The 106,396-nt window shown below is 68.1% G+C and carries 104 protein-coding genes and 1 pseudogene; 44 read left to right on the top strand and 61 right to left on the bottom strand.

The window, feature by feature from the left end; translation table 11 throughout:
* Nucleotides 1-153 precede the first annotated feature (153 nt).
* Together AB0E63_RS23740 and AB0E63_RS23735 are read right to left on the bottom strand one after the other, a co-directional pair.
* Complete coding sequence (locus tag AB0E63_RS23740; protein WP_360370042.1) at nt 154-819, bottom strand: hypothetical protein; 666 nt, start codon at nt 817-819, stop codon at nt 154-156.
* A 784-nt stretch (nt 820-1,603) separates the two neighbouring features.
* Nucleotides 1,604-2,266: a DUF6766 family protein gene (locus AB0E63_RS23735; protein ID WP_360370039.1), complete on the bottom strand. Its 663-nt coding sequence runs from the start codon at nt 2,264-2,266 to the stop codon at nt 1,604-1,606.
* Between the two features lie 156 nt (nt 2,267-2,422).
* On the opposite strand from AB0E63_RS23735, the gene AB0E63_RS23730 reads away from it, so the two are divergent.
* On the top strand, nt 2,423-2,980 hold the full coding sequence (locus AB0E63_RS23730) for a hemerythrin domain-containing protein (protein ID WP_360370036.1): 558 nt from the start codon (nt 2,423-2,425) through the stop codon (nt 2,978-2,980).
* A 374-nt stretch (nt 2,981-3,354) separates the two neighbouring features.
* On the top strand, nt 3,355-3,714 hold the full coding sequence (locus AB0E63_RS23725; protein ID WP_360370033.1) for a PRC-barrel domain-containing protein: 360 nt from the start codon (nt 3,355-3,357) through the stop codon (nt 3,712-3,714).
* A 164-nt stretch (nt 3,715-3,878) separates the two neighbouring features.
* On the opposite strand, the gene AB0E63_RS23720 is transcribed toward AB0E63_RS23725, so the two are convergent.
* Complete coding sequence (locus AB0E63_RS23720; protein ID WP_360370031.1) at nt 3,879-4,124, bottom strand: hypothetical protein; 246 nt, start codon at nt 4,122-4,124, stop codon at nt 3,879-3,881.
* A gap of 193 nt (nt 4,125-4,317) precedes the next feature.
* On the opposite strand from AB0E63_RS23720, the gene AB0E63_RS23715 reads away from it, so the two are divergent.
* On the top strand, nt 4,318-4,962 hold the full coding sequence (locus AB0E63_RS23715) for a hypothetical protein (RefSeq protein ID WP_360370028.1): 645 nt from the start codon (nt 4,318-4,320) through the stop codon (nt 4,960-4,962).
* A 154-nt stretch (nt 4,963-5,116) separates the two neighbouring features.
* On the top strand, nt 5,117-5,641 hold the full coding sequence (locus AB0E63_RS23710) for a GAF and ANTAR domain-containing protein (RefSeq protein ID WP_360370025.1): 525 nt from the start codon (nt 5,117-5,119) through the stop codon (nt 5,639-5,641).
* Between the two features lie 267 nt (nt 5,642-5,908).
* Here the strand turns inward: AB0E63_RS23710 and AB0E63_RS23705 are convergent, their stop codons facing one another.
* Nucleotides 5,909-6,196, bottom strand: a complete 288-nt coding sequence (locus AB0E63_RS23705) for a hypothetical protein (protein WP_360370022.1) — start codon at nt 6,194-6,196, stop codon at nt 5,909-5,911.
* Between the two features lie 139 nt (nt 6,197-6,335).
* On the opposite strand from AB0E63_RS23705, the gene AB0E63_RS23700 reads away from it, so the two are divergent.
* The 3 genes and pseudogenes from AB0E63_RS23700 to AB0E63_RS23690 all read left to right on the top strand — a co-directional run.
* On the top strand, nt 6,336-6,710 hold the full coding sequence (locus AB0E63_RS23700) for a VOC family protein (protein WP_360370019.1): 375 nt from the start codon (nt 6,336-6,338) through the stop codon (nt 6,708-6,710).
* 38 nt (nt 6,711-6,748) lie between these two features.
* Complete coding sequence (locus AB0E63_RS23695) at nt 6,749-7,315, top strand: tyrosine-type recombinase/integrase (RefSeq protein ID WP_360370016.1); 567 nt, start codon at nt 6,749-6,751, stop codon at nt 7,313-7,315.
* A gap of 74 nt (nt 7,316-7,389) precedes the next feature.
* Nucleotides 7,390-7,575: pseudogene (locus AB0E63_RS23690) on the top strand (hypothetical protein); the annotation flags it as partial.
* A gap of 109 nt (nt 7,576-7,684) precedes the next feature.
* Here AB0E63_RS23690 and AB0E63_RS23685 read toward each other — a convergent pair.
* Together AB0E63_RS23685 and AB0E63_RS23680 are read right to left on the bottom strand one after the other, a co-directional pair.
* On the bottom strand, nt 7,685-8,893 hold the full coding sequence (locus AB0E63_RS23685) for an acyl-CoA dehydrogenase family protein (RefSeq protein WP_360370013.1): 1,209 nt from the start codon (nt 8,891-8,893) through the stop codon (nt 7,685-7,687).
* On the bottom strand, nt 8,893-10,212 hold the full coding sequence (locus tag AB0E63_RS23680) for an acyl-CoA dehydrogenase family protein (protein ID WP_360370010.1): 1,320 nt from the start codon (nt 10,210-10,212) through the stop codon (nt 8,893-8,895). The genes AB0E63_RS23685 and AB0E63_RS23680 overlap by 1 nt, the downstream gene beginning before the upstream one ends.
* 108 nt (nt 10,213-10,320) lie before the next feature.
* On the opposite strand from AB0E63_RS23680, the gene AB0E63_RS23675 reads away from it, so the two are divergent.
* From AB0E63_RS23675 to AB0E63_RS23660, 4 genes are all read left to right on the top strand, one after another.
* On the top strand, nt 10,321-11,313 hold the full coding sequence (locus AB0E63_RS23675; protein WP_360370051.1) for a LacI family DNA-binding transcriptional regulator: 993 nt from the start codon (nt 10,321-10,323) through the stop codon (nt 11,311-11,313).
* Between the two features lie 64 nt (nt 11,314-11,377).
* Nucleotides 11,378-12,385: an alcohol dehydrogenase catalytic domain-containing protein gene (locus AB0E63_RS23670; protein ID WP_360370008.1), complete on the top strand. Its 1,008-nt coding sequence runs from the start codon at nt 11,378-11,380 to the stop codon at nt 12,383-12,385.
* Nucleotides 12,382-13,380 carry a Gfo/Idh/MocA family oxidoreductase gene (locus AB0E63_RS23665; RefSeq protein WP_360370005.1) on the top strand — a complete coding sequence of 333 codons (999 nt, stop codon included), beginning with the start codon at nt 12,382-12,384 and terminating at the stop codon, nt 13,378-13,380. Before AB0E63_RS23670 ends, AB0E63_RS23665 begins: the two co-directional genes overlap by 4 nt.
* 49 nt (nt 13,381-13,429) lie before the next feature.
* Nucleotides 13,430-14,506 (top strand): methyltransferase domain-containing protein, encoded by a 1,077-nt coding sequence (locus tag AB0E63_RS23660; protein WP_360370002.1) that lies wholly within the window; start codon nt 13,430-13,432, stop codon nt 14,504-14,506.
* On the opposite strand, the gene AB0E63_RS23655 is transcribed toward AB0E63_RS23660, so the two are convergent.
* From AB0E63_RS23655 to AB0E63_RS23620, 8 genes are read right to left on the bottom strand one after another with little or no spacing between them, the layout of a single operon-like run.
* Nucleotides 14,488-15,747 (bottom strand): DUF6596 domain-containing protein, encoded by a 1,260-nt coding sequence (locus AB0E63_RS23655; protein ID WP_360369999.1) that lies wholly within the window; start codon nt 15,745-15,747, stop codon nt 14,488-14,490. The genes AB0E63_RS23660 and AB0E63_RS23655 overlap by 19 nt on opposite strands.
* A gap of 12 nt (nt 15,748-15,759) precedes the next feature.
* Nucleotides 15,760-16,167: a TIGR03668 family PPOX class F420-dependent oxidoreductase gene (locus tag AB0E63_RS23650; protein WP_360369996.1), complete on the bottom strand. Its 408-nt coding sequence runs from the start codon at nt 16,165-16,167 to the stop codon at nt 15,760-15,762.
* Nucleotides 16,164-17,759 carry an NAD(P)/FAD-dependent oxidoreductase gene (locus AB0E63_RS23645; protein ID WP_360369993.1) on the bottom strand — a complete coding sequence of 532 codons (1,596 nt, stop codon included), beginning with the start codon at nt 17,757-17,759 and terminating at the stop codon, nt 16,164-16,166. The genes AB0E63_RS23650 and AB0E63_RS23645 overlap by 4 nt, the downstream gene beginning before the upstream one ends.
* Nucleotides 17,760-17,761: 2 nt before the next feature.
* A complete protein-coding gene (locus AB0E63_RS23640) occupies nt 17,762-18,586 on the bottom strand; it encodes a CoA ester lyase (RefSeq protein ID WP_360369990.1) in 825 nt (274 codons plus the stop codon).
* Between the two features lie 24 nt (nt 18,587-18,610).
* On the bottom strand, nt 18,611-19,798 hold the full coding sequence (locus AB0E63_RS23635; protein ID WP_360369987.1) for a CoA transferase: 1,188 nt from the start codon (nt 19,796-19,798) through the stop codon (nt 18,611-18,613).
* Nucleotides 19,795-21,783, bottom strand: a complete 1,989-nt coding sequence (locus AB0E63_RS23630; RefSeq protein ID WP_360369984.1) for an SUMF1/EgtB/PvdO family nonheme iron enzyme — start codon at nt 21,781-21,783, stop codon at nt 19,795-19,797. Before AB0E63_RS23630 ends, AB0E63_RS23635 begins: the two co-directional genes overlap by 4 nt.
* Nucleotides 21,780-22,670: a ribokinase gene (locus tag AB0E63_RS23625; RefSeq protein ID WP_360369981.1), complete on the bottom strand. Its 891-nt coding sequence runs from the start codon at nt 22,668-22,670 to the stop codon at nt 21,780-21,782. The genes AB0E63_RS23630 and AB0E63_RS23625 overlap by 4 nt, the downstream gene beginning before the upstream one ends.
* Entirely contained in the window at nt 22,660-23,958 is a 1,299-nt protein-coding gene (locus tag AB0E63_RS23620; protein ID WP_360369979.1) for an ADP-ribosylglycohydrolase family protein, read from the bottom strand. The genes AB0E63_RS23625 and AB0E63_RS23620 overlap by 11 nt, the downstream gene beginning before the upstream one ends.
* Nucleotides 23,959-24,038: 80 nt before the next feature.
* Here AB0E63_RS23620 and AB0E63_RS23615 point away from each other — a divergent pair, with 80 nt between their 5' ends.
* A complete protein-coding gene (locus AB0E63_RS23615; RefSeq protein ID WP_360369976.1) occupies nt 24,039-25,982 on the top strand; it encodes an alkaline phosphatase D family protein in 1,944 nt (647 codons plus the stop codon).
* Between the two features lie 2 nt (nt 25,983-25,984).
* Here AB0E63_RS23615 and AB0E63_RS23610 read toward each other — a convergent pair whose 3' ends face one another.
* From AB0E63_RS23610 to AB0E63_RS23560, 11 genes are all read right to left on the bottom strand, one after another.
* Complete coding sequence (locus AB0E63_RS23610) at nt 25,985-27,121, bottom strand: ADP-ribosylglycohydrolase family protein (RefSeq protein ID WP_360369973.1); 1,137 nt, start codon at nt 27,119-27,121, stop codon at nt 25,985-25,987.
* Nucleotides 27,118-28,401 (bottom strand): extracellular solute-binding protein, encoded by a 1,284-nt coding sequence (locus AB0E63_RS23605; protein WP_360369970.1) that lies wholly within the window; start codon nt 28,399-28,401, stop codon nt 27,118-27,120. Before AB0E63_RS23605 ends, AB0E63_RS23610 begins: the two co-directional genes overlap by 4 nt.
* Nucleotides 28,402-28,424: 23 nt before the next feature.
* Nucleotides 28,425-29,258 carry a carbohydrate ABC transporter permease gene (locus tag AB0E63_RS23600; protein WP_360369967.1) on the bottom strand — a complete coding sequence of 278 codons (834 nt, stop codon included), beginning with the start codon at nt 29,256-29,258 and terminating at the stop codon, nt 28,425-28,427.
* A complete protein-coding gene (locus AB0E63_RS23595) occupies nt 29,255-30,178 on the bottom strand; it encodes a sugar ABC transporter permease (protein WP_360369965.1) in 924 nt (307 codons plus the stop codon). Before AB0E63_RS23595 ends, AB0E63_RS23600 begins: the two co-directional genes overlap by 4 nt.
* 118 nt (nt 30,179-30,296) lie before the next feature.
* Nucleotides 30,297-31,286 carry a LacI family DNA-binding transcriptional regulator gene (locus AB0E63_RS23590; protein WP_360369962.1) on the bottom strand — a complete coding sequence of 330 codons (990 nt, stop codon included), beginning with the start codon at nt 31,284-31,286 and terminating at the stop codon, nt 30,297-30,299.
* Between the two features lie 154 nt (nt 31,287-31,440).
* The gene (locus AB0E63_RS23585; protein WP_360369960.1) at nt 31,441-32,349 is read right to left on the bottom strand and encodes a zinc metalloprotease; all 909 of its coding nucleotides are present in this window, start codon (nt 32,347-32,349) and stop codon (nt 31,441-31,443) included.
* 69 nt (nt 32,350-32,418) lie between these two features.
* Nucleotides 32,419-33,369, bottom strand: coding sequence for a potassium channel family protein (locus tag AB0E63_RS23580; protein WP_360370048.1), 951 nt, complete (start codon nt 33,367-33,369; stop codon nt 32,419-32,421).
* Nucleotides 33,341-34,456, bottom strand: a complete 1,116-nt coding sequence (locus AB0E63_RS23575) for a GNAT family N-acetyltransferase (RefSeq protein WP_360369957.1) — start codon at nt 34,454-34,456, stop codon at nt 33,341-33,343. Before AB0E63_RS23575 ends, AB0E63_RS23580 begins: the two co-directional genes overlap by 29 nt.
* Before the next feature lie 89 nt (nt 34,457-34,545).
* Complete coding sequence (locus AB0E63_RS23570; RefSeq protein WP_360369954.1) at nt 34,546-34,944, bottom strand: hypothetical protein; 399 nt, start codon at nt 34,942-34,944, stop codon at nt 34,546-34,548.
* A 79-nt stretch (nt 34,945-35,023) separates the two neighbouring features.
* Entirely contained in the window at nt 35,024-35,632 is a 609-nt protein-coding gene (locus AB0E63_RS23565; protein ID WP_360369951.1) for a hypothetical protein, read from the bottom strand.
* 165 nt (nt 35,633-35,797) lie between these two features.
* Nucleotides 35,798-36,247 carry a MarR family winged helix-turn-helix transcriptional regulator gene (locus AB0E63_RS23560; protein ID WP_360369948.1) on the bottom strand — a complete coding sequence of 150 codons (450 nt, stop codon included), beginning with the start codon at nt 36,245-36,247 and terminating at the stop codon, nt 35,798-35,800.
* A gap of 61 nt (nt 36,248-36,308) precedes the next feature.
* Between AB0E63_RS23560 and AB0E63_RS23555 the strand changes: the two genes are divergently transcribed.
* The gene (locus AB0E63_RS23555; protein ID WP_360369945.1) at nt 36,309-36,764 is read left to right on the top strand and encodes a hypothetical protein; all 456 of its coding nucleotides are present in this window, start codon (nt 36,309-36,311) and stop codon (nt 36,762-36,764) included.
* Nucleotides 36,765-36,856: 92 nt separating this feature from the next.
* Here the strand turns inward: AB0E63_RS23555 and AB0E63_RS23550 are convergent, their stop codons facing one another.
* Complete coding sequence (locus AB0E63_RS23550) at nt 36,857-37,684, bottom strand: MarR family transcriptional regulator (protein ID WP_360369942.1); 828 nt, start codon at nt 37,682-37,684, stop codon at nt 36,857-36,859.
* A gap of 230 nt (nt 37,685-37,914) precedes the next feature.
* Here AB0E63_RS23550 and AB0E63_RS23545 point away from each other — a divergent pair, with 230 nt between their 5' ends.
* The 3 genes from AB0E63_RS23545 to AB0E63_RS23535 all read left to right on the top strand — a co-directional run bounded on the left by AB0E63_RS23545 (nt 37,915) and on the right by AB0E63_RS23535 (nt 40,507).
* Nucleotides 37,915-38,394 carry a VOC family protein gene (locus tag AB0E63_RS23545; protein ID WP_360369939.1) on the top strand — a complete coding sequence of 160 codons (480 nt, stop codon included), beginning with the start codon at nt 37,915-37,917 and terminating at the stop codon, nt 38,392-38,394.
* Between the two features lie 644 nt (nt 38,395-39,038).
* Nucleotides 39,039-39,458 (top strand): hypothetical protein, encoded by a 420-nt coding sequence (locus AB0E63_RS23540; RefSeq protein ID WP_360369936.1) that lies wholly within the window; start codon nt 39,039-39,041, stop codon nt 39,456-39,458.
* 62 nt (nt 39,459-39,520) lie between these two features.
* A complete protein-coding gene (locus tag AB0E63_RS23535; protein ID WP_360369933.1) occupies nt 39,521-40,507 on the top strand; it encodes a hypothetical protein in 987 nt (328 codons plus the stop codon).
* A gap of 112 nt (nt 40,508-40,619) precedes the next feature.
* Here the strand turns inward: AB0E63_RS23535 and AB0E63_RS23530 are convergent, their stop codons facing one another.
* The 7 genes from AB0E63_RS23530 to AB0E63_RS23500 form a co-directional block, all read right to left on the bottom strand.
* Entirely contained in the window at nt 40,620-41,030 is a 411-nt protein-coding gene (locus tag AB0E63_RS23530; protein ID WP_360369930.1) for a hypothetical protein, read from the bottom strand.
* Nucleotides 41,030-41,545, bottom strand: a complete 516-nt coding sequence (locus AB0E63_RS23525; RefSeq protein ID WP_360370045.1) for a DUF2231 domain-containing protein — start codon at nt 41,543-41,545, stop codon at nt 41,030-41,032. The genes AB0E63_RS23530 and AB0E63_RS23525 overlap by 1 nt, the downstream gene beginning before the upstream one ends.
* Nucleotides 41,546-41,823: 278 nt before the next feature.
* A complete protein-coding gene (gene ppgK / locus AB0E63_RS23520) occupies nt 41,824-42,576 on the bottom strand; it encodes a polyphosphate--glucose phosphotransferase (protein WP_360369927.1) in 753 nt (250 codons plus the stop codon).
* A gap of 874 nt (nt 42,577-43,450) precedes the next feature.
* The gene (locus AB0E63_RS23515) at nt 43,451-44,395 is read right to left on the bottom strand and encodes an SDR family oxidoreductase (protein ID WP_360369924.1); all 945 of its coding nucleotides are present in this window, start codon (nt 44,393-44,395) and stop codon (nt 43,451-43,453) included.
* A 51-nt stretch (nt 44,396-44,446) separates the two neighbouring features.
* A complete protein-coding gene (locus AB0E63_RS23510; RefSeq protein ID WP_360369921.1) occupies nt 44,447-45,070 on the bottom strand; it encodes an NAD(P)-binding domain-containing protein in 624 nt (207 codons plus the stop codon).
* 137 nt (nt 45,071-45,207) lie between these two features.
* A complete protein-coding gene (locus AB0E63_RS23505) occupies nt 45,208-45,831 on the bottom strand; it encodes an NAD(P)-binding domain-containing protein (protein ID WP_360369918.1) in 624 nt (207 codons plus the stop codon).
* Nucleotides 45,832-45,940: 109 nt separating this feature from the next.
* Nucleotides 45,941-46,774 carry an SDR family oxidoreductase gene (locus AB0E63_RS23500; RefSeq protein WP_360369915.1) on the bottom strand — a complete coding sequence of 278 codons (834 nt, stop codon included), beginning with the start codon at nt 46,772-46,774 and terminating at the stop codon, nt 45,941-45,943.
* A 168-nt stretch (nt 46,775-46,942) separates the two neighbouring features.
* On the opposite strand from AB0E63_RS23500, the gene AB0E63_RS23495 reads away from it, so the two are divergent.
* The 3 genes from AB0E63_RS23495 (at nt 46,943) to AB0E63_RS23485 (ending at nt 50,418) form a co-directional block, all read left to right on the top strand.
* On the top strand, nt 46,943-47,836 hold the full coding sequence (locus AB0E63_RS23495; RefSeq protein ID WP_360369912.1) for a LysR substrate-binding domain-containing protein: 894 nt from the start codon (nt 46,943-46,945) through the stop codon (nt 47,834-47,836).
* A 333-nt stretch (nt 47,837-48,169) separates the two neighbouring features.
* Entirely contained in the window at nt 48,170-49,675 is a 1,506-nt protein-coding gene (locus tag AB0E63_RS23490) for a CHAD domain-containing protein (protein WP_360369909.1), read from the top strand.
* On the top strand, nt 49,672-50,418 hold the full coding sequence (locus AB0E63_RS23485; RefSeq protein WP_360369906.1) for an AAA family ATPase: 747 nt from the start codon (nt 49,672-49,674) through the stop codon (nt 50,416-50,418). Before AB0E63_RS23490 ends, AB0E63_RS23485 begins: the two co-directional genes overlap by 4 nt.
* A gap of 143 nt (nt 50,419-50,561) precedes the next feature.
* Here AB0E63_RS23485 and AB0E63_RS23480 read toward each other — a convergent pair whose 3' ends face one another.
* Nucleotides 50,562-51,143: a sigma-70 family RNA polymerase sigma factor gene (locus tag AB0E63_RS23480; protein ID WP_360369903.1), complete on the bottom strand. Its 582-nt coding sequence runs from the start codon at nt 51,141-51,143 to the stop codon at nt 50,562-50,564.
* Nucleotides 51,144-51,232: 89 nt separating this feature from the next.
* Here AB0E63_RS23480 and AB0E63_RS23475 point away from each other — a divergent pair, with 89 nt between their 5' ends.
* The 5 genes from AB0E63_RS23475 (at nt 51,233) to AB0E63_RS23455 (ending at nt 54,867) form a co-directional block, all read left to right on the top strand.
* Nucleotides 51,233-52,714: a DUF4118 domain-containing protein gene (locus AB0E63_RS23475; protein WP_360369900.1), complete on the top strand. Its 1,482-nt coding sequence runs from the start codon at nt 51,233-51,235 to the stop codon at nt 52,712-52,714.
* A 77-nt stretch (nt 52,715-52,791) separates the two neighbouring features.
* Entirely contained in the window at nt 52,792-53,157 is a 366-nt protein-coding gene (locus AB0E63_RS23470; RefSeq protein ID WP_360369897.1) for a response regulator, read from the top strand.
* 15 nt (nt 53,158-53,172) lie between these two features.
* Nucleotides 53,173-53,856 (top strand): response regulator transcription factor, encoded by a 684-nt coding sequence (locus tag AB0E63_RS23465; RefSeq protein ID WP_360369894.1) that lies wholly within the window; start codon nt 53,173-53,175, stop codon nt 53,854-53,856.
* A gap of 195 nt (nt 53,857-54,051) precedes the next feature.
* Nucleotides 54,052-54,210, top strand: coding sequence for a hypothetical protein (locus tag AB0E63_RS23460; RefSeq protein WP_360369891.1), 159 nt, complete (start codon nt 54,052-54,054; stop codon nt 54,208-54,210).
* A 51-nt stretch (nt 54,211-54,261) separates the two neighbouring features.
* Nucleotides 54,262-54,867 carry a hypothetical protein gene (locus AB0E63_RS23455; RefSeq protein WP_360369889.1) on the top strand — a complete coding sequence of 202 codons (606 nt, stop codon included), beginning with the start codon at nt 54,262-54,264 and terminating at the stop codon, nt 54,865-54,867.
* A 232-nt stretch (nt 54,868-55,099) separates the two neighbouring features.
* Here the strand turns inward: AB0E63_RS23455 and AB0E63_RS23450 are convergent, their stop codons facing one another.
* Nucleotides 55,100-58,435: a S8 family serine peptidase gene (locus AB0E63_RS23450; RefSeq protein WP_360369886.1), complete on the bottom strand. Its 3,336-nt coding sequence runs from the start codon at nt 58,433-58,435 to the stop codon at nt 55,100-55,102.
* 141 nt (nt 58,436-58,576) lie between these two features.
* Here AB0E63_RS23450 and AB0E63_RS23445 point away from each other — a divergent pair, with 141 nt between their 5' ends.
* From AB0E63_RS23445 to AB0E63_RS23425, 5 genes are all read left to right on the top strand, one after another.
* Nucleotides 58,577-59,551: a helix-turn-helix domain-containing protein gene (locus AB0E63_RS23445; RefSeq protein ID WP_360369883.1), complete on the top strand. Its 975-nt coding sequence runs from the start codon at nt 58,577-58,579 to the stop codon at nt 59,549-59,551.
* A gap of 126 nt (nt 59,552-59,677) precedes the next feature.
* Nucleotides 59,678-60,427, top strand: a complete 750-nt coding sequence (locus tag AB0E63_RS23440; RefSeq protein ID WP_360369880.1) for an ABC transporter ATP-binding protein — start codon at nt 59,678-59,680, stop codon at nt 60,425-60,427.
* The gene (locus tag AB0E63_RS23435; protein WP_360369877.1) at nt 60,424-63,081 is read left to right on the top strand and encodes an FtsX-like permease family protein; all 2,658 of its coding nucleotides are present in this window, start codon (nt 60,424-60,426) and stop codon (nt 63,079-63,081) included. Before AB0E63_RS23440 ends, AB0E63_RS23435 begins: the two co-directional genes overlap by 4 nt.
* Before the next feature lie 46 nt (nt 63,082-63,127).
* A complete protein-coding gene (locus tag AB0E63_RS23430) occupies nt 63,128-63,847 on the top strand; it encodes a hypothetical protein (protein ID WP_360369874.1) in 720 nt (239 codons plus the stop codon).
* A 124-nt stretch (nt 63,848-63,971) separates the two neighbouring features.
* Nucleotides 63,972-65,750 (top strand): glycerophosphodiester phosphodiesterase family protein, encoded by a 1,779-nt coding sequence (locus AB0E63_RS23425; RefSeq protein WP_360369871.1) that lies wholly within the window; start codon nt 63,972-63,974, stop codon nt 65,748-65,750.
* Here the strand turns inward: AB0E63_RS23425 and AB0E63_RS23420 are convergent.
* Complete coding sequence (locus AB0E63_RS23420) at nt 65,747-66,796, bottom strand: glutamate--cysteine ligase (protein ID WP_360369868.1); 1,050 nt, start codon at nt 66,794-66,796, stop codon at nt 65,747-65,749. The two genes, AB0E63_RS23425 and AB0E63_RS23420, sit on opposite strands and share 4 nt — an antisense overlap.
* A gap of 48 nt (nt 66,797-66,844) precedes the next feature.
* Between AB0E63_RS23420 and AB0E63_RS23415 the strand changes: the two genes are divergently transcribed.
* Nucleotides 66,845-67,582, top strand: a complete 738-nt coding sequence (locus AB0E63_RS23415; RefSeq protein ID WP_360369865.1) for a HipA family kinase — start codon at nt 66,845-66,847, stop codon at nt 67,580-67,582.
* A gap of 76 nt (nt 67,583-67,658) precedes the next feature.
* Complete coding sequence (locus AB0E63_RS23410; RefSeq protein ID WP_360369862.1) at nt 67,659-68,045, top strand: DUF3037 domain-containing protein; 387 nt, start codon at nt 67,659-67,661, stop codon at nt 68,043-68,045.
* A gap of 10 nt (nt 68,046-68,055) precedes the next feature.
* On the opposite strand, the gene pgm is transcribed toward AB0E63_RS23410, so the two are convergent.
* Together pgm and AB0E63_RS23400 are read right to left on the bottom strand one after the other, a co-directional pair.
* On the bottom strand, nt 68,056-69,678 hold the full coding sequence (gene pgm, locus AB0E63_RS23405) for a phosphoglucomutase (alpha-D-glucose-1,6-bisphosphate-dependent) (protein ID WP_360369859.1): 1,623 nt from the start codon (nt 69,676-69,678) through the stop codon (nt 68,056-68,058).
* Between the two features lie 52 nt (nt 69,679-69,730).
* Nucleotides 69,731-71,206, bottom strand: a complete 1,476-nt coding sequence (locus AB0E63_RS23400; RefSeq protein ID WP_360369856.1) for a fused MFS/spermidine synthase — start codon at nt 71,204-71,206, stop codon at nt 69,731-69,733.
* 28 nt (nt 71,207-71,234) lie between these two features.
* On the opposite strand from AB0E63_RS23400, the gene AB0E63_RS23395 reads away from it, so the two are divergent.
* Nucleotides 71,235-71,903 (top strand): maleylpyruvate isomerase N-terminal domain-containing protein, encoded by a 669-nt coding sequence (locus AB0E63_RS23395; RefSeq protein ID WP_360369853.1) that lies wholly within the window; start codon nt 71,235-71,237, stop codon nt 71,901-71,903.
* Here AB0E63_RS23395 and AB0E63_RS23390 read toward each other — a convergent pair.
* From AB0E63_RS23390 to AB0E63_RS23375, 4 genes are read right to left on the bottom strand one after another with little or no spacing between them, the layout of a single operon-like run.
* Complete coding sequence (locus AB0E63_RS23390) at nt 71,876-72,250, bottom strand: MmcQ/YjbR family DNA-binding protein (RefSeq protein WP_360369851.1); 375 nt, start codon at nt 72,248-72,250, stop codon at nt 71,876-71,878. The genes AB0E63_RS23395 and AB0E63_RS23390 overlap by 28 nt on opposite strands.
* Before the next feature lie 47 nt (nt 72,251-72,297).
* Nucleotides 72,298-72,963: a response regulator transcription factor gene (locus tag AB0E63_RS23385; RefSeq protein WP_360369848.1), complete on the bottom strand. Its 666-nt coding sequence runs from the start codon at nt 72,961-72,963 to the stop codon at nt 72,298-72,300.
* Nucleotides 72,938-74,137 (bottom strand): histidine kinase, encoded by a 1,200-nt coding sequence (locus AB0E63_RS23380; RefSeq protein ID WP_360369846.1) that lies wholly within the window; start codon nt 74,135-74,137, stop codon nt 72,938-72,940. The genes AB0E63_RS23385 and AB0E63_RS23380 overlap by 26 nt, the downstream gene beginning before the upstream one ends.
* Nucleotides 74,138-74,151: 14 nt before the next feature.
* Nucleotides 74,152-74,859 carry a hypothetical protein gene (locus tag AB0E63_RS23375; RefSeq protein WP_360369843.1) on the bottom strand — a complete coding sequence of 236 codons (708 nt, stop codon included), beginning with the start codon at nt 74,857-74,859 and terminating at the stop codon, nt 74,152-74,154.
* A gap of 252 nt (nt 74,860-75,111) precedes the next feature.
* Here AB0E63_RS23375 and AB0E63_RS23370 point away from each other — a divergent pair, with 252 nt between their 5' ends.
* On the top strand, nt 75,112-75,669 hold the full coding sequence (locus AB0E63_RS23370) for a hypothetical protein (protein ID WP_360369840.1): 558 nt from the start codon (nt 75,112-75,114) through the stop codon (nt 75,667-75,669).
* A gap of 393 nt (nt 75,670-76,062) precedes the next feature.
* Here the strand turns inward: AB0E63_RS23370 and AB0E63_RS23365 are convergent, their stop codons facing one another.
* Entirely contained in the window at nt 76,063-76,566 is a 504-nt protein-coding gene (locus AB0E63_RS23365) for a hypothetical protein (RefSeq protein WP_360369837.1), read from the bottom strand.
* A 390-nt stretch (nt 76,567-76,956) separates the two neighbouring features.
* Nucleotides 76,957-77,508, bottom strand: a complete 552-nt coding sequence (locus tag AB0E63_RS23360; RefSeq protein WP_360369834.1) for a YceI family protein — start codon at nt 77,506-77,508, stop codon at nt 76,957-76,959.
* Nucleotides 77,509-77,754: 246 nt separating this feature from the next.
* Between AB0E63_RS23360 and AB0E63_RS23355 the strand changes: the two genes are divergently transcribed.
* Nucleotides 77,755-78,243 (top strand): FBP domain-containing protein, encoded by a 489-nt coding sequence (locus AB0E63_RS23355; RefSeq protein ID WP_360369831.1) that lies wholly within the window; start codon nt 77,755-77,757, stop codon nt 78,241-78,243.
* Between the two features lie 77 nt (nt 78,244-78,320).
* Entirely contained in the window at nt 78,321-78,584 is a 264-nt protein-coding gene (locus AB0E63_RS23350) for a hypothetical protein (protein ID WP_360369829.1), read from the top strand.
* Nucleotides 78,585-78,596: 12 nt separating this feature from the next.
* On the opposite strand, the gene AB0E63_RS23345 is transcribed toward AB0E63_RS23350, so the two are convergent.
* From AB0E63_RS23345 to AB0E63_RS23335, 3 genes are all read right to left on the bottom strand, one after another.
* On the bottom strand, nt 78,597-79,121 hold the full coding sequence (locus AB0E63_RS23345) for a phosphoribosyltransferase family protein (protein WP_360369826.1): 525 nt from the start codon (nt 79,119-79,121) through the stop codon (nt 78,597-78,599).
* A gap of 26 nt (nt 79,122-79,147) precedes the next feature.
* Nucleotides 79,148-80,377, bottom strand: a complete 1,230-nt coding sequence (locus AB0E63_RS23340; protein ID WP_360369823.1) for an exonuclease domain-containing protein — start codon at nt 80,375-80,377, stop codon at nt 79,148-79,150.
* Nucleotides 80,378-80,451: 74 nt separating this feature from the next.
* On the bottom strand, nt 80,452-81,084 hold the full coding sequence (locus AB0E63_RS23335; RefSeq protein WP_360369820.1) for a hypothetical protein: 633 nt from the start codon (nt 81,082-81,084) through the stop codon (nt 80,452-80,454).
* A gap of 19 nt (nt 81,085-81,103) precedes the next feature.
* Here AB0E63_RS23335 and AB0E63_RS23330 point away from each other — a divergent pair, with 19 nt between their 5' ends.
* Complete coding sequence (locus AB0E63_RS23330; protein ID WP_166677970.1) at nt 81,104-81,259, top strand: hypothetical protein; 156 nt, start codon at nt 81,104-81,106, stop codon at nt 81,257-81,259.
* 95 nt (nt 81,260-81,354) lie between these two features.
* On the opposite strand, the gene AB0E63_RS23325 is transcribed toward AB0E63_RS23330, so the two are convergent.
* Both AB0E63_RS23325 and AB0E63_RS23320 read right to left on the bottom strand, forming a co-directional pair.
* Nucleotides 81,355-81,846: a metallophosphoesterase gene (locus AB0E63_RS23325; RefSeq protein WP_360369817.1), complete on the bottom strand. Its 492-nt coding sequence runs from the start codon at nt 81,844-81,846 to the stop codon at nt 81,355-81,357.
* Between the two features lie 11 nt (nt 81,847-81,857).
* Nucleotides 81,858-82,847, bottom strand: a complete 990-nt coding sequence (locus AB0E63_RS23320; RefSeq protein ID WP_360369814.1) for an oxidoreductase — start codon at nt 82,845-82,847, stop codon at nt 81,858-81,860.
* 186 nt (nt 82,848-83,033) lie between these two features.
* On the opposite strand from AB0E63_RS23320, the gene AB0E63_RS23315 reads away from it, so the two are divergent.
* Nucleotides 83,034-83,345 (top strand): hypothetical protein, encoded by a 312-nt coding sequence (locus tag AB0E63_RS23315; protein WP_360369812.1) that lies wholly within the window; start codon nt 83,034-83,036, stop codon nt 83,343-83,345.
* A gap of 132 nt (nt 83,346-83,477) precedes the next feature.
* Here AB0E63_RS23315 and AB0E63_RS23310 read toward each other — a convergent pair whose 3' ends face one another.
* From AB0E63_RS23310 to AB0E63_RS23270, 9 genes are all read right to left on the bottom strand, one after another.
* Complete coding sequence (locus AB0E63_RS23310; protein WP_360369809.1) at nt 83,478-83,873, bottom strand: hypothetical protein; 396 nt, start codon at nt 83,871-83,873, stop codon at nt 83,478-83,480.
* Nucleotides 83,870-84,124, bottom strand: coding sequence for a hypothetical protein (locus AB0E63_RS23305; protein ID WP_360369807.1), 255 nt, complete (start codon nt 84,122-84,124; stop codon nt 83,870-83,872). The genes AB0E63_RS23310 and AB0E63_RS23305 overlap by 4 nt, the downstream gene beginning before the upstream one ends.
* A 337-nt stretch (nt 84,125-84,461) precedes the next feature.
* Nucleotides 84,462-84,938, bottom strand: coding sequence for a hypothetical protein (locus AB0E63_RS23300; protein WP_360369804.1), 477 nt, complete (start codon nt 84,936-84,938; stop codon nt 84,462-84,464).
* The gene (locus AB0E63_RS23295) at nt 84,938-86,221 is read right to left on the bottom strand and encodes a hypothetical protein (RefSeq protein ID WP_360369802.1); all 1,284 of its coding nucleotides are present in this window, start codon (nt 86,219-86,221) and stop codon (nt 84,938-84,940) included. The genes AB0E63_RS23300 and AB0E63_RS23295 overlap by 1 nt, the downstream gene beginning before the upstream one ends.
* A 10-nt stretch (nt 86,222-86,231) precedes the next feature.
* Nucleotides 86,232-86,492 (bottom strand): hypothetical protein, encoded by a 261-nt coding sequence (locus AB0E63_RS23290; RefSeq protein WP_328519649.1) that lies wholly within the window; start codon nt 86,490-86,492, stop codon nt 86,232-86,234.
* A gap of 18 nt (nt 86,493-86,510) precedes the next feature.
* Entirely contained in the window at nt 86,511-87,188 is a 678-nt protein-coding gene (locus AB0E63_RS23285) for a hypothetical protein (RefSeq protein WP_360369799.1), read from the bottom strand.
* On the bottom strand, nt 87,185-89,935 hold the full coding sequence (locus AB0E63_RS23280) for an FtsK/SpoIIIE domain-containing protein (RefSeq protein ID WP_360369797.1): 2,751 nt from the start codon (nt 89,933-89,935) through the stop codon (nt 87,185-87,187). Before AB0E63_RS23280 ends, AB0E63_RS23285 begins: the two co-directional genes overlap by 4 nt.
* Before the next feature lie 104 nt (nt 89,936-90,039).
* Nucleotides 90,040-90,435 (bottom strand): VOC family protein, encoded by a 396-nt coding sequence (locus AB0E63_RS23275; RefSeq protein WP_360369794.1) that lies wholly within the window; start codon nt 90,433-90,435, stop codon nt 90,040-90,042.
* Between the two features lie 7 nt (nt 90,436-90,442).
* Nucleotides 90,443-90,640 (bottom strand): hypothetical protein, encoded by a 198-nt coding sequence (locus AB0E63_RS23270; RefSeq protein WP_360369791.1) that lies wholly within the window; start codon nt 90,638-90,640, stop codon nt 90,443-90,445.
* Nucleotides 90,641-90,762: 122 nt separating this feature from the next.
* Between AB0E63_RS23270 and AB0E63_RS23265 the strand changes: the two genes are divergently transcribed.
* Both AB0E63_RS23265 and AB0E63_RS23260 read left to right on the top strand, forming a co-directional pair.
* Nucleotides 90,763-93,864 carry a PD-(D/E)XK nuclease family protein gene (locus tag AB0E63_RS23265; protein ID WP_360369788.1) on the top strand — a complete coding sequence of 1,034 codons (3,102 nt, stop codon included), beginning with the start codon at nt 90,763-90,765 and terminating at the stop codon, nt 93,862-93,864.
* Nucleotides 93,857-97,438: a UvrD-helicase domain-containing protein gene (locus tag AB0E63_RS23260; protein WP_360369785.1), complete on the top strand. Its 3,582-nt coding sequence runs from the start codon at nt 93,857-93,859 to the stop codon at nt 97,436-97,438. Before AB0E63_RS23265 ends, AB0E63_RS23260 begins: the two co-directional genes overlap by 8 nt.
* On the opposite strand, the gene AB0E63_RS23255 is transcribed toward AB0E63_RS23260, so the two are convergent.
* Nucleotides 97,435-98,121, bottom strand: coding sequence for a lysine transporter LysE (locus AB0E63_RS23255; RefSeq protein ID WP_360369782.1), 687 nt, complete (start codon nt 98,119-98,121; stop codon nt 97,435-97,437). The two genes, AB0E63_RS23260 and AB0E63_RS23255, sit on opposite strands and share 4 nt — an antisense overlap.
* Before the next feature lie 420 nt (nt 98,122-98,541).
* Here AB0E63_RS23255 and AB0E63_RS23250 point away from each other — a divergent pair, with 420 nt between their 5' ends.
* Nucleotides 98,542-99,168, top strand: a complete 627-nt coding sequence (locus AB0E63_RS23250; RefSeq protein WP_360369779.1) for a DUF6308 family protein — start codon at nt 98,542-98,544, stop codon at nt 99,166-99,168.
* Here the strand turns inward: AB0E63_RS23250 and AB0E63_RS23245 are convergent.
* Both AB0E63_RS23245 and AB0E63_RS23240 read right to left on the bottom strand, forming a co-directional pair.
* Nucleotides 99,161-100,672, bottom strand: coding sequence for an LLM class flavin-dependent oxidoreductase (locus AB0E63_RS23245; protein WP_360369776.1), 1,512 nt, complete (start codon nt 100,670-100,672; stop codon nt 99,161-99,163). The genes AB0E63_RS23250 and AB0E63_RS23245 overlap by 8 nt on opposite strands.
* Nucleotides 100,673-100,769: 97 nt before the next feature.
* Nucleotides 100,770-103,814: a BTAD domain-containing putative transcriptional regulator gene (locus tag AB0E63_RS23240; protein ID WP_360369773.1), complete on the bottom strand. Its 3,045-nt coding sequence runs from the start codon at nt 103,812-103,814 to the stop codon at nt 100,770-100,772.
* Between the two features lie 96 nt (nt 103,815-103,910).
* Between AB0E63_RS23240 and AB0E63_RS23235 the strand changes: the two genes are divergently transcribed.
* From AB0E63_RS23235 to AB0E63_RS23220, 4 genes are all read left to right on the top strand, one after another.
* Entirely contained in the window at nt 103,911-104,474 is a 564-nt protein-coding gene (locus tag AB0E63_RS23235; protein WP_360369770.1) for an NAD(P)H-dependent oxidoreductase, read from the top strand.
* A 15-nt stretch (nt 104,475-104,489) separates the two neighbouring features.
* Nucleotides 104,490-105,029 carry a dihydrofolate reductase family protein gene (locus tag AB0E63_RS23230; protein ID WP_360369767.1) on the top strand — a complete coding sequence of 180 codons (540 nt, stop codon included), beginning with the start codon at nt 104,490-104,492 and terminating at the stop codon, nt 105,027-105,029.
* Between the two features lie 184 nt (nt 105,030-105,213).
* A complete protein-coding gene (locus tag AB0E63_RS23225; protein WP_360369764.1) occupies nt 105,214-105,798 on the top strand; it encodes a hypothetical protein in 585 nt (194 codons plus the stop codon).
* Complete coding sequence (locus tag AB0E63_RS23220) at nt 105,795-106,259, top strand: hypothetical protein (protein WP_360369761.1); 465 nt, start codon at nt 105,795-105,797, stop codon at nt 106,257-106,259. The genes AB0E63_RS23225 and AB0E63_RS23220 overlap by 4 nt, the downstream gene beginning before the upstream one ends.
* Nucleotides 106,260-106,396: the final 137 nt, after the last annotated feature.

The following is a 106,396-nucleotide window of genomic DNA, read 5'->3' as shown; positions in this document are numbered from 1 at the left end:
GCCTCCGCCTGGAACTCGGCCTTGGCCAGCGCGAGCTCCTGGCGCGTCAGTTGTCCCAGGTCGGTGGTCAGCTGGGAGACCAGCTCGCCGACCGAGTCGTCCATCGACAACCGATGCGAACCGCTGCCGGGTGGTGATCCGCTGACGGTCATCTCACAGCCCCGATCCGGGCGTGAACCTGGGCGTCACCCGCGAACCGGGATCCAGATCTGGCGCCACTGGCGGCAGGACCAGATCATCGTCATCGGCCGGTGCCTCGGACAGACCGTTACTGCAAGTCGGCGATCCGTTGCTACTCCGCATCCTGGTGCTGGTCGACGTACTCGTGCCACCTGCGGCCAAGGCACGCGTGAGGCGGCCGGCCACCACACCGGCGGCCGCGGCCACCAGCAGGAATGTGCCGGGCTTGCGCCGCGCGAACCCGCGGACCTCGTCCAGCAGCTCGCCAGGCTCGTGCTGCTGCAGGAAGTCCGCCGCCTGATCCGCGAAACCCGCACCGTGCCGTGCCAGCTGAGCAACCAGCCCGGACTGACCATGCTCGGCCATCCCACGCAGCTCATCGCCCACCGAACGAAGTCCGTCGGCGGCCCGGTCCTTCTGCTGGCTCGCCTGCCCGACCAGCTCGTCCCGCGTCTGACCGGCCAGTCGCCGGGTCTGCTCCCGGACATCCGACGTCACGTCCGATGCCTTGTCCTTGACGGTCCCCGCAACCTGACGCGCGGCTTCGGCCGACGTCTCCTTCAGCTGCCCAGCCTCGTCCCGGGCTGTCCCGGCCACACCTTCTGTGGCGTCCATCCGATGATTCGTGGTGTGCGTCATATGACGGCTCCTTCCAGGAGCATTGCTTGACGTCGCGAGGCCCGCGTCTGATCCGCCGTACGAGAGGACGGCAAGAGGATCTGGAGAGGCGCGGCCTGCTCAGGGCCGAAAGGCGCAGCATCTCTGCCTCGCAACAAGGACTTACCGAAATGGCACTCTTCCGTACCACCACCGAAACTAGCCGCCCGGTACCCGCCGCCAAACACCCAACCAAGCAACTCGACCGGCTACCTCGGCGACCGCCTCGTGCCGGAACTGCTCGAGGCCGGCTTCCGGGTCCGCGCAGTGGCACGGAACCCGGACCAGCTCCGAGATCGGGCCTGTACGACGAGATCGACGTCGTCGAAGCGGATGCCGGGGACCCACGGCAACTGCGGACGGCGATTCACGGCGTTGCCATCGCCTATTACCTGATCCACTCCCTCGGTACCGGCCGGCGGTTCGCGGCGCGCGACCGGCACAATGCCTCGACGTTCGGGACGGCTGCCAGGGAGGCTGGTGTACCCCGCCTCATCTACCTGGGCGGCCTCTATCCCGAAGGCGAGGAACTCTCGCCGCATCTGACATCCGTGCGCGAGGTCGGCGAGATCCTGCTGGCTACGAGGCGGGACACATCGTCGTCCGCCAACGTGCGCTGTTCCATCCGCACGGCCTGCCCGGCCACCTGTACTGGTGGCGATCAAGCCGTTCCACGGCGTCGTCTTCGGCGGCATGCAACGCAACATCGCCTCCGCCGTAGGCGCACCTTGATGAAGCCGAGTGGTGCCGGTGTCTGAGCCGTCGATCAATCGCCGGTCTGATCGTTCGGGGCATGCACAGGCTTCGACTGCGATGAGGAACGCTGGCGCAGGTAGACCGACCCGCCGATGATCGCCGCGACCGCGAGGAACTCGCTCTGCCAGTTCTGGAACGACTCGAACCAGAACTGCGACGTACGCACGTACTGCCAGGCCGTGACGGCCTGGCCGCCGTGCAACTGCTGATCCTGGCTGTACGCCCCCGCGCCGGTCACGGCATGGAGCCAGAAGGACAAGAAGAAGACGATCCCGAAGGCGATCGCCAGCGAGTTCTCGTACAACCGCAGCACCAGCTCCGACCCATGCCGCACCGGCCACGGAGCCCTTGCATCGTTGCGATGGTCCCGCGGATCCTCGTCCTGCTCGGCCGGCTCGTCGATCGGCCGGGACTCCGCCGACCCCTTCTGCACCAGGAACGTCGTGAGCAGCACATACATCCCCATCTGCAAGAACTCCGACTCCCAGTTCTCGAAGACCGTCTCACCGAACGACGACGACCCGGCATACGCGGCCAGCGACTCAGCCGGCTGACCGTGATCGGACAAGTCCTCGTTCTCGTGCGCGTGCCCGGTCAGCAACACGCCCACCAGGAACAACGCGAACAGCCCCAGATTCACCAGCAACAACGCTCGCAGCCGAAGCCAACGCATCAACACCATCCCGATCCACGCCTATGGCCGCCAGGTACCCACCAGTCCTCCGCTCACTCGCCCGAACGACCTCACGCACTACGCCTGATGCGAGTGGCAGGCGGGATTGCGCCGGGGTACCGGGCCCGGCACCAGACCAGGCGAGAGGAACTTGAAATGCCCGCTGATGTTGTCGATCTGATCATGCAGGACCACCGCGAGGTCGAACGGTTGTTCGAGGAGCTCAAGGAGAACCCGGAGAAGCGCCCGAACCTGATTCCGGTGCTCACCACCTTGCTGACCGCTCACAGCAGAGCCGAAGAGGCAGAGGTCTACCCGGTAGCCGCGGCAGAGGCCGGCGAGAAAGAAGAGGTGTCGCACAGCCAGCAGGAGCACATCGAGGCCGACCAACTGCTCGCGAAGCTCGCCACCACCGATCCGACGTCGGCCGAGTTCGACAAGGCCCTGCAAAACCTCGTCGACGCGGTGTCCCACCATGTCGAGGAGGAGGAGACCAAGGTTCTGCCCGGGATGCGCTCGAATCTGTCGGACGAGCGCCGTACCGAGCTGGGCGAGGCCTTCGTTGCCAGTCGCAAACAACACCTCGGTGAACAACCTGGCGACATCACCCGCGACCAGCTCGCGCAGCAAGCGAGCAACGCCGACATCTCAGGGACGTCCGGCTTGACCAAGGACAAACTGCAGAAGAAGCTGCAGAGCGAGGCCGACAGCTGATGGATGTTGCACGAGGCGGAAGCGACCGGAGGCGGTCTAGTTCCGCCGCATGATCCCAGGTCCCCGGTGTTGAGACGACAGCACCAGGGACCGACCACTACTCAACGCGTCAATCCTTGAATTGGTCTCTCCTCTTCTGGTTCCGATGGACAGGACCCCAGGACCCCAGGGCGCCCCGCGCCACACCACCCCATGCACGCCGTACCCCGACCTGGACTCGAACTTGCGGTGTCTTGCTTGATCCGCCGGATGGTGGGTACCGAGCTTGCACCATGCTCGAGACACCGGGTGCCGGTCTCGGGCTGGCGCGCGTGTGTCACGGGTTCCCTGTTGGGCCAACTGCCCACCTGTACGAAAGGCACACCGCCATGTCGATGAATGCATTCGACCCCTGGACCTACCGAAAGACAGCCGGCTACACCGAGGGCAGCGACCTGACCGGGTACAAGATCGCCGCCGTTGACGGCGATATCGGCAAGGTCGACGAAGCCACTGATCAGACCGGTACTCCCGGTCTCGTGGTCGACACCGGACCGTGGATCTTCGGGCGCAAGGTGCTACTGCCTGTCGGTGTGGTCGAGAGGGTCGACCACGACGACGAGAAGGTCTACGTCGACCGGACCAAGGACCAAATCAAGGACGCCCCCGAGTACGACCCCGACGCCGGGGTCAACGACGACTACCGGACCCGGCTCGGCGGCTACTACGACGACACCTACCGCTCCGGCATGTAGCCACACCTGACCCGAGCGTTCGGCGGCCGGCTCGCCACAGATACGGTCCGCACCACCACCGGCCCGCGGCCGCCGAACGCACGGACCGCCCACGATCACCCAACAGCAGTTGCCCGGAGCAACGGTCGTGGACAGCGAGCGTTCGTTTCGCGGCGGGCATGCTCTCAGGCAACCGGGAACCTCGGTGCTGCTTCGCACACCGTTGCGATGCCGCGGCCGGCCAGCAGTAGGAAGTCCGGTCGTACCAGCGCGGCTCCAGCCTTGCCGTCTGCGAGCCACTGATACAGGGCAGAGTCGGGTTTCACCTCGTGCACCTCCGCCCCCGGGGTCGCCGGCACGTCCCGCTGCCCGGGCGTGAGCGGTACGCCGGTCACGAACACCACCCCGCTACGGGCCATGTCGTCAGCCACCGGCATTCGACATCGCCGGGCTCGCGCTCAGTCAAACCGTGTGCCCGCGGCCGCAACCGCAGCGGGAGATTCCGCGAGACCGGGCCGACACAGATCGTGGCGAGCTTCGGTGATCAACCGGACGTAGAACGTCCGGAACCGCTCCTAGGATGAAGGCGAACTTCCGGTGCCGACGAGAAGGATGGAGGGAATCGTGGCCGGTTACATGGTTGCGCATCTGGACGCTATCGAGGAACTCGACGACGCGGGCTGTCACTATCGGCCGATCCGGCACCACCTGGGCATCACGGCATTCGGCGTGACTGCTTGGACGGCGCATGCCGCGGGCGACCTCGTCATCAACGAGCACGACGAGGACGACCCCACCGCCGACCAGGAACTCTTTCTCGTCCTGCGCGGCCACGCCGTGTTCGAGATTGACGGTGACCAGGTCGACGCCCCGGCCGGAACTCTTGTCTCCGCCCCTCCCCGAACCAGGCGAACCGCCTCCGCCAAGCAGGCAGGGACGACTGTCATCGCACTGGAAGGCACGCCAGGACGAGCGTACGACGCACGAGGATGGGAACTGTGGGCTCCGCTTGCCCCGCTCTATCAAGCCGGCAGGTACGCCGAGGTCGCCGACCGTCTCGGCGATCTTGTCGCAGCCAGTCCGCAGTACCCCATGTTGTTCTTCAACCTCGCCGGCTGCGAGAGCCGCGCCGGCCGGACCACTGACGCGCTCAATCACCTCCTGCACGCCATCGATATGTCAGCGGAGTTCCGCGCATCCGCAGCGACCGACTCCGACCTGGACCCGATCCGCAGCGAGCCCGCCTTCAAGCAACTGATCAAGGGCTAGACCTCAATTCCGGATCGCCGCGTGGCCCTTTTGGGACTCCGGTCGGCAGGCGCAGCTGGCACATCGCGTGACTTTTCGCTTCAACTTGCGCGATTCCGGTCCGCGGGGTGCATGATGTCCGCAGGTTCGCTCCAGAAGGCGGGCGCCTCGGTAATTGGCGACCCCATGCGCTCACCGACCCGAATTTGCCGAGCTCTACCATCAGGAGATCGCTGCCGGCTTCGGGCCTGTGCTGACCGTCATCGAAGCCGGCGAAACACTGCTGATCCAAGACGTGGCTACCGAAGGCAGGTGGTCACCGCAGTCGAGCGAGCGGGTCAGGGCGGCGGGCGCCCGATCCGCGATGCACCTGCCCTTGATCGTGGCCGGACGCGCCGAGGCAGTGCTGAGCCTGTACAGCGAGCACGCCGATGGATTCGATACCGACGACATCGCCATCGCGCTCATCCTTGCCAGGCACTCCACAGTCGCGATCGCAGCAGCCAGGAGCGGCGCGTCCATGGCACAGGCTGTCGACGCCAGAAGACTCGTCGGCCAGGCGATGGGCATCCTGATGGAGCGCTACGACCTGGACAGCGACCGCGCCTTCGAAGTCCTCAAGCGCTACTCCCAAGACAACAACCGCAAGCTCCGCGACGTCGCCCTAGAGCTGATCGACACTCGAAAACTACCCCGCTAGAACTGAGTATTCTGCCTGCGCTGCGGGCACATGGCCTCCAAGGACGGCGCGATCTCGAGGTCAGAGCCGTCCCAGGTTCCGGGTGTTGAGCCGACAGCACCAGGGACCGCGCAAATTCCGAAGGCGTCAAATCCTTGAACGGATCCTGCACCTTTGCCGGCCTGCGCCTGCATGAGGCAGCTTTCGCCCCAGTTCGATTCGAACCACCTTGGACCGAGTCCAGCCGATGCAACTGCCGTCCTTCTCGGCTACTGCGTGCTGGTCAGCTCACTGCTTGCTGAGTTCGGTGATGGTCAGGCCTGTCACAGTCGTTCGGTGAGGGGTGAGCAGGTCGTCCTGGTCGATGGTGAAGGTGACGGTCAAGACCGGCGTCGAGGGATCCGTTTCGTCGATCTCGTCGACCACACCCGGTGTGCCAGCTGGGATCTTGCCCTGCCAGAAACCGCCGAGGTCCGTCACCGCGGCTACCTCGTCACCGCGCTGGAAGCTCATGTCGCCACTCGGGTACGGCCAGTCCGGACGCTCGTCACCCCCGGTGGACATCGCCTCCGCCATCGCCTGCTCCCCTCCCGATCAGTCACTTACACGCCCCAGGTACCCATCAACACCTCGCCCGAGTCAGGTCACGTGACGCGGGGTACCGGCAGTGGACGCGCAGCTACAGCGAAGCCGGAAGCCAGTAAAGGAAATCTTGATGACCGCGAGTCTTGCCGCGACCGTTCTTGGAACACCCGATCCGCCTGCGCTGGCCGACTTCTACCGCGAGCTCCTGGGCTGGATCGAAACCAGCCGGGTGCCGGCGTGGGTTCGGTTGCGCCACCCTGACCACGAACGCCCCGGACTGAACTTCCAACTGGAATCCGACCACATCCCGCCAGTCCGGCCGCAACGCCCCGATGCGCAGCAGATGCAGGCCCATCTCGACATCGAGGTCCACGATCTCGACCGCGTGGAGCGTGCCGTGAGCCTCGGCGCGACCATGGAGCAACACCAGCCACAACCCGACGGCGTACGGGTCATGCGCGACCCCCACGGACACCTCTTGTGCCTCTTCCTTCCAGGCCACTGAGTGGGGTACCTCAAACATGAACATGAAAGCTGCAGCTCGTGAGTGGTGTCGTTGTTGTTGGTGCCGGGCCGAACGGGCTGGTTGGCGCGAATTTGCTGGTCGACACATGTCACTGGGACAGCATCCTCACCAGCGGAAGCCAGCGCCGCTGGCAACGGACAGGGTCTCCACGGATCAAGGCCATCTCCCCTCGTCCCGCCAATACCGGCAGCGCCAGTCGAGGATCGTCAAGAAGCCGGCCAGGCGGTTATCCAAAGTCGTGGCCTGGGCGGACGAGACGGTCGACAGCATCGTCGAGGCACACCCCCGAGCGGTTCAGACTCATTCCCATCATCGGATCGGCAGCAGGTCTGCGTCAGGGCGAGATGTTCGGACTCTCGGTCGACGACTTCGACTTCGAAGAACAGGTCATCAGAGTTCGGCGTCAGGTGAAGCGGCTCGGCAAGGAGTACGTCTTCGCGTTGCCGAAGAACGACACAGAACGCTTCGTTCCGATGTCGGCGTTCCTGGCGAAGATGGCCAAGGAACACATTGAACGTTTCGGAACGACGACAATCTCACTGCCCTGGAGCGCCTCGACGGCGAGATCCAGGACCACGCCCTGATTTTCACCTGGTCGGACGGCAAGCAGCTCCGCGCACGGTTGTACGACCTGACGGTCTGGAAACACGCACTCGTAATGGCTGGTGTCATCCCGCCACCCGTCAAGGACAAGCGAGGTCGTCGCCGCTACAAATCAGACCGCACGACGGGTCTGCACGCGTTGCGCCACTACTTTGCCAGCATCACCCTGGCGGACGGTGTCAACATCAAGGAGCTCTCCGAGTACCTCGGTCACTACGATCCGGGATTCACGCTACAGATGTACACCCACATGCTCCCGTCGTCCTACGACCGCGCCCGGCAGGCAGTGGATCGCCGGCTTGAGCGGCTTGAGGAGCAGCGGAAGTGGCGGGATTCTCTTATGGGCAGGCCTATTTCAGCTCGGCGGAGGTCTTGCCGAGGAGCCGGCGGGCGACGATCAACTGCTGGATCTGCTGGGTTCCTTCGAAGATGTCGAGGATTTTGGAGTCTCGGGACCATTTTTCTAGGAGGTGGTGTTCTGAGTAGCCGAGGGTGCTGGTTAGTTCTATGCAGCGGAGGGTGATGTCGTTGGCGGAGCGGCCGGCTTTGGCTTTGGCTATGGAGGCTTGGAGGGAGTTCGGCCGGCGGTTGTCGGCCATCCAGGCTGCCTGGAGGGTCAGGAGGTAGGCGGCTTCCCAGTCGGCTTCCATGGTGAGGTACGACGCTGCCGCGGCCGGTTGGAGGTGGACGGGGCGGTCGTAGTCGACCTCGACGCCGGCGTCGCGCAGCAGGTCGCGGGTGAGTTCAAGGGATGCTCGGGCCACGCCGACGGCCATGGCGGCGACCAAGGGGCGAGTGTTGTCGAAGGTCTGCATGACGCCGGCGAAGCCTTTGTCGGCGTCGATGTCGGGTGAGCCGAGCAGGTTCTCCCGCGGTACGCGGCAGTTCTCGAAGCGGATCGTCGCGGTGTCCGATGCGCGGATCCCGAGCTTGTGCTCGAGGCGTTCCACGCTCATGCCAGGCGTGTCCTTCGGTACGACGAACGACTTGATCGCAGCCCGCCCGAGCGACTTGTCCAGCGTCGCCCACACCACGACGGCGTCGCAGCGCCCACCGGCCGTGACGAAGATCTTCTCACCGTTCAGCACATACACGTCGTCGTCCAGCCGAGCTGTCGTCTGGATGTTCGCCGAGTCCGAGCCACAATCGGGCTCGGTGATCGCCATCGCCGCCCACACGCCGTCGAAGCGACGCAACTGCTCCTCGGAGGCGACGGACGCGATCGCCGAGTTGCCGAGCCCCTGCCGCGGCATCGACAGCAGGAGTCCGACGTCGCCCCAGCACATCTCCATGATCGACAGCACCGACGACAGGTTCGACCCGTTCACGACCCCGTCGACGGCGTCGGCAGTACGTCGTACGCCGGAGGCACCCGCACCCGAACCGGTGCCCGAGGCACCTAATCCGTCGACCATCGCCGCGAGCATGTCGAGCTCGACCGGGTACTCGTGCTCGGCCAGGTCGTAGCGGCGCGAGTTCGGCCGCAGCATCTCCGCGGCGACCTGGTGTGCCTGATTGACGAAGGCACGGAACTTCCGAGGCGTCTCGAGGTTGATCATCAGACGAGCACCGCACCTTCCATCACGCCGATCGCCCGCAGATCGCGGTACCACCGTTCCACCGGATGCTCCTTGACGAAGCCGTGCCCGCCGAGCAGTTGGACGCCGTCCGTCCCGATCTGCATGCCCTTGTCGGTACACAGCCGCCGCGCCAGCGCGACCTCGCGAGCGAACGAGAGCCCTTGCTCAGCACGCGATCCGGCCCGGTACGTCACCAGCCGCATGCCCTCCAGCTCGATCCCGATGTTCGCCACCATGAACGCCACCGACTGCCGGTGACTGATCGGCTCGCCGAAGGCAGTCCGCTCGTTCACGTACGGCGTGACGTAGTCGAGCACCGCCCGTGCCGTACCGAGGGACAACGCGCACCACCCGAGCCTCGACAACCGCACACATTCGGCATAGTCCTCAGGGGTTCCGAGTTGTACGGCCGGCACCTCCGTGAGAATCACCCGGCTGAGGGAGGCCGCCCGTAAGCCCATCGACGGCTCGGCCTCGATCGTCACGCCGGGATGGTTGGACTCGATCAGGAACAACGCGGGCCCGGAGGACTCCACGTCTGCGGCGATCACAAACAGTTCGGCCTCGGCCCCGCGCGGCACCAACGACTTCACGCCGTTCAGGAGGTGACCGGTTCGTTGCCGCGTCGCCCTGGTTTTCAGCGTGAACGGATCGAACAGCGGTCGCGGTTCGAGGATCGCCAGCGCTGCCGGGGGTACGGACGACCCCGTGAAAGCCGGCAGGTACGTCGCCTGCTGGGTCTCATCGCCCCACAGCGAGATCGCCGTACTCACGGCTGCCGGCGCCAGGCACGCGACCGCCTGTCCCATGTCGCCGTGCGCCATCGCCTCGGCCACCAGGACGCCGGTCATCGCGGATCGTTCGGTCACGATGCCGCCGAGTTCCTCGGGAACCTCGATCAGACTCAGCCCGAGGTCGGCGGACGATGAGAGAACCTTCTCTTCGGTCGCGCACGCGGTGTCCGAAGTGGCGGCAGCTGGGCGGAGCACCTCGGCGGCGAACTCGCGCACGACCTCGACGACCAGCTGCTGATCCTCGGTCGGGGTCAGGTCGAAGCGGCCGGTCCCCCGGGCCGCCGGCAACCGCGACGGCTTGCTGCGCTTCGACGCCGCCGAGAAACTCCGAGAGAGCGCTCCCGCCGTGCGGAAACCGGTCTTCGTCGCCTCGAACACCACCCGCTCGGTCTGCTTCCGCAGCCCGAACCGGTCGATCGCGCGCGACTTGGCCAGCCGGTTCAGCAGTGCGACGCCGACTCCGATCGCGTCCCGCCTGCCTCGCGTTCGCTCCTGAAGGCTCATGGCGCTACTGTAAACCGAAGTTACAACCCAGGTCACGTCCCGGCGCTGCAGGGCGGCGGTGATAGCCTGACGACCCGTTCGAAGGGTGGACACGTAGTGGCCGTGAGCATGTCGGATGTGGCCCGCCACGCCGGGGTCTCGCAGCGGACGGTCTCCAACGTGGTCAACAACTACGTCCACGTCTCCCCCGCAACTCGCGCGCGGGTGCAGGCAAGCCTCGACGCGCTCGGATACCGGCCGAACACGGCCGCGCGGCGGCTCCGGACGGGCCGCACCGGCACGGTGACGCTGGCTGTCCCGACCTTCAGAGAGCGCTATTTCGCCGATCTCGCCGAGGCCGTCATCGCGGCAGCCCAGCGGCGCGGTACGACGGTCCTGGTCGAGACGACCGGCGGACGCCACGAGGCCGAACTGGAACTCCTGCACGGCGGCGGCGAGATCCTCACCGACGGGCTCATCATGAGTGCGGTCGCGCTGAGTCGCGTGGACGAGGGGCAGGCGGAGGACCGGAAGCATCCGGTGGTGCTCGTCGGCGACCGTGAGCCCGGCAGCGAGATCGACCACGTCGGCATCAAGAACCGGGAAGCGGCGCAGGCGGCGGTCACTCACCTACTCGACACCGGACGGCGCCGCATCCTGCTGCTCGGAGCGAACAACGGACCCAAGCGCTCCTACCAACTCCGCCGGCAGGGCTACCAGGCCGCGCTGAACAAGCACGGGTTCGAGGTCGACCCGAACCTCCTGATCGACTGCGGCTGGACGACCGCCGAAGCCGCCGATGCGATCGCCCGAATCATCAGTCAGAGGGATCTGCCTGATGGGATCTTCGCGATGAATGACTCGGCCGCGCTCGGGGCGATCCGGGCGCTGGTTCGCGCCGGGATCGACGTGCCGGGGCAGGTCTCGGTGATCGGATTCGACGACATCGTCGAGTCGAGCCTGTCGACGCCGACGCTCAGCACGGTGGCCCCGCTGCTCGACGACATCGCGAGCATGGCGCTCGACCTGCTCGAGGAGCAGTTCGGCGCGGAGGAGCCCCGCGTCCCCCAGCACCGGATGGCCGGCTACGAGCTCCGCCTCCGCGAGAGCACCACCCTCTGACAAGCCGGACGACGCGCCACAACCTCTTGTTTTCCGAGTTTGCTACGTAGTAAATTTCGCGACCATGACGCGCACAGCTCTCGCCCCCGTGTTCAGTGGAGATGGCCGGATCGAGTTTGCGGACCGCTCCTACGCCGATCCCGGTCCCGGGCAGCTTCTGCTCGGGGTCCAAGCGAACGCTCTCTGCGGCACGGACCGCGACCAGTACTTCGGCGGGTCCAGCGTTGTGCCCGGTCATGAGGCCGCCGGCACCGTGATCGCCGCGGGAGAAGGCACCGGCGTTCCGGTGGGGAGTCGCGGGGCCGTGTTCCTGATGGACTTCTGCGGCGAGTGCAGGAGCTGTCGGCTCGGGGCGACCAATCAGTGTCTGGCCAAGCGGGCGGACATGGGGTTCACCCACGACGGCGGGTACGGACCTTACGAGTTGGTCCACGAGACGAACTTCTTCCCGGTCACCGATGACATCGAGATCGGCAACGCGACCATGTTGCTCGACGTGATGGGTACCAGCCGCCACGCACTCGGCCGGGCCGCGCTGGTTCGGCAGGACGTCGAGAGTGTCTACATCGCCGGCGCCGGGCCGATCGGCCTCGGCTTGGCGGTGATGAGCAAGTTCCTGCACGGCGCCGACGTACCGGTCTACATCTCCGACATCTCTCAGTGGCGCCTCGACTTCGCCGAGAGCTTCGGTGCGATCCCGGTGCTCGCAGACGATCTGAAAGCCGTCGGGGACCCGGACATCGCGTTCGATTCGTCCGGCAAGGAGGTCGCCCGGCGCGCGGCACTGGACATCCTCGGCAAGCGCGGTGCGCTGATCTGTGTCGGCCACGGGGAGACCGTCACGATCGACGTCTCGAGTGACCTGATCGCGCCCGAGCACGCGATCCTCGGCAGCGAGTACTTCCGGTACGACGAAATGACCGCCAACCTCGAACTCCTCCAGGCCAACCAGGAGCTGATCGGCCGCGTGATCAGCCACCGCCGCCCGGTCGCCGACATCCGCGAGGCGTTCGCGCTGTTCCTGGCCGGCGAGACCGGCAAGGTCGTCGTCACCCAGGAGATCGCCTCGTGAGCGAACGCCTTCGCGTTGCTGTGGTCGGCGCCGGCGGCTGGGGCGAACAGCACGCCCGCATCTTCTCCCGCCGCGAAGACACCGAACTCTGCGCAGTCGTCGGCCGCACACCGGACAGGACGCAGAAGAGAGCCGAGCGGTACGGCGCCACCCCGTACACAGACCTCGCCCTCATGCTGCAGCGCGAGCACCCCGACCTGATCACCGTCTGTCTCCCGAACGAAGACCACTTCGACGTCACCCTGCAACTGGTGCGGACCGGCGTACCGCTGCTGGTCGAGAAGCCACTCGTCTTCGACCTCACCGAGGCCGACACCCTCCTCGCCGAAGCCGGCGACCAGTTCTTCGCGATCAACTTCAACCACCGGTACGCCGAACCCGTCCAGCGCGCCAAAGCCCTGATCGATGCCGGCGAGATCGGTGAGCCGGTGTTCGCCACCTGGCGCTTCGGCGGCGAAGCCAACCACGGCAACTCGCCGCACGCGAATCTGATCGAAACCCAGTGCCACGGCTTCGACATGCTCGAGCACCTCGTCGGCCGGATCGCCAACGTCTCCGCACACATGACCGACAAGACGTACGGCGACTTCAGCACCCTCGCGCTGGCACTCGACTTCGAGAACCGGGCGGTCGGCACGATGCTCGGCAGCTACGACTCGTCGTACGCGTACCCCGACTCACAACGCGTGGAGATCAACGGGACCGAGGGCCGCCTGGTCATCCACGACACCGTTCGCGCGCTGACCTTCTCCCGCGTCGGCGACGATGTCGAACGCCGCTGGCACTCCGGCTACTTCGACGACGAGGCCCGCTACTTCTCCGGCACCTTCGACCGGCACGTCGACGCGATCCTCGACGCCCTCCGCGCCGGAACCAAGGCACCCGTACACGCCGAAGCCGGCCGCCGAGCCCTGCAACTGGCCCACGCCGCCATCCAATCCCACGAGACGGGCCGCCGGATCGCCGTCGTGAGCGCCGCCTCAACACCCGCGTGAGCGCCGTACGACCCGCGTCGGCGACCGCCGAGCGCCGTACGATCCCTCCATGGGTACGACGGACGACCGGACCACCGCACTGGCCGATCGGCTCTTCCGCGACGCGGGCGGCGCGCTCGAGCTGTACACGATCTACCTCGGCGAACGCCTGGGCTTGTACCGGTCGCTCGCCGACCACGGCCCGTCCACGTCGGCCGAGCTGGCCGACCGGACCGGGACCGCCGAGCGCTACATCCGCGAGTGGCTCGAGCATCACGCCGCCAGCGGGCTGATCGACGTCGATGACGTCCAGGCGGCACCGACCGAGCGGCGGTACCACCTTCCGCCCGAGCACATCCCGGTCCTGGCCGATCCGGACCACGTCGACTATCAGGCGGCCAAGGGGGTGGAGCTCGCCCGCGCGGCCCGGCAACTTCCGCACCTCGTCGAGGCCTTCCGGACCGGTGGCGCACCACCGCACCAGCCCTGGGAGCCGGAAGGCCGCGCGGAGTTCAACCGGCCGATCTACCTGAACCGCTTGGGCAAGGAGTGGCTGCCTGCCATCCCGGAGATCGATCGCAGGCTCCGGGACGATCCACCGGCCCGCGTGGCCGACTTCGCGTGCGGCACCGGCTGGTCGTCGATCGCGATGGCCCAGGCCTACCCGCGGATCACCGTGCACGGGTTCGACCTCGACGAGGACGCGATCATTGCGGCCAGCCAGCACGCCGACGAGGCCGGCCTGGCCGATCGCGTCAGCTTCTCGGTCGCGGACGCGGCCGACCCCGCCCAGGCCGGCCGGTTCGACCTGGTCACGATTCTCGAGGCCCTGCACGACCTGCCGCGGCCGGTCGAGGCGCTGCGCAGCGCGCGGGACATGCTCGCGCCCGGCGGGATGGTCCTGGTCGCCGACGAGCTGGTCGAGGACGAGTTCACGGCACCCGCGTCGGACCTGGAGCGGTACCACTACGGCTGGAGCCTGATGTCCTGCCTGTCGGACGCGATGGGCGATCCGGAATCAGCGGCGACCGGGGCGCTGATGCGTCCGTCAACGCTGCGCGGCTACGCCACCGCCGCGGGCTTCCAGGAACTACAGGTTCTCCCGTTCCACACCGAGTTCTGGCGTTTCTACCGACTGGTCCCCTGACCGGAGATCGCATCGGCCTTGGCGGTCAGGTAGCGCTGCTCGGGCAAGCTCGTCGTACGGCGAGCCGCCGCGAGGTAGAGCTCGTGCGCTCGAGACAAGTCTCCGGAACGCTCGTACAAATGCGCCCGTACGGCGTCCAGCCGGTGTGTCTCGGTGATGTTCTTGTCGTCGTCCAGCGTGGCGAGCAGCTCGAGTCCCGCGGCCGGACCCTCCACCTGGGCGAGCGCGATCGCGCGGTTGAGCGTCACCATCGGGTTCGGGGCGAGCTTCTCCAGCAGCAGGTACAACGACAGGATCTGCGGCCAGTCGGTCGCCTCGGCACTCAGCGCCTCGGCATGGATCGCCGCGATCGCCGCCTGGATCTGATACGGCCCGACGGCTCCCCGGGCGAGCGTGCTCAGGATCAGCTCGGCGCCCTCGGAGATCTGCGCGCGGTCCCACAGCGTGCGGTCCTGCTCGTCGATCGGGACCAGGCCGCCGTCCGCGGTGCTGCGCGCCGTACGCCGGGAGTCCGTCAGCAGCATCAACGCCAGCAGACCCGCCACCTCACCGTCGTCGGGCAGGGCCGATCGCAGCATCCGGGTCAGCCGGATCGCCTCGGCGGTCAGCTCGACCCGCTGCAGTTCCTCGCCCGAACTCGCGGTGTAACCCTCGTTGAAGATCAGATACAGCACCTGGAGTACGACGCGCAGCCGGTCGGCCCGCTCGTCCTCGGGCGGCATCACGAACCGGCTGCCGGCCGCCTTGATGCTCTTCTTCGCCCGGCTGATCCGCGGCGCCATCGTTGCCTCCGGCACCATGAACGCGCGGGCGATCTCGGCCGTGGTCAGACCGCCGACCGCGCGCAACGTGAGCGCGACCTGCGACGCCGGCGTGACGGCCGGATGACAGCACAGGAAGAGCAGGGTCAACGTGTCGTCGGCCTCCGGCGGACCGTCGACATCGGCGCCTGGGGCAACCAACTCCTCCGGTCCGGCCATCGCGGCGACCGAGTCCTCGCGCCGCCGCCGCGCGCTCTCGCTGCGGAACTGATCGGTCAGCCGCCGGGTCGCGACCGTGATCAGCCAACCCCGCGGGTTCGCGGGTACGCCGTCGGCCGGCCACTGCGTCGCCGCCGCCAGCAACGCCTCCTGTACGGCGTCCTCACACAGATCGAACTGCCCGTGCCGCCGAGCCAGGAAGCCCAGCACCTGCGGCGCGAGCTCCCGCAGCAGACCCTCCACACCGGCTCCGTCACTCATCTGCGAACCCCCTCACGCATAGGACCAGCCTGACCAACCGTCCACGCGGATGGCGATCACCGGCCCCCGCGGCGGATCAGCCTCGTACTGCGGATACTTCGCCGCCAGCAACTCCACGGCCGCCGGTGCCTCGGTCAGCACCCGCGCGACCCCGTCGACTCGTACCCACCACAGATGCGTCCAGTCCTCGTCGTACTCGTCGACGAGCACCGCCACCCGTGGGTTCGCCGCGATGTTCCGCAACCGCTTCAAGTCCATTGTCGTCTTCGGCTTCTGATCGACTCCGATGAACAACTCGTCCCCGTGCACCGCATACGTCACCGGTACGACATGAGGCCGCAGGTCAGCACCCACCGTCGCCAATCGTCCGACTCGCGCCGCCGCGACTCGGGCTCGGCAGGTGGCTTCATCCAGTTTCAACGCTGCAGATGCCGGAGGGCCGCGGCCGGGAGAGTGCGAGTGAGCGGACCGATGACGGACGCGTCGCGCAGGGCAGTGCGGGCGGCGAGATGACCGCAGGCGCCGTGGACTCCACCGCCGGGATGAATCGCGGAGCTGCCGAGGTAGAGGCCGGTTACGAAGGTCCGGGGGCTGCCCAGGCCGATCGTCGGGCGGAAGACGAGTTGCTGGTGAAGTTGCATGGTGCCGCCGCCGAGCGCACCGAAACCGAGCGCGGCGTTCCCCGACTCCAGCGCGGACGGACGCTGCAGGTCGCGGGCCAGGATGAGCTCCGAGAAGCCGGGCGCGAAGCGTTCGATCGCACGTTCCATCCGCCCGGCCAGCTTCTCCGCGGACTCGTCGTCGGAGATCCCGCGCGGGAGGTGCGAGTAAGCCCAGACCGCCTCGGTTCCTGCCGGCGAGCGGGTCGGGTCCGACTTGGTGGTCTGGCCGATGAGCAGGAACGGCTGGGACGGCAACCGGCCGGTGTCGAGGTCGGCGGACAGGTGGACGAGGTCGTCGGCCGTTCCGCCCAGGTGGACCACCCCGGCGGAACGTGCCTCGGGCGATCTCCACGGGACCGGGCCACTCAGCCGGAAGTTCAGCTTGACCGTCGGGTAGTCCCACTCGAACCGCTCGTCCAGATCCCGCCGCAAACCGGCCGGGATCGTTGCTTCTGGCAACAACGAACGGTAGAGCGCCGGCGCGGACGTGTCCGCGATGACGGCCCGGCTGACCGCGACCGTCTCTCCGGACGCCGTGCGTACGCCGGTCACCCGGCCGGATGACACGTCGATCCCGGCGACCGGAGTACCGGAGACGAGCAGGGCGCCGGCGCGTTCGGCCCGGCCGACCAAGGCACCGGACAGCGACGACGACCCGCCGGCCGCGACCGGGAAGCCGACGTCCTGCGCCAGCATCGCGAGCAGCCAGCCCATCGTGCCGCTGACGCTGCCCGACATCGGCGAGTCGGCGTGCATCGCGTTGCCCGCCAGCAGAGCCGCACCTCGCGGACCAGTGAACAACTCCTGGCCCATCCGGTGCATCGGCATCGCCATGAACCGCGCGAACCGCAGCAACTCCCCCGCCGACCCCAGCTTCCGCGCGAGCTTGATCCCCGGCACGACCGGCGGCCACGCGGTGAGCAGCGACTTCAGCAGTGGCTCACGGATCGCGACGTACTGCTGGTAGAGCCGCAGCCACGCCTCACCGTCACCGGGGTGGTCCACGCCGATCGACTTCGCGGTGTCCTCGGGATCCGGGTGGACGGCGACCGACGCACCGTCCTCCGCGTCGAGGAGGTGCACGAGCGACAGCGGCGCGTTCGACCATTTCAGCCCGAACTTCTCCAGCTCGAGCGCACGCAGTACCGGGGACGCCACGCCGAGTGGGTAGTTCGAACTGAAACGATCGCTGACCCATCCGTCGCTCTCGACCGACCTGACTGCCCCTCCGAAGGTCTCCGCGGCCTCCAGCACCAGGACGTCCCAGCCCGCGTCGGCGAGGGCGATCGCGCTCACGAGCCCGTTCGGCCCCGAACCGATCACCACGGCATCAACACTGCGCGGCAGCATGCCTACGACCTTAACTCGATCTCCCGCATCAGGTCTGTGACCTCGCGGGCGCGCCCTACCATCGCGGGGTCGACCATCCGGCCGTCCGGGAGGACGATCACACCGCCGGTCGAGACTCCGGTCTGCTCGACCGCGGCGAGTAGCGCTTCGGCTTCGGCCACCTGTACGGCGCTCGGCGTGAAGCACTCGACGATCGTGGCCAGCTGTCGCGGATGGATCGCCGTACGGCCGACGAACCCGAGCTCGCGTCCTTCCAGCGACGTCCGTCGCAACCCTTCGACATCGTTCACGTGCGGGAACACCGACATCATCGGAGCACCCAGGCCGGCAGCCCGCGACGCCGACACCAACCGTCCGCGAGCCCAGGCCAACCCCACGGACCCGTCCACGCCCAAGGCACTGGACAGATCCGCCTCACCCAGCCCGATCGCGACCACGCGCGGATCCGCCGTGGCGATCTCGAACGCTCGCTCCAGCCCGAGCGGCGACTCGATCAGCGCTGTGATCCTTGCCGACGGCACCTGTTCGAGAACGGTGTGCACATCGGCCGCGCTCTCCACCTTCGGCATCCAGATCCGCACCGACGGCACGACGGACACCGCGGCCAGATCGTCCTCGATCCACGGCGTTCCGAGCCCGTTCACCCGGACCTCCACCGGCCCGTGCGCGTTCGCCGCGATCCACGCGACCGCCCAGCCCCGCGCGTCCGCCTTGTCGTCGACGCCGACCGCGTCCTCCAGGTCGAACACGACCACATCGGGGCCCGCGGCAACCGCCTTCGCGAACCGATCCGGCCGGTTGGCCGGAACATACAGTGCCGTCAGCAACCAACGCCCCCTCGAACGAAAGTGTCAGACCACTCCGGCGGCCCGCAACGCTGCGAGCTGCTCCGGCGTGACACCGATCTCCGCGAGCACCTCGTCGGTGTTCGCACCGTGCGGCCGGCCGGCCCACCGAATCGACCCAGGCGACTCGGACAGCCGGAACAGCACATTCTGCATCTGCACCGGTCCACCCAGCTCCTCGTCGTCCACGGCCACGATCGTGCCGAGGGCGGCGTACTGCGGATCGGTCATGATGCCCCGGATGTCGTGGACCGGGCCGACCGCGGCCTCGGCCTTCTCGAACTCGGCCATCACCTCGTCCAGGGAGCGCTCCGCGATCCAGGACCCGACCGCCTCGTCCAGCTCGTCGGCGTGCTGGGCACGCTCCCGCCCGGTCGCGAACCACGGCTGCGCGACCAGATCCGCCCGGCCGACCAGCGTCACCACTCGCTCGGCGATGCTCTGCGAGCTGGTCGACACCGCGACCCACCGGCCGTCGGCGGTCTTGTACACGTTGCGCGGAGCGTTGTTCGACGAGCGGTTCCCCAGTCGCGGCTGGACGTACCCGGTCTGCTGGTACGCCGTGATCCCGCCGCCGAGCATCATCAGGATCGGCTCGATGATCGCCAGGTCGATCACCTGACCGGCCCCGGACCGATCGCGTTCGCGCAGCGCGACCAGCACCGCGTACGCCGTCGCGAGCGCGGTGATCCCGTCCGCGAGCCCGAACGGCGGCAGCGTCGGCGGCCCGTCCGGCTCGCCGGTCACCGCCGCGAACCCGCTCATCGCCTCCGCCAGTGACCCGAACCCGGGCCGGCCGGACCACGGCCCGACCTGACCGAACGCGGTCACCCGGGCGATCACCAAGCGCGGGTTCGCCTCCAGCAACACGTCAGGCCCGAGACCCCAGCGCTCCAACGTCCCTGGCCTGAAGTTCTCGACGAGCACATCATGAGAGCGAACCAACTCGAGGAACACCTCACGCCCGCGGGACAGGTCGAGCGTCGCCAGCCGCTTGTTCCGACCGAGCGTCTTGAACCACAGCCCGACGCCGTCCTTGGAAGCACCATGCGTCCGCGCGGCATCCGGCCGGGCAGGATGCTCGATCTTCGTGACATCGGCCCCGAAGTCACCCAGGAACGTCGCCGCCAGCGGCCCCGCGAACAGCGTCGCTGCCTCGAGCACCTTCACGCCCTCAAGCGGAGCGGATCTCATCCCGCGCACCTGAAGCCGATGGTCTCGGAGCGATCGAGACCACCGCCGGTCAGCACCAGTTTGAAGCTCACGTCCGGCTCCTGCGGTCCGCCGTCGGCGTACCAGTCGGAGCCCTCGGCAACATAGTGCGAACCGCCCTTGAGAATGCAGAACCGGCTGCGTCCGTCCCGATGCTCGCTCTCGGTCAGGTTCCACACCAGCGGTTCCGAGCGGGCGAACTCATCCAGCCCGGCGGCCACCTGCCATTCGTCCTCGGTCGGCAACCGCCCACCCCGCCAGGCCGCGTACGCGCGCGCGTCCGGGAGGTCGACGTACGTCACCGGGTGGTCCTCGGCCCCGGCGACCGGTGCGCCCTCGACCCAGTGCGCGAGGAACCGGTTGGCCACCACAGGTCGATACCCGGTCGCGGCCAGGAACTCGGCGTACTGCGCGTTGGTCACCTCGGTGATCGCGACCGAGATCCCCGGCAGCGACACCTCACGCTTGACCGTCTGGATGTCGTGCAGGCGTGGCGGCAGCGGCTTCCACTCCTCCACGTACGGCGCCTGGTCGTACAACCCCGTCTCGCGCCGCCGGTGCCGAACGGTCAGCGTCCGCTCCCCCGCCGGTACGGCGACCACCGGGCCGATCGACGCATCACCCGAGACGGCGGGGACCGGGACCAGCTCGGCCGGTGCCATCGGGAACGCGGAGTCCTTGACGTGCGGTCGTGGCATCGTGCCGAGCCGGCGCGCGGTCGCCCGGCAGGACGAGCCGGCGGTCGCGCCGACCCGGATGATGCCGGCGACACCACGTCCCGGCACGACCAGGTGAACGCCGTCGTCGTCGGCGGTGATCGGCACCCCGGACGTCACGTCGTACCAGTCGCCGACCTGATCCTCCGAGCGCAGCACGATGCCGTCGAAGTCCTCCTCGCCGCGGTTGATCAGCGTCCAGAAGGTGATGTCGGCCAGGTCGAACCGCGAAGCGTAGACGCCATGGTCGCGCGCCTTGTCGGGAATCTCCGGGGTGAGCTGGATCCAGTCGCCGTTGATCAGCACCGGCGCGAACGCGCGCTGCGCGGCGACCATCCGCCGCAACGTGGCGCGGTCACGCGCGTTCCAGCCGACCCAGGCTGAGAACACCGACTCCCAGACCAGCATGCCGACGCCGTTCACCCAGGCCGACTGCAACTCGTCGCTGTGGTCACGGTTCCACCGGCGGGTGTGGTGCATCATGTGCCGGCGCTCGAACAGGTGCGCGCGCAGCACACCCGGCGCGTGGGTGTCGGCGAACCACTGCGCCCAGGACAGCGCGTGGTCGCCGATCCTTGCCATCGGCAACCGTGACTCACCCTCGAAGGCGATCGCCGGATTCGCCGTGCGCAGCGCGCGGGTGAACGCCGGGTCGCCTTCCTTCAACGTGTCCAGGAAGACGCCGTCCACGTCGTACTCCGTCACCAGGTCGGAGAACTCATGGGCGTCGGAACGCGCGGACCGGCGGGTGCCGACGTCCCACGGGTTGTAGTCGAAGAAGACCTTCAGGCCGAGCCGGTGCAGATCGTCGATCAACGGACGCAGGCCCGGGACGTCGCGGTAGAAGTCGAACTGGTTCCGCGAGTCGATCCCGATCACCGGGTAGGCGTGCCAGAGCACGATCGCGTCGTACCCGCCGAAGTCGTCGACCCCGTGCTCGACGAACTTCTCCGGCGTGAACTTCCCGGTCTCCACGTCGTACAGCTGGTCGTCCCAGAGCCAGACGAGCGCCACCGAGTACGCCGTCTGGGTCCACTCCCGACCGGGGACCTCGTAGTGGGACCCGTCGTACGGCGTCCGCTCGAAGGCTCCGAACCGCCACTCGGCGACCTTGGCGCGCCAGCGCGGCAGGTCGGCCGGATCCTCCGGGGCGCCGAGGATCTTGGCGTCGTCGAGAAAGGAGAGGTCGGCCCGGAGCCCCAGATCCACCCGGGCGGGTAGGTCGATGGGCCGCGGTTCGAGCGGATTCACAGGTACACCTCCGCGTAACGCGCGTCGATCGCATCCCCGTGAGGCACGGAGGAAATGGCTCCCGCGGCCTGAACACTCAATGAAGCAGCAACGTTAGCGCGTCGGACCGCATTCGTCAGGTCGCTTACCGTAATCGCTGACGCGGCAGCCAGTGTCGCCGCGAGAACGCCGCAGAACGTGTCCCCGGCGGCGGTTGTGTCGACCACCTCGACCGGTACGCCGGGCACCGCGATCTCGTCGTCACCGCGGGTCAGGATCACGGCGCCGGCTGCACCCAGGGTGACGACCGCGGCCGGCACCTTCTTCAGCAGCGCCGACCGGTCCGCGCCCGCGATCGTCTCGGCCTCGGACTCGTTCACCACGAGCAGGTCGACCTCGGCCAGCAGGTCGTCCGGCAACTCGGCGGCCGGGGCCGCGTTGAGGATGAAGTACGAGCTCGCCGCGGCCGCCCGCCGGACGGTCGCGAACGGGATCTCCAATTGGGAAAGAACGATTTTCGCTGCCCCGACGACCGCGGCCGCCGCGTCGGACAGGGAGAGCTCACCGTTCGCACCGGGAGCGACGACGATCGAGTTCTCGCCACTCTCCTCGACCGTGATGATCGCCGTACCGGTCGGGGCGTCGCTCGATGACACCAGCGCGAGGTCGACACCGGAGCTGCCGAGGGCGTCACGGAGCAGGGCACCACCGTCGTCGGCACCGAGTGCGGCAACCATCGCGGTGCGTGCACCGGCCCGCGCGGAGGCGACCGCCTGGTTGGCGCCCTTGCCGCCCGGTCCGCGCGTCATGACTCCCGCGAGCACGGTTTCGCCGGGGCGCGGGATCCGCTGGACCGGGAGGACCAGGTCCACGTTCGCGCTACCCACGACGACTACTTCAGGCTTCACGCCGGGCCACCTCCACAGTCCTCCGCGCCAGCTCGGTGATCGCGATCTGGTCCATCCCCGGGAGGCTCGTGGCCATCCGGTTGTCTAGTGGTGTAGACCACTCTGCCGGAACTCCGCGCACTGCGCCAAACACCGCACCGACGGTGGCGCCGACGGAGTCCGTGTCCCACCCTCCCATCACCGCACGGCCGACCGCGGTGCCGAAATCCGGAGCGGTCAGCGCGTACGCCGTGAGCGCGGTGTTGTTCACCGCGTGCACCCAGTGCAGGTCGCCGTACTCCCCGTGCAGAGCGTCGAGCGCGTCGTCCAGGTCGAGGTCTGACAGCGCCAGCCCGAATCTGACCGCGCGCCCGATCGCACCGTCGGCCGCGATCACGTCAAGTCCGGCGAGGGCGACCTCGGTCGGCGAGTCCAGCACCATCGCAGCGGCCGACATCGCGGCAACCCAGAGTGCGCCGTCGACGCCGGCGCCGGTGTGGCTCAGCCGGGCGTCGACCAGGGCGAGTTGTGCGGCCGCGGTGCGGTCACCCGGATGCGCCCAGCCGTACGCGTCGGTGCGGATCTGCGCGCCGATCCACTCCCGGAACGGGTTGCCGACCACGGCGGCCCGGGCGGGCTCGACGCCGTTCAGAAGATTGCGGTAGGCAACGCGTTCGGCGGTGAACACGCGGCCGACCGGCAGGTCGTTGAGCCAGGCCTGCGCGACGTCGTCGGTGGTCAGCTCCGACCCGTGCCGTTCCAGCAGTTGCAGGGCGAGGATGGCGAAGTTCAGGTCGTCGTCCTCGGGCATCCCGTCGATGACCTCGCGCAGGCTGGTCGGCTTCGACCGCTTGTTCCACGGCCACCGCTGCTGCACCTCGTCCGGTACGCCGATCGCGGTGACGTACTGCCGCAGCGGCCACTGTCCGGACGTGTCCAGGATCTCCCGGATGCCCTCGCGCGGGATCTTCTCCACCGGCTTGCCGAGCAGATTCCCGGCCGCCCGCCCGAGCCAGGCGTTCAGCGTCCGCCGCTCGAGATCCGCCGGCTGACCCAGCAGCGGCAGATCGGGGATCTCCGGCTCCTGCCAGGGCGTCGTCCGCGCATCCAGTACGTCGAGCAACTCGCGGGCCAGCGCTCGCAGCTTGGGTGACGCCGGCTGGTCGGAGGCGCCCGACGCCGGGGCGTCCGTCGTACCGCCGGCCGTGAGCCAGCGCGCCTGGACGTCGGTGACGTCGACTCCTTCGGACCGTGATTGGACCAGTTGGTGCGGCAGCAGGTCCTCCGGCTGCACCCAGGTCATTCTCATCGGGCTTGTTCCTTCCCTTGTTGCGCCAGGCGAAACGCACATCTGGTTCGTTGTCTCATTGCAGTCCGATACTCCAGCGCATGATTCCGGCAGCAGTTACTCGCCGCAGCTTCCTGACCGCCACGGGCGCCGCCGCCGCGCTCGCTCTCACGGGCAACCTCCCCGACCTCGCCGATGCGATAGGAATACCGCACCGCACCGACAAGCGCTACGCCCACACCGTGCATGTCGACGTCCGCGGGCTGCGTCCGTGGCGGCACTACTTCTACCGCTTCTGCGCGGCCGGCCAGATCAGTCCGATCGGCCGCACGCGGACCGCGCCGGCCCCGACCGACGAGCCCGCGGTGACGATGGCGGTCGCGTCCTGCCAGGCCTTCTACGACGGCTTCTACACCGCGTACCAGGACGTCGTACGCCGGGACCACGACGTCGTACTGTTCCTCGGCGACTACATCTACGAGGTCGGCGTCGGTCCGACAGCCGGCGTCCGCAACCAGGCCGTCCCGGTCGACTTCGCCGGCGAGATCTTCACGCTGGACGAGTACCGCGCCCGGTACGCGCTGCACAAGACCGACCCCGACCTGCAGGCCGCGCACGCCGCCGCGCCATGGATCGTCACGCTCGACGATCACGAGGTCGAGCGCAACTGGGCCGGGTACATCTCCGAGGACGGGCTCCCGCACGACGAGTTCCTGGTACGCCGGGCCAACGGCTTCCGCGCGTACTGGGAGCACATGCCGCTGCGACTCGACCAGTCCGCCGACGGACCGTCGATCCGGCTGCATCGTCACCTGCGGTACGGGCGGACTGCCGATCTGAGCGTTCTGGACACCCGGCACTTCCGCGACGACCAGACCAGCACGGGTGGCTGGCTGCCGCCGGACGCCGTGTCGACGGATCCGGCCCGGACCATCACCGGCGCCGAGCAGGAACGCTGGCTGCTCGACACGGTCGGCCGGTCCAGTAGCCGGTGGAGCGTCGTCGCCCAGCAGGTCGCGATGGCTCAACTCGATCGCAAGACCGGTCCGGACCTGGAGCTGCCGATGGACACGTGGAACGGCTACACCGCGTCCCGCGACCGGGTCCTCACCGGCGTCCGCGATCGCGACGTGCGGAACTTCGTCGTACTGACCGGGGACTTGCACCGCAGCGTCGCGTCGGACCTGCGGGTGAACTTCGCCGATCCCTCGACCCCGGCCGTCGGAACCGAGTTCGTCACCACGTCGATCTCGTCCGGCAAGGACGGCGTCGACGCCGATGCCACCGGTCGCGCGCTGCTCGCCGAGAACCCGCACGTGAAGTACCAGAACGTCCAGCGCGGCTACCTCAGCTGCCACCTCGACCCCAAGCTCACGCTCGGCATGACCAACACCGGCCGCGAGCCGACGATCGCCGACCTGCGCATCAGCGGTGACTCCTCGCTGAGCCTGTCCCGGCATCAGTTCTCCAGCTACCTGCCCGTCGATCAGTTGGTGAAGGCGCCGCTCGACGTCACCGTCCCGCGCGGGACGGCGCCCGCGACGCACACCGTCGATCTGACCGTCGGACGAGAGCACTTGAGCGTGCCGGTCACGATCCAGCCGGTGCCGGTGCGCGACAACCTGCTGCTCGGTGAGCAGGCCGTCGCGTCCTCCACGAACGGCAACATGCGCCTGTGTGGCGGGGTCGACGGCAACGCCGACTCCGCGCAGTGGGGTGCCAGCGGTTGGCACGACAACACCAAGGGCGTCTTCCCCGACACCTACGGCGTCGACTTCATCACGCCGACCACCGTCGGCCGAGTCGTCCCGCAGACCCTCGACTCGACCACCTACCCGGCGGCGGTGATGGGGATCCGTGACTTCGACGTGCAGGTCCGCGTCGGCAGCACCTGGACGACCGTCGGCGAGATCCGTGGCAACGTCCTCGGCAAGGTCACCGTCAGCTTCGAGCCCCGCGCGGCCGACGCCGTCCAGCTCGTCATCCGCGACTCCAACGACCACGGCTACTCCCGCATCGTCGAACTCCAAGCATTCGGGAATTGACATCACACCAGGTCATCCAGCGCGGCCGTGCGCGTCGCCCACCGCTTCGCGTCGGCCGCTCGGATGTCCAGAGCCACCGAGGCCATCACCCGGCCCGGTCGCTCCAGATCGGTCTTGCTCGCCTGGGCGATGTCCGTCGCCCAGTCCGCCGGTACGCCGCTCAGTCCGTTGAGAGCACCCGTGATCGCGCCGGCCATCGACGCGATCGAGTCCGCGTCCCGGCCGTAGTTCGTGCCGCCGAGGACCGCCCGGCGTACGTCGCCCTCCGACACCAGGACGAACCCGAGCGCGACCGGCAGCTCCTCGATCGCCTTGGTCCGGCTCGGCCGCCGGGCGTCCAGGGACTGGTCGCGGTAGTCCGGCCCGACCGTGTCGTAGGGCCCGATCGCCTTGCGTAGCAGGGGAATCGCCTGCTCCCACTCCGTCACACCGTCCGCCGCCGCAACGACCGCCTCGACGGCCCTCCGAGTGCCGTCCTTGGCCAGGGCCAGCGCCGCGCCGACCGCCGAGGCGGCCGTTGCGCCCGGCGCCATCGCGGCGGCGACGGCGGCCGCGAACACGCCGGCCGCCTCCCGTCCGTAACTCGACTGATGCGCACCGGCCAGGTCGATCGCCTCGGCGTACGCCCCTTCCGGGTCGCCCGCGTTGGCGACGCCGACCGGCGCCACGTACATCGCCGCACCGCAGTTGACGATGTTGCCGACGCCGGCCTCGCGCGGATCGACGTGCCCGTAGTGCAAGCGGGCGACCAGCCACTTCTCGGCCAGGAACACCCGCTGTAGCAACAGCGCGTCGGTCTCCAACTCGGGCACCCACCGGCGCCCGTTCACCATCTTCGGCACCAGGACGTCGGCGATCGCGTAGGCATCCAGGTGCGTCCGGCATTCGTCGTACACCTCGACCAGCGCGTGCGTCATCAAGGTGTCGTCGGTGATGTGCCCGTCGCCCTTGTGGTACGGCGCGATCGGCCGGGCCGTGCGCCAGTCGTCGTACCACGGACCGACGATGCCGGTCACCCAGCCGCCGTGCCGCTCCCGGATCGCCTCCGGCGTCCAGCCCTCGACGGCCCCACCGATCGCGTCACCGACCGCGGAGCCGACGAGGGCACCCGTTGCTTTCTGTTCCAGCAAGGACGTCACTGGTTGACCTGACCCCATCCGTCACTCAGTTTCTTGCCCAGCGCGGCCAGATCGGTCTTGTTCGCCAGGTACTCCTGCAGCGCCGGCGTCGCGATCTGGTCCTTCCACTTCGGGTAGTTCTCCACGCTCTGGAACGGCGCCTTGGTCAGGTCGTTGCCACTGGCCAATGTCTGCTCCCAGCCGTTCTTGCCACCGGTCGCCTTCAGGATCGCGTCCCGGGCGGCCTGGGTGGTCGGGATCAGCCAGTCGCCCTGACCGACCGCGGCCAGGTTCTCGGCCTTCATGTAGTAGTCGATGAACTGCGCGGACTGCTTGATGTGCTTGCCCTCGGCCGGCACCGACAGGGTCTGCGGGTTCGCCGCCTGCTTGGTGCCGATGCCCTTCAGCGGCGGCAGCACCTCCCACTGGAAGCCCTTCGGCGCCTCCTCGAGGATCTGCTGGGCGGCGAAGTTGCCACCGACAACCATCGCGTACTTGCCGGCGTAGAACCCGGGCAGTACGTCGGAACTGCTCTGGGTCAGCGACGTCGGGTCGATCGACTTGTCGGTGTAAGCCATGTCGTGGATCCGCTTCGGCACCTCGAGCTCGGGATCGCCGATCTTCGCCGTCGCGTCCTTGCCGGAGCCCTCGAAGAACTGCGCGTCGAAGTTCATGCCCAGGTTGAGCACGGTCGCGGTCGGGCTCTTCAGACCCCAGCCGAGGCCGTACTTGCCACTCGCGGTCAGTTTCTTCGCGTCCGCGGCCAGGTCGTCCCAGCTGAGCGAGTCACCGGTCGCCGTGATCCCGGCCTGCTTGAGCAGCGCCGAGTTCGCGAACACGACGTACGACTGCAGCAGCGTCGGAGCGGCGTACACCTTGCCGTCGTTCGACACGCTGTCCCAGACGCCCTGCGAGACGGCGTCCTTGGTCTCCTGGCTCAGGTACGGCGAGAGGTCGGCGAGGTAGCCCTGGTTGATGAAGCCGGTGATGTCGGCGGACTCGTCGTGGATGATGTCCGGCGCGGTCCCGCCCTGGAACTGGGTGACCAGCTGGTCGTGGACCGAATCCCAGCTGCCCTGGACGTACTCGACCTGGATGTTCGGGTTGGCGGCGTTCCAGTCCGCGACGATCTTCTTGGTCGCGTCGACGGTGGTCTTCTGGAAGGCGAGGCTCTGGAACTTCAGCGTCACCTTCTCGTTCGACGACCCCGAGTCACCAGAGCTGTCGTCACTGTTGCTCCCACAGGCCGCGAGTGCCACCAGTGCACCCGCCGCCATCAGGGCGGTTACTGCTTTCTTCATGTGTCTCTCCTCAGGGGATGGGGCTAGCCCTTGACTGCGCCGCTCAACAGACCGGACGTCAACCGGCGTTGGAGGAAGGCGAAGAAGATCAGGCTCGGGACGGTCGCGAGGACCGACGCCGCTGCCAGGGGACCGAACTGCACCTGCCCCTCGGCCCCGACGAAGCGGGCGAGGACCAGCGGCAGCGTCTTGAGTTGGGGGTCCTGGAGCAGGACCAGAGCGAAGAAGAACTCGTTCCACGCCGAGATGAAGGTGAACATCGCGGTCGCGATCAGCCCGGGCCGCAGCAACGGCATCACGATCGACACGATCGTGCGGACCCGGCTCGCGCCGTCCACCGACGCGGCCTCCTCCAGTTCGCGCGGCACGGCAGCGACGTACCCCTGCAGCATCCACAGCGCGAACGGCAGCGACCAGACCATGTACACGATCACCACGCCGGGGATCGTGTTGGTCAGGTGCAGCGGCCGCAGGATCATGAACAGCGGGATCACGATCAGGATCACCGGGAACACCTGGCTGACCAGGATCCAGCCGTTCGTGACCGGCCGCAGCCGGCTGCGGAACCGGGCCAACGCGTACGACACCGGCAGCGCCACGATCAGCACCAGGATCGTGCTGGCGATCGAGATCTGCAGGCTGTTCATCAGCCCGCGGACCAGGCCCTGCTCGTTCAGAGCGTCGCTGTAATTCGAGAAGTCGACGTTCTTGGGCAGGATCGACGGCGTGATGCTGGCGAACTCCTGCGGCGACTTCAGCGAGCTGGAGATCAGCCAGAGCAGCGGGAAGCCGAGGAAGACCAGGTAGCAGACGACGGCGACGTACTGCAGGAAGCGGGCGGCCGGTCGCGTTCTCATGCTTCGCTCCTCAGCCGGTTCCGCAGGTAGAAGAACAGGAACAGGATGATGATCACGACCATCACGTCACCCATCGCGGCGGCCATGCCGAAGTTCCCGTACCGGAACGCCTCGTTGTAGGCGAACAGCATCGGCAGCATCGTCTTGCCGCCCGGGCCACCCGCGGTCAGCACGTAGACCAGGCCGAACGAGTTGAAGTTCCAGATCATGTCCAGGCTGGTGATCGCGACGATCACGGTCTTCAGCTGCGGCAGCGTGATGTTCCAGAACTGGCTCCACGCACTCGCGCCGTCCACCGCCGCCGCCTCGTACAGCGAGCGATCGATGCCTTGCAGGCCAGCCAGCAGGGTCACCGTGGTCATCGGCATGCCGACCCAGATCCCGACCACGATCACGGCCGGCAGCGCCGTACTGAAGTCGCCGAGGAAGTTGATCGGGTGGTCGGTGAGGTGCAGCTTCTGCAGGATCTCGTTGACCGGGCCGTTGGTCGGGTGCAGCAGCAGGCGCCACATGATCGCGACGACCACCGGGGGCATCGCCCACGGGATCAGTGCGAGCGTACGGGCGACGCCGCGGAAGCGGATGTTCGTGTTGAGCAGCAGGGCGAGTCCGAGCGCCGCGACGAACTGCAGGATCGTGACCGACAGGGTCCAGATCACGCCGATCCGGAACGAGTCCCAGAACAGGCCGTTGTGCAGCAGCTTGGAGAAGTTGCCGAAGCCGATGAAGTTGGTCTCGACGTTGAGCCCGGCACGCGCGTCGGTGAAGCCGAGCGCGATCCCGCGGATCAGCGGGTAGACGCTGAGCAGCAGGACCGGCAGCAGCGCGGGCAGGAACAGAAAGATCGCTTCCCGATTCTGCTTCGGCTTCCCGGCCTTGCGGACCGGAGTCGGCGCCGGCGCCGTCATCGTCGCGGTCATGGGGCCTCCCGGCCTGGACTGAGGAGCGTAGGGAGCGCAGCGACTGGAGCGACGAGGGAAGGCCGGGAGACCAAGCCCCATGACCATGCCGGCGCCGAAGGCCCGGCCAAAAGCACAGTCATGGAGTGGACCTCCGGACACTCAGCCTCGGCTGTACGACGATCCGCCGCGGTGTCCTGGTGTTGTCCTCGATCCTTGCCAGGAGCAACTCAGCCGCCCGCCTCCCCCGCTCAGCCGACCCGAGGTTCACACTCGTGAGCGGCGGGAAGCTCTGCTCGGCGAGCTCACTGTCGTCCATTCCGATCACCGCAACGTCCTTGGGGACCTCGAGTCCGTAGGCGGCGAGCTCGTGCATGACTCCGACGGCGAGCAGGTCGTTGGCGCAGATGACCGCGGTGGGACGGTTCTTCTTGAACAGCGTCTTGCCCGCGTTACGTCCGGCGGCGAAGGTGAAGTCGGCGGCCTCGATCTCCCCCGCCGACTCGAGCCCGAACTCCTTCATCGCGTCGGCGAAGCCTTTCGCCCGCGCCGTACCGGGCACGGTGTCCGCAGGTCCGTTGACGAACGCGATCCGCTCGCGTCCCCTGGCGGTGAGGTGCTCGACCGCCAGCAGGATGCCCTTCGGGGAGTTCGCGCGGACCGTGTCGACGCCGGCTTTGGCGGGGACGTTACCGGCGACAACCACCGGGACCTCGCACTCACGGATCGACTTGATCAGGTCCTCGTCGACGCGGAGCGGGCTGATCACCAGGCCGTCGGCGTACCCGCGCGCCATCCCCCGGACCAGCGCGACCTCGTCCACCACATCCGGCCCGGTCGTCGTCACCACCAGCCGATAACCGGCCGCGGACACGACCTCCTCGACCGCTCGCATCATCGTCACGTAGACGGGGTTACCGACGTCGGCGACCGCGAGGGTGAGCTGGAAGGTCCGCCCGACCTTCAGCGACCGCGCCCGCGCGTCCGGCACGTACCCGAGGTCCTGGACCGCCCGCTGCACGCGCTCGACCATCTCCTCGGTCGCCGGCAGCCCGTTCAGCACGCGCGACACCGACGCCACCGAGACGCCGGCTGCCCGAGCCACCCCAGCAATCGTCGGACGACTCACGCCGGCCTCCTGTAATCGTTCTTGTAATCGTTTACAGAGCAGAGACTAGGGCGTCCCCGCCACGCGGTCAACCTCGGGTCGCGGACAACCACCACACGCAACCGGACCGTGACCCACGGGGAGGTCACGGTCCGGTCTGGACTACGTTCGGGCGCTAACCAGCCCGGTAGAACAGCCAGGCATCGCCCATTCGCTGGGCCTGGCCAGGGGTGAACTGCGTGTAGCAGGAGTCGAAGGAGTAATCCATGTAGTTGTGGATCGGGTCGAGACCCGGCGCCGTGCAGGTGTCCTTGCCGGCCGGACAGCCGCTGGTCGGCGTCTTCTCCGCGGGGGTGTCGGAAACGAAGTCGCCCTTCGCGCTGCACCCGCCGAAGAAGGTGTGCTCGAGGTTCAGCCAGTGGCCGACCTCGTGCGTCGCCGTCTCGCCCTGGTCGAACGCGCCGGCGTACCTGGTGGACGTGCCCAGCATCGACTCCCAGTCGATCACCACACCGTCGAGATAGGCCTGCCCGGGCTTGGTCACGATGTCCGGCAGGTACGCCCAGCCGAGCAGACCCTCGCCCGCCGTCGTCGAGTACAGGTTCAGGTCGCCGGGTCCACCGGTGTGCAGCGCCCGCTTCATGCTGTGCTCGGGCTCGCCACCCGCGCCGGCATAGAACCAGGTGGCGTTGTCGGTCCGGGTCACCCCCGCCAGCGCGAAGCTGAACCCGGTCCTGGCCCCACCCTCACCGCCCGCATAGGTGTTGTTCAGTACGCCGATCTGGGCCCGGATCTGGGCCGTCGTGAGCGATCCGATCGAACCGTCCGTGACCACGTGGAAGTAGACCGGCACAGTTGCCCGGAACCCCGGCTTCGCCTTGCCCTTCGCCGCAGCCGGAAGATCCTGCGCGACCTGCCCGAGATCAGGTTCGCGGCCACCTCGCGCCTGGACCACACTGTCCTCGGGCACACACGGTCCGACGCGGTCGGGACCTGGCGGAGCGGCCTGACTCTGTGCCCCGGTCAGTCCCGCACTCACCAGCACCGCAACGCCGGCGATGCCGGCAATCCTGCTCCACCTCATGACTGCCCCCTGCCGATCCGGCCCCCAGGCAGTCCGACTCTAAGCAGGCAGACAGGTGTGGCGGAAGGGCTACTCGTCGGCCTCGTCGGCGCCAGGACGTTCGGCCCAGGGGGTTTCCTTGGCGGGGCGGACGACGATGAGCTTGTCGCCGGCGGCCAGAACCGAGACGTTGGAGTCGTAGTAGCGGTGCACCTTTCCGTCGCGAACGACGGAGACGACGCGGTCGGGCACAGCGGACGGTGGCTTGCCCACCTCGCGGCCGAGCACCGGGCGTTCGGCCACCTCGAGGCCCTCGCCGTACGTGAGCAGGTCCTCCATCACCTCGCCGAGGTTCGGGCTGACCGCGGACAGGCCGAGCAGCCGCCCGACCGCCTCCGACGAGGTGACGACCGCATCCGCGCCGCTCTGCCGCAGCAGCGGAACGTTGTCCTCCTCGCGGACCGCGACCACGACGTGCGCGTTCGGGTTCAGTTGCCGCACCGCCAGCGTGACGAGGACCGCCGAGTCGTCACGGTCGGTCGTCACGATCACCTCGCGGGCCGTCATCACCTCGGCACGGCGTAGCACCGTGCGGTTCGTCGCGTCGCCGTGGAAGGCGGCCATCTGGTCGTTGCCCGCGTCACCGATCGCCTGTGCCCGCGGGTCGATCACCACGATGCTGTCGCGCGCGACCCCGTTGCTGATCAGCGTCTGTACGGCGGATCGGCCCTTGGTGCCGTAGCCGACGACGACGGTGTGGTCCTTCATGCGTTTCCTCCATCGTGTGTCCCGCATGATCCGGCGACCCTCGTTGGCCAGGACTTCCAGTGTCGTGCCGACCAGTACCACCAGGAACGCGATCCGCAGCGGTGTGACGATGAAGGCGTTCACCAGCCGGGCAGTGGGCGTCACCGGAGTGATGTCGCCGTACCCGGTCGTGGTGAGCGTGACAGTGGCGTAGTAGATGCTGTCGATCAGATCGACGTGACCGTCGTAGCTGTCCTTGTACCCGTCACGGTCGACCACCACGATCAGCACCATCACGGTCAGCAGCCCCAAGGCCACCAGGAAGCGGCTGAAGAGCTGAAAGAGCGGCGAGCGCGTGCTCGCGGGCAGGTTGACCAGCAGACCGTGTGGGTTGCGACCGGTGGGGAGGGGTGGCACGTCCCTGACGATATTGCACCGGCGGCCGATCCACCGCATGCGACAGGCTCTGGTCGGACAGGGCGACGGTCACCATCAGGCTGTCACCGTCCCGGATCACCCTCGATCGCATCCGCAGCCGCTCGAGCGTCCGCAGCATCGCGTGGTTCTCCGGCTGCACCATGCACACGACCCGGTCGGCACCGAGCGCCCGCGCGTCGAGGACCACCTGGCGCAGCAGGCGCAGCCCCAGACCCTGCCCCTGCCAGCCGTCCTCGACGAGTACGGCGACCTCCATCGTCGTACTGCCGAGCTCCTCCCACGGCGCGGCCGTCGCCATCCCGATCACGGCGTCACCGACTGCGGCGACGACCGAAACGCCACCGGCCGGTGCCGACAGGTGCCGCGCGGTCCGGGTGGTCAGCTTCGGCATCGGCACGTGGTAGCGCCGGGTGCGGCTCTCGTACGAGCACCGCTCGTGCATATCGACCACAGCCTCGGCGTCCTCGACGCTCGCCTTCCGCAACTCGGGTACGCCGCTGCCCGGGCGCGGGCCCTCGACCACGGAGCCGTCGAACCGCTCGGCGAGCCGGCCCGCGATCTCCACGAGCACGTCGGCCCGGGCCCACTCGGCGGGCGTGTACTCCTCGAACCCCTGCAGGTTGCCGAGCTCCTCGTCGACCGACAGCGGGTCGTCGATCAGGCGCAGTACGGCGCGCAGGTAGCGGGTCGGCGCATCACTCAGTACGTCGGCCTGGCACGGGCGGACCGTCGTACGCATGCACCCGGCTTCGGCCGCGAGGGCGGTCAGGTCGTCCGCGGTCCAGCCGACCCCGGTCGAGACCACCAGTTCGTCGACGGCGCCGGACTCGGCGGTGAACACCTCGAGGCTGAGGATGTTGATGTCGTCCGCACCACACCGTGCAGCGAGTTCGGCCAGGGCACCGGGCCGGTCGGCGAGTTCGGTCCTGATCTTCCAGAGCATGCGGACGCCCTCCCTCGTGGAAACGTCCTTCCACTGTGCGTTCCGCCTGTTGCCCCATCGGGTCCGGAATGTTACGCCCGCGTCAACCTTCAGCGCGGGCGCCGGATCTTGGGCAGGTGCGGGGCGATCTTCGGCTTGCGGGCTGCGAGGACGACGGCGGGTTCGCGTTTGTCCAGGTCGGCGTGGCGGAGGAGCTCGGGGTAGGTGTTCTGCGGCACCGGCGGGTAGGTGGTGACGATGGCGTCGCCGGAGAAGACGAAGAAGATGGCCTGGCCGTCCTTGATGACCTTGAGCAACGAGCCCTCGCGGACGGTGAGCGCGTGTTCGAGCGCCTTCTTCCGCGCCGACCGCTTCGCCAGTGCGGCCTGCATCGCCTGCTGAGCCGGTTCGCGCCCATGCCTGATCGCCTCGACCGCCAGCGGCCCGTACCGCACGCCGTACTTGATCAGGTTCTTCGCCAACTGGCTCTGCCCCTTGCCACCCGCCATAACCCGAGCGTACTGAGCCCACCGGCCTGCGGTCGGCCTCCTTTTCAATCAACCTGACGAATTCCTGCCGGGCCTTGAGCTACTTCTCCGTATCGACTCGGATGAACGGCGCGGGGAACGGGAAGTTGGCGGCGCCGTCGACGAGCGTGTTGCCGTCGAAGACGATCGTCGCCGTCGCGGTCGCCGAGCGCTCCTTGCGCATCGACCCGGGCCCGTTGACCGTAGTCATGATCGGTCCGGCCCCGATCCAGCGGGCGTCAGTCGAAACGGTGTGCAACCCGCCCCGGTTGTCCCGCACGTTTGCGAACGTGCCGCTGACGCTCACGTTCTTGAGGTCCGGGTCGAACCGCGTCGCCGCCGCCTGTACGAAGCCCCAACTGAAGGTGCCGTCCGGACACTGGCCGACGAACCCGACCCTGAGGGGCGGGTTGAGGTCAGGCGTCGTCCCCGCCTCGATGAAATTGTCCGTCTCCACGATCAGGCGGCCGTCTGCGGCCGCAGAGCCATCCGGGCACTGGAACGGGGTCGACCAGCGGGCAGAGGCAACTTGCTCTCTGAAGCCGTTCGCGGCCGATGCGACGGCCGGTACAGCAAGCAACGCCAGGGTGGCGAGCAAGGAGACGACGTACCGGTACGGCCGCGAAGGTAGGTGAGCGGATTCGGTTCGCGGCAACCGCAGACCACGCATGAGCGACTCCTTTCCGAGGGTTCGAGCCGTTGGACACAGCCAGCCTGCTTGATTCTTGTAACGTGAGCGGTCCGCGAGAGGTTCACGATCGTGACCGTGATTGCGCAGCATCGCGCCGGGCGAGTGCTCCGGTTCCGGTCAGCCTGGGCATCGAGTCGACGGCGCCTACCCAATGGGATCCCCTGCGTCGTGCCCGACCAATTCGATCAGCGCCGCTCGGAGAGCCTCCAGTCGGTCCTCGCCGAGCTGGTCGGCCCAGGTGCGCTCGACACGGCCTCCCGCCTTGCGAGACATCGGTCGGATCGCAAGCCCGGCCTCGGTGAGTACGACGAGCCAGGCGCGCCCGTCGTTGGGGTCTGGACGGCGCTCGACCAGGCCGGCCGCGATCAGTTGTTCGACGCTGCGGGCCATCGTCTGCTTGCGCACATTGGCCTTGGTGGCCAGCGTCTGGACGCTGACGCCCTGAGGCGGTACGAACGGGATCACTCGTGCGTGTGCTGCGGTGAGGTCCCGGACACCGAGCTTCTCGAGCTCTGCGTCCATCTCCGTGGACCAGCGCTGGTTCGCCAAGCGCAGCAGCAACCCGACCAGTGGCTGGGGATGATGCCCGGTCATATAGACAGCCTCCTGTCTTTCGATTACGTTAGACAGCTACCTGTCTATCCTAGGAAGGAACATGACCGTGAACGCACCGACACTCCCCTTCGGCACCGCGATGGCGCTCGCTGAGCGCAACCTGCGCGGTCCACTGACCCAGATCCTCACCGAGGAAGACCTCGAGCCCGGCGCGTGGTTCACGCTCAACGCCCTCGGCCTACGAGGGGCTACCCCGGCAACGACCATCAAAGAGCTGCTCTCCACCAATGGCTACGACCACGCGAGCGTCGACGCGCTGCTTGCGCGCCTGGCCGCCGTTGGACTGATCGAGGACGGCGACGAGTTACTCCGCCTCACCCCCGCAGGAGCCGAGCGCTACGCGTCGGTCAGCGACCGGATCGGCACGGCGACCCGTCGGGTGTTCAGCCTCTTCGACGCGACCCAGGTCGAGACAGCCCGCGCCCTTCTGCAACAGGTCGCCGAGACCGATCCGGCGACGATCGCCGCGATCGCGTTCGACGAGGCGCCGGCGTGAGAAGGCCCACGCACACGGCGCCCCCGCCACACGGCGTCGACGAGGCTGCGAGCGCCGGTCGCCGAGGATGGCCCTGAGGTCGACTCAGACCCTCAGTCGTCGGCGGCCGATACCGCGGCGGCGATCGGCTCGAGCCCCGCAACCAGCTCGTCGAGCTCGTCCGCGCTGAGCACGTCGTACGCCGGCGCCGCCAGCTCGTCGGTGAGAGCCTCGATCCGCTCCTTGGTCCCCCGGCCGGTGTCGGTGAACCCGCCGGCGGCGTCCACGAGGCCGCGGACGCGCAGACCGTCGACGACAGCGGCCACCTGTGCCTTCGGTAGGTGGTGGATACGGCCGAACTCCTCTGCCTTCATTCCGAGGGAGAGAGCCATCAGGACGTGGGCCTCCGAGCCGCCGATGCCGTGGGCGACGAGGGCGACGTTGTGGCCGTCCCCGCGGTGCTCCCGCAGCAGTGTCGCCGCGTGCCAGAGCCTGGCTACCGGCTGCTTGGGGACGTCGAGCGCCCGGAGCCCGGCGTACAGCGCTCGGCCCTCGGTCGGCGCGCTGACCGCTGCTCGCGTGGCGAGGTCGGCCACCCGCACCAGACCGGGTGAGTCGGCGAGCTCCCCGATCATCTGCCGCAGCGCGGCGGCGCTGCCTCGCTCGCGCACGGCGATCGCCTCCTCCGGGGTGATCTTTCCCCAGACCCACGGGATGTGGCGCGCCACCTCGCCGTCGGCGAAGTTATAGAAGATCGCGTGCACCACGCCGGCCGGTGCCGGCCCCAGCGGCGCGGCCCGGCCCGCGAAGTATCCGTCCCAGTAGTTGCGCATGCCGACGGCCAGGAACGCGTCGTTCGGCACCTCGGAGAAGGTGACGGTGGCGATCGGCTCGACGAGCTCGAACATGCGGTGGACCTTGGCCCGTGGGTGCGACACCATCGGAATCTCCTTCGGTCGTGACACCGCCCTCGTGGACGGCCTCTGACCCTAGCGACGAACAAGCTCGCCCGGATTCGACACTTCCGGTCGATGTTCAGTACGACGCTCACGGTCCGCGACCGGCCGACGCCCCACTAGGCGCCCGATCAGGCTGCCTCGGCGATCATGTGGGGAAGGGTTGTGACCAGGACCGGCGTCTGATAAGCCAATGCCGCCGGAATGGAGGAAGTATGTCGGACCCCGCAGACCGGATCGACTTCGCCAATCTCCCCGCGCCCGACGTCGGCATTGTGGTGACGTTGTTCATCACCGTCCGCGAGGTCGCGCGCTCGCGGGACTTCTACTCGCGTGTCCTCGGCGGCACGGTCGTCCTGGACGAGAATCCGTGCATGGTCAAGCTGTCCAATTCGTGGATCATCATGAACCCGGGCGGTCCGCCCACCCCCGACAAACCAGGTATCTCGGTGGTCGACTACCAACCCGGCGACACGACCTCGATCTTCCTCAACCTGCGGGTCGCTGATATCCGGGCCTGCTACGAGGAGTGGAGGGCCAAAGGCGCAGAGTTCGTTACGCCACCGATCGACCGCGGAGCAGAGATCCGCTGCTACATGCGGGACCCGGACGGATACCTCATTGAGGTCGGCCAGTCCACCGGACTGCTGCACGGCGAGCTCGCCGCAAAGCGCGCGGAGGACCTCCCGGGCTGAGCTTGTCTCACCCATACGGCGTCGTGCGCACCTGGGCAACGTCTTTACCAAGTTGGGCCTCACCTCACACAGGGACCTCCGCTGACGCCGCCGCCGCGATCGTCCCCGGGCACAACCCCGGGAGTCGCCCTGGGACTACCCCCGGGGACGACACGCGCCGCTATGCGCGACAGTGAAGGCATGAACGAGACCTGTGACCGGTGCGGACCGCGAGTCCGCGCGGCGGTCCGCGCGGCGTACCGCACCGAGCGCGCCGGCGAGCTTTACCTGTGCCGACACTGCGGCCACCGGCTATGGCCGGCGCTGAACGCACGCGGCTGGACCATATGGCCCGCCGGCGAGCACGCATTCGCCCCCCAGGCGACCTAGCCCGACCGCCCGATCCCAGCGGGCCACGCCGTCACCTCGCGCAGCGTCTGCTTCGAGCTGGCACGCCGAGGCCAGTACTCCGTCAAAGACGGCGTGCCGCGCCACGTCTACAGCGGCCGCGGCCAGGTCCGGAGGATCACCAGCGACCTCGACCCCCGCAACGGCTCCGTCACGCCGACCGTCGGCCCCCGGCGAAGGGTGCCCGCGAACGATCCACACCGGGGGTGCCGGTGCTGTGGAGCGCGATGAACGCCTGGGCTTGGGATACTGCGACCGTGGACTTCACGACCTTTGATGTCGAGTACGACGGGGTGCTGAACCGTGGGTTGTCGATGCCGCGCGCCGAGTTCGCGGTCGAGGTCGAGCGACTGCGTGCCTTGGCCGACGAGATCGAGCCCGCCTCGGACCAGGACAACGCCCACCGGCTCGTCGCGAAACTGGACACGATCCTGGCGCAACACCAGCCCGCCGCGTCCGAGAGCATGACCACCGCGATCCAGATCCACCGCCGCGCACGCAACGCGAAGGGCACCCTCCAGCAGCGCATCGACCAGCTCCACGCGGGTATGGACGAGATCGGACGTATCGCCGACGGCGCCGATCGCGAAGAACAGAGCCAGATCCGCCACCTGACCGAGTCCCTGGGGATGCTCGCCGAGTCCTTGCAGATCACCGCCTCCGAGCCACGCGACTGACCACACCGCTCCCCACCCGGGCGAGGTGACCGAGCGACCGCTGATGCGCGGAGGTGATCGTTGTGGCCAGGACGTATGACGAGCTGCTCCAGGAGCAGGCGACGGCGGCGGTGCAGGTCCTCGGCGCGCACCACACGTCGTGGAACCGCACCGTCGAGATGCTCCCGCTCGACGATCCGCGCAGTGGGCTGGTCACCTGGGACCACACGATCAAGCTCCACCCCGACCGGGTGGTCAAGGACCTCCGGGAGATGTTCGACACCGCTGGTCAACAGCACGACGAATCCACGCTCCGCCGATATCGGAAGGCGCTGCGGGTCCTCCTGCACGAGAACGTCCACCTGCTGGCCGCGGCCGGGACCTCCCACGGCATGGGAGCCGATGCCTATCAGGAGCCGGCGAAGGAGATCCTCGAGGAAGCCACCACCGAAATCGCCACCCAACAGAACCTGAACGAATACATCAAGGCACTCGATCTGGAAGCGGTCGCCCCCGGCATCAGCCGCGAGCGGACCGAGCCGGCGTACGGCGAGTACGTGCCGGCGGTCGAAACCTTCGCCGAGGAGATCGGGGACGCGAGTGGGCACTCGGGCCGGGAGGTCATCCGCCAGATGGCGGTCGTGAACGCCGAGAACAAGTTCTCTGTGGCCGCCGGCCTGCTCTACGACCAGAAACTGGCGAGCCTGGCGCCGGCACAGGCCCGCGAGGGCTCAGTCCAGGCGATCGCGCAAGCGATGCAGCCCGCGTTCGCCGCGGTTCACGGATTCGACCCCGACGATCCCCAAGACATCCAGATGTCCGAACTCGCCGGTCTGATGGCCGCCCGCGTCGGCGGGAAGAAGGCCGACGAACTGACCAAATACTGGCAGGCCAATCAGGATCTACGCCGGAGCATCGACGCCGGACTCAGCGCGAGTACGCCGCTACGCGGTCCCCAGACACCTGGCCACGGGGCAGCGCCAGGACGGTCCGAGTCCCCCGACCGCGACGGCCGCCGCCCGGAGGCCGGCTCCGCCCGCCCAGCCAGCCACCGCACTCGCGGCGACTGACACGAGGGCCTTCGGTGCGGGCGTGCGTACGGTGACCGGCGTACGGGTGGCGCTGCGTTGACCGATCGGGATGAGCGACCTCTTCGGCGCGCGCTGACCTGGTCGACTGGGTTCAGCTCTCCCCGAGGCCGAGGGCGGTGAGTAGGACCAGCACGATGGTCGCCACAGCGAACAAGCCGTGGGTGTAGACGACAGGCTTGGGCAGACTGGACTCGACCGTGCTCGACGATTGCCCGCTGCGCCAGCGCAGGAACAGTAGATCCCCCAGGACGGCGATGGCGATCAGGAACACGAACGCCACCCAAGTCAGTGCCTCGGTGTCGGCGATCACGTAGACGATCCAGAGGATCAAACCTGTCGCCGCGAGCGCGAAGTGGCCGAAGACCAGTCCGGGCGCGAATCGGCTGGAGCGCTCGGTACCGCCTCGGGCAGCCTGAACGCCGCCCTTGGAGATCCACAGGTAGAGCATGCTGAATCCGAGTACTGCTGTGACCACCCAGGTCACCAGAGCCGCAACTGCCATCAGGTCTCCTCCTTCTCGATGGCCGGTGAATCCTGATACCCCTCGAGCTGAGTCGTCTCGTCAGCAACCCGGACGCCGTAGCGGTAAGCAAGCTTGCCGCCGAGATAGCCCGACACCGCCAGTACAGCCAGGCTGACCAGTGACAGCGCGATCAGTCCCCAGCCCACCCGAGCCGTGGCGCGGTGCCGGAGCAGGTAGCTGACGGTGTACGACGTCGTCACGGCGAGGTTCAGCGACATATGCACCGCCGCGGTACGGAAGGCCCGTGTCCGAGGCGGGATGGCGAAGAAGTCCAGAAAGCCGAGCATTGCCGCCGCAAGAGCGCCCAGCACGCCGAGCGCGATCAGCCAGCGGGACCCGCGTACCAGGAACGCGCCGTCAGCGACGACCCGCGAGGCCAGGTCGAAGACCAGGCTCGCCGTCCAGCACCCAATCGGGATCGCGACGGCGGCCGGGTGCAACGGGTGACCGTACGCGCCGGCGAGCCGCGTCACCGGCCGCTTGGCCTGTCGCATCGGTTCCACGCCGCCTCCGATCACCGTCAGAGCTGGTGCGCCTGCTACTCACACGTCGGCGAACGGATAGCGGTTCAAGGCCCTGAACTCCCGAAGGCGCGCAGAGCCGCCGAGTGACCGAGGAGCGTCCAAGGACCGTTAGCCAAGGTTCCGGGCCGGCCGCCGGTGATGAGGAGCCGCACCCGGATACGACCAAGCCGAGCTCGACCAGTACGACGAGCACGTGACCGGGATCTGGTCCAGGATGACCGCCGATGCCGGCGCGGGTTGTAGTCGGACTACGCGGTGAACTTCTCGTGCGCGGCCATCGCCGCGCCGACGATGCCGGCGTTGTTGAGCAGCTGAGCCGGCTTCACCGGTGTGGAGAGCTCGAGTAGCGGCACCCACTTGTCGGCGTGCTTGCTGACCCCGCCGCCGACCACGAACAGGTCGGGGGTGAACAGGTTCTCCACGTGCCGAAGGTATCGCTGCACCCGCTTGGCCCACTGCTTGAACGACAGGCCCTCGTTGTCCTTCGCCGCCGAGGAGGCCTTGGTCTCCGCGTCGTACCCGTCCAGCTCGAGGTGACCGAGCTCGGTGTTGGGCACGAGCTGGCCGTCGAGCAGCAGCGCACTGCCGATACCGGTGCCGAAGGTGAGCAGGATGACCACGCCGTCGACGCCTTTGGCCGCGCCGAACCGGGCCTCGGCGATGCCGGCCGCGTCGGCATCGTTGAGCACGGTCACGTCGCAGTGGGTGATGTCGGTGAGGACCTTGTCGACGTCGGTCCCGATCCAGCTCTTGTCGACGTTCGCGGCGGTCTTGGCCACCCCGTTCTTGATGACGGCCGGGAACGTCGCACCCAGCTCACCGGTCCACCCGGCCTCCTTGACCAGCCGGGCCACGACCGCGGCGACGGGCTCCGGGGTGGACGGATCGGGCGTCAGGTACTTCACCCGCTCCGTGGCCAGGTCGCCCTTCTCCAGGTCGACGATGGCGCCCTTGATCCCGCTGCCGCCAATGTCAACCCCGAAAGCGGTCGACGTCCTCATCCTGGGCACCTGATCTCTCCCCTCGCCCGCAGTTGCCGCACCGGGTCAGCGTCCTCGCCAAGCGTCGAGCAGATCGGCACGGCCGGCCGCCGACGCGTATCGACCGCACATGCTCGCCAGCATGCCACGCGCCTCGGACGCCGTCAGCGATGCCGGCGGAATCACTCTCGACCGGCGCCTCCGCGCTCTGGGACAACAAGCAGCGATTCGCTGGTCATCCGTCTGCGGCCTACAGCGGCCGGCTGTTCCATAGACGTTTGCGGGACAGTCGAGCCGGGCGGTCATGACCGACGCCTAGATGGTGGCGCACTGGGCCGAGTCTGAGCGCGAGTGGCCTGATCTGCCGGGCTACGTCGCCGGCGTGGCGGCTACGTTCGCTGGACGTGGCGGCGCTCGGGTCGGCTGCCGATCGAAGTCCCGGACCAGCTCGCCGGCTGATCCTGCTCCCTCACGGCTTCCTCGGCCAGTTGGCGCCGCCGGACCCTACCCAGCGATGGCTGCCGTGGATCTCGGGGCGGTAGGCGAGCGGCCAGCAGCAGATTCGTCCGGGGTGCGCCCCAAGCGTTCGGCCGCGCGTCGCACCTCTTCCCAGTCGGTGGCATAGAACACCTGACGATCCCACGGCCCACCAGCGAGGGTGATCACCGGCTCGCGCTGTGGCCCGGACATCAGCTAGCGCCTTGCTAGCGTGCCGGTCGAATCTCGTTCTGGTCGATGAAGGAGACGCACCCGTCGGCCGCGATGGCGGGCCGCGCGATGGTATTGCCGAGGTATCCGCTTCCGATGAATCCCACAGTCGTCATGTTTTCCGCGTCTGTCCAGAAGAGCCTTGTCCTCGTCATTTGCCGGACTGGTTGCGATTGGGTTCCAGCCGTCAGCTGCCGGGGAAATAATGGCCGTTGTCCAGATCGGCAAGCAGGCCGGGCTGAGCGGGTTTCCAGCCGAGGGTCCGGCGCGTGATGAGGTTGGAGGCCGGGTAGTTCTGCGTGATTATGTTCGCGAGGAACCCGAAATATCCCGGCACCATCAGTTCGTCCGCGGGAATGCTCACGGTGGGCAGGCCCAGGTGGCTGCCGATGGCCTCGGCGATCTCGCGGAGCGGGATGCCCTCGTCCCCGACCGCGTGCCAGTATCTGCCGGCCGGTCCCTTCTCCAGCGCCAGGCGGAACAAGGAAGCGACATCGCGGACGTGCACGGCGTTCCACAGGTTCGCGCCGTCTCCGGGGTAGCCGGCGAAGCCCTTCTCCTTCGCGAGCGCGATCAGCATGGGGAGGAAGCCGGCGCGATCGGTCGTGCTGTGCGCGATGTTGGCGATCCGCACGACCGAAGACCGCACTCCCCGCTCGGCGAGGCCGATGACGGCGGTTTCCACGACATTGCGAACCCGGAGGGTGCCCTTGTGCTCATCGCCGACGGGAAGGGCTGGGTCTTCCTCGGTGGCCGGCCGGCCCAGGATCCCCCCGGTCCCGGGCGAACCTATGCTCCCCGCCGCGACCAGCGGCTTTCCGGTTCCCGCGAGTGCCTCGCCGTACGCGAGCATGACCGGGAGCTCCGCGGCGGACACGGCGTCCATCCCGCCGGACGGAAGCAGGTCTTGCCTGTGCGCGACGTGGATGACACCGTCGGAGTCGGCGGCTGCCTCCTTGAGCCCGTCGAGGTCCTGGAGGTCGCCGCGGCGCGTCTTCGCGCCAAGCGCGGACAGCGCCGCTGCGGCCGTGTCCGACCGGGCCAGGCCGGTGACCTCGTGCCCGGCGGCGATGAGCTCGGAGATGATATACGAACCGGAATGGCCGGTCCCACCAGTGACGAAAACGCGCAAGCTACTGCTCCCTGTGAGGATGCGGCGGAAGAAATGGCGGTGCGAGTGCACTCAGCCGGGGACGTCGACGCTGAGGGCGACGTCGAAGCTCCCCGCGCCGTGGCGGGCCAGGCCCATCAGCAGCGGCCCGACCCCTTCCAGCCAGCGGGCCATCTCCAGGCCGCCGACATCGAGGGGACGCAGTCCGAGGCTCTCGATGAACGCCAACACGCTGGCCTTGGCCTGTGCGTCATCTCCGGCGAAGAACACGTCCAACGGACGCCCCTGGGCCAGGACGTGGCCGAAGACGGTGTTGAACGCCTTCACGACGTGCGCGCTCGCGGGGGCGGCCTTGGCGATCTCCTGCGCACCGGAAGTGCCGTCAGGGATGACAAGCCCGGTGGCGTCGGCGTTGAAGGTGTTGGAGATGTCGATGATGACCTTGCCGGCCAGTGCATCCCCGTACTGGGTGACGACCGGCACGGCGCTGGTGTACGGCACGGCGAGGACGACGACGTCGCCAGCAGGGACGGTGCCGAATGTCCCAGCCGTGGCCCCGCTGCCGAGCGCGGCGGCCAGGCCCTTGGCCTTGGCGGCGTCGCGGCCGATGATCTCGACGGAGTTGCCGCCCGCGACCGCGCGAGTGGCTATGGCGCGGGCCATGGCCCCCAGGCCGATGAAACTGATGCTGCTCATGGGTGAGCACTCTCTTTCTCTAGTCTGAATCGAACGGCATGCCCACCCGTCGTTGTTAACGGTTGAGCGAGTCGGTGATCCATCAACCGTTGTCAGGGCGCACGGCGCCCTGTTCGCCGACTGCTCGGCCGCGGGGCTCAGCCGGCAAATTCGTTGACGCCGAGGGCGAAGTCCCAGTGGCCAACCCCGTTGCCGGCGAGGCCCACCGTGACCACGCCCATTCCTTCCAGCCAGTGCGCCATTTTCAGGCCGCCGACGTCCAGCGGGCGCAGCCCGAGGCTCTCGATGAATGCCGCCACGCCCGCCTTGGCCTGCGCATTGTCGCCAGCGATGAAGACGTTGGGCCGGCCCTTCTCCAGGACATTACGGAAGATGGTGTTGAACGCCTTCACCACGCTGGCGCTGGCCGGGGCCACCTTGGCGACCTCCTGCGCGATCGAGGTCTCCTCGCTGTGGGCCAGTCCGTCGAACGTGGCGTTGAAGGGGTTGCTGATGTCGACGATGACCTTGCCCGCGAGGGCGTCTCCGTACTCGGCGACGACCGGAACGACAACGTCGTACAACAGGGCTGTGATGACGATGTCCCCGGCCGGGACGGCGCCCCACTTGCCCGTCGTCGCGCCGCCGCCCAGAGCCTTGGCCAGGTCATCGGCCTTGGACTGATCGCGTCCCATGACCTCGACGGTGTTGCCGCCCGCCACCGCGAGCGTGCCGATGGTACGGGCCATGTTCCCCGTACCGATGAGGGTGATGCTGCTCATGAGGTGTGCTCTCTTCCTGTTCTCGACGTGTCGCGCTGTCTCGTTCGTGCCGGGTCAGGCGCAAGCGTCGGTCGCGACGGTTTGGCCAGCGGCATTCCTGGTGTGTGGTTCAGATGGCTGTGGTGCCGCCGTCGGTGACCAGTTCCAGGCCGTTGACGTAGCTGGAGTCGTCCGAGGCGAGGAACAGGGCCACGGTGGCGATTTCTTCGGGGCGGCCCATCTTTCCGCGGGGGATCAGGGACTCGAATGCGGCCTTGGTTGCCTCGTCGAACAGTTCTTCCTGCTTGGCGGTGGCGACCTGGCCGGGGGTCAGGACGTTGACCCGGATCTTGCGGTCGCGCAGTTCGTTGAGCCAGACGCGGGCCCAGGCCTGCTGGACGGCTTTGCTTCCCGCGTAGAGGCTCCAGCCGGGGAAGGCGCCGAGGGACGCGTTGGATCCGGTCATGAAGATCGAGCCGTTGTCGTTGATCAGCGGCAGTGCCTTCTGCACGGTGAACAGGGTGCCGCGCGCGTTGAGCCAGAAGGCGCGGTGGAACTGTTCCTCGGTGATCTCGCCGAGGACGGCGGGTTCGCCCATCCCGGCGCTGGCCCACAGCACGTCGATCCAGCCCTTTTCCCGCTTGACGGTGTCGTACAAGCGGTCCAGGTCGTCCAGTTCGGCCGCGTCACCCTGGACGGCGGTGACGTTGCGGCCGATCAGCTTGACGGCCTCGTCCAGTGTTTCCTGCCGCCGCGCCTGGATGAAGACGTGCGCTCCTTCCTCGACGAACAGTTTGGCGCCGGCCAGTGCCATGCCGGTGGATCCGCCGGTGATCACCGCTACCTTGCCATCGAGCTTTCCCACGATCACTCCGTTGAATTGATGGGCATCCGAAACAGTTCGGTTCTTATATAAACCAGACTCGTCGTCAACGCCGTCGAATGACGCGATGGACGGGCCCATTACTGACGTGCTCATTCTGGTTCTGGGCCCTGCTACCAAATACCGATGCCGAATTCTTATACCGAATTCACTCGGGCCCCATGAACGATGCCATTGGCTTGAGCTGGTGTCCAAGACCCTTTTCAGCCGTGGTGATACCTTGAGGGCATCGCCGGACCGGGAGGCTCCATGGATCTGGACCTGCGCAAGTTGCGCTACTTCGCCGCCGTCGCCCACCGGCTGCACTTCGGCCGCGCCGCCGATGAGCTGCACATCGCACAGCCGGTGCTCAGTCGGCAGATCCGCGCACTGGAACAGGATCTCGGCGCCTCGCTGTTCACCAGGGACAGCCACGGCGTAGCGCTGACCGACGCGGGCCGACAACTGCTGGACGACGCCGGTCCGCTGCTCGCCTCCGCGCACGCGGTCCGGCGCCGGGTGTCCGTAGCCGCCCGCGGCAGCCAGCGGCTGGTGGTCGGATTTCGGGCCGGCATCCCGGTCATCCCGGCGACGCGGGAGTTCGAGGCCCAGCATCCGGACGTAGTCGTGGACGTGCAGCGAATGGAATGGGACGACCAAGCCCTGATGCTGCTCGACGGCCGCGTCGACGTCGGCTATGTGCGGCTGCCCATCGACGAGACCGGCCTGCGCCTGACTCCGCTCTACACCGAGCCGCTCATGGTGGTGCTGCCCGCCGGTCACCGGTTGGCCGGCAAGGAGGAGGTCACCGAGGCCGACCTGGCCGGTGAGCCGCTGGTCTGGCATGCCGACGCGAGCACGCAGCCCACCAGGCGCCCGCACCCCGACTCCGGGCTCCGGGTGCGCGGGGTGGAGGAGAAGCTCGAGCACGTCGCGGCCGGCCGTGGTATCTCATTCGTGGGGCGTTCGGAGACCGTGTTCTACTCACGTCCGGACATCAGCTACGTGCCCGTCCCGGATCTGGCGCCCGACCAGGTATTCGTCGCGATGGCGGCGTCGCGCACCTCGCCGATGGCCGACGACTTCTTCACCGCGGCGCAAGCGACGGCCGAGATCACGGCAGAATGTGGGAACTATGAGGCTTATCCAGGCGGTCGAGTCTAAAGCTGCTGTGGACTGCCGAAATGGGCTGCAAGCGGTCGGCCCGCGATCATGCCCGGGAAGAGCCATCGGGCCAGTCCGGTCGCTGCGCTGATCGACCAGCGATTCCGCGGGCGCGAAACCCCGCGGCCTGCTGTAGGGCGCGGTGTCTCGATCGGAGACCCCGCCCCGCGCCCTCGGATCGAGCCGGCGCCAGGCTCTTCGGGGTCGTGCCGACCGAATATCGGCAGACCGGTAGTCCGCGCGCCCGCATCGCGACAGGGGCATGCCGTAGTTCACTGGAGCGAGACATACCTGCGTTCTTTCATCGTTCACATCGCGTTTCCGGGAGCCGAGGTGGCGGCTGAGTTCGTGGTCGACGAGGCGGTCGGGCCTTCGTGCGTCGAAGTGCTGACCGGCGCGCTGCAGGTGCGCGTCGACGTCCACCACACCGAGCGCAGAGTCTGGTTCGACACGCATGACTGGCGGCTGTTCCGGGCAGGGCTGCTGCTCGAGCACCACGTGCGGAAGCGCGAGTCGTGGCTCGTGCTGAGCGACCTCGAAGGGCAGCGGATCTCCCGACAGCCGACCGGCCGTACAGCGGTCACCGCGCACTCCCTTCGGGACGGTGTGACGCGAGACCGCGTCCTCGAACTGATCGGTGTGCGGGCGCTGCTGCCGCGCGTCGTCGCGAGCGGTCCTGTTCAGATGCTCTCGGTGCTCGGACCCGAGGAGAAGACCGTCGCCCGGATCGTCGTCGAAGGTCCCACAGAAGTCCGGGACGGCGCGGCCGTCGGCCTGCGAGCCAGGATCGAGTCTCTCCGCGGCTACGACAAGGACGCGGCCAAGGTGTGCCGAACACTGGACGCCATCCCCGGGTTCGGGTCGGCCAAGGAGCCGCTCTTCGAGTCGGTCTTCCGGGCCGCCGGTCTCCATCCGCGCAGCTTCCGGTCGAAGCCCGACCTGGAGTTCACCCGGCGGGTCCCGGCCACCCAGGCGTTCGCCGGCACGCTCACGCAACTACGAGAGATCGTCCTCGACAACGTCGAGGGCACGCTTCGCCAACTGGACACCGAGTTCCTCCACGACCTGCGGGTCACGGTGCGCCGTACCCGTGCCGTGCTGAAGTTCGCGCACGGAACGATCGACGAGGACATCCGGGCGAGGTACGCCGTCGAGCTCAAGTGGCTCGCCGATCAGACCTCGTTGAGCCGTGATCTCGACGTGTACCTGCTCGGCTTCGACGACCTGGTCAGCCACGTGTCCGCATCGAGCGAGCTCGAACCGTTCCGCGAGCAGGTCACGCGGCACTGCACCAGGGCGCACGCCGCACTCAATCGCGCACTGAGGTCCGAACGATTCGCCGCGCTGCTCGACGGATGGCACCGTGAGCTGGCGGTCCCGGGGCCTATCGAGCGCCCGGTGATCGAGGTCGCCGACGAGCTGCTGAGCCGCGCTTGGAAGCGAGTCGCCAAGCGCGGCGACGCCATCACCGAGACCTCTCCGGCAGAAGCCGTGCACGACCTCCGTAAGCGCTGCAAGGAGCTGCGCTACCTGCTCGAGTTCTTCGGCAGCTTGTACGGCGCCGATGCCCGAAGCGAGGCCGTGAGTGAGCTCAAGCTCTTGCAGGACATCCTCGGCGAGTTCCAGGACGCCGAGGCCCAACGCATGAGCGTCCACCAGTACGCCGTCGAACTCGCCAAGGCCGGGACGCCCCCGGCGACGCTGATGGCGATGGGTCGCCTCGAACACCACCTGCAGCTTCGTCAGGACGCCGCTCGTGCCGAGGTGGCGGACCGCTGGCATCGGTTCAACCGGAAACACAACCAGCGTCTCTACGCCAGGATGGTGACCAGCCGATGAGGATCATCGCGTCGTACAGCATCAAGGGCGGTGTCGGGAAGACGACCGCGGCGGCGAACGTCGCCTGGCTGGCCGCCGAGAGCGGACACCGGGTCCTGTTGTGGGACCTGGATCCGCAGGGCGGTGCGACGTACCTGTTCCGGATCCGGCCCAAGGTCAAGGGCGGCGGCGAGGCGCTCGTTTCCGGCAAGCGTGACCTCCGCGACGCCGTCAAAGCGAGTGACTTCGACAACCTCGACCTGCTGCCGTCCGACTTCTCCTACCGCAACCTCGACCTGCTGCTGGACGCGCAGAAGAAGCCGACCCGCCGCCTGGGCCGGCTCCTCGACAGCATGGCCGACGAATACGACGTCGTCGTACTCGACTGTGCGCCGAGCGTGTCGCTCGTGTCCGAGGGCATCGTGCGCGCCGCGGATCTGGTCCTCGCTCCGCTGATCCCGGCTCCCCTGTCGGTGCGCACGCTCGACCAGCTGCGGTCGTTCATCGACGAGGCCAAGGGGCCTGCGCCGGACCTGCTCGCGTTCCTGTCCATGGTCGACCGCCGTCGCCGGCTGCACCGCGACCTGTCCGAGCAACTCCCGAAGGAACACCAAGACGTCGCGGGCACCACGATCCCGATGGCCTCGGTCGTCGAGCAGATGGGCGTACGCCGCGCCCCGGTGGTGGCCTGGGCCCGCACCTCCCCGGCGTCGGTCGCCTACCGCAGCCTGTGGGACGAAGCCCGGGTACATGCGAAGGTATGAGCCCCCGTTGAAGTCGAGCACGGTCCCCGTCGCGAACGCGGCCTCCGGAGACGCCCGATAGACGATCGCCGCCGACGTACGCCTGTCACCGGCCGCGCCTTCTGCCAACCTCAACGTCCCCAGCCAGCACAACACGGGTGACGTTAACCCGGCTGGAGGGTTTGGCGGAGGGTTCTGCGGCTGCGGTGCAGGCGGGACATCACTGTGCCGGGCGGGACGCCGACCATCGCAGCGATCTCACGGACGCTGAAGCCTTCGATCTCGAAGAGCAGGAGCGCCTTCCGATACTGCTCCGGCAGGGACGAGAGTGCCTGGCGGAGCTGGTCGTCGAGCATCGAGCCGACAACCGTCGCTTCGGCCGACGCCTCGGCATGCCGTCGATCCACGGCGTGGTTCGGCCAGGCCTCCGGAATCGTCGTCGGCTCGTGCAGACGCTTGCGGTAGCCGTTGATGAACGTGTTCCGGAGGATCCGATAGAGCCAGGCAGTCAGGTTCGTCCCGGAGCGGAACCGGGAGAACCCGCGGTAGGCCCGCAGGTAGGTTTCCTGCAGCAGGTCGTCCGCATCGGCCGGGTTCCCCGTGAGTCGCAGCGCGGCGATGTGAAAGCGCGGCAGCAGCGGTATCGCCTCGGCTTCGAACCGGGCCTTCAGGTCTTCCGGGGTTAAGGACATCACACTCTGAGACTCTTCCTGGCCGGCCTCTTTGTCGTCGCGGCGAGCCTCCATCCGCCCCTCCCACTGACCTGACGTGGGGCTACCTGCTGGCAGGCATCCCGTCACCTCGGTTAGCGTTCGTCCAGGGAAAGTGTGGTGACATGGACCGTCGCCGGGCGAGTTCAGTGGTCGTCCACCGGCTGACTGGATTGCTCGCAGCCGGCCTGCTGGTTGCTGCCGTGACCGCGCTCATCAAGTTCGGCGAGCCGCACGTTCCGACCCTCAGCCTGCTGGTGCTCTACCTGCTCGCGGTACTGCCCATCGCGATCTTCTGGGGTACTCCACTCGCCGTCATCACGGCCGTGCTCAGCGTGTGGGCCTACGCGTACTTCTTCGTCAGCCCACTGCACTCGCTATTGCTCGCCGATCCCGAGAACGCGGTCGGCTTGGGTGTGTTCCTCGTGACGGCGGTGGTCGTGGGCGAGCTCGCGGCTCGGCTACGGCGGGCGGCGCTGGAAGCCCAACGGCTGTCCGCCGAACAGTCCGCGCTCCGGCGGGTCGCCACTCAGGTGGCGCAAGGCGTGTCGCCGAGTGTCCTGTTCACCGCCGTGACCGAAGAGGTGGGGCGACTCTGCGACGCCGATCTCGCGCGCATGGAGCGCTACGAACCGGACGGAACGGTCACCGGTGTCGCGGCCTGGAGCCGGGTGCCCGTCCACCTGGTCATCGGGGAACGGTTCGACCTCGACGGGGTGAGCATCGCCCGTGAGGTACGCCGCCGCGGCGAACCGATCCGGCTCGACAGCTTCGCCGGTGCGTCCGGCATGATCGCGCAGGAGGCGCAGACCCTCGGAATCCGTTCCTCGATCGGCTGCCCGATCACTGTGGGCGGCCGGCTCTGGGGCGTCGTCGCCGCCTCCACGACCAGGGAGACCCCGTTCCCGGCCAACACCGAGGCGCAGATCGCGGGCTTCACCGAGCTCGTCGCGACCGCGATCGAGAACGCGGAGGCCCGGGCCGAACTGATGGCATCCCGCGCCCGCGTCGTGGTCACCGCCGACCGGACGCGCCGCCAGATCGAGCGCAACCTGCACGACGGCGCACAACAACGACTCGTCTCACTCGCACTCCGGCTGCAGACAGCTCAGCGTAAGGTGCCAACTGAGCTGGTCGAGCTGACCGCGGAGCTGGACCAGCTCCACGGCGGACTGACCGACGCGCTGGATGAGCTCCGCGAGATGGCGCGCGGCATCCACCCGGCGATCCTCGCCGAGGGCGGCCTCACCCCGGCACTGAAGTCGCTGGGCCGCCGGTCGGCGATTCCCATCCGCCTGACGCTGCGCGCAGAGCCGCGCCTGTCGGAGCGGCTCGAGGCGAGCGCCTACTACTTCGTCTCCGAAGCCCTGACCAACGCGGCGAAACATTCGCGCGCCTCGCTGGTCGCGGTCACCACCGATATCACCGGCGACGCACTCCGCGTCGAGATCCACGACAACGGGCAGGGCGGCGCGGACTTCAGCCGGGGCACCGGGCTCCTCGGCCTCCGTGACCGGGTGGAAGCGCTCGGTGGCCGGCTGAACCTCGACAGTCCCCGCGGCGCCGGAACCACCTTGACAGCGGAATTCCCGCTGGCCGGCAGCTGACCGTTGAGTGGCCGAATGGCCAGAGAGGTCGCGTTAGCTGGAATGCGCCGGAGCACCCGGAGCGTGATCCTGGTGACATGGCGTTGCGCTGCTTCATCGTCGACGACAGCACTCATTTCCTCGATGCTGCCCGCTCGCGCCTCGAAAGTGACGGGCTCACCGTGGTCGGGGTCGCCTCGACGATCGAGCAGGCTCTGCGGCAACTGGACGCCGCTGAGCCTGACGTCGTACTCGTCGATGTGAGTCTTGGCAGCGAGAGCGGCCTCGACCTGGCCCGGCGGATCCAGACCGAGACGAACGTGGACCCCGCGCACGTCATTCTGATCTCCACCCATGCGGCGGACGACCTGATCGATCTGGTCGCAACCGTGCCGGCCGCGGCGCTCCTGTCCAAGACCAGGTTGTCGGGAAGCGCTATTCGCCGGATCCTCGACGTCACGTAGGTCTACCGTGAACACATGACGATCGAGTCGGCCGGCGAGAGCGGTGGGGAGCGAACCCGCGTTCTCCTGGCCGAGGACGACGTACTCCTGCGCCAAGGGCTGGCCAGCCTCCTGGAGCAGTCGGGGTTCGAGGTCGTCGGGCAGACCGGCGACAGCGTGTGGATCCTCCCGCTGGTGCGGGAGCTGACGCCCGACCTGGTCGTGGTGGACATCCGGATGCCACCGACGAACACCACCGAAGGACTGGACGCCGCCCGGGAGATCCGGCGCGAGTTCCCGGCCACCGGAATCCTCGTGCTGTCGGCCCATACCGAGGTCGAGCACGCGATGGAACTGCTCGCGTCCGGCCAGCGGATCGGCTACCTCCTGAAGAGCCGGGTGACGGATGTCGGCGACTTCATCGAGACGCTGGAGCGGATACTCCGAGGCGGCTCGGCCATGGACCCCGCCCTGGTCCAGGAACTGGTCAGTGCCCGCCGCGCCAACCATCCGCTCGCCGAGCTGAGTCCGCGTGAGCACGAAGTGCTCGCCCTGATGGCCGAGGGGCGCTCCAACGGCGGCATCGCACGCCAACTGTGGGTGACCGAAGCGACCGTGGAGAAGCATGTCCGGCACATCTTCGCCAAACTGCGGCTCCAGGAGACCAGCGGCGACCATCGCCGGGTGCTGGCCGTGATCACCTACCTCGACGCCAACTGAGTACCGGTCAGCCAGCCGTGCAGATTCCGGCTAGCCGGTACTAGGTCTGGACGCTGGCCGTGCAGACGCCCGCCGCCCGATAGCGGATCGTTTCACTAGATCACCGGCCTGGGGACCCCACAGGCAGGCGGGCTTGGCGTCTTGAGAACCCCCTCCAACACCTCGGCGCCAGGCCTGCCCTCCACAGGAGTTCTGATGCGACAGATTCGGATCGCGAAAGTCAATCGCAGAAAAGACCGACGGTACGACGACGCTGTGCTCCCGCTCGATGTCAGGGACCCGGACATCGTCAGAGCCAAGCAAGCCGTCGCAGCCGCACAGCAGCGGGTGCGGAGTTCGGGCGACCAGGACTGACTGCGCCGGGTCGGCGTGCGGTGGTTCATGGCGTCAGGCACCATGGAGCGCGTGAGTACGCCCAACCCGCGCCGGCCGATCATGCCGGGCAACAAGCTGTTCGAGTCGCTGCCCGGTGCTGCCGACCCGGCCACCGTCACCGAGGTCGCGCACCGGACCGCCGAACTGCTCGTGCGTGGTGTCCGTAACTCCGAGGACGCCGAGGTGCATGCGCGGGTGGTCAAGCTGGCCGACGACTACGGCCTGGACGAGCTCGCCGAGCTGTGGTCCGACGCGCCGGCCGACTCGTTGCCGGGCTCGTTGTGGCGGCTGTACCTGCTGCGCTCCTGGGTGCACACCAACGCCGAAGAGGTCTCCCGCGAGTTCGCGGCCGGTCGCAAGTACGCCGAGGTGCACGCGGTGGTCGCGGGGGTCGCCGAGCCGCCGGGGCCGGCCGAGGTGCGGGACATGGTCGACGCCGTACTGCGGGGTGTCGCGACCGGGGACTTCGCCACGACTCTGGACCGGGCGGCCGCGTTCGCGCGGATCGTGGCGACCGGCCGGGCACACCTCGCCGACGACGGTCACGACCGGGTGCTGTCGGCCTCGAAGCTCGTCGAAACGGCCGATCAGTTGCAGGCGGCGGCCCGCTCCGAACGCGCCGGGCAACTCTGGTAGTTGCGCGCTTCCAATTCGGATGCTATAGCGTCTTGCTGCCCGAGATCCCTACAGGACAAGGGGTTTGGGCACCGGTTACACTGTTCGAGGTGTCGGGCCGGTGCAAGCCCCGGGTCCCAAAATTAGCCGCTACGAGCGGCCACGCGCCGTGAGGCGCTTCCCGGTCCGACGCCACCTAAACCAAGTGAAGAACACCCCCCGGTCGCCCAGGCCGGGGGGTGTTCTTCGGTTTCTAGCGGATTCCGTAGAAACGGGTCAGGGTCTGCGTGACGGACTTGCCGTTGGTGTCGGTCAGTTCGACCTTCAGGGTGACGAAGTCGGTCGCCTTGGTGTTGTTGACCAGGGCCACAGCTTTGGTGCCGAGGTTGACCACCGGGACCTGGGTCCAGCTGGTGCCGTCGTCGTACGACGTCCAGACGCGCGCCGACGTGAACCGGCCGGTTTTGTACCACTGGCCGGACTCAGCTGTGATGGTGATCGGGTAGAGCGGTACTCGCGGTGCGCGGTCGTTGAGGTCGACGGCGAGGGCATAGTCGGGGAAGAGCAGCGGCAACGGCTTGCCCGCGTCGGCGGCCGAGCTCGTCCACCTCCAGCGCGTCTCGACGTTCGACGGCGACTCCCACTTGTAGTCGCCGCGCTGCCACCGGTTCAGCTTGTAGACCAGCTCGAGATTGGTTGCCGCGGCCGGCACGTCCCACACCCCCTGGCCGTAGTACCCGTACTCCCCCAGCGATACCCCGTCCGCGAGAAGTTCTGTCCCGCCCAGGTCGAGGAATCCTTGCCGCGAGAAGTGTCCCGGTTCGGTGTCCGCCCAGCTGGCGAAGTTGCTCCAGACCGTGTTCCCCGCCCGCGCGGCCGGCACGAACTTCAGCCCGGTCGTCTGGTCGGTCACCAACCCCGGCCGCAGCCCCGCCTTGAACCAGCTCTCGCTGTGCCTACTCCCGGGTTCGTACGCCGTCGCCGTCGACGTCATCAGCGTCGCGAACGGCCAGGCCATCGCGTCCGCATGCCCGACCATCTGCGACACCTTCGTGTCCTGGTCGGCCGTGACCAGGTGCTGCACCCGCGTCGGCCCCGCCACGGTCCCCCGGTCCCCGGTCGGGATCAGGTTGAGGCTCCACGGCCGCCACACGTCGACGTACTCGGAGTAGTTGTAGGCCTTCCCTGGCGTGTAGTACGTCGCATCGATCGTGGCCAAGTCGCGATCGCGGACCCGATGGGTGGGTTTGCCCGTCACCTGCTGCTCGTGCGTGAACGCCAGGCTGTACAGGTACGGCGACTTCGCGCCGGCCGGCGATCCGAACTGCCACCCCTCGACCACTTCGAAGGTCCCGCGGCGAGCCTTCGGTGTCGTGCCGAGGTAGATCGATTTCACCCCGGTGCCGTAGCTGCGGCTCGACGAGAGGATCCAGTTGTCGACAATCCGACCATAGGTCAGGCTGCCGCCCTTCGGTGCGCTCGGACGCTGGGTCGTCACCGTCGCCTGGGACGCCGTCCGGGCGTCGTAGGTGATCGTGGTGTTCTGCGTCAGCGTGATCTCAGGGTCGCCGAGGAAGGCGTACGAGTCGACGAACCCGTCGGCGCCGTCGTGCGCGATCGACGCCGCCAGTGAGTACGTGCCCGCGCGCAGGTGCAGCGTGCGGTCCGCACCCTCGAAGCCGACGCGCTGCGCAGCGATGCTGTCGAGGTCGAACACGTCCAGGCTGGAGATCGACGAGGCGGGCTTGCCGTCGCGGTCGATCAGCTTGAAGGTCACGTCGACGTACTGCGGCTCGAGGTAGAAGCCGAGCGGGGTCACCGTTGTGCGCCCGTTGCCAGTAGCAACCACGCGCGCGCTGACCGCGCCGTACAGGCCGTAGTCCAGGGCGGCGGACGGGTCGACGGTCACCGGTAGGTCCGCGGTGCCACCTGCCGGTACGGTCAGCGAGCCGGCGCCGAAGCTGAGGAGCGACGACGGCAACGGCTTCCCGTTGTTGCCGCGGGCATCGGTCGCGAAGGTCAGCGTGACCGGTTGCGTCCCGCTGTTGTGATAGGTCAGCTGCTTGGTGATCTTGTCCGACGAGGTGTGCGGCCAGGCGAACGTTCCGAGGTCGATCGTGCCCGGCCCGGTCACCTGCTGCGTGACCGCTTGCGCGACGTCGAGCTCGCCGGCGCCCTGCTCGTAGATCCCGACCGTGCTGGCCGAGCGCACCGAGTTCTGCAGGGTCGCCTTCAGCTGCTGACCGTTCCAGTCCGGGTGCTGCTGCTTCAGGATCGCCGCCGCGCCGGCCACATGCGGCGTCGCCATCGAGGTGCCGCTCATGTCGACGTACGCCGAGTCGCCGCGCCCGCCCGCCCGTGCCGCGGTGATGTCCACGCCGGGCGCCGCGATGTCGGGCTTGACCGCGTGGTTGGCCATCACCGGACCGCGACTCGAGAAGTCGGCGGTCGTCTGGGTCAGGTCGGTCGCCGCCACGGTCAGTGCCGACGCCGCACACCCCGGGCTGGTGATCGCCTCGGCCGGTCCGCCGAGGTTGCCAGCGGCAACGACGACCAGGACACCGGATTCCTTGCTGATCCGGTCGACCGCCGCGGCCATCGGATCGGTGCAGTCGACGGGTTCCGACGTACCGATGCTCATGCTGATCACGTCGGCGCCCTCGGCAACGGCCCATTCCATCCCGGCGATGATCCAGGAGAGGTCACCACTGCCGTAGTCGTTCAGGACCTTGCCGGCCAGGAGTTGTGCACCGGGCGCGACGCCCTTGTTGCGACCGTTCGATGCGACGCCGCGACCGGCCACTGTGGACGACGTGTGCGTGCCGTGACCGTCGTGGTCGGCGACGTCGGGGCTGTCGGTGAAGTTCTGCTGGGCCTTGACCGCGCCAACCAGGTCCGGGTGCTCCGCATCGACACCCGAGTCGAGGACGGCGACCGTCGTACCGGTGCCGTCGTACCCGGCCTGCCAGGCCTGCGGCGCGCCGACGTACGGGACGCTCTCGTCGAGGGTCTTGTGCACCTTCGCGTCGAGCCAGAGCTTCTGGACGTCAGGACCGCCAGAGAGCGATAGCCAGGTTTCCCGGGCGCGTTCTTTGTCCGTCCGCAGCGCGGTAGCTCCGACAGAGGACAGTGTGCGGGTGCGGGTGGATCCGGCGGGCACTGCTTGCTGTGCGGCGCGGGCAGTCGGTTTGTACGTCGCGATGACGGGGATCTGGTCGGTGGACGCGTCGTCGTACCCCTGCCGGATCAGACCGCTCACGTTGAAGAGCGCCTGGTCCACCTTGCCGCTGTTCACCAGGCGGGCGGCGCTATCGGGGACGACGTACAGGTCTTTGCCGACCGTACGAGTCTCATAGCCGCCATGGGCGGCGTCGGCGGGGACGAACCGCACACTGCTGCGTCCAGAGCCGGCTGGGGTGACCTGGACCTTGTCACCCGTGAGGAGCGTGACGACCTTCGCACTGTCCACCTGCACCGGCAGAGTGGGCTGGGCGGTGGACACCGGTGGCGCTGCGGTGGCGGGAACGGCGCTGCCTGCGACAAGAGCAGTCAGAGCCACGCCGATCAAAGCTTGACGGGCCAGATGCATGGGGAGAACCACCTTCGGGACGGTTGACGGGTAGTCCATCGCAAAACCGCCAGCGAAGGAGCCGTCACTCCTGGCAAGATTGCGACAATTCGCCTACCCGCCAGGGCCGGGCCGCCACATAGCCGACTGCTGGGAGGCATCGTGCTCGACGTGCTCGGACTGGATGACTCCGAAGAACTCGCGTATCGCGCCCTCGTCGAGGTGCCGTCGTACGACGCCACCGAGCTCGCGACCCGGATCGGCTGCCACCCGGTCGAGGCCGCGCGCTCCCTGATCGCCCTGGAGACGCTCGGCCTGGCCGCGAGGTCCAGCGGCGGCACCGATCGGTACGTCGCCTCGCCGCCATCGGTCGCGCTTGCGGCACTGGCCGTGCAACGCGAGGAGGAGCTGCGGCGGGCGCAACGCGAGATCGAGTCGCTGGCCGAGGTTTACCGGGGTACCGACACCGAGCGTTCGGTCAGTGATGTCGTGGATGTGGTCCGCGGCGCGAAGGCGGTTGGCCAGCGGTTCGCGCAGCTGCAGATGTCGGCGCGCGAGGAGGTGCTCGGGTTCGTCCGGGCCGAGATCGCGGTGGTGCCGCCTGAGGAGAACAAGGAGGAGGACGCCGCGGTCACCCGGGGAGTGCGCTACCGCGTAGTGATCGAGCGCAGTGCCTTCGACCGGCCGGGGTTCTTCGCCGCCGCATCCGACTCACTCCAGGCGGGTGAACAGGTCCGGGTGGTGCAGGAGCTTCCGATGCGGTTACTCATCGTGGACCGCCGGATCGCCCTGGTACCGCTGCTGTCCGGATCCGGCGGCAGCATCGGTGCACTGATCGTGCACAGCAGCGGCATGCTCGACGCCTTGCTCGCCCTGTTCGACCGAGTCTGGCGTGACGGACTCCCCCTCGTCCTGGGCGCCAACGGCATGGCCGAGGGCCCGACTGACGGATTGCCGGAACTCGACGCCCGCATCCTCGGCCTGCTGCTGGCCGGGCTCACGGACCAGGCTGTCGCCAACCAGCTCAATCTCTCCATGCGCACCGTCCAGCGCCGGGTCCGCGCCCTGATGGACGTGGTGTCCGCCGACACCCGCCTGCAGCTGGGCTTTCACGCCGCCCGCCGCGGCTGGATCTGAGCCGGTCAGGGTTGATCCGGGGGAAACCCCCTATCGATCTGGCCCGAACGCGGGCAGACTCGTTGGAAGTCGTTGGCCGGTCTGCTAGGGGGTGGGCCGCTGATCAGCCAGGGAGGGCGATCGGCCATGGAGGGGACAGTTGCTAGTGTCATCGAGGTCGTGGACGCGACGGACGTAGTCCGCGTCTATGGCGAAGGGGACACCGCGGTCCGGGCGCTGCGCGGTGTGAGCGTGCAGATCGAGCCCGGCCAGCTCACCGCGGTGATGGGACCGTCCGGGTCGGGCAAGTCGACGCTGATGCACATCCTGGCCGGTCTGGACCGTCCGACGTCGGGGTCGGTGAAGATCGACGGTATCGAGATCACGACGCTCGGTGACGACGCGCTGACCAAGCTGCGCCGTCAGCACATCGGCTTCATCTTCCAATTCTTCAACCTGCTGCCGATGCTCACCGCCCGCGACAACATCCTGCTGCCGCTGACGATCGCCGGGGTGAAGCCCGACCAGGGGTTCTTCGACGGTCTGGTCGAACGGGTCGGTCTGGCCGACCGCCTCGAGCACCGGCCGGCCGAGCTGTCCGGCGGCCAGCAACAGCGTGTGGCGATCGCGCGCGCCCTGGTGTCGCGACCGACCGTGGTGTTCGCCGACGAGCCGACCGGCAATCTCGACTCCCGGACCAGCGGCGAGATCCTCGCGCTGATGCGGTCGTCGGTCGAGGAGTACGGCCAGACCACGGTAATGGTGACGCACGACGCCAAGGCTGCCGCGATGGCCGACCGGGTGCTGTACTTGGCCGACGGGGAGATCGTGAAGGAGACCGGCAGGTCCAACCAGCACGAGATCCTGCAGATCATCGACACGTTGGACCTGCAGTGATCCGGTTCGCGTTACAGGGCCTGCTGGCCCGCAAGCTCCGTACGGCGCTGACCGCGATCGGCGTCGTCCTCGGGGTCGCGCTGATCTCGGGCACCTATGTCCTGACGGACTCGATCACGTCCGCGTTCGACTCGATCTTCACCGAGAACTACAAGAACACCGACGCCGCGATCACCGGGAAGACCGCGTTCGACGCCGCCGAGGACGGGACCGTCACCGCACCGCCGTTCGACGCGAGCCTGCTCCCGAAGGTCCGCGAGCTGCCCGAGGTCGGCGCGGCCGGCGGCGCGGTCGGCGGCGAGGCGCAGTTGATCGGCAAGGACGGCAAGGCGATCGTCTTCGGCGGCGCCCCGAACCTGGGCTTCAGCGTCGATCCCTCGCTGCCGCAGTTCAACTCGCTGTCGCTCGTGTCGGGGTCCTGGCCGACCGGCGACGAGGTCGTGATCGACACGAAAACCGCCAAGGAGAAGGGATTCGCGGCCGGTGACCCGATCAGGGTCCAGGCGCGGGGCCCGGCCCAGGAGATGCGGGTCTCCGGCCTGGTCGAGTTCGGAGCGGTGTCGTCGATCGGCGGCGCGACGCTGGCCGGCTTCGACCTCGAGACCGCGCAGCGGCTGTTCGACAAGACCGGCAAGCTCGACCAGATCCTGATCGCGGCCAAGTCCGGCATCAGCGACCAGCAGCTGGTCGACGCGGTCCGGCCCATCCTGCCGGAGGCGACACAGGTCCGGACCGCCGACGAACAGGCCAAGGAGGACGCGGCCGGAACTTCGAGCTTCCTGAGCTTCCTGCAGACGTTCCTGCTGGTGTTCGGCGGGATCGCCTTGTTCGTCGGCTCGTTCGTGATCGCGAACTCGCTGTCGATCACGATCGCCCAGCGGACGCGTGAGTTCGCGACCCTGCGCACGCTCGGTGCCTCGCGTCGGCAGCTCCTCAGCACGGTGGTGCTGGAAGCGCTCGTCACCGGGCTCGTCGCGTCGGTGGTCGGACTGTTCCTCGGGCTCGCGATCGCGACCGGGCTGTTCAAGCTCTTCGACGCGGTCGGCTTCACGCTGCCGAACAACGGGCTGGTGTTCCGGACCCGGACGATCGTGGTCGCTTTGATCGTCGGCGTCCTGGTCACGGTCATCGCCAGTCTGCGTCCGGCGTGGCGGGCGACGCGCGTACCGCCGATCGCGGCGGTCCGCGAAGGCGCGACCCTGGTGCCCGGGCGGTTGCACCGGTACCGCCCGATCGGCGCGGCACTGCTCGCCGTCGGCGGAATCGCGTTGGTGCTGGTCGGATTGTTCGCCGACGGATTGTCGACAACCACGTTGCTGTCGCTGCTCGGTGCCGGCGTGCTGTTGCTGTTCATCGGCATCGCACTATTCTCGGCGCGCCTCGTCCGCCCGCTGGCAGCGATCTCGGACCCGATCGCGCGCTGGTCGGTCGTCGTACTGACTGCTGTGATCTGGCCGTTCATCCTGCTGCCGCTCTACCTCTTGCGGCGGCTCTTCGGCCGGCATCCCGAATTCCCCCGGGTCCTCCCGGACCGGCCGGCCGTGGCGATCGGCGGGCAGAACAGCAGGCGGGATCCACACCGGACGGCGTCGACGGCGGCCGCGCTGATGATCGGGCTGGCCCTGGTCACGCTGGTGGCCACGTTGGGTGCCGGCATCATCAGGCCGTTCGAGCAGGCCGTGGACGGGATCTTCAGCGCCGACTACGCGATCACCGCGCAGAACAACTTCAGCCCGTTGCCGCCGCCGGTCGCCGCGGCGGTCGCGAAGGTGCCAGGCGTCGAGCAGGTCACCAGCGTGCGCGGTGGTCAGGCGAAGGCCTTCGACAAGACGATCACGATCACCGCGGTCGACGACGAGGCGCCGGACCTGCTCACCTTCGACTGGCGCTCCGGCTCGCAGGCCTCACTCGGCGAGCTCGGCGCCGACGGCGCGATCCTCGACGCCGAGTACGCCGACAACCACGGGCTTGTCCAGGGGTCGCGGTTCGCGATGGAGACGGCGACCGGGAAGACCCTGCAACTGCAGGTGAAGGGGATCTTCCGTCCGCCGGCCGGTGGCTCGCCGTTCGGGAACGTGACGATCTCGACGGCCACGTTCGACGCGACCAGTTCCCAGCCGCTGAACCTCTACACCTTCGTGAACATGAGCGGCGGCGTCACCGCCGAGAACACCGCGGCCCTGACCAGTGCGCTGAACTCGTTCCCGAACGCGAAGGCGCAGACGCGGGACGAGTTCAAGAAGGCGCAGACCGACGGCATCAAGAGCATCCTGAACGTGCTCTACGTCCTGCTGGCGCTGTCGGTGCTGGTGAGCCTGTTCGGCATCGTCAACACGCTGGTGCTGACCGTCTTCGAGCGGACCCGTGAGCTCGGTATGCTGCGCGCGATCGGCCTGACCAGAGGGCAGGTGAAGCGGATGATCCGGCAGGAGAGCGTGATCACGGCTCTGATCGGCGCGGTCATCGGAATCGTCCTCGGCCTCCTGCTCGCCTCCCTCCTGGCCGCACGGCTCGACGAGATCTCCTTCACCGTCCCGGTCTCCCAGCTGGTGATCTTCGCCGTCGTGTCGGTCATCGTCGGCATCTTCGCCGCGATCTGGCCGGCCCGGCGGGCTGCCAAGCTGAATCCACTCGAAGCGCTGCAGTACGAGTAGTTGTACGCAGGCTTGCTAACCCTGGGCGGTGTTAGCTTCGCTGGCTGTGAAGCGAATCGCCGCCCTCGCTGTCGTACTTGTGCTCACTGGTTGTTCGACCGTCGAGTCGAAGGACATCCGGACCAGTGGGATCACCGCCAACCTCGTCGTCACCCTGCCCGAAGGGACCGACGCCGCGGACGTGAGTGCGTCGCTCCGGGTCGGCACGCTCACCTTCGTGGAGCTCGGCGACGGTGAGGAGATTAGCGCGTCCGGTGGCGGGAAGGACGCCGTACTGCGGCATCACCGGGCTGCCGGGGTCACCAGTTACAGCAACCGGCTCGACGGTGTGGTCGCGGCGGGAACCGAGATCACGTTCGGCCTCAAGCGTGGCGGCGCGGACGGCTCGGCGCCGACGTCGACGGTAGGGCTGCCTGAGCGGGTTCGGCTGGTCGCGCCTGCGGCTGGTACGTCGTACTCGCGCCGGCGGGACATCGCCGTACGGTTCGAGAGCGAGCCGTCGCAGCTGCCGTCGGTGCTCACGTGGGCCGGAGAGTGTGTGCAGGAAGGCAGCCTCCAGCTCGAGCCCGGCCGTACGTCGGCGACGATCGCCCGTGGCTCGATCAAGCAGGTCACGACCACTCCGACGCCGGGCAAGGACGTCTCCCGGTGTCAGGTCAGGCTCACGCTCACTCGCCGTACTGAAGGCAAGCTCGACTCCGCCTTCAAGGACGGAACGGTGACCGCGGAGTCGCAGTCGGCCCGGGAGATCAGCTCCGTTCCGTAGTCGGGTGGCGACACGCGGCGGTCACCCGTTGGCCTTGAGTCGGCTACCTTCACGAGGACACAGGTATCCCTGGGCCAGCCAGCCTCAGGGGCGTCCGCCCATACCCCTCCGGAAGGAACCCCTCATGCGACGCCTTCCGCGCGCGCTACTTCCGTTTGCCCTCATCGCGGGTCTGCTGCTCCCAGCAGGCCCCGCTGCCGCCAGCCGCGGCGACTTCGACGTCCAGGCCCACCGCGGTGGTCTCGGACTCACCGTGGAGAGCACGATCGCGTCGTTCTCGCACGGCCTCGAGCTCGGCGTCAGCACACTGGAGCTCGACGTCCAGATCACCCAGGACGGGTACGCCGTCGTGACGCACGACCGCAAGGTCACCGGCAGCAAGTGCCGCGACACCGCGCCGTACACACCGAACGACCCCGAGTACCCGTACGTCGGCAAGTTCATCAACACGCTGACCCTCAAGCAGGTCAAGCAGCTGGACTGCGGTTCGCTGCCACAGGCCGGCTTCCCCGGCCAGCAGCCCGACCCGGGCGCCCGGATGCCGGAGCTGCGCGACATCTTCTCGCTGGTGCATCGCTACCAGGCGTACGGCGTGAAGCTGAACATCGAGACCAAGGTCGAAGCCGGCGCGCCGTCGGAGACCGCGCCACGGGAGCAGTTCGTCCAGGTGGTCGCCCAGGAGATCCGCAAGGCGCGGATCGCCCGCCAGGTGACCATCCAGAGCTTCGACTGGGGTTCGCTGATGCGGATGCACCAGGTCGCGCCGGAACTGCCGCTGGTCGCGTTGACGAACTACGACTTCCTGCAGGTCGGCCAGCCCGGCAAGTCGCCGTGGCTGGGCGGGATCGACATCGACGACTTCGGCGGCGATCTGGTCAAGGCGACCAAGTCGTTCGGTGCGTCCGCGATCTCACCGGTGCACGGCTTCCCGCAGGACGGGAAGGTGACGGATCCGGCGTACAGGCCCTATGTCACCGAGGACATGGTGAAGTCGGCGCACAAGGCCGGGATGAAGGTCGTCCCGTGGACGGTCGACGACCCGGCGACGATGCAGTCGCTGATCGACAAGGGTGTCGACGGGCTCATCACCGACTACCCGGATCGGCTGCGTTCGGTCGTACTGGACAACCGGTTCAAACTCCCGAAGGCATACGATGCTCCCGCCGTACGAGCGCTGCCGTCGGCGCACGCGCACAACGACTACGACCACCGGCGACCGCTGCAGGACGCACTGGACCGTGGCTTCAACAGCGTCGAGGCGGACGTCTGGCTGGTGGACGGTGAGCTGCGGGTCGCGCACGATCTGGACGCGGCCCAGCCAGGGCGCACGCTGGAGAGCCTCTACCTGAAGCCGCTGGCGGACCGCGTCCGTGAGAACCACGGGCAGGTCTACAAGCACGGTCGGGACTTCCAGTTGCTCATCGACATCAAGAGCGACGGACCATCCACGTACGCCGCTATCGACAAGGCGCTGGAGGAGTACCGCGGCATCAGCACGGTGTTCGTCAACGGACGGGTGCTGAAGGGCGCGGTGACGTCGGTGATCAGCGGCAACCGGCCGCTCGACGTACTGAAGGCGCAGAAGATCCGGTACGCCGGATACGACGGCCGGCTCAGCGACCTGGAGTCCGGGATGCCGGCGTCGCTGATGCCACTGGTGAGCGACAACTGGACGAACGTCTTCACCTGGAACGGTCTCGGCCCGATGCCGGAGACCGAGCGGACCAAGCTGCACGACATCGTGGCGTCCGCCCACCACGCCGGCTACCGAGTCCGCTTCTGGGCGACGCCGGACGCACCGGGCGCGGCTCGCGAGGCGCTGTGGGGCGAGCTAGCCGCAGCGGGTGTCGACTACCTGAATACTGACGACCTGCACGGTCTGGAGGATTTCCTCCGCGGTTAAGGCGTCACTTCCGTGAGGGCGAGGACATCTCTGCCCTCACGGAAGGCCTTGCGTTGTTTCACCGCGCCGTTCCCATCCACCAGTGCACGTTGGATGCCGTCGTTCACCAGTTCCACCGCGTCGAGCTCCTGCAGCGCCGGCTCGACATGCCGGCGCAGTCGCTCGATGACCTCGGCCATGGGCAGTGGCTCGCCGCTCCGCGCGTCCAACCCACCACCGGTGAGGCCATCACGCGCCGCCAGCCAGTGGGCGGCCCGTAGTACCTCCGGCTCGAGCTTCGGGCCCCGGCCGCCGTCGTCCAACGCAGTCATCACGAGCGCACGGATCAGCGTGGCCAGCAGCACGGTCTCGTCAATGGTGCGCGGCACGTCGCTGACTCGGACCTCGACCGTCGGCAGATGTGTGGACGGCCGGACGTCCCAATAGACCATCCGTTCGTCGATCAACGTGCCTGCCGCCACGTGCATCGCCACCAGCGCGTCGAAGTGCTCGAACGACTCCAGGTACGGCGGCGGGCCGGCACACGGCCAGCGCGTCGTCATCAACCAGCGCCAGCTCGCGAAACCGGTGTCCTGTTGCCGATAGATCGGTGAGTTCGCGGTCAGTGCGAGGAGTGCCGGCAGCCACGGCCGCAGGTGGTTGCTGACCTTGGTACCTGCCTCTTTGTCAGGCACGTCCACATGCACATGGCAACCGCAGACACACTGCTCGCGCGCCAGCAACCCCCACTGCTCGGCCAGCTCCTGGTAGCGGGGCTTCTTCGTGATCGGCTGCGCCGCCTCACCGTGCGGAAGGACGCCGATCGCCAGCAGCCGGGCGCCCTGCTCCGCGGCGGCCTTGGCGAGCTTGGACCGCATCTCCGCCAAGTGCACACGCAACTCGGTCGACGTGTCACAGACCGGAGTGTTGATCTCGACCATGGCTCGCGTCAGCTCGAGCTCCACGTCCTGCAGGTCCGCCACGACCGCCTTGCTGCGCGGGAGCGGTTGGCCGGTGGCGGACACCAGCAACAGCTCTTCCTCGACTCCGAACAAAGGATGCCTCACCCTCGGCCGGTACCCGCTGACAAACCGGCGGCGGCTAGGCTCTGCGGCGTGAGTCTGCCGATCGTCACCGCGACCCGCTACGTGCTGCCGTTGCGGGAGGGCGGCTCGTTACCCGGTGTTGTCGAAGGCAACGATCTCGGCACCTACGTGATCAAGTTCCACGGCGCCGGACAGGGCCCGAAAGCGCTGGTCGCCGAGGTGATCGTGGGCGAACTGTTCCGCCGCCTCGGCCTGCGAGTGCCCGAGCTCAAGCTGATCCAGCTCGATCCGGCGATCGGCAAGTCCGAGCCGGACTTCGAGATCCAGGAACTGCTGATCCGCAGCGCCGGCCTGAACCTGGCCGTCGACTTCCTGCCCGGCTCCTTCGGGTACGACGGCTCGGCCGGCAACCCCGGCGACGACGCCATGGCCCGGATCCTCTGGCTGGACGCGTTCGTCGCCAACGTCGACCGGTCCTGGCGGAACACGAACCTGCTGGTCTGGCACAAGAACCTCTGGCTGATCGACCACGGAGCCGCGTTGTACTTCCACCATTCCTGGATGTCCGCGGAGAAGTTCGCCGGCCTCCCGTACGACGCCTCGGACCACGTGTTCTCCGTCGCCACACCCGGCGTACGCGCGGTGGACGAGGAGCTGGCCGCGGCGATCACCCCGGCGCTGCTGACCGAGGTGATCGGGCTCGTGCCGGACGAGTGGATCGAGGACGGGGACAGAGAGCGCTATCTCGGCCATCTGACCGCACGACTGGCAGACCGGTCGGCCTGGCTGCCGGGAGGTGCGCGATGACCGAGCGGAGCGAGGGCATCAAGACAACACAGCGCGTTTGTGCCTCATCGGCGCCCGGAGCGAAGCGAGGACGTCGATGAGTTCGGACCTGGTGCCTTTCGACTACGTGATCCTGCGCGCGGCGCCGCGGATCCAGCGCGGTGAGTTCGTCAACGTGGGTGCGGTGCTGTACTGCCGGGCCATGGACTTCCTCGGCGCGGCCTGGGACGTGGAGCCGTCACGGCTGAAGGCACTCGACCCCGCGGTGGACGTGGACGTCGTCTGCGCGTCGCTTGAGCAGATCCGGGCCATCTGCGCCGGTGACCCGAACGGTGGACCGGCTGCGGCCACCCGGATCGGTGAGCGCTTCCGCTGGCTCGCTGCGCCTCGCAGCACCGTCGTACACCCCGGACCGATCCACAGCGGGCTCACCAACGACCCCGCCGCGGATCTGGACCGGTTGCTCGACGCCTTCGTCCGCTAGTGTCCTGACACTAGGCCAGCGCGGCCGACACGACGTCGCGAGCCTGCTCGAAGACCTGCTTGAGGTGGTCGGCGCCCTTGAAGGACTCGCCATAGATCTTGTAGAGGTCCTCCGTGCCGGAAGGGCGCGCCGCGAACCATGCCGACTCGGTGGTGACCTTGAGCCCACCGATCGCCGCGCCGTTGCCCGGCGCACTCGTCAGCCGGTCCACGATCGGCTCACCGGCCAACTCGGTCGCGGTGACCGCATCCGCGGACAGGGCCGACAGTTTGGCCTTCTGCTCACGCGTGGCCGGCGCGTCCACCCGTGAGTACGCCGATGCGCCGAACCGCTCGACGAGGTTGGCATGCGCCTGTGACGGCGTCTCACCGGTCACTGCGGTGATTTCACTGGCCAGCAACGCCAGCAGGATGCCGTCCTTGTCCGTGGTCCACACCGAGCCGTCGAAACGCAGGAAGCTCGCCCCGGCCGACTCTTCGCCACCGAAGCCGACCGAGCCGTCGATCAGCCCCGGCACGAACCACTTGAAGCCGACCGGGACCTCCCACAGCCGCCGGCCCAGGTCGGCCACCACGCGGTCGATCAGGGACGACGACACCAGCGTCTTGCCGACGGCGACGTCCGGCCCCCACTGGCGGTTGGCGAACAGGTAGGAGATGGCGACGGCGAGGTAGTGGTTCGGGTTCATCAGGCCGGCGTCCGGGGTGACGATGCCATGGCGGTCCGCGTCCGCGTCGTTGCCGGTGGCCACGTCGTACCGGTCCCGCTGCGCGACCAGCGAGGCCATCGCGTACGGCGAGGAGCAGTCCATCCGGATCTTGCCGTCGTGATCCAGCGTCATGAACGACCAGGCCGGGTCGATCCTCGGGTTCACCACGGTCAGGTCAAGGCGGTGCCGCTCGGCGATGGCAGCCCAGTAGTCCACGCTCGCACCGCCCAGCGGGTCCGCGCCGATGTGCACGCCGGCCGTCCGGATCGCGTCCAGGTTGAGCACGGCGGGGAGGTCGTCGACGTAGTGGCCGACGAAGTCGTACTCCCCCGCGTGCTGACGGGCCTGCTCGAACGGCTTCCGCCGTACCTCGCGGTTGCCGCCGGCGATCAGCTCGTTCGCCCGGGCCGCGATCCAGCCGGTGGCGTCGGAGTCGGCCGGGCCGCCATGCGGCGGGTTGTACTTGATACCGCCGTCGCGCGGCGGGTTGTGCGACGGTGTGATGACGATGCCGTCCGCACCGGCGCCGGCACCGCGGTTGAGCCGCAGGATCGCGTGGGACACCGCAGGGGTCGGCGTGAGCCGGTCAGCGCTGTCCACCAGCGTCTGTACGTCGTTGCCCGCCAGCACCTCGAGCACCGTGCGCCAGGCCGGCTCGGACAGACCATGGCTGTCCCGGCCGACCAGCAGTGGGCCCGTGGTCCCTTCACCGGCCCGGTACTCGCAGATGGCCTGGGTGATGGCCAGGATGTGCGCCTCGTTGAAGGCGCCGTCCAGGCTCGAGCCGCGGTGGCCCGACGTACCGAAGACCACCTTTTGGGCTGGGTTCTGCACATCCGGGGTGATGTCGTCGTACGCCTTGAGCAGCGCGTCGACGTCGACGAGGTCCTCGGGCTGTGCGGGCTGGCCTGCGCGTGGGTGCATGACCTCATGCAACAAGCCCACGCCCCAGATCACAACTCCCGGGACGGGTATCTCAGCTCTCGTACGGCGTGAGCAGCTGTTCGACTGGTGCGTAGTCGTCGGTCAGGACCGGCGCGTCGCCGACGAAGTCGGTCGGCTGGTCCCGGACCTCCATCTTCGGCTCCAGCCGTGAGCCGATCGCCGCGACGTCGATCGGCCGGTCCGACCCGACCAGCACGAAGTTGCCGCCGGTCTGCCCGGAGAACTCGTCCTTGCGCGCGATCACCGCGACGTACTCGAATTCCGCCTGAACGGTCTTGATCTCGGCCTTGGCGAACAGAGCCTTGCCGTGGTCGATCACGTTGACCAGGTAGACACCGTCCGGCCGCAGTACCCGGCGGATGTCGGCGATCAGCTCCCGAGTGGTGAGGTGCCAGGGCACCGACAGCCCGCTGAAGGCGTCCATGATGATCAGATCCCGGCTGTCCGTCGCTTCCGCACGCACTCCGAGCCGCCCGTCCCGGACCGTCACCGCGAGGTCCGGACCGGTCTGCACCCCGAGCTCCCGCTTGTCCAGCTCGACCACCGCCGGGTCGATCTCGTACACCTGGTTCTTGGTCCCCGGCCGGGTCGCGGTCAGGTAGCGCGGCATGGTGAGACCGCCGCCGCCGACGTGCAGCGCGTCCAGCCGCCGTTCGTCGGCCCAGCTGCTGTTGATCGCGGCCGCGAAGCTCTTGATGTACTCGAACTCCAGATAGGTCGGGTCCTTCAGGTCGACGTACGAATGCCGGAGCTCGTCCAGGTACAGCGTCCGTCCGCTCTCCCGATTCGGGTCCACGCCGACACGAGCACAGTGGTACGCCGTCTCCACCTCACAGGGCCGTGGTGCGACCAGAGTGAGCGTCGCGCCGACCAGTGCGAGGGCCACCGGCTTCACGGCGGCCTGTACACCTCGCAGTACGACGGTGAGCGCCGCTCCGGTCACCACGAGTACAGCGCCGAGCGTGAGCACGATGGCGCTGATCGGGGCGGTCGCGACGAAGAGGAACCCGGTCAGTACGGTGCCGACGATCCCGCCGACCGTGGCATAGGCGGACAGCCGGCCGACCACGGTGCCGGTCTCGGCCAGCGTGGACAAGCGCAGCTTGGTCACCATCGGTGTGACGGCGGCCAGCAGTGACGCGGGTGCGAACAGGGTCAGCGCGAGTACCGCGAACACCAGGTCGTTCGCACTTCCCCTCACCGCATCACCGGTCCAGCGGACGACGGGGAGGATCAGCAGCACCAGTGCGCCGGCGGACAGGATCAGCGGGCCCAGTGTGCGAGTCGGCGGGATCATGTCCGCGAACCGCCCGCCTAGTGCGGCCCCGGTCGCGATCGCGGCCAGTGCGACCCCGATGACTGCGGTGTTCGTCTCCAGCGTCAGTCCGATGTACGGCGCGACCAGCCGCAACGACACGAGTTCCAGCACCATCACAGCGGCCGAACTGCCGAACGCCAGCGCGATCGCCAGCTTCTGGCCCACTGGCCCATCCTCACCCTTGCTCACCGCGTCACCCTACCGGTGCAATGAGACAGTGACCGATGCGAAGACCAGCGCCGACCTGTACCGCGCAAGCCGGGAGCGAGTGACCACTGCGGTGCGTGATCTCACCCCGGCCGAGCTCGACCAGCAAGTGCCCGCTTGCCCGCAGTGGAGCGTGCACAACCTCGTGTCGCATCTGACCGGCGTCGCGGCGGACTTCGTGGCGGGCAACCTCGCCGGCGCCCCACGACCGCCGTGGACCGCGGTTCAGGTGGAGACCCGGCGCAATCTGCCGATCGCAACCGTCCTGGATGAGTGGGCCGTTGTCGGACCGAAGCTGGAGGAGTTGGTCGTGAGCGGTACGACGTCGCATCCGCTCGTTTGCAGCCCCTGGGTGGACACCGGGACGCATGAGGCCGATCTGCACGGCGCGATCGGCAGCGGCCGGCCGCCGACCGAGGTATGGCTCGCGGTCCTCGACTGGATGCTCGACGAGCCGGGGCCGTTGACAGTGGTCACACCGGACGGCACGTATTCGGCCGGTTCTGACGGTCCGGACGCTGTCGTGCGGACATCGTCGTACGAGCTCTTCCGGGCGATCTTCGGACGGCGCAGTGCTCGGCAGATCCAGGAGTGGGAGTGGGAGACGCCCGAGCATGCCGTCAACTGGAGTCTGGATCTCGCCCGGCTGCCTCAGACCTCGGTGCCGTTGGCCGACTGATCCAGGCGGGTTATCAGCGTCTTGGGTGCGATCTGGCGGAACGCGCTCTCGACCAGGTCCTCGAAGTGCTCCCAGTCGACCTCGACATCCAGGTAGACGCCGAGCCAGCCGCGATGACCGACGTACGGCGGCCGGAAGAAGTGCTCGGGGTCGTCCTCGACCAGTGACTCCTGCACGCCGGGCGGCGCCGCCATCCACACCGCGACCCGGTCGTCGTGGTGCTGGTCGGCGTACATCACGAACGTCTTCTTGTCCCGCACGAACCAGGTCGGCTCGCCGTGACTCGGTCGTTCGGTCGCCTCGGGCATTGCCAGGCACAGGCTGCGCACACGCTCCAGGACATCCATTTGCCTAGTGTCCCTTTGTTCAGTGTCCCTTGTTCAGCGTCCTTTGTTCAGTGTCGCGGTCCTGGGATGACAACGCCTGCTTCATAGGCGTAGACCACGGCCTGGGCGCGGTCGCGGAGGTCCAGCTTGGTCAGGATGTTGCTGACATGGGTCTTCACGGTCTGCTCCGCGAGGACGAGCTCCGCCGCGATCTGCCGGTTGGACAGTCCCCGTGCGACCAACCGCAGTACGTCGGTCTCGCGCGGCGTGAGGTGCACCGGCACGATCGGTACGACGGGTTGCGCCCGGGCGAAGTCCTCCACCAGACGGCGTGTCACCGAGGGCGCGAGCAGTGCGTCGCCGGCCGCGACGATCCGCACCGCTGCAGCCAGCTCGTCGGGGGTCGAGTGCTTGAGGAGGAAGCCGCTCGCGCCGGCGCGGAGTGCGGCGTACACGTAGTCGTCGAGGTCGAAGGTGGTGAGCATGATGACGCGCGGCGAGTCGCCGGCCGCCGCGGCTCCCAGGATGCGGCGGGTCGCGGCCAGGCCGTCCAGCACCGGCATGCGCACGTCCATCAGGATCACGTCCGGGTGCAGCTCGGCCGCCAGTACGACCGCTTCGGCGCCGTCGCCGGCCTGGCCGACCACCTCGAGATCGGCCTGCGCGTCCAGCAGTGCACTGAACCCGGCGCGGACCATCTCCTGGTCGTCAACCACCAACACGCTGATCGTCACTCGCTACCTCCTCCCCGACCGGTATTGACACCGCCACCAGATAACCGCCTTCGGGGGTCGGACCCGCGTTCACAGTGCCCTCCACGAGCTCCACCCGCTCCCGCATCCCCTCCAACCCATGTCCGCTGCCTTCGCGGTCCGGTACTACTTCCCGAGCCACTCCGTTGGTTACGTTCACCTCAAGCGCGTCGCCGACCTGCCGAACATCCACGCTCACCACAGATCCCGGCGCATGCCAGACAGCGTTGCTCAACGCCTCCTGCACAACCCGGTACGCCGTCAGCTCGACGGCGGGATCGAGTCCGGTCGGTTCGTTGGAGGTCAGCCGCACATCGGCTCCAGCTCGACGCGTGCTTTTCACCAACTCCGCCAGCTGCTCCAGCCCTGGCTGCGGTCCGAGCGTCGGTTTCTCCACGGGCTCCCGCAACAACCGCAACACCTGGCGCATCTCCGTCAGCGAAGCGCGCGCCGCCTCGGCGATCTCGGCGAACTCCGCGCGTACGTCGTCCTGCACGTCAGCCAACCGGTGTGGCGCACTGTCCGCCCGGACCACCACGACGGACAGGTGGTGCGCGACGACATCGTGCAGTTCGCGGGCGATCCTGGCTCGCTCCTGCAACCTCGCCCGTTCGGCGCGTTCGCTCTTGCTGATGTTCTCCTGCTCGACTAGCCGGCGGCGCGTCTCGCCCCGCGTCCGCAGCAGGTCGCCGACCACGATGGCGATCGCGGACATCACCGCCGAGGTGACCAGCCCTGGCCAGCTGCCGCGGTCCGGCGCGAGCGCCGTGGCAACAACGCCGACGATCTGCGTGCCGACCCACCAGGCCATGAGCTCTCGGCGTCCGAGGCCCCGCACGGCGGCGACCGCGAGTACGAACGCGTGGCCGAAAGCCGCGGTAGTCCCCCACGGCCACGGCTCGCTCGTGCTGATCGGCGTCGTCACCGCGGCCGTGATCGCCGTGGTCGCGAGCGAGACGATCACCGCGATCCGCGGCCGCAGCCGGGCCAGGCACAGCCCGAGTGCCCGGGCCATCGCCAGCGCGAGTACGGCGCCGAGCGAGACGCGGTAGTGCTGACTCAGATCCATGACCGTCAGCACCAGCAACGCCGCGACCCCGAGCCCGGCAACCCGCGCCCACCGCCCGCGCGGCCACCCGATCTGCTCCTCCGTCACGGTTGGACCCTAGATCACAGCTGCTGCAGCCAGGACCAGAAGAACATCAAGCCCCCGGTCGCCACCGCGATAGTTGCCGGAAGCACCCACCGCGCAACCGCCGTCCCGTCAAGCCCCCGAACCAGCCGCGCCTGCAGCCCCGCGATCCCCCGCAACGCCAGCAGGAACACCACGATCGCCGGCACCGCAACAGCCGCATGCACCGCCCAAGCCCCCGCCTTGGTAGGCCCACCCCAAGTCCCCGGCCCGAACGGCCCATCCTCCACAAACCCGTAGAAAGGCCCCCGAACCACCGCCATCACGACAAGCAACCCCAAGAACCAACTAACCAGCCCCACCACCGAACTAACCAACCCAACCCCAAACACCCACCCCACCCCAACCCGCGCCGGCCCAACCCGCACCCGACCGAACTCCGCATCCCCAGCCCGCGCCGCGACCCCGGCCTCAGCACCTGCCCGCGCTGTCGGCTGCTCGGGGTGCAGCAGTCGAGCCTGCCGCCGCCAGCGCCGGACCGCGGCCTCCTTCTCGTCCAGCACCGCATCCGCCATCGTCAGCACACCGACCGGAACCAGCAGAGCGTCGTACGCAATAGCCCGCCCCAACCGCCACAACCAGCCACCCCCACGCCGACCCGGCTGTGGGTCTCGGACCGGCTGCGAGTCTCGGGCCGGCTGCGGTTGGTTCGTCGTGGCCGGGCGGTTGGTGAGCGTGTCCGTCATCGTCTCTCCTCGGGTCTCAAGTCCTGAGATCGAGGCTAGGAATCTGGCGCCTCCGGCACATCCCGCCGACGAGCGAGATCGCGACCGGTACCCGGGTAGGGGTCGACTGTGATCCAGGTCACAGTGACCACGGTCCGTGTTGTGACGTTACACGGTCAGTGCGGGATTGGGCGTGCACGGCTCGCAAGTGCACACCTGGGGTGCCCGACCGCGCTAGCGGCGATGCCGCGTCCACCAGGAGGTTGGGACACCATGCGCATTCGGAACCTGGCAGTGACCGCCATGCTGCTCCCGGTTTTGATGCTCGCCGCCTGCGGCACCGACACCGCGTCCGGTGCGTCGGCCGCAGCGCCCGGCGCCAGCAAAGCATCCAAGCACGGCCTCACCGACGAGGTCACCGGCCAATCCGACCCGGAAGGCACGGACGATCCGGTCGTGAAGGCCTACTACGACTACCGCGTCGCGCTCGACCAGATGATGCGCAGCGGCGGCAGCAAGATCAGCCAACTCGCTCCGGTGATGACGCCGAAGATGCTCCAGGCGATCAACGCCCAGGCGAAGTACTTCCGCACCAAGAAGCTCCACAACACCGGCACCACCACGGTCCTGTGGGCCAAACGCACCCTCGCATCGAACGGCGTCATCGTGAGCGCCTGCTACGACACCACCGCAGCCCGCACCGTCAACGTCAGAGGCCACTCGGTCCTCCCCGCCTCCACCCCCACCCGCTGGCTGGACCAAATGCGAGTCCAACAACTCCAAGGCCACTGGGTAGTAGACGGCGGCACCACCACCCCCACCACCTGCTAACCACCCGCCCACCTCAAACCAAACACCGCAGCACCCCCGCGAACACCCGCCACCGCAGCCACACCACTCCAACACCCGATAGCCCGGGCAGCACCACTAGACCGAACACCGCCGACCCGGGCGGCACCACCCCGAACACCTGCAACCGCAGCCGCACCACCCAACCGGGCGGGCGCCATCCACCTCGGGCACGTCGCCGCACCACCCACGCCTTGCCGCCGGCCAGCGCAACCAGCTGAACGCCCGCTAGCTCGGCCGCACATCGTCTCCGGCTCGCCGCCACCCGGCACACCTCGCGACCGGAGCCCCGCAGCGCGGAGAGACCACCTCTCTCCGCGCTGCTGCGTCAGTGCTCTCGGCTGGTGCGTCAGCGGCTTGCGGGGTGCGGGCGATTTAGTGGTGGCGGACCATTTGGTTGAGGAGGCTTTCTACTGCTCCTCGGAGGTCTGCGTCGTGTTCGGGGCCGGACCAGACGACGACGCACCCTTTGTCGCCGAGTTTGGTGGCGATGAGTTCGCGGGCCGGGGTGGGATCGCCCTGATTGAGTACGACGACCAGCCGCCGACCATCACGCTGCAACCTGTCCAGCAACGGCGGGAGCGTCGACCCACGGAACACACCGGGATCGCTCTTCACCTTCGTCTCGACCATCACGCCGCGCCCGCGCACCACGAGCAGGAAGTCGGCGCGATCCCGGGTGAACTCACGATCGTGATAGATCCGCGCCTTCGGCCACAACCGTTGCAGCGCAGCGTCCACGTCGGCGTCGTACTGCGCTGCCAGCCGGCTCACCCGCGAACTCGTCCCGCGCGGCCGGAACATCTCGGGCGTACGTCGCCCACCGCGCCGGCGCCCGAACAACGGTAACAACCAACGCCCCAGTCTCGTGTCGATCATCGGCGGACCCCTGACCTAGCCGGCACTCACCCCGAGTCTGCCCAGGCCGCCACGCCCGTACCCCCAACACACCCAATCGTGACCCCACCGCCACAAACCCGAAGCACTCCACCATTCGCCAGCACTCCCCACGGCTGGCCGCGGCTAGCCGGCATCCCACCCGCTCGACCAACACCCGTCGGCATCCCACCCGCTCGACCAACACCCGTCGGCATCCCACCCTCTCGACCAACACCTGTCGGCATCCCGCCAGCTCAACCAACTCTCGCGAGCACCTCGCCAGCTCAGCGAGCACTCATTCGGCGCACCGCATCTGTTCGTCTACGTGAAGATCCCGCGGTTGCCAATCGGGCAGCCGCGGGATCTTGGGTAGGGAGCTGGTCGAAGAGCTCAGCTGTTCTTGATGGCGGAGACCTCGATCTCCAGGGTTACCTTTTCGCTGACCAGGACGCCGCCGCCTTCGAGGGCCGCGTTCCAGCTGACGCCGTAGTCCTTGCGGTTGATCACCACGGCGCCCTCGAGCCCGAGCCGCTGGTTGCCGAACGGGTCGGTCGCGGACCCGGTGTACTCGAACGTGATCTCGACCGGCTTCGACACCCCGCGGATCGACAGGTCGCCGGACACCACGAACTCCGCGTCCCCGGTCTGCTTGATCCCGCTCGAGGCGAACGTGATCTCGGAGTTGTTGTCCATGTCCAGGAAGTCGTTGCTGCGCAGGTGCTCGTCGCGCTGGCTGTTGCGGGTGTTGATGCTCTTGGCCTGGATCGTCACCCGCCCGGACGAGTTCGCCGGGTTGTCGCCGTCGATGTGGATCGACCCCTCGAACTCGTCGAACGATCCCCGCACCTTCGTCACCATCGCGTGCCGGGCCACGAACCCGACCCGGCTGTGCGCGGTGTCGATCGTGTAGTCACCGGACAGTGCGGCGTACTCGTTGGCCATACCGGAATCCTCCAAGGGGCTAGATTGAAGCTGGGGGGTTAGTTGAAGTTTTCACTGTCCAGCTTTCACCCATCTGGTCCGGAAGTCCACCCCCCGCCTCCGGCGTGTCCAGCCTGTGGACGCCGGCCCACCGGCTACGCCGACAGCTGACCGTTGCCCCCAGCAACAAGCGACGGCGGTTAATCGGTTGCGGGCGTACGACGGCACCAGGTGTCATGGGTGGTCGAAAAAGATCGGAGAACCGTCGTGGAACCGCTCAGCGCTGACGAGATCAGACGCTCGTTCGTCAACTCGTCCAAGAGCCAGGTCAAGGCGATGACGCTGCCGCCGGGGTTCACCGAGCTCCCGTGGGAATCGCTGGACTACCTCGGCTGGCGTGACCCGAAGGCGCCCAACCGCGGCTACCTCGTGGTACGCCGGGATGCCGAGGTCACCGGGATCGCGGTGAAGACCCAGACCTCGGGCGCACCACGCCGGGGCGCCGGATTGTGCGACCTGTGCAACACCGCACACCACCTCACCGACGTCGCCCTGTTCGCCGCTCGCCGAGCCGGTTCGGCCGGCCGGGACGGTAACACGGTCGGGATGTACATCTGCGCGGACCTGGCGTGTTCGCTGTACGTCCGCGGTCTGCGCGAACTCGACGTACCGCAAGGTGAAACCGTCACGCCGGAGGTCCGCGCCGTCAGACTCGCGGCGCGTCTTGAAGGTTTCGTAAATCGCGTCCTCGCGTAGCGGGCCTGCCTGGCCCCGGGACACTACGCTGGGATCAGTAACACACCGGCCCGTGGTGAAAGGGAGAGCGAGTCGCGATGACGGAGTTCAGAATCACCCACGAGATCCACAAGGTTCACCCGGACATCCGCGAGCAGCTCACCGCCACCACCATCGAGGCGATCAATGAGACCAGCTCCCGCTCCGCCGAGGACGCCTCGCTCGTGCTGCGCCACAAGCTTGCCGAGATTGGCGTCCACATGAGCGAGCCGGCCTGCCTGGCCGCGATCGAACGGATCCGCTCCGGCAAACAACTCCGCTTCGAGATCGAACGCGAAGACGACGCCGAAGAAGAGGTCTAGTCCACCCGGAGCTCAGCTCTGGGGCGTCAGGTCCTCTGAGGTCAGGAGCGCGTGGAGGGCCAGGCCGGCTTCGGTCAGCGGTGCTGGCGTGATGGGGTTGCGGTTGATGACGCAGAGGGCGTCGGTGATCTCGGCACCCAGCGCACGCAGATCCTGAGTGGACAGCACGATCTGCCCGCCCGTCGTGACGACGTCCTCGACGATCGTCACCCGCCGCCCCGCGGTCTCGGCACCCTCGGCGAGCCGACGCGTCCCGTACGCCTTTGCTTCCTTCCGTACGAACGCACACGGCAGCCCGGTACGACGTCCGAGTGCGGTCACCACCGGGATCCCGCCCATCTCGAGCCCAGCTAGCACCTCAGTGCCCGCCGGCACGAGTGGGACCATCGCCTCGGCAACCGCATCCAGCAGCACCGGATCCGCCTCGAAGCGGTATTTGTCGAAGTACTCGTTCGTCGTCTGCCCCGACCGCAGCACGAACTCCCCAGTCAAATGAGCAGCCGCGTAGATCCGGCGCCCCAACTCTTCACGATTCACGCCCGCACCCTAACCGGCGAGCCCGGTTAGCCGGCCCTCCGCTCATCCGCCGGCAGTAAGCGGCGGAAGTCCTCGGCCGAGATGATCGGGATGTTGAGCTCACGCGCGACCCGCGCTTTGACCGACAAACTGTCGATGTCAGCGGCGACCACGAACGTCGTGTCCGGCCGAACCGCCTCCTGCGGGGCGAACCCCGCCGCCACCGCCCGATCCCACCAGACGTCCCGCGGCTCCACCATGTCGCCCGTGAACACCATCGTGCTCCCCCGCGGAAACCCGCGTGCCCCCGGACGAGCCGGTACGACGTACCGCCCGCGACTCGCGCGGAGCAGCGCCTCATCCACGTCCGCCGCCCGCTGCCCGAGCATCACCGCGACCCGATCGAGATCGTTCCGCTGATCCGCCGTGATCGCTCCATCCGCCCACGACACCTCCGCCAGCGCGGAAACGTAGTACTGGTGTAGGTGCTTCACCTCCGAGCGCGCGAGACCGAGGTCGGTCGCCGCCTGCACCAACTGATCCGCGTCGGCGGCCGTGATCTCCCGATTGGCGAGAATCATGTCGAGTAAGGCCAGGTACGAGTCGGCCTGCGGCGGCTCGGGGACGCGCGGCAACTGGTCGACGAGCCGGCTCATCCACCCATGTCGCCCACCGGCATGCACCGGCCGAACGGTCGGCGCCACGTCCGTCCCCGGGAGCGGCGGCCATTGCAGCCGGCTGACCTCCTCGTAGGCCCACTGCCACGGCGGTGGTGACGGAAACGCCTGCAAATACTGACCGAAAAGCTCAGCCGTGGCCCGGGTGTCGGCCAGCGCGGAATGCCATCCCTCGATCGAGATCCCCGCCGCCGCACAACACGCGCCAAGCGTCCGCTTCGCGCCCGGGTAGAGATAACCGGCGAGCGCCATCGTGCACATCGACCGCTCGGTGATCAGCGGCACCGCGACGCCCAGCCGGGCGAACTCCGCCCGCAGGAACCCGAGGTCGAACTCAACGTTGTGCCCGACAACCATCCGCCCGGCGAGTAGCTGTCCCAACTGCTGCGCGACGTCCGCGAAGTCCGGCGCCGCGAGCACGTCGGCGGTGAGAATCCCGTGAATATGTTGAGGACCGAGATCGCGCTGCGGATTCAGCAACGTCACCCACTCGCGCTCGACCTGCCCGCGGGCGTCCAGCAGCACGACGGCGATCTCGATCACCCGATGCCGATGACTCGGCAGCAGGCCAGTCGTCTCAGTATCGATGACGGCGTACATTCCCCAGGGCCCTCCTCCGGCTCGATGACCGACTGGAACAACCCAATCACACGGCGCCGACAGTTTCCGTCGAGTCAGGCATCGGGGATATCGACGGCGATCTCGTCACCCAATCGGGCGCCGTGGGCCAACTCGAGTTCGTCACCACTCCAGAATCGTCCCGGGTCGTACCAGTTCGATCGCCGTCCGCTCAGCAACCCCATCTCCTCGTACGTCACCGCGACCACCTCAGCGCAGTACGCCGACTCGAGCTCGAGCTCCCGCGATCCGCGCCGGATCGCCGGCACCCGTCCGCGCACCCATCGCGACGCCAACCGGGCCGTCGACGGGAACGGCGTACCGTCCAGCCTTGCGACAGTCCGCAGTACGGCGTCCTCCATCTCCCGCGTGACAGGGTGATCGAGCTGCCGCAACCAGGCGCGTTGACCGTACTTGCGTCCCCACACCAGCACCGCGTCGCGCAGATCATGCAACTGCACGCCACGGTGGTGGGTCCCGGTCCACACGTCCGGCAGCGAGCGACCCAGTTCGGCGTGCCACATCAGCGGCGGCAGATCCTCGATCACGATCGCCATGCCGGCGTGGTTGACCGGGCTGTTCGTCGTGAGCTGGATGGCGCGATCCGCAGCGCTTTCGCCACGGAACAGCCAAATGTCACCTGTTCGTGTCAGTTCCGTAGCGTCATCCAGTGAAATCCGGCTGTCCACAGTCGCTAGATTAGTCCGCATGAAGGTATGGAAGGTGGTAGGACTTGCGGGGCTCGTCGGCGTGGCCGCAACGGGCGTAGTGGTCGCGCGGGGCGAGCGGAAGCGCCGCGCTTACACGCCGGAAGAGGTTCGCGACCGGCTCAAGACGCGGGTCAAGGAAGCAGCGAACGCCTGATCTCCCGGTCGAACGATCGGCCGGGGGTGCGAGGTACGCCGTAGCTCGGTGGTACGGCGCTGATCCCGTACGCCCGGCCGAAGTCGTTGCCCCGATCAAAGGTTGTGGAGAGCAACTTTCTCGAGACGACCGGCCGTGATGGTGGCGGTCTGGTAGGTGCAGTACGGCTGCCGGCGCCGATCCGTCGGCGATCCCGGGTTCAGCAACCGCAGCCCACCGGGGCTTGTCGTGTCCCACGGGATGTGGCTGTGGCCGAACACCAGCAGATCGACGCCCGGATAATCCTTCTCGCAGCGCTCCTCGCGCCCTTTGGCCGGCCCGGTCTCGTGCACGACGGCAACCAACAGCCCGTCGAGCGTCACGCGTGCGACCTCGGGCAACCGCGCCCGTAGCTCCCGACCGTCGTTGTTGCCCCAGCACCCGATCAACCGGGCCGCACGAGACTCCAACTCGTCCAGCAATCCGACGTTCACCCAGTCCCCAGCATGGATGACCACGTCGGCACGCTCGACCGCGTCCCAGACCGGCTCAGGCAGCTTCTTCGCCCGCACCGGCAGATGAGTGTCCGAGATCAGCACCAAACGCATGCGCCCACTCTCTATGCCTGCAGTGACTCGATCAACTCCTTCTCCTTCGCGGGACTCAGCCCGGCGCGCCGCTCTCGATCCAGTCCGAGCTCCCGCTCCCAGGCCAGCGTGTCCACCAGGAACTCTCGCCGCGACCTGTGCGTCAACCCGGCCGCGAGCGCCGCAGCGCCGCTGCGAGACGACCAACCCTCGTACCCAGGCTCGGTAATCCACATCGCCAGCGAATCCGGCCCCATGTACTGCTCGACCTTCTGCTCCTCCAACCACGCCCGCGGCGCGAGCACGATCGGCCCGGTATGACCACCGACCTCGCGCACGAGCTCGATCCACTCGCCGAACGGCACCACCGGTCCGACGGCATCGAACGTCCCTGTCCGGCCCTCCGTCGCACAATCCAGCAACCACGATGCGAGGTCCCGCACGTCGATCACGGAGGTCGCGAGATCGGGCGTGTCCGGCACGAGCATCGGCTCCTCCGGCGCTCGAGCCGCCCGCGCGACCCACGCTCCGGCCCGATCGCTCTTGTCCCCCGGCCCGCCGATCAGGCCGGCCCGCGCGATCACGAGCCGATCCCCGACTGCTTCCCGCGAAGCCAGTTCGCTGGCGACCTTCGCCTCGCCGTACTGCTCCCGCTCGGCCACGTCCAGCTCGGTCGGCTCCCGCAGTACGGCGGACTCGTCGGCGCCTGGCGTGTCGAACTTCTCGTACGCGTTGCCCGATGACACGTAGGTCCAATGCTTCGCCCGCGGACCGAACGCCGCCAACGCGCCACGCACGAATCCCGGTTGCCACGACACCTCGAACACCGCATCCCAGTCCTTCTCGGGCACAGCGCCGTACGCATCCGGGCGGCTGCGGTCGGCCGCGATCAACGTGGCACCGGCCGCGACCTCGCCACTCTCACCACGGGCCACGCAGGTAACCGAATGCCCGCGCGCCAACGCCTGCGTCGCGATCTCACGACCGAGCCACGCCGTCCCACCGAGGATCAGAATCTCCATGCGGGCAAGCCAATCAGTCCCCGCCGACAAAACCCAGACATCTTTGCCGAGGGCAGAAACGACACCGCGTGATGCGGCGCCAGCGTCATGTCACCGTAAGCCTCGACCCCTTGCAGTACGGGCGTTGCAGGCGCACTGTCGGCAGCAAGAGGCACCCGAAGTGGGTGCCGTGGGCAAGGGGGAGAAATGGCTGGTTTCGTTCAGATCATCGAGTACCGGACGCAGAAGCCGGACGAGATCACGGCGCTCATGGACGGGTTCCAGAAGACCCGCGAGGCCTCCGGCGACGGCCCGGCGCCGACCCGCGGGATCACCTGTGCCGACCGCGACGAGTCGGGGCGCTACTTCTCGATCATCGAGTTCGCGTCGTACGAGGAGGCGATGGAGAACTCCAAGCGAGCCGACACCACCGAGTTCGCCGAGAAGATGATGGAACTGTGCGACGGCCCCACCAAGTTCTACAACCTCGATCTGGTCCAGACCGTCGAGCACAGCTGACGGACTCGGGCCCAGCCGGACTCGCGATCACGACTGGGCCCGAGGCAGGGACGGGTAGGGCAGTGCCGCAAGGGAGGTCGGCACCGGCCCACCCTGATCAGTCCGGGTCCGCGGCGCCGGACCCGGACCGGCTCATCGGAAGACCCGGTACGACGGCCAGGCGGCCGGCGGGGCAGCGCCGTACGAACCGAGTTCCTGGTCGTTGTGCAGGGGGTCGGGATCCTGTGGCTCGGGGGCGGAGTGGAGATCCGGCCATGGTCTGGGTGGAAGGGTCTCGCGGGGTGGCAGTTTCAGGTCGGGATCCGGACCCGGGTCCGAGTCGATCCACTCGACCTCGGTCGCCCCGCCGTGACCGTGGATGGCGACGACGGAGTCGATCCCGTCCCAGACGGTCGTGGTCGGATAGTCGCCGTACCAGCGGAGCGCGACCGCCCCGTCGGTGAACAGCACGCCCTCGGCGACGGGCCCGGTGCCGCTGACACCGGAGACATCATGATGGCGGATCAGCCGGAAGCGACGAATACTCATTTCGGGGCTACCTCCCACAGCCGCTCGCCCGGCAGCTTGCGAACCGGGCCGGGGTCGGCGTCGGGGATCGGATCACTGGTCACGCGCAACCCGGCGAACCGGCGCGACATGGCAGCGGCGTAGCGCTCGGCCAACTCGGCCTCGGCCCGGTAGTCGGCGACGACGTGGTCCCCGAACCACACCCGTACGCGCCGGCCTTCGACAACCCCGACCGCAGCAGGGTGAGGGTCCCCATCAGCGTTGTCAGTCATCTCAATGCACCCGACGCCCAGTCGAGCCAGTTCCCATCAGCGACCTCGAAGAACAACCCTTCACGTCAATCACTTCCACTTCCCTGTGGGGATGGGTTCACAAGAAGTGACGAACCCCTCACCGGTTCATGACGCGATTCCCCCAAGAACTTTTCGCCCCGCCGCGTCACTCCCTGAGGCAACCGATCGCAGCACACGAAAGCCGACCCGCAGGGCTGTGTGGAACTGGTGGGCTGGGACAGGAACTGGTGGGCTGAGACAGGTTATTTCTTGTCTCAGGCCCCCAGAAGGTGTCCCCACCCCCGAGAGGCGTCAGGGCACATCAGGTACGACGACCTCAGGCGATCACCCACGGTCGCCAGGTGTCGATGTCGTCGGCGTCGAGGGAGGTGCGGGGCGGGAAGGCATGCGCGCCGGCGCCGGGCAGGTACGACGCCACGATCCAGGCCATGTCGTGACCCAGCACCAACGCAACGTCGGACTGCGCCGCCGCCAGCTCGTCGAACACGGCACGGGCTTCCCTCTGCTGTATCTCTTCGTCCTTCAGGCCCGCGAGGCGCACGTCGACGACGCCTGCGTAGTGGTCGATTGCCGAGACGTCCTCGGGCTCGGGATCGACCTCGCCGTAGACGTTCGGGCCGACCACGAGCAGAACCGTCCCCTCGATGGTCCGGGCAGGCCCGCGGAAGAAGTGCTGGTTCTCCTTCAGGTCGGGATCCTCGATGCGCTCGAGCCCGAGGATGCCGCGCAGCCATCCGGCCACCTCCCCGAGCGGCTGGTCCGCCGCAAGAAAGATGTTGTCGTCGGTCGACATCACTGCTCCTTGGTAAAGGTGACCAAACGTCCGTCACCGAGAATGACATGTACCACCGCAGCCACGGTGGAGCCCGGCTGACCGCAGGCCCTGCGAAAGGACCGCAGAGCGGTTTCCTCCGTCAGTCCGACCGGTCGGCCGTCGACAACCACCTCGCGTCCCATGGTGAGCTCGCGCGCGGCCTTCAGCGCCTGGCCGCTGGCTTTCAGCATGCTGCGCTTCACCGTGTTCGACGCGCCGCTGGTGAGCGTCTTGAACTCGATGATCGAGCCCTCGTCGGAACCAGACCTTCGCAGCATCGCGTCGGGGTTCTTGTGGCCGTCGACGGTGTGATCCGGAGGTCTGGCATCGAGACGCCAGCCTTCAGCTACGAGTCGGTCGGCGATCAGCCGCTCCTTCGGCTCGAACGATCCTCGCGGATCGAAGACTCCAGGAGCGAAGTCAACGCCTATTGGTCGGACATCGAACGCGAAGTCGAAGTCGAGGTCGGCTGCGGTTGGCAGATCTGGGAGGTCGATGTCGACCACGATCGGCTGTGGTCGGTCGTTCTCTGGGTAGTCGAAGCTGGCTTCTATGTGGTTGGGGGTGATGGTGAGGGTGGCGTGTTGCCATTGTTGGTTGGCGGATTCGGCCATGGCGGCTAGGAGGGCTTTGACCGGCTCGGTGAGGTCTACGGCGATTTCGAAGTCGCGGGACAGGCGTTCTTCGCGCTTGTCTTCTTCCTTCTCGTCGCGTTCTTCGAACTCGAGGTCGCCCGTTTCGGTGACGGTGATCTCCACCTCGAGTGGATCTTCGAAGCGTTCCTCGTCGTCCTTCTTGTGTCGCTTGCGGAACTTTTCGAAGGCTTTGCGGGCGACCGTGATCAGAGGCGGTTCGTTGTCTTCGCCAAGGTCAAGGTCTTCGAAGGTGGCGGTGAGGCGTTTGGTTCGGCCCTGCGAGTCACGTTCGGCGACGTCGCCGAGGCCGCCGGTGGACTTGTTGCGGTCGGCGGAGTCGGCGGACGGGCGGTTGGTATTGGGTCCGCCGATGCCGACCAGCCCCTCAGCCCAGGCGCGGGCCTTCGGTGGCGCCAGGGTGAGGTAGTGGGCAGCGGCCTCGCAGGCGCGGGCGGCGGCGTCGAGTTGCTGGGCGGCGACGGTGGCGCGCCCATGGGAGGCGATCAGCGCGACCTGGGCGTTCTCCCGGCAGCGGTCCGCCGTACGGCGGAGGTGGGCAACGACGGAAGGCACCTCGTCGAGGCTGTCCACCAGCCCTCGCGCGACTCGTTGCAGCTCCGACGGCACGACAAACCCATCAGATCTGGTCGGCGTAGCTCTTGCATCCGGCCGACGCGATCTCCAGGGCCTCGGCGGCTTGCTCGACCGCCTTGCCGGCCGCGTCCAGGATCTCCGTGATGTCCCGGTCGACGCCGGTCGCCGTACCGGCGATCAGGCTCTCCACCAGCTGGCTGTGCTGGGTGAAGCGCAGTTTGAAACCGGCCAGGCCGCCCGCTGCCTGCTTGGCCTCCATCGAGACCTGGTGCAGCTGTTCCTTGAGCCGCTGTACGTCGGACACCTGAACTCACTCCCAAACCTAGTTGCGCTTCTTCGGCAGCACGATCGCCGTACCGGCCACGATGACCGGCACCAGGATCGCGAGCCACCACGGCAGACCGGCCGCCATGGCGACGACGACCGCGACCGCACCACCCCAGCCCCACCAGCGCGCACCGGGCAGCCTGGGCAGCCCGAGCGCCCGGGACGCGGCCAGCATCGTGACGGCGGCGATGGCCGCGGCCTCGACTCCGGCCAGGAACGACCCGGTCACCACCCACACCACCACGAACCCGACCAGCATCAAGACCGCGCTGATGGTACGTCGCTTCCGTCGCTCCTGCTCAGCCCGGGCGGCCGCACGGACCTCTTCGAGCTGCTCGACGGTCTCACTCAGCTGTTTGGTGATCCGGACCGCGACCGTCTCGATGTCGTTCAGTACGCGGATCTCGGGCAGCGCATGGTTCGCTCGCTTGCCGTCAGCGGGCAGTCCGGCCCGCTGCAGGCTCGCAGCGGCCTTCTCGGCCAGTGCGTTCAGCCGGAGCTCCAACAACCGCCCGCGCTCGGCCATGGCGTCGGCCTCCGCCATCGCAGCGGCCTCGGCTTTCGACTTGTGCGCGGTCAGCCGGTCCTGCGCCTGCTGCGCGTCCGCACGGGCTCCCGCGACCGTCCGCAGCGCCCGTGCGTACTCGGACCATGCCTTCTCTTCTACCTTCATCGCCGCACCAACTCCACCGCGCGGTCCACCTCATCGGAACGCAGTGCGGCAAACGGTACGACGACCTGTGCCTCAGGGTGGAGCCCGTCCCACAACAGACCCCGGTGTGGTTCCGAAGCCCACCGCACCAGCGGTCCGGCCACCGCGCGTACGCCGTCCTGTGGGTGCCGTAGGAACAGGTGAGTCGCCACGTTCGCGCGCCCGTACCCAAGCTGCTCGGTGCACACATGCAGCCGGTTCCACCACCCGAACGTGATCAGCCCCTGCGCCGGTCCGTCACGCACGATGTCCTGCAGTGCGTTCGCCGGACTCTCGAAGAACCCCTCCGCGTGCAACTGCATCCGCGGCACCCCGTGGAACCCGAACCCGAGCAGATAGGTCTCGCCGACGTGCCCATTGCGTACGGCGTCCCGCAGCGAGAACAACCGTGGCGCGATGTCCGCATGCTTGTCGACCGTCTCGACCTCGCAGCCGAGTTGCCGCAACGCCTGCACCAGCGCGTCCTTGCCCTCAGCAACAGTCGGTGACGAGTCGGTGCCGTCCATGAAGATGAACCGTGGCGGATCCACGGCCGCGGCCGCCGTCGACAACGCGAGCCCACTCAGTACGCCGAGCGCATCCGCCGGACCGTCACCGAGCACGAGTACGCCGGCTCCCGGCTCGGGCCGTACTTCGACCTGCACGGGCTCCTCCGTCACCGCGATCGGCAGCCCGGTCCACGGCCGCCCCAGCTCCGGTTTCACCGCAACCGCGGTGTCCGTCAGCCGGGCCGGCTCGGCCAGATGGAAGATCCGCGGCGGGCGCGCCATCGTACCCGCGCGCTCCCATAGTTCACGCCGCAGCGAGTCCAGCACGGCCTTGTCCGCGAAGCTGACCAGCACATGCTGGTTGTCGTCCGGAGAGCCGAAGTTTGCGTTGAGCACGGCCTCGCCGCGGAACTGCAATTCAGCCGCAGCAGTGTTCCCGCTCCGCAGAATCGCTTGCGAGTCGGCCGGCGTCGTCTTCAGCGCAATCCGGTACGGCACCTGGCCGAAGATCGAGTCGCGCCGGGTCGCCAACCGCTTGACGCCTTCGATCGTCTGCGTCGCCAGTACGACATGCACGCCGTACGCGCGTCCCAGACGGACCAACCGCTCGAGCAACTTCGCCGCCTCGTCCGCGAGCTCGTCGTCGTCCTCGAGCAGAACCTGGAACTCGTCGAGGACGACCAGGATCCGCGGCGGCCGATCGGGGCCTGGGGCAAGCTCCGCGATATCGGCAACGTTGCCGTGCGACTTGAAGATCTCGCTGCGCCGCGCCAACTCGTCCGACAGATGCCGCAGTACGGCGAGACCGAACGCCCGGTCGCTGTGCACACCGAGCACCCGCACCTGTGGCAGCCAGTGCTCCCGCTCCCCCGCCGGACCGAGCGCGGAGAACTCGACACCATGCTTGAAGTCGAGCAGGTACATCTCCAGGTCCACCGGGTCGTAGCGCGCGGCGAGACCGTGGATCATCACGAGCAGCAGGTTCGACTTGCCCTGACCGACCGCGCCCCCGACGAGCACATGCGGGAGCGCAGGGTTCCCAGTGCGCAACCGCACCAGCGCCGGCGTGCGATCGTCGTACCCGATCACTGTGCCGATCTCGTCCTTGACCGGCTGCCACCAGGTCGAGCGGTCCGGCAGGGTGCGCTCGAAGTCGATGGTCGGGAGTACGGCGGCCTCCGCGAGCTCGGCCACCACGTCACAGATGCCGGCGGCAACGTTCGCGTCGAACGGCGGATCCAGCTTCGCGGCCACGCCGGGCAGTTGCGTGACCTCGACCTTGTCTCCGCCGATGGTCACTGGGTTGAGGAACTCGAGCAACTGCTTGGTCTCGACGTCCATCTCGGAACTCGTCGACGGGTCATGATGAACCAGGAAGCAGATCCCGCGCTCGCCGGCGGTGGCGGCCAGCCGGAGCAGGTCGCGCTGGGCGAGCGAGTCGATGCCGGCCGGGTAGTCGAACAGGACGACCAGCCGGTACGGATCGGTGACCTGGCCGGTCTCCCGGATCAGATCCTCGAATCGCTGGTGCCCGAGCTGCGCCTGCCGGCTGGCCCGCAGCGACGACACATCGACGAGTCCGGACAGCACGGTGTGCAGCTGCTCGGCGGTATGCGTTGCCCTGGGCACCAATTGCGGGTACTTCGTGGTCAGGTGACCGAGCAGACCCATCATGCCGGTCAGCCGGGGGTCGAACGCGTCGATCCTGAGCCGGAAGGGTTCGGCGGCCGCGACCAGCCGCAAGGCGATGCTCTGCAGAAGTCTGCGCGCGGACTGGTTGCGGTCCGCGGTCACCTTCCAGCCGTTCGTCCGCAGCAGCGGCGCGACCACCGGCGTACCGGGGTCGAGCTCACCGATCCGGACGTACGACGGGATGCCTGCGCCGACTAGTTGACGCGAACGCCAGCGGGCGTCGTTCGGCGGAATAGACGCCAGACCGGGCGCCAGCCGGTCCGCCAGCAGACGCGCCTTCGGCTCGGCCGTCGAGAGCGCTTCCGCGGTCTTGGAGTCGACGAGGGCACGCGACTCACGCCGGGCGATCGCGGTCTGCTCCTGCAGTTGACGATGCAACTGCACAGCCCGCTGGTGCTCGCCGTGCGTCAGCCGGCGGGCGTTGTCCAGCAACTGGCCGAGCGCGTGCTGCAGACCGCGGATCCGCGCTTCCAGGAGCTCCGGTGAAACCGGTCCGGGCGTACTTCCCCCGTCAGGCTTCTCCGTCACGAGCACCGTCCTTCCACACTTGCCCCGCGACTCCATATTGCCTGGAGTAACCATGTCATACGGGTAGTCCCAAGCGTCACTCCAGGCATCAGTAGTCTCACCTGCTAATCAGGAGCGACGATCTCGAGTTCGTAGCCGTCGGTGTTGTGGAGGAAGGCGGCGTAATGCTGCGGGCCGCCGGCGTACGGGTGCCGGTCGGCGAACATCAGCGTCCAGCCGTGCCGGGCGGCCTCCGCGACGATGGCGTCCACCTCGGCGCGCCCGGCCGCGTTCAACGCGAGATGGTTCATCCCGGGCCGCATCCGGTCGTGCTCGCCGGCCGACATCGCCGGGCTCTGCTCGACCACAAGGTAACTGCCGTCGGGCGCCGCCCAGGTCATGCCGCCGGGCCAGCCGTCACCGTCCTTCCAGCCCAGCCGATTGAGGATCCAGCCCCAGCTCTCCTGCGCCCGGGACAGGTCCGGGACCCAGATCTCGACGTGATGCACCGCAGCGACCATCGGAGCATTATCTGTGCTCGTCGAAATGGTTCGACACCGCCACCGAGATCAGCCCCGACAGCACCAGCCAGACCAGCGCCGCGACCAGCCACGGCCACCACTCGCGGCTCTGCGCGGCCTCGGCGACGGCCTTGCCGAACAGGCCGCCGGCCGGCGCGAAGACGAGCACGAGCAGAACCCGCGCGATCGTCGTCTCCCTGGTCATTTCTTCATTGTGAGAGCCGAACGCGGCCCCTGCAGAAAATCTTGGCGTTTCGCGCCCCGTCATCTTTCTGTCCGTGGCAGGGTTTACCGTCTGCGATGACAGTCAACGGATCGGGGGTTGCGGTGAGTACCACCCGGATCGAGAGCACGGCGTACGGAGCCGCCGCGCTCGAATGCCTGCAGGCCGTGGTCTCACGGCTGAAGGCGGACGATCCGATGACCCCTGTCACCCTGCTGCTGCCCAACAACCTGGCCGGCGTCATCGCCCGCCGCCATCTCGCCCGGTCAGGCATCGCCGGCCTCTATCTCGCCACCTTGGAGCGCCTTGCCGAGCAGCTCGCGGCCGGAGTCCTGTCGCCGCGCCGCCCCGCGACCCGGCCGATCGTCGCAGCGACCTGGCGTACGGCGCTGTCGAAGGCGCCGGGCATCTTCGAAGAGGTCGCCGAGCATCCGTCGACCATCCAAGCGCTTGCGTCAGCCCATCGCGAGCTTCGCGATCTCAGCGACCCCGCGCTGGACAACGTCGCCCACGCCTCCGCGCTCGGTCCCGACCTGGTCCGTCTGCACCGCCACGTCACCACCGATCTCGCCGCCGACTGGTACGACGAGACCGATCTTCTCCGGGCAGCGGCCGCGCGCCTCACGGACGAGCCTGGCATCGCCGGCGAGCTCGGCGCCCTTGTTCTCTATCTACCCCAGGAGCTCACCCAATCGGAGGCGGCGTTCGTCGAAGCGCTCGGCAGCGCCGCGGCTGATCTCACAGTGATCGTCGGTCTGACCGACGTACGACGAGCCGACCGTGCCGTCCGCAGGTCCCTCGAACGCATCGGTATAGACCTGCCACCGTCGATCTCGAAGAACTACCCGGTCGCCACCGAGATCCTGAACGCCTCCGACGCCGACGACGAGGTGCGCTGCGTCGTCCGCGATGTCGTCGAATCGCTCGAGCACACGCCGGCGCATCGGATCGCGGTGCTCTATTCGGCCGCCTCGCCGTACGCGCGGCTCCTGCACGAGCACCTGGCCGCCGCCCGGATCGAGGTGAACGGACCCGGCACACGTCCCGTGCACGAGCGCGCAATCGCGCGGACCCTGCTCGAGGTGCTGGCGCTCGTCGATCAGGACCTGCCGCGCGCGGATGTGTTCCGTGCGCTCGCGAACGCGCCGACGCGCGACTTCACCGGCGAGCGGATCCCGGTGCCGCAGTGGGAGCGGATGTCCCGGGTCGCCGGTGTGGTTCGAGGCGACGACTGGGATACGCGGCTCGCACGGTACGCCGAGGCTGAGCGGCGTACTGCTGATCAGGAGGAAGCGGCCGAGGACCCACGGCCGGCCGCGGTCCGGCGCGCGCAGTACAACGCATCCAAGGCCGAGCGGCTGCACGCGTTCGCTTCGGAACTCCGTCGCCGGCTGAGCGCTCTGGCCTTGCTGGAGACCTGGTCCGAGCTTGCGGACGGGGTGCTGCAGCTTTTCCACGCTCTGCTGGGCGACTACTCGTCCTTGCCGGTGGAAGAGCAGTACGCCGCGGCCGCGGTCGAGAGCTCGTTGAAGGGCCTGTCCACGTTGGACGAGCTCGGTACGCCGGCCAGCCTCGCCGTCCTGCGCGACGTGCTGGATCTCGAGCTGCAGCAGTCGCTCCCCCGGGTCGGGACGTTCGGCACCGGTGTGCTGGTGACACCGCTGTCGGCGAGCATCGGGCTGTCGGCGGACATCGTGTACGTCGTGGGTCTGTCGGAGGACCTGTATCCGGGGCGCGTGCACGAGGACGCATTGCTCCCCCATCGCGTGCGCGAGGCGGCGGCGCCGGAGCTGGCATCGTTCCGGGATCGCCTCGACGAGAAGCAGCGGCATCTGCTGGTCGCGTTCTCGGCCGGGTCGCGCGTCGTTGCGTCGTTCCCGCGAGGCGATCTGCGGCGGTCGTCACGGCGATTGCCGACGCGTTGGTTGCTGGGGTCGTTGCGCGAGCTCACCGGCGATCACGGGCTGCCCGCGACACAGTGGGACAGGTACGGCGAGTTGCTGCGGACGTCGGCGTCGTACGCAGGATCGTTGACAACGGCAACCATGCCGGCGACCGAGCAGGAGTGGCAGGTCCGGGCCGCGGCGGCGCGGTTGTGGGTGAACGACGAGGTGCTCGTGCGGGCGCGTGAGCTGCTGCGCGGACGTGGGAGCAACGCGTTCACACGGTTCGACGGAGACCTGTCCGGGGTGTCGGGTCTGCCGGAGTACGCGGTGGAGGATCGGATCGCGTCGCCGACGTCGCTCGAGGCGTATGCGACGTGTCCCCATGCCTACTTCGTCGAGCGGCTGCTTCAGGTCGAGCCGCTCGAGGCGCCTGAGGACCTGTTGGTCATTTCGCCTTTGCAGGTGGGGAATCTGATCCACTACAGCATCGACGCCTTCGTGTCGCAGCTGAGGGGATCGCTCCCTGAGCGCGGCGAGCCGTGGACGGCGGAGCAGCGGTCGCTGTTGCTCGCGATCGGGGCGGAGCTCGCGGATCGGTTCGAGGCGGAGGGGCTGACCGGGCATCCGCGGTTGTGGCAGCGGGAGCGGCTGCGGATTCTTGGGGACTTGATGGTGCTGCTGACCGACGACGACCGCTGGCGCGCGGATCGGGACGCGTCGGTGGTGGCGAGCGAGCTGCGGTTCGGGTTCGACGGTGAGCCGCCGGTGGAGATTCCGGTGCCGTCCGGGCGTGTCCTGCTGCGGGGGTCGGCCGACAAGGTCGATCTCGGTTCTGACGGGACCATCTATGTGACGGACGTGAAGACCGGCGGGTTCTCGCGGTACGAGGCGATCGAGTCCGATCCGGTGGCGGGCGGGACGAAGCTGCAGTTGCCGGTGTACGCGTATGCGGCGCGGGCTCGGCTGGGAGAGGAGTCGACACCGGTCGAGGCGTCGTACTGGTTCGTCCGGCGCGGCGGGAAGCGGATCCCGGTGCCACTGACTCCCGAGGTCGAGGAGCGGTACGTCGACACGCTCGACGTGATCGTGTCGTCGATCGCGGCCGGGCACTTCCCACCGAAGGCGCCCGAGATCCCCGACTTCTTGTGGGTCCAGTGCCCGTACTGCAACCCGGACGGACTCGGGCACAGTGAGGTGCGGGCTCGGTGGGATCGCAAACGTCACGACCCGGTCCTCGACCGCCTGGTTCGCCTGATCGACCCGACCGCCTTGGATCCGCTCGATCCAACTGCCCCCGCTTCGGAGGCCGGCCATGAGTGAGCAGTTGCTGGACGGTCCGGCGCGGGAGCGGATCCGGTCGGACACCGACTCCACACTCTTCGTCGAGGCGGGCGCGGGTTCCGGCAAGACCCACGCCCTCGTCGACCGCGTGACCACACTCGTTCTGCGCGACGGCGTACCCCTGCGCACGATTGCGGCCGTCACCTTCACCGAGAAGGCCGGCGCGGAGCTGCGTGACCGGCTGCGCGTCGAGTTCGAGAAGGCCCGGCGAGGCCCGGCCGGTGCGCTGGCGGACGCGGCGCTGGACGACCTCGATTCGGCGTCGATCGGCACTCTGCACGCGTTCGCTCAGCAGATCCTGCTCGCACACCCGATCGAAGCTGGCCTGCCGCCGCTGATCGACGTACTGGACGAGGTCGGGTCGTCGGTCGCCTTCGAGGAACGCTGGGCTGAGTTGCAGCAACAGCTGCTGGACGACGACTCGATCGCGGAGCCGTTGCTGCTGGCGATGGCGGTCGGGGTCGAGCTGAAGCATCTGCGGTCGCTGGCGCGGTTGTTCGGCAACGATTGGGACCTGATCGCCGAGCGCGTACTCGTGGATCCGCCCGAGCTGGTGGCGATGCCGGATCTCACCGGGCTGGTCGCCGCGGCGGCGCAGATCGGTGGCGCGGCCGAGTCGTGCCTGGATCCTGAGGACCGGTTGCTGCCGAAGGTGGTGCAGATCCGGGAGCTGGGCCTGATGCTCGACGCCGCATCCGACCAGGAGACGCAGCTGGCGATCCTGCAGACGTTCCGCGGTCTGAAGGTGGGGAGAATCGGGCGCAAGGAGAACTGGCCGGACATCGGTCGCGTACGCGGCGACTGCACCGAGGTGGTCGAGGTCGCCGGGTCGCTGGTCGAGCTGCTACTGGATGCTTGCCTTCGGCACCTTTCGCACTGGATCGCTCGCCGGGTGCTCGAGTCGGCTCGGCTGCGCCGGGAGGAGGGTCGGCTGGAGTTCCACGACCTGCTGGTGCTGGCGCGGGATCTGCTCCGACGCGACCCGTCGGTGCGGTCGGCGCTGCAGGAGCGGTTCGAGCGGTTGCTGCTGGACGAGTTCCAGGACACGGATCCGATCCAGATCGAGCTGGCGGTCCGTATCGCAGGGGGTGCGGAGGCGGAGGCCGAGGACTGGCGTGACGTCGAGGTTCCTGAGGGGCGGCTGTTCGTGGTCGGCGACCCGAAGCAGTCGATCTATCGGTTCCGGCGGGCCAACATCGCGACGTACCTGACCGCCCAGGACCTGCTCGGCGAAACGGTTGCGCTCACCACCAACTTCCGGACGGTGCCGCCCATCCTGCGGTGGATCAACACAGTCTTCGAGACCTTGATCCAACCCCAGGAAGCCGCCCAACCGTCGTACCAGTCCTTGTCCCCCAACCGCACCGGTCCGTCCAGCGCCGCGACCGCATCCCGCCCAGGGGCAGGCGCTGCCTCGCACCGGTCTCGCCCCGACCCCACCACCCCAGCCACCGGCGACCAACTCTCCCTCTTCGGCGAACCCGATGACGAGCCCACGCTCTTCGACGACCCCGACGAGCCCGCACTCTTCGACGACATCGCATCCGAGTCCGCCGCCGCCGGCTCGCTTGGCCCCGCAGGCTCCTCGGCCGACCCCTCAGGTTCCGGCTCGTCCACCTCCGGCTCGGGCGACCGGCTCGGCGACCTCGCCACGGTCCTGCCCTTCCGGCGGGGCGGCGACTCCGCCTCGGCCGACGTACCCACGGCCGACGACACCTCAGCGCCGTACGACGAATCTCTGACCGGCCCCTCCGTCACCATCCTCGGCGCGGAACCCCACAACGACCTCCCTCGCGCACAAGCCTCCGTCCTCCGCGAACGCGAAGCCATCGACGTCGCCGCCGTCGTCGAGCAGGCCCTCCGCGAAGGCTGGCAGGTGTACGACGACCACGCCGGCTACTGGCGTCCCGCGGCAGCCGGCGACATCGCCGTACTGGTCCCCGCGCGTACGTCGCTGCCCTTCCTCGAAGACGCCCTCGACCGCGCCGACATCCCGTACCGCGCCGAGGCCAGCTCGCTCGTCTACCAGACCGCGGAGGTCCGCGACCTCCTCGCCTGCGCCCGCGCCCTCGGCGACCCGAGCGACCAACTAGCCCTCATCACGGCACTGCGCTCACCACTCTTCGGCTGTGGCGACGACGACCTGTTCGTCTGGAAGCGCTCCGGCGGCTCGTTCACCCTGACCGCGCCGGTCCCGGACCAGCTCTTGACCCACCCGGTCGGCGAAGCGATGGAGTGGCTCCGCCGTACCTACTACGCCGCCCGCTGGCTCACCCCGAGCGAAGTCCTCGCGAAGATCGTCGCCGACCGCCGCATGCTCGAGGTCGCCGCCATCGGCCCCCGCGCGCGCGACGCCTGGCGCCGGATCCGCTTCGTCGTCGACCAGGCCCGCGCCTGGTCGGAGGTGGAGCATGGCGGGCTGCGTTCGTACCTCGCCTGGGCCGCACACCAAGGCGAAGAAGCATCCCGTGTCGCCGAGGCCGTCCTCCCCGAGACCGATGCCGACGCCGTCCGCGTCATGACGATCCACGCCGCGAAGGGCCTGGAGTTCCCGATCGTCATCCTGTCCGGCATGACGGCGGCGCCGAATCGTCAGCGCGGTGTCCAGGTGCTCTGGCCGACGGACGGCGGGTACGCCGTGAAGCTCAAGTCATCCGTGCAGACCGAGGACTTCGACCTTGTCCAACCGGTCGACGAGCAGATGGACGACTACGAGCGCCGCCGCCTCCTGTACGTCGCCGCCACCCGCGCACGCGACCACCTCATCGTCTCAATGCATCGCTCCGGCAACCGCCGCCACTCGAGCAATGCCGAGCTGCTCGCCTCCGCCGGCGGTGTCGAGGCGCCGCACGCAGCGCTTTTCACCAGCCCACCACGGGTGGAGCGCGAACCGCGGATCACACCCGACGTCACCCCGCCGATCTCCCGCACCGAGTGGGAGTCCCGCGCGACTGCGGCCCAGGCCGCCAGCCGAGCGCGCTCCGCCCAGAGCGCCTCCGGCCTGGAAGGCACCGGCCCGGACGTCGCCCTCGCCGACGTGGATCCCGGCACCGCCAAGGCGCCCCGCGACCTCGAACTCCCACCCTGGTCAAAGGGCCGCTACGGCACCGCGATCGGCCGCGCGGTCCACGCCGTACTGCAGGTAGTCGACTTGGAGAGCGGTGCCGGCCTGGACGCCGCCGTGTCCACCCAGTGCCTCGCCGAAGGCGTCCTCGAGTACGCCGACGTCGTCACAGCACTCGTCCGCTCAGCTCTCGCTTCCGACGTGGTGAAGCGTGCCGCCGCCCGCGACCACTGGCGCGAGTCGTACGTCGGCACGGTCCAACCCGACGGCACCATCCTCGAAGGCTTCGTCGACCTCATCTACCGCGAGGACGACGGCTGCCTCACCATCGTCGACTACAAAACCGACGCCATCCCCGCGGCGGCGTTGGAGAGCCGAATCGCCTACTACGCACCCCAGTTGCAGGCGTACGCAGCCATCCTCCCCAACACCGCCCCACCGGTCCTCCTCTTCCTCAACCCCACCGAGGCCATCGAGCGCCGTCTCTAAGCGACCAACCGCACCTCCAGCACGACGATCACCACACTCGAACCGATTGCCGTCAGCAACCGACCGAGGCGCCCGGTCAACGCCCGCCCCAACAGCGCCCCGCCGCCGGCAAGCAACAGTTGCCAACTGGCCGACGCCACAAACGCCGCGACCACGAACACGGCCCGCTCCAACACTTGTGGATCGGCAGCCGCCCCGGCTCCGCTGGCAGCGATCCCCGACCCGCTCCCGGATCCGCCGAGCACGAGCGCGGCGAAGTAGATCACGGTCATCGGACTCAGCAACGTCATCCCGAGCATCCCGACGTACGCCATCCGCGCCCCCACCGGCACGTCCTGGCTGATCCCACCCAACCGATGCGCCCGGTACCGACGTACCGCCTTGACCGCCCCCAGCACGGCAAGCCCGACGAGCACCACCACGGATACCCAGCGCAGCGGCCCCACCACCGGCACCAACAAGGGCGCCAACGCAGACCCCGCCACGGCACCCACCAACGCATAGAACCCGTCAGCCGACGCAACCCCCAGCGCCGCACAGGCCCCCACCCGCAACGAACTCCGAGCAGTCAGCCCCACCAGATAGGTCCCCACCGGCCCGACCGGCATGGCAATCCCATACCCAGCCAACACCCCGGCGACCACCGCCGCGATCACGACCGACCGCGGCAGAACCTCCCCCAACGACCACCCTGCTGCTGCACCCGCGCCGCGACATCGGCAGCAGGCATCAACAGCAACACTCCAGCGGTCGTAATCATCCCCCCATGATCAGCACCCCGCCCCACCCCCACAACCCAATTACAACCCCTCGCCCGCGAGCTCACAGTTCAACGGCACGGCGTCGGAGCAGGTCGGCGACTGGGCGCGGCAGGCGCCGGGTCGGGCTTGGTTGCCTCCGTTCGGTTGATGGTCTGTTACTGAGAGTCTATGGCGATTGGATGCTCTGCGAGGCGATGGTTACAGGTTGTGGATTGCGGGAAGTGACCCTGCCGTGTGGATGAGCGGCGGGTCGCCTACGATCTGCGGAAACAGTGAGGGAATCGTTCGGATGATGGTCCGCCCGCTGGCGGGTCTGCCACCAAGAGTGTGAGGGTGTGGCTCATGAACATCGGTACTCGGAAAATCGTCGTTGACGAGGCGATCGCGCAGTTGCGGCTGTACGCCGAAACCAACGGCGCCGTGTTGCAGTACTACGACGGTTTGCCGGGGTTGACCTGCGTCGGCGGTTCCGATCCGAACCAGGTGACGCTGGAGGACTTGGCCCGCACCATGGTGATCGGCGCCGACCTGCGGGCGATGGACATCCCGTGGCTGCTCGAGGTCGAGGCGGAGAAGGAGTTCGCGGCGATCCCGGTCGACGCGCGGCTGGAGGACGCGAAGCCGGGCGGCGACCTGTTCGAGGCGGCGATGGCGCTGGACGACAAGTTCACCGGCCACCGCGGCTTCGGCCACGCCAAGAAGTCGAAGCTGCTGCACCTGAAGCGGCCCTACCTCTACCCGGTCACCGACAGCTTCATCCGGATGACCTATGGCACCGCGTCGGCAGGTGCGGAGTTCCTCGCCGCGATCCACCGCGACCTGGTGAACCCGGCCAATGTCCGCGACTTCAAGCTGCTGCAGGTCCGGCTGATCGCCGAGCCGTCCACCTCGGCCGCACGGCTGCTCGGCGAGGTCCCCACGCTTCGCCTGCTCGACATCCTCGCCTCACTCCTGGGTGAAGCTAAATAACCCCCAGCCGCGCCAGCGGCTCCACCAGTTCACGCTCCTCGTAGGACAGATGCGAGAGCAGCGTGTCGTCCAACAGGTCGACCGCTGCGCGCAGACCGTCGATGGAGCCTGAGCCGTCAACCAGTGCGACCAGTGCCTTGTCCACACCTTCCAGTACGTCGTGGATGATGTGGTGCTCCTCCTGCAGCCGGTCGACAACCGGCGCCAGTGCGGGGTCGGCTCGCCGGATGTGCGGGAAGAGCGAGGCGTCTTCCAGCGAGTGGTGTGTGGTCACCAGACGGCAGTAGGACTCGCAGTACGTGCCGAGGGTCCAGTTGTTCTGCCGCATGGTCATGGTGTTGATGTGCGACCGAGCCTGCCCGACACCGAGCGACCCCGCGGCCACCTGCTCGACCAGATCGCGGATCTGCTCGAGCTCCGCACGCAGATGGTCGTGTACGTCGATCAGATGCTGACCCGACGACAATTGGTACGGCGTGTACGTGCGCGACGGGTCCAACGCGGGACCCGTGGGACGCTCCGACTCGTCGAGCAGCTGTACGGCGCTCCGCCGTACAGCCGGAGGTGGAGTCGGCACCACGGTGAACCCGCCGCCAGCGACCACCGGGGCAGCCGCGACAACAGCCCCTGAGCGCGCAGCCTCCACGGCTTCACGCACACCGGCGGCCACCTCAGCGAACCGGCGGATATCGTCCGGATCGTCGGAGCCGAGGATGTACGTGCTCATCCCCTCGCCCAAGGTCAGCTCAGCGAGCTGGTCGATCCACAGCTCCTCCGGACCCTGCAGGAACCCGCCACTCCCACTGAACCGGCCGGACAGGTTGTACAGCCGTCGTACCGAAGCCGGATCGCGACCCGCCTCGACGGCTGCCTCGTCGATGATCTTGTTCATGGACGCGAGCTGGTCAGGGCCGGCGTACCCACTGCTTGGCAACCAGCCGTCGGCGAGGCGTCCGGTGACGGCGAGCATGCGGGGCTTGTAGGCGCCCAGCCAGATCTCGACGTCGTGGGCAGGCTGCGGGCCGCGCTTGGCGCCGGAGACGGTGTAGTGCTTGCCGGGCAGCCGGATGCCACCGCCGGTCGGCGTCCAGACCTCACGCATGATCGCGATGGCTTCTTCGAGCGCACCGATGCTCTGGCCGGCGGTCAGCTGCGGACCCGCGTTCGCGGCGACCGCGTCCAGGAAGCCGCCCGCACCGAGACCCAGCTCGACGCGACCGCCGGAGATCAGGTCCAGCGTGGCGACGCTGCGCGCGAGTACGACGGGGTGCCGGAGCGGGAGGTTGGCGACGTTGGTGGCCACCTTCACGCGCTGGGTCTGCGCGGCGACGACCGACAGCAGGGTCCAGGCGTCCATCAGGCGGGGCTGGTACGGATGGTCCTGGAACGTGACGAGATCGAGGCCGACCTGCTCGGTCAGCTGGGCCAGCGCGATCACCCGCGCGGGGTTGTCGACCGCTGGGGTCAGGAACGTGCCGAAGACCAACTCGTGGCCGTAGTCCATGGTTCACCTTCACCTGTCGGAAGTGCGCTCGCGAGCAAAACTACTTCGCTGAACGAATAATCTCAACCACAGAACATCTGCTGGCGGACCGAACCGGCTAGACCAAACTGAAGGCCTGTTCCGGAGTCAGGGTCGTGCCAGTGGTGTACGCGGCCTCGTAAGCCGACCGGCCCAGGGCGGCTGAAGCCGCAGCGATCGCTCGGTCCAGGTCTGAGGTTTCGGTTGCGGCGATCAGATAGTTCTCGGTGGCTCGGGTGGCCGCGGCAGCGCCCAGGAGCGTGGCGGCCAGGGTCTTGTCCGGGTGGCAGGCGGCGATGCCTTCGAGGGCCCAGCACATGCCGCGGAGAGACTCGAAGTCAACGGAGATCCGGAACGCCTCCTCGTGGAGCTCCAAGGCGGCAACAACGTCACCCTCGAGCTCGCGGACGAAGCCGAGCTCCTCCAGGACGATCGACAGATAGAGGACGGACTCGGTCTGCCGGCGAGCAGCGTCGATCAACGCTCCCAGTCGCTGCGATGCCTCCGCCAGCAAGCCGGTACGCCGGGCCGCGAAGCCGAGCACGAGTTCCGCCAGGGCCTGGGTCGAGCGCTGGCCCTGTTCGGTGGCCAGCCGCAGTGCGCGCTCGCCGTGGGTGCGGGCCAAGTCGTAGCGGCCCTGCCGGATCGACGTCCACCCGAGCATGCCCAGCGCATTGGCGACCTCGGGCCACAACCCGATCTCCTCCGCGGCCTGCGCGCCCTCGAGGTGGAGCCGCTCCGCCTCGTCGAAGTCGCCGACGAGTTCGGCATGCGCCCCGAACCAGCCCGTCGCCTGCAGCACACCCCACCGATCTCCCAGCGAGCGGAAGATCCCGATACTCTCGCACGCATCGTCGAACAAGGCCGGCAGATCCGCCCGCACGTGCGCATGCTTCGCCCGCGCGGCCAGCACGGCCGCGACACCCCACTGGTCCCCGTCGGCCTCGAACCTCTTCAGCGCCCGGTCGAGCAGCGCCTGACACGCCGGAAGGTCACCGGCATCGCTGGCTGCATAGGCGATCCACCACAGTCCAAAAGCGTCAGCCGCGTCAGTCCACCGGTCTCGCTCCGCCGCCGCCTCGCTGTCGCCCAGCAGGTACTTGAACCCGGCCCGCCAAGCCCCGACCCGCGCGGACCCCTGGACGGCTTCCAGAGACCGCAGAGCCTCCACGTGGCGCCCACGCAGGAACCAGTACCAGGCCAGTGCGTCCACCAAGCGCTCAGCCGGCTCCGACTGCTCAGTGGCAACAGCGCGATCCAATGCGGTCCGCAAGTTGGCGGAGTCCTCGTCAAGAAGCTCCAACCACCGACTCTGGTCACCACCGAAGAGTGCAGGCCGGGCCGCCTCAGCCAATGACGTGTAGTACGACAGATGCCGCTGCCGCACCGACTCCAACTCACCGGCCGCACGCAGCTTCTCCACGCAGTACGCCGCGACCGACTCCAGCAGCCGGTAGCGTGGCCCATCCACCCCTTGCACGGGTACGACGAGCGACCGGTCGACGAGCCGTACCAAGACATCGAGAACGTCGGCCTCATCGCACACCACGGCCGCAGCCTCCGCCGTACACCCATCCGCGTGTACGGCGAGACGTCGCAGCACGGACTGCTCTTCCGGATCGAGCAGCTCCCAACTCCAGTCGATCATCGCCAGCAGCGTCTGCTGACGCGGCGCAGCACCGCGGTGTCCGGTCGCGAGCAGCCGGAAGCGGTCATCGAGTCGCGCGACCAAACCACGCACTCCCAACGCACGCACGCGAGTCGCAGCGAGCTCCAGCGCCAGCGGGATCCCGTCAAGCCGCCGACAAAGCACAGACACGTCGGCCGCGGTCTCCGCAGACAGAGTGAAGTCCCGAGAGGCCGCAGCGGCACGGGTCACGAACAACTCGACGGCACTGCACTCGCTCAAGGCCTCCAGCTCCAGAGCAGGCGACGGGACATCAAGCGGCGGCACACTCCAGACCACCTCGCCGGCAAGACCCAGCGGCTCACGACTTGTCGCCAGCACGCGCAGACTCGGCGCGGCCGCCAACAGTCGATCGGTCAACTCGGCCACCTCTGCGACGACCTGCTCGCAGTTGTCGAGGACCAAGAGCCGAGACCCCATGACCGCTGCCAGCCGCTCGACCACTCCGTCACCGGAACCACTGGCGTCTCGCAGATCCAGCGCCGCCTGAACGGCGTCTGTCAGCGAACTGCTGACAGACAGCGCATCTGGTGTCACCGCGGCCAGTTCGACCAGTACGACGCCATCCGGGAAGCGCTCCGCCACCTCACCGGCCGCTGCGAGCGCCAGCCGGGTCTTGCCTACTCCCCCAGGGCCAGTCAGCGTCACGAGGCGTGAGGAGGCCAGACACGAGCTCACGTCGGCCATGGCGTCCACACGTCCAATGAGCTCGGTCAGTTGAGCCGGAAGGTTGCTGCGGGCATGCGGGAGCTCTTGCGTGAGGATCGACTGATGGAGAGCGACAAGCTCCGGGCTGGGGTCCAGACCGAGGTCGTCCAGCAGCAGGCGGCGCAGCTGCTCGTAGCTGTCCAAGGCCTCGCTCTGCCGACCACTCCGGTAGAGGGCCTTCATGTGCGAAGCCCGCAACCGCTCTCGCAACGGATAGGCGGCGACGAGGTCGGCGAGCTCACTGACCGAGCCAGGCCGCTCCTCATGCCACGTCTCCAATGCGGTCAGCCGCTGCTCGGTCAGCCGGGCCACGCTCGTCTCCACGAACGCCTCGTCCGCGAAGTCGGCGTACGCCGGTCCGCGCCACAGCCCCAGCGCCTCAGCGAGCTCTCCTGCCGCAACCCGGTCGGCGAACCCCAGAGCGTCGTACGACGCACTGTCGACGGTGATCGAGTAGCCCGCGGGGCCGGACTTGACCAGGGCACGACTGCCGCGCTCGGCGTCCTCGAAGGCACGGCGGAGCTGGGAGACCTTGGCGGAGAGCGTGCCCGACGGGTTGCCCGGCAGCTCTGAACCCCACAGGTCGTCGATCAGGCGGTCTGCCGGCACAGGACGGCCCTCGTGCACCAGCAGGTCGGCCAGGAGCGCACGGACCTTCAGGCCCTGGATGGTGACGGGCGTACCCGCGTCCGTCCAGGCAGTGACCGGTCCGAGCACCCCGAAACGCATGGCCGCACCTTATCTTTCCGCCGACTCACGCACTGACCGGAAAGAAACCGTAAACGGCCTCCGGCAGAGTCTGTGTCACCGGAAAGGAGGCAGGACATGCGACTGGCAGTGATCATCGGCAGCACCCGCCACGGGCGGTTCGGTCCGACCGTGGCGCACTGGCTGGCCCGGCAAGCGGCCAAGCAGTTCGAGATCGACCTGGTCGACCTGGCCACCGCACATCTGCCGAGCACACTGCCCGACACCGACGACGAGACGCCGGCGGAGGTCGCAGTACTGGCTCCGAGGCTGGCGGACGCGGATGCGTTCGCAGTGGTGACACCGGAGATCAACAGCAGCTTTCCGGCGCCGTTGAAGACCGCACTGGACTGGTACTACGACGAATGGCACGCCAAGCCGGTCGCAATCGTCAGCTACGGCCGGGAGACCGGCGGGCGGTGCGCCACCCTGCAACTCCGGCAGGTCTTCGCCGAACTCCACGCCGTCACCATCCGCAACACGGTCGCGCTCCCCTGCTACTGGGAGCAGTTCACCGCGAACGGCGACTGGCCACGACCTTCCGCCGGGTACGAGGCGGAAGCCAAGCTCATGCTCGACCAGCTCGTCTGGTGGGCCGAAGCGCTCCGGGACGCGCGCACCAAGCGTCCTTACCAACACTGAGAAAGGGAAAGACCCATGAGGAAGCTGATCGAGACCACCTTCGTCACCCTGAACGGCGTCATCGACAACCCGCAGCGCTGGAGCCCGCCGTACTGGGACGACGAGCACGCGGCCTACTCCCAGGGGCTGATGGAAGGCGTCGACGCGCAGGTGCTCGGCCGCGTCACCTACGAAGGGTTCGCGGACGCGTGGTCGCAGCGCGGCGGTGACCCGTTCACCGACCACTTCAACGCCATGCCGAAGTACGTCGCCAGCCGCACGGTGACCGAGTGGAAGTGGAACGCCCAGCCGCTCGAGGGCGACGCCGCCGAGGCGGTCAAGCGGCTCAAGGCCGAAGACGGCGGCGACCTGATCAAGTACGGGACCGGGTCGTTCTCGAAAACCCTGCTGGAGAACAAGCTGGTCGACGAGTACCACTTCTGGATCTTCCCGGTGGTGGCCGACGGCGAGAACATGTTCCGCGGCGACAACATCGACATCACCCACCTCGAACTGCTCGGCACGACCACCTTCAAGTCGGGCATCGTCGTGCACAAGCTGGCTCCGAAGGCCTGAACCAACCGCTCCCAGCCGGCCACCGATTCGTCATCGGTGGCCGGCTGCGCGCTTGTCTGCCCAGACCGTGGGTACCGGTGCGACTTCGGGGATGTGAGGCGGCGCTGGGGACCGCCTGCCGCAGGTCCTCGCGATCGGCTACGCCAGATCGCAAGGTCCGCACACGATTCGGACTGGAGGTCTGATGGGTACCGTCCTGACCATTGTCATCATCGTCGTCGTCCTGCTCGCGGCGGCCGCGCTGTTCTTCGTCTATCAGCGCAGACAATCGGACCAGCTGCACAAGCGGTTCGGCCCGGAGTACGAGCGCACGCTCGAGGAGTCCGGTGATCAGCGCAGCGCCGAGCGCGAACTGCGCGAGCGCGAACGCCGGGTCGCGAAGCTCGACATCGTGCCGTTGAGCGGCGGGTCCGCGGCGCTGTACCGCGAGGAATGGGCCGAGATCCAGCAGAGCTTCGTCGATCAGCCGGCCGCCGCCGTCAGCGATGCCGATCGGCTGGTGCTGCGGATGATGCGCGAGACCGGGTACCCGGTCGACGACTTCGACCAGCGCGTGAACGACATCTCGGTCGAGCATCCGCAGGTCGCCACGCACTACCGCAACGCGCACCGGGTCGCGGTCGCGCAGGCCCGCGGTGAGACCGACACGGAAGAACTCCGTCAGGCCGTGACCTCGTACCGCGCGCTCGTCGACGCGTTGCTGGCCGGCAGCGAGGACGACCACCAGCGGCACCGCACCCAACCGACAGACGCCAAGGAGCAAGCATGACCATGAACGATGACCGTCGCTTCGAGGCGACGGACGACGACCGCATGATGACCGACACAGACCGTGCGAGCGACGCCCTGGGCGACCGCACCGACTATGCGCGCGACGACCGTACGAGCGACGCCTTGGGCGATCGCGCCGACTATGCGCGCGACGACCGGACGACGGACGAGCCGACAAGCGAGCGAGCGTCGGAGGAGCCGTTGGTGGCGCCGGATGCGGTGGTCGACTTCCGGGCGCGCTGGGAGGTCATCCAGCAAGGCTTCGTGGACGATCCGCGCCAGGCCGTCACCGAGGCCGACAACCTCGTCGACGATCTGCTCAAGCGCCTCTCGGACACGTTCGAGAGCCAGCATCAGGACCTGGAGAAGCAGTGGTCCGACGGAGCGCCCTCCACCGAGGATCTCCGCTCCGCCCTGCAGCGCTACCGCGCGTTCTTCCAGCGGCTGCTGACCCTCTGACGCAACCACGGTCGGGGGGGGCGGGGGGCGCCGGCCGCGGCGGGCCGGGTGTTTGGGGGGGGGGGGGGGTGTTGGTGTGGTTGTATAGCTGGTGCGGGGCCGGTTTTTTGGTGTTATACAACCCCCGCGCCTAGTTG

The sequence above is a fragment of the Kribbella sp. NPDC026596 genome (assembly GCF_040638415.1).
GTDB lineage: Bacteria > Actinomycetota > Actinomycetes > Propionibacteriales > Kribbellaceae > Kribbella.
The sequence above is the reverse complement of the archived record's forward strand: the minus strand, read 5'-3'. Positions and strand labels throughout refer to the sequence as shown.

What these genes read in the sequence shown, in the direction of transcription:
- ppgK (WP_360369927.1), bottom strand. Translation starts at nt 42,576, where the DNA reads ATGAGGACGTCGACCGCTTTCGGGGTTGACATTGGCGGCAGCGGGATC.
- AB0E63_RS23330 (WP_166677970.1), top strand. Translation starts at nt 81,104, where the DNA reads ATGAAGGTATGGAAGGTGGTAGGACTTGCGGGGCTCGTCGGCGTGGCC.
- AB0E63_RS23370 (WP_360369840.1), top strand. Translation starts at nt 75,112, where the DNA reads ATGCGCATTCGGAACCTGGCAGTGACCGCCATGCTGCTCCCGGTTTTG.
- AB0E63_RS23725 (WP_360370033.1), top strand. Translation starts at nt 3,355, where the DNA reads ATGAATGCATTCGACCCCTGGACCTACCGAAAGACAGCCGGCTACACC.
- AB0E63_RS23505 (WP_360369918.1), bottom strand. Translation starts at nt 45,831, where the DNA reads ATGAGCAGCATCACCCTCATCGGTACGGGGAACATGGCCCGTACCATC.
- AB0E63_RS23220 (WP_360369761.1), top strand. Translation starts at nt 105,795, where the DNA reads ATGACCATGAACGATGACCGTCGCTTCGAGGCGACGGACGACGACCGC.
- AB0E63_RS23655 (WP_360369999.1), bottom strand. Translation starts at nt 15,747, where the DNA reads ATGAGTGACGGAGCCGGTGTGGAGGGTCTGCTGCGGGAGCTCGCGCCG.
- AB0E63_RS23735 (WP_360370039.1), bottom strand. Translation starts at nt 2,266, where the DNA reads ATGCGTTGGCTTCGGCTGCGAGCGTTGTTGCTGGTGAATCTGGGGCTG.
- AB0E63_RS23605 (WP_360369970.1), bottom strand. Translation starts at nt 28,401, where the DNA reads ATGAAGAAAGCAGTAACCGCCCTGATGGCGGCGGGTGCACTGGTGGCA.
- AB0E63_RS23375 (WP_360369843.1), bottom strand. Translation starts at nt 74,859, where the DNA reads ATGACGGACACGCTCACCAACCGCCCGGCCACGACGAACCAACCGCAG.
- AB0E63_RS23315 (WP_360369812.1), top strand. Translation starts at nt 83,034, where the DNA reads ATGGCTGGTTTCGTTCAGATCATCGAGTACCGGACGCAGAAGCCGGAC.
- AB0E63_RS23730 (WP_360370036.1), top strand. Translation starts at nt 2,423, where the DNA reads ATGCCCGCTGATGTTGTCGATCTGATCATGCAGGACCACCGCGAGGTC.
- AB0E63_RS23460 (WP_360369891.1), top strand. Translation starts at nt 54,052, where the DNA reads ATGCGACAGATTCGGATCGCGAAAGTCAATCGCAGAAAAGACCGACGG.
- AB0E63_RS23495 (WP_360369912.1), top strand. Translation starts at nt 46,943, where the DNA reads ATGGATCTGGACCTGCGCAAGTTGCGCTACTTCGCCGCCGTCGCCCAC.
- AB0E63_RS23475 (WP_360369900.1), top strand. Translation starts at nt 51,233, where the DNA reads ATGGACCGTCGCCGGGCGAGTTCAGTGGTCGTCCACCGGCTGACTGGA.
- AB0E63_RS23585 (WP_360369960.1), bottom strand. Translation starts at nt 32,349, where the DNA reads ATGAGGTGGAGCAGGATTGCCGGCATCGCCGGCGTTGCGGTGCTGGTG.
- AB0E63_RS23470 (WP_360369897.1), top strand. Translation starts at nt 52,792, where the DNA reads ATGGCGTTGCGCTGCTTCATCGTCGACGACAGCACTCATTTCCTCGAT.
- AB0E63_RS23450 (WP_360369886.1), bottom strand. Translation starts at nt 58,435, where the DNA reads ATGCATCTGGCCCGTCAAGCTTTGATCGGCGTGGCTCTGACTGCTCTT.
- AB0E63_RS23310 (WP_360369809.1), bottom strand. Translation starts at nt 83,873, where the DNA reads ATGAGTATTCGTCGCTTCCGGCTGATCCGCCATCATGATGTCTCCGGT.
- AB0E63_RS23250 (WP_360369779.1), top strand. Translation starts at nt 98,542, where the DNA reads ATGAACATCGGTACTCGGAAAATCGTCGTTGACGAGGCGATCGCGCAG.
- AB0E63_RS23660 (WP_360370002.1), top strand. Translation starts at nt 13,430, where the DNA reads ATGGGTACGACGGACGACCGGACCACCGCACTGGCCGATCGGCTCTTC.
- AB0E63_RS23425 (WP_360369871.1), top strand. Translation starts at nt 63,972, where the DNA reads ATGCGACGCCTTCCGCGCGCGCTACTTCCGTTTGCCCTCATCGCGGGT.
- AB0E63_RS23245 (WP_360369776.1), bottom strand. Translation starts at nt 100,672, where the DNA reads ATGGACTACGGCCACGAGTTGGTCTTCGGCACGTTCCTGACCCCAGCG.
- AB0E63_RS23270 (WP_360369791.1), bottom strand. Translation starts at nt 90,640, where the DNA reads ATGACCAGGGAGACGACGATCGCGCGGGTTCTGCTCGTGCTCGTCTTC.
- AB0E63_RS23365 (WP_360369837.1), bottom strand. Translation starts at nt 76,566, where the DNA reads ATGATCGACACGAGACTGGGGCGTTGGTTGTTACCGTTGTTCGGGCGC.
- AB0E63_RS23555 (WP_360369945.1), top strand. Translation starts at nt 36,309, where the DNA reads ATGACCGTGAACGCACCGACACTCCCCTTCGGCACCGCGATGGCGCTC.
- AB0E63_RS23465 (WP_360369894.1), top strand. Translation starts at nt 53,173, where the DNA reads ATGACGATCGAGTCGGCCGGCGAGAGCGGTGGGGAGCGAACCCGCGTT.
- AB0E63_RS23440 (WP_360369880.1), top strand. Translation starts at nt 59,678, where the DNA reads ATGGAGGGGACAGTTGCTAGTGTCATCGAGGTCGTGGACGCGACGGAC.
- AB0E63_RS23620 (WP_360369979.1), bottom strand. Translation starts at nt 23,958, where the DNA reads ATGAGAATGACCTGGGTGCAGCCGGAGGACCTGCTGCCGCACCAACTG.
- AB0E63_RS23705 (WP_360370022.1), bottom strand. Translation starts at nt 6,196, where the DNA reads ATGGCGGAGGCGATGTCCACCGGGGGTGACGAGCGTCCGGACTGGCCG.
- AB0E63_RS23480 (WP_360369903.1), bottom strand. Translation starts at nt 51,143, where the DNA reads ATGGAGGCTCGCCGCGACGACAAAGAGGCCGGCCAGGAAGAGTCTCAG.
- AB0E63_RS23525 (WP_360370045.1), bottom strand. Translation starts at nt 41,545, where the DNA reads ATGCGACAGGCCAAGCGGCCGGTGACGCGGCTCGCCGGCGCGTACGGT.
- AB0E63_RS23500 (WP_360369915.1), bottom strand. Translation starts at nt 46,774, where the DNA reads ATGGGCCCGTCCATCGCGTCATTCGACGGCGTTGACGACGAGTCTGGT.
- AB0E63_RS23240 (WP_360369773.1), bottom strand. Translation starts at nt 103,814, where the DNA reads ATGCGTTTCGGGGTGCTCGGACCGGTCACTGCCTGGACGGACGCGGGT.
- AB0E63_RS23685 (WP_360370013.1), bottom strand. Translation starts at nt 8,893, where the DNA reads ATGATCAACCTCGAGACGCCTCGGAAGTTCCGTGCCTTCGTCAATCAG.
- AB0E63_RS23485 (WP_360369906.1), top strand. Translation starts at nt 49,672, where the DNA reads ATGAGGATCATCGCGTCGTACAGCATCAAGGGCGGTGTCGGGAAGACG.
- AB0E63_RS23260 (WP_360369785.1), top strand. Translation starts at nt 93,857, where the DNA reads ATGAGTGAGCAGTTGCTGGACGGTCCGGCGCGGGAGCGGATCCGGTCG.
- AB0E63_RS23580 (WP_360370048.1), bottom strand. Translation starts at nt 33,369, where the DNA reads ATGGTGCTGATCGTGGTGGTCGACCGTGACGGGTACAAGGACAGCTAC.
- AB0E63_RS23560 (WP_360369948.1), bottom strand. Translation starts at nt 36,247, where the DNA reads ATGACCGGGCATCATCCCCAGCCACTGGTCGGGTTGCTGCTGCGCTTG.
- AB0E63_RS23570 (WP_360369954.1), bottom strand. Translation starts at nt 34,944, where the DNA reads ATGGCGGGTGGCAAGGGGCAGAGCCAGTTGGCGAAGAACCTGATCAAG.
- AB0E63_RS23575 (WP_360369957.1), bottom strand. Translation starts at nt 34,456, where the DNA reads ATGCTCTGGAAGATCAGGACCGAACTCGCCGACCGGCCCGGTGCCCTG.
- AB0E63_RS23635 (WP_360369987.1), bottom strand. Translation starts at nt 19,798, where the DNA reads ATGAGATCCGCTCCGCTTGAGGGCGTGAAGGTGCTCGAGGCAGCGACG.
- AB0E63_RS23545 (WP_360369939.1), top strand. Translation starts at nt 37,915, where the DNA reads ATGTCGGACCCCGCAGACCGGATCGACTTCGCCAATCTCCCCGCGCCC.
- AB0E63_RS23595 (WP_360369965.1), bottom strand. Translation starts at nt 30,178, where the DNA reads ATGACCGCGACGATGACGGCGCCGGCGCCGACTCCGGTCCGCAAGGCC.
- AB0E63_RS23510 (WP_360369921.1), bottom strand. Translation starts at nt 45,070, where the DNA reads ATGAGCAGCATCAGTTTCATCGGCCTGGGGGCCATGGCCCGCGCCATA.
- AB0E63_RS23285 (WP_360369799.1), bottom strand. Translation starts at nt 87,188, where the DNA reads ATGAAGGTAGAAGAGAAGGCATGGTCCGAGTACGCACGGGCGCTGCGG.
- AB0E63_RS23360 (WP_360369834.1), bottom strand. Translation starts at nt 77,508, where the DNA reads ATGGCCAACGAGTACGCCGCACTGTCCGGTGACTACACGATCGACACC.
- AB0E63_RS23680 (WP_360370010.1), bottom strand. Translation starts at nt 10,212, where the DNA reads ATGAGCCTTCAGGAGCGAACGCGAGGCAGGCGGGACGCGATCGGAGTC.
- AB0E63_RS23390 (WP_360369851.1), bottom strand. Translation starts at nt 72,250, where the DNA reads ATGGATGTCCTGGAGCGTGTGCGCAGCCTGTGCCTGGCAATGCCCGAG.
- AB0E63_RS23740 (WP_360370042.1), bottom strand. Translation starts at nt 819, where the DNA reads ATGACGCACACCACGAATCATCGGATGGACGCCACAGAAGGTGTGGCC.
- AB0E63_RS23645 (WP_360369993.1), bottom strand. Translation starts at nt 17,759, where the DNA reads ATGCTGCCGCGCAGTGTTGATGCCGTGGTGATCGGTTCGGGGCCGAAC.
- AB0E63_RS23350 (WP_360369829.1), top strand. Translation starts at nt 78,321, where the DNA reads ATGACGGAGTTCAGAATCACCCACGAGATCCACAAGGTTCACCCGGAC.
- AB0E63_RS23700 (WP_360370019.1), top strand. Translation starts at nt 6,336, where the DNA reads ATGACCGCGAGTCTTGCCGCGACCGTTCTTGGAACACCCGATCCGCCT.
- AB0E63_RS23600 (WP_360369967.1), bottom strand. Translation starts at nt 29,258, where the DNA reads ATGAGAACGCGACCGGCCGCCCGCTTCCTGCAGTACGTCGCCGTCGTC.
- AB0E63_RS23615 (WP_360369976.1), top strand. Translation starts at nt 24,039, where the DNA reads ATGATTCCGGCAGCAGTTACTCGCCGCAGCTTCCTGACCGCCACGGGC.
- AB0E63_RS23275 (WP_360369794.1), bottom strand. Translation starts at nt 90,435, where the DNA reads ATGGTCGCTGCGGTGCATCACGTCGAGATCTGGGTCCCGGACCTGTCC.
- pgm (WP_360369859.1), bottom strand. Translation starts at nt 69,678, where the DNA reads ATGCACCCACGCGCAGGCCAGCCCGCACAGCCCGAGGACCTCGTCGAC.
- AB0E63_RS23320 (WP_360369814.1), bottom strand. Translation starts at nt 82,847, where the DNA reads ATGGAGATTCTGATCCTCGGTGGGACGGCGTGGCTCGGTCGTGAGATC.
- AB0E63_RS23325 (WP_360369817.1), bottom strand. Translation starts at nt 81,846, where the DNA reads ATGCGTTTGGTGCTGATCTCGGACACTCATCTGCCGGTGCGGGCGAAG.
- AB0E63_RS23225 (WP_360369764.1), top strand. Translation starts at nt 105,214, where the DNA reads ATGGGTACCGTCCTGACCATTGTCATCATCGTCGTCGTCCTGCTCGCG.
- AB0E63_RS23565 (WP_360369951.1), bottom strand. Translation starts at nt 35,632, where the DNA reads ATGCGTGGTCTGCGGTTGCCGCGAACCGAATCCGCTCACCTACCTTCG.
- AB0E63_RS23230 (WP_360369767.1), top strand. Translation starts at nt 104,490, where the DNA reads ATGAGGAAGCTGATCGAGACCACCTTCGTCACCCTGAACGGCGTCATC.
- AB0E63_RS23235 (WP_360369770.1), top strand. Translation starts at nt 103,911, where the DNA reads ATGCGACTGGCAGTGATCATCGGCAGCACCCGCCACGGGCGGTTCGGT.
- AB0E63_RS23675 (WP_360370051.1), top strand. Translation starts at nt 10,321, where the DNA reads ATGTCGGATGTGGCCCGCCACGCCGGGGTCTCGCAGCGGACGGTCTCC.
- AB0E63_RS23300 (WP_360369804.1), bottom strand. Translation starts at nt 84,938, where the DNA reads ATGTCGACCGACGACAACATCTTTCTTGCGGCGGACCAGCCGCTCGGG.
- AB0E63_RS23340 (WP_360369823.1), bottom strand. Translation starts at nt 80,377, where the DNA reads ATGTACGCCGTCATCGATACTGAGACGACTGGCCTGCTGCCGAGTCAT.
- AB0E63_RS23305 (WP_360369807.1), bottom strand. Translation starts at nt 84,124, where the DNA reads ATGACTGACAACGCTGATGGGGACCCTCACCCTGCTGCGGTCGGGGTT.
- AB0E63_RS23530 (WP_360369930.1), bottom strand. Translation starts at nt 41,030, where the DNA reads ATGGCAGTTGCGGCTCTGGTGACCTGGGTGGTCACAGCAGTACTCGGA.
- AB0E63_RS23670 (WP_360370008.1), top strand. Translation starts at nt 11,378, where the DNA reads ATGACGCGCACAGCTCTCGCCCCCGTGTTCAGTGGAGATGGCCGGATC.
- AB0E63_RS23410 (WP_360369862.1), top strand. Translation starts at nt 67,659, where the DNA reads ATGAGTTCGGACCTGGTGCCTTTCGACTACGTGATCCTGCGCGCGGCG.
- AB0E63_RS23550 (WP_360369942.1), bottom strand. Translation starts at nt 37,684, where the DNA reads ATGGTGTCGCACCCACGGGCCAAGGTCCACCGCATGTTCGAGCTCGTC.